This is a genomic window from Donghicola mangrovi (assembly GCF_013377535.1).
Taxonomy (GTDB): Bacteria; Pseudomonadota; Alphaproteobacteria; order Rhodobacterales; family Rhodobacteraceae; genus Donghicola; species Donghicola mangrovi.
In genome coordinates this window covers 111,308-222,962 of sequence record NZ_JABCJE010000005.1, presented here as the reverse complement: position 1 = coordinate 222,962, position 111,655 = coordinate 111,308, and the positions used below count along the sequence as shown (strand labels likewise).

111 protein-coding genes and 3 tRNA genes (2 of these 114 cut by a window edge) are annotated in these 111,655 nt (G+C 62.2%); 51 read left to right on the top strand and 63 right to left on the bottom strand.

Annotated elements, in window-relative coordinates; genetic code table 11:
• A protein-coding gene (locus tag HJ536_RS12970; RefSeq protein WP_177158019.1) for a YciI family protein crosses the window boundary here: on the top strand, positions 1-142 show its 3' end. Its footprint begins 170 nt before the window's first position; only the last 142 of its 312 coding nucleotides appear in the window; its start codon lies beyond the left edge, outside the window; its stop codon occupies positions 140-142.
• On the top strand, positions 143-772 hold the full coding sequence (locus HJ536_RS12965; RefSeq protein WP_177158018.1) for a 3-oxoacid CoA-transferase subunit B: 630 nt from the start codon (positions 143-145) through the stop codon (positions 770-772). It abuts the gene before it with no gap.
• A 76-nt stretch (positions 773-848) separates the two neighbouring features.
• Here the strand turns inward: HJ536_RS12965 and HJ536_RS12960 are convergent, their stop codons facing one another.
• From HJ536_RS12960 to HJ536_RS12950, 3 genes are all read right to left on the bottom strand, one after another.
• Positions 849-1,217 carry a hypothetical protein gene (locus HJ536_RS12960; RefSeq protein ID WP_176855085.1) on the bottom strand — a complete coding sequence of 123 codons (369 nt, stop codon included), beginning with the start codon at positions 1,215-1,217 and terminating at the stop codon, positions 849-851.
• Positions 1,218-1,517: 300 nt separating this feature from the next.
• Positions 1,518-1,889, bottom strand: a complete 372-nt coding sequence (locus HJ536_RS12955; protein WP_176855084.1) for a hypothetical protein — start codon at positions 1,887-1,889, stop codon at positions 1,518-1,520.
• A gap of 138 nt (positions 1,890-2,027) precedes the next feature.
• On the bottom strand, positions 2,028-2,747 hold the full coding sequence (locus HJ536_RS12950) for a lytic transglycosylase domain-containing protein (protein WP_338082436.1): 720 nt from the start codon (positions 2,745-2,747) through the stop codon (positions 2,028-2,030).
• A gap of 458 nt (positions 2,748-3,205) precedes the next feature.
• Between HJ536_RS12950 and HJ536_RS12945 the strand changes: the two genes are divergently transcribed.
• From HJ536_RS12945 to pdeM, 15 genes are all read left to right on the top strand, one after another.
• Positions 3,206-3,394 (top strand): hypothetical protein, encoded by a 189-nt coding sequence (locus HJ536_RS12945; protein WP_420811093.1) that lies wholly within the window; start codon positions 3,206-3,208, stop codon positions 3,392-3,394.
• 116 nt (positions 3,395-3,510) lie between these two features.
• Positions 3,511-3,708, top strand: a complete 198-nt coding sequence (locus HJ536_RS12940; RefSeq protein ID WP_177158016.1) for a hypothetical protein — start codon at positions 3,511-3,513, stop codon at positions 3,706-3,708.
• Between the two features lie 99 nt (positions 3,709-3,807).
• Positions 3,808-4,671 (top strand): Flp pilus assembly protein CpaB, encoded by an 864-nt coding sequence (cpaB, locus tag HJ536_RS12935; RefSeq protein ID WP_176855081.1) that lies wholly within the window; start codon positions 3,808-3,810, stop codon positions 4,669-4,671.
• A 182-nt stretch (positions 4,672-4,853) separates the two neighbouring features.
• A complete protein-coding gene (locus HJ536_RS12930; RefSeq protein WP_176855080.1) occupies positions 4,854-6,281 on the top strand; it encodes a type II and III secretion system protein family protein in 1,428 nt (475 codons plus the stop codon).
• A 4-nt stretch (positions 6,282-6,285) separates the two neighbouring features.
• Positions 6,286-6,957 (top strand): OmpA family protein, encoded by a 672-nt coding sequence (locus tag HJ536_RS12925; protein ID WP_177158015.1) that lies wholly within the window; start codon positions 6,286-6,288, stop codon positions 6,955-6,957.
• Positions 6,958-7,109: 152 nt separating this feature from the next.
• Positions 7,110-8,357: a CpaE/TadZ family protein gene (locus HJ536_RS12920; protein WP_177158014.1), complete on the top strand. Its 1,248-nt coding sequence runs from the start codon at positions 7,110-7,112 to the stop codon at positions 8,355-8,357.
• A 24-nt stretch (positions 8,358-8,381) separates the two neighbouring features.
• The gene (locus tag HJ536_RS12915) at positions 8,382-9,818 is read left to right on the top strand and encodes a TadA family conjugal transfer-associated ATPase (RefSeq protein WP_177158013.1); all 1,437 of its coding nucleotides are present in this window, start codon (positions 8,382-8,384) and stop codon (positions 9,816-9,818) included.
• Positions 9,819-9,824: 6 nt separating this feature from the next.
• Positions 9,825-10,793 (top strand): type II secretion system F family protein, encoded by a 969-nt coding sequence (locus tag HJ536_RS12910; RefSeq protein ID WP_176855076.1) that lies wholly within the window; start codon positions 9,825-9,827, stop codon positions 10,791-10,793.
• A 7-nt stretch (positions 10,794-10,800) separates the two neighbouring features.
• On the top strand, positions 10,801-11,754 hold the full coding sequence (locus HJ536_RS12905) for a type II secretion system F family protein (RefSeq protein ID WP_177158012.1): 954 nt from the start codon (positions 10,801-10,803) through the stop codon (positions 11,752-11,754).
• A gap of 57 nt (positions 11,755-11,811) precedes the next feature.
• Complete coding sequence (locus HJ536_RS12900; RefSeq protein WP_177158011.1) at positions 11,812-12,366, top strand: tetratricopeptide repeat protein; 555 nt, start codon at positions 11,812-11,814, stop codon at positions 12,364-12,366.
• Positions 12,367-12,393: 27 nt separating this feature from the next.
• Positions 12,394-13,248 (top strand): tetratricopeptide repeat protein, encoded by an 855-nt coding sequence (locus HJ536_RS12895; protein ID WP_176855073.1) that lies wholly within the window; start codon positions 12,394-12,396, stop codon positions 13,246-13,248.
• A 10-nt stretch (positions 13,249-13,258) separates the two neighbouring features.
• Complete coding sequence (locus HJ536_RS12890) at positions 13,259-13,753, top strand: A24 family peptidase (RefSeq protein ID WP_177158010.1); 495 nt, start codon at positions 13,259-13,261, stop codon at positions 13,751-13,753.
• Between the two features lie 10 nt (positions 13,754-13,763).
• Positions 13,764-15,080: an ATPase gene (locus HJ536_RS12885; RefSeq protein ID WP_176855071.1), complete on the top strand. Its 1,317-nt coding sequence runs from the start codon at positions 13,764-13,766 to the stop codon at positions 15,078-15,080.
• Positions 15,081-15,143: 63 nt separating this feature from the next.
• Positions 15,144-17,552, top strand: a complete 2,409-nt coding sequence (locus HJ536_RS12880) for a ligase-associated DNA damage response DEXH box helicase (RefSeq protein WP_177158009.1) — start codon at positions 15,144-15,146, stop codon at positions 17,550-17,552.
• A 25-nt stretch (positions 17,553-17,577) separates the two neighbouring features.
• Positions 17,578-18,261, top strand: coding sequence for a ligase-associated DNA damage response endonuclease PdeM (gene pdeM, locus HJ536_RS12875; RefSeq protein WP_420811092.1), 684 nt, complete (start codon positions 17,578-17,580; stop codon positions 18,259-18,261).
• On the opposite strand, the gene HJ536_RS21215 is transcribed toward pdeM, so the two are convergent.
• Positions 18,258-19,046, bottom strand: a complete 789-nt coding sequence (locus tag HJ536_RS21215) for a LytTR family transcriptional regulator DNA-binding domain-containing protein (protein ID WP_177158008.1) — start codon at positions 19,044-19,046, stop codon at positions 18,258-18,260. The genes pdeM and HJ536_RS21215 overlap by 4 nt on opposite strands.
• Positions 19,047-19,300: 254 nt before the next feature.
• On the opposite strand from HJ536_RS21215, the gene HJ536_RS12865 reads away from it, so the two are divergent.
• From HJ536_RS12865 to HJ536_RS12855, 3 genes are all read left to right on the top strand, one after another.
• Entirely contained in the window at positions 19,301-19,696 is a 396-nt protein-coding gene (locus tag HJ536_RS12865) for a DUF2306 domain-containing protein (protein WP_177158007.1), read from the top strand.
• A gap of 72 nt (positions 19,697-19,768) precedes the next feature.
• Positions 19,769-22,921 (top strand): valine--tRNA ligase, encoded by a 3,153-nt coding sequence (locus HJ536_RS12860; protein ID WP_177158006.1) that lies wholly within the window; start codon positions 19,769-19,771, stop codon positions 22,919-22,921.
• A 56-nt stretch (positions 22,922-22,977) separates the two neighbouring features.
• Positions 22,978-24,081, top strand: a complete 1,104-nt coding sequence (locus HJ536_RS12855) for a pyridoxal phosphate-dependent aminotransferase (RefSeq protein ID WP_177158005.1) — start codon at positions 22,978-22,980, stop codon at positions 24,079-24,081.
• A gap of 62 nt (positions 24,082-24,143) precedes the next feature.
• On the opposite strand, the gene ruvB is transcribed toward HJ536_RS12855, so the two are convergent.
• From ruvB to ruvC, 3 genes are read right to left on the bottom strand one after another with little or no spacing between them, the layout of a single operon-like run.
• A complete protein-coding gene (gene ruvB, locus HJ536_RS12850) occupies positions 24,144-25,169 on the bottom strand; it encodes a Holliday junction branch migration DNA helicase RuvB (protein WP_177158004.1) in 1,026 nt (341 codons plus the stop codon).
• Between the two features lie 3 nt (positions 25,170-25,172).
• Positions 25,173-25,847: a Holliday junction branch migration protein RuvA gene (gene ruvA, locus HJ536_RS12845; RefSeq protein WP_177158003.1), complete on the bottom strand. Its 675-nt coding sequence runs from the start codon at positions 25,845-25,847 to the stop codon at positions 25,173-25,175.
• Positions 25,844-26,350, bottom strand: a complete 507-nt coding sequence (ruvC, locus tag HJ536_RS12840) for a crossover junction endodeoxyribonuclease RuvC (RefSeq protein ID WP_176855063.1) — start codon at positions 26,348-26,350, stop codon at positions 25,844-25,846. Before ruvC ends, ruvA begins: the two co-directional genes overlap by 4 nt.
• A gap of 310 nt (positions 26,351-26,660) precedes the next feature.
• On the opposite strand from ruvC, the gene HJ536_RS12835 reads away from it, so the two are divergent.
• Positions 26,661-26,870, top strand: a complete 210-nt coding sequence (locus tag HJ536_RS12835) for a DUF1127 domain-containing protein (RefSeq protein ID WP_176855062.1) — start codon at positions 26,661-26,663, stop codon at positions 26,868-26,870.
• Positions 26,871-27,025: 155 nt separating this feature from the next.
• Here HJ536_RS12835 and HJ536_RS12830 read toward each other — a convergent pair whose 3' ends face one another.
• The 3 genes from HJ536_RS12830 to HJ536_RS12820 all read right to left on the bottom strand — a co-directional run bounded on the left by HJ536_RS12830 (position 27,026) and on the right by HJ536_RS12820 (position 29,686).
• On the bottom strand, positions 27,026-27,892 hold the full coding sequence (locus tag HJ536_RS12830; RefSeq protein ID WP_177158002.1) for a 50S ribosomal protein L11 methyltransferase: 867 nt from the start codon (positions 27,890-27,892) through the stop codon (positions 27,026-27,028).
• Positions 27,893-27,956: 64 nt separating this feature from the next.
• Positions 27,957-29,201 carry an MFS transporter gene (locus HJ536_RS12825; RefSeq protein ID WP_177158001.1) on the bottom strand — a complete coding sequence of 415 codons (1,245 nt, stop codon included), beginning with the start codon at positions 29,199-29,201 and terminating at the stop codon, positions 27,957-27,959.
• Between the two features lie 38 nt (positions 29,202-29,239).
• Positions 29,240-29,686, bottom strand: coding sequence for a cupin domain-containing protein (locus HJ536_RS12820; RefSeq protein ID WP_177158000.1), 447 nt, complete (start codon positions 29,684-29,686; stop codon positions 29,240-29,242).
• 195 nt (positions 29,687-29,881) lie between these two features.
• Between HJ536_RS12820 and HJ536_RS12815 the strand changes: the two genes are divergently transcribed.
• Positions 29,882-30,931 carry a YeeE/YedE family protein gene (locus tag HJ536_RS12815; RefSeq protein ID WP_177157999.1) on the top strand — a complete coding sequence of 350 codons (1,050 nt, stop codon included), beginning with the start codon at positions 29,882-29,884 and terminating at the stop codon, positions 30,929-30,931.
• On the opposite strand, the gene HJ536_RS12810 is transcribed toward HJ536_RS12815, so the two are convergent.
• Positions 30,916-31,827 (bottom strand): LysR family transcriptional regulator, encoded by a 912-nt coding sequence (locus HJ536_RS12810; RefSeq protein ID WP_176855057.1) that lies wholly within the window; start codon positions 31,825-31,827, stop codon positions 30,916-30,918. The two genes, HJ536_RS12815 and HJ536_RS12810, sit on opposite strands and share 16 nt — an antisense overlap.
• Positions 31,828-31,892: 65 nt before the next feature.
• Positions 31,893-34,085 carry a primosomal protein N' gene (locus HJ536_RS12805; RefSeq protein ID WP_177157998.1) on the bottom strand — a complete coding sequence of 731 codons (2,193 nt, stop codon included), beginning with the start codon at positions 34,083-34,085 and terminating at the stop codon, positions 31,893-31,895.
• A gap of 211 nt (positions 34,086-34,296) precedes the next feature.
• Between HJ536_RS12805 and HJ536_RS12800 the strand changes: the two genes are divergently transcribed.
• From HJ536_RS12800 to HJ536_RS12790, 3 genes are read left to right on the top strand one after another with little or no spacing between them, the layout of a single operon-like run.
• Complete coding sequence (locus HJ536_RS12800; RefSeq protein WP_176855055.1) at positions 34,297-35,004, top strand: DUF484 family protein; 708 nt, start codon at positions 34,297-34,299, stop codon at positions 35,002-35,004.
• A 2-nt stretch (positions 35,005-35,006) separates the two neighbouring features.
• Positions 35,007-35,930 carry a tyrosine recombinase XerC gene (locus HJ536_RS12795; protein WP_228028718.1) on the top strand — a complete coding sequence of 308 codons (924 nt, stop codon included), beginning with the start codon at positions 35,007-35,009 and terminating at the stop codon, positions 35,928-35,930.
• Between the two features lie 38 nt (positions 35,931-35,968).
• Entirely contained in the window at positions 35,969-36,667 is a 699-nt protein-coding gene (locus HJ536_RS12790) for a CDP-alcohol phosphatidyltransferase family protein (RefSeq protein WP_177157996.1), read from the top strand.
• Between the two features lie 108 nt (positions 36,668-36,775).
• Here HJ536_RS12790 and ileS read toward each other — a convergent pair whose 3' ends face one another.
• A complete protein-coding gene (ileS, locus tag HJ536_RS12785) occupies positions 36,776-39,679 on the bottom strand; it encodes an isoleucine--tRNA ligase (protein ID WP_177157995.1) in 2,904 nt (967 codons plus the stop codon).
• A 249-nt stretch (positions 39,680-39,928) separates the two neighbouring features.
• On the opposite strand from ileS, the gene HJ536_RS12780 reads away from it, so the two are divergent.
• Positions 39,929-40,327, top strand: coding sequence for a group III truncated hemoglobin (locus HJ536_RS12780; RefSeq protein ID WP_177157994.1), 399 nt, complete (start codon positions 39,929-39,931; stop codon positions 40,325-40,327).
• 277 nt (positions 40,328-40,604) lie between these two features.
• Here the strand turns inward: HJ536_RS12780 and HJ536_RS12775 are convergent, their stop codons facing one another.
• From HJ536_RS12775 to HJ536_RS12765, 3 genes are read right to left on the bottom strand one after another with little or no spacing between them, the layout of a single operon-like run.
• Positions 40,605-41,609, bottom strand: coding sequence for a YcjF family protein (locus HJ536_RS12775; RefSeq protein WP_177157993.1), 1,005 nt, complete (start codon positions 41,607-41,609; stop codon positions 40,605-40,607).
• The gene (locus tag HJ536_RS12770; protein ID WP_176855049.1) at positions 41,606-42,049 is read right to left on the bottom strand and encodes a GNAT family N-acetyltransferase; all 444 of its coding nucleotides are present in this window, start codon (positions 42,047-42,049) and stop codon (positions 41,606-41,608) included. The genes HJ536_RS12775 and HJ536_RS12770 overlap by 4 nt, the downstream gene beginning before the upstream one ends.
• Positions 42,046-43,449: a YcjX family GTP-binding protein gene (locus HJ536_RS12765; RefSeq protein ID WP_177157992.1), complete on the bottom strand. Its 1,404-nt coding sequence runs from the start codon at positions 43,447-43,449 to the stop codon at positions 42,046-42,048. Before HJ536_RS12765 ends, HJ536_RS12770 begins: the two co-directional genes overlap by 4 nt.
• A gap of 122 nt (positions 43,450-43,571) precedes the next feature.
• Here HJ536_RS12765 and truA point away from each other — a divergent pair, with 122 nt between their 5' ends.
• Positions 43,572-44,339 carry a tRNA pseudouridine(38-40) synthase TruA gene (gene truA / locus HJ536_RS12760; RefSeq protein WP_177157991.1) on the top strand — a complete coding sequence of 256 codons (768 nt, stop codon included), beginning with the start codon at positions 43,572-43,574 and terminating at the stop codon, positions 44,337-44,339.
• A gap of 27 nt (positions 44,340-44,366) precedes the next feature.
• Here the strand turns inward: truA and HJ536_RS12755 are convergent, their stop codons facing one another.
• From HJ536_RS12755 to HJ536_RS12650, 22 genes are all read right to left on the bottom strand, one after another.
• Positions 44,367-45,446 carry a DUF1513 domain-containing protein gene (locus HJ536_RS12755; protein WP_228028713.1) on the bottom strand — a complete coding sequence of 360 codons (1,080 nt, stop codon included), beginning with the start codon at positions 45,444-45,446 and terminating at the stop codon, positions 44,367-44,369.
• Between the two features lies 1 nt (position 45,447).
• Positions 45,448-46,557, bottom strand: coding sequence for an imelysin family protein (locus HJ536_RS12750; protein ID WP_177157990.1), 1,110 nt, complete (start codon positions 46,555-46,557; stop codon positions 45,448-45,450).
• Between the two features lie 2 nt (positions 46,558-46,559).
• Complete coding sequence (locus HJ536_RS12745; protein WP_177157989.1) at positions 46,560-48,116, bottom strand: di-heme oxidoreductase family protein; 1,557 nt, start codon at positions 48,114-48,116, stop codon at positions 46,560-46,562.
• Positions 48,117-48,173: 57 nt separating this feature from the next.
• Complete coding sequence (locus HJ536_RS12740; RefSeq protein WP_177157988.1) at positions 48,174-49,427, bottom strand: imelysin family protein; 1,254 nt, start codon at positions 49,425-49,427, stop codon at positions 48,174-48,176.
• 154 nt (positions 49,428-49,581) lie between these two features.
• Complete coding sequence (locus tag HJ536_RS12735; RefSeq protein WP_177157987.1) at positions 49,582-51,138, bottom strand: alkaline phosphatase PhoX; 1,557 nt, start codon at positions 51,136-51,138, stop codon at positions 49,582-49,584.
• Positions 51,139-51,365: 227 nt separating this feature from the next.
• A tRNA-Phe gene (locus tag HJ536_RS12730) sits at positions 51,366-51,440 on the bottom strand.
• 79 nt (positions 51,441-51,519) lie between these two features.
• Positions 51,520-51,702 carry a DNA gyrase inhibitor YacG gene (locus tag HJ536_RS12725; protein WP_176855041.1) on the bottom strand — a complete coding sequence of 61 codons (183 nt, stop codon included), beginning with the start codon at positions 51,700-51,702 and terminating at the stop codon, positions 51,520-51,522.
• A complete protein-coding gene (locus tag HJ536_RS12720) occupies positions 51,703-52,737 on the bottom strand; it encodes a ribonuclease E/G (RefSeq protein WP_177157986.1) in 1,035 nt (344 codons plus the stop codon).
• A 4-nt stretch (positions 52,738-52,741) separates the two neighbouring features.
• Positions 52,742-53,314, bottom strand: coding sequence for a Maf family nucleotide pyrophosphatase (locus tag HJ536_RS12715; protein ID WP_176855039.1), 573 nt, complete (start codon positions 53,312-53,314; stop codon positions 52,742-52,744).
• A gap of 5 nt (positions 53,315-53,319) precedes the next feature.
• On the bottom strand, positions 53,320-53,538 hold the full coding sequence (gene infA / locus HJ536_RS12710; RefSeq protein ID WP_021097168.1) for a translation initiation factor IF-1: 219 nt from the start codon (positions 53,536-53,538) through the stop codon (positions 53,320-53,322).
• 80 nt (positions 53,539-53,618) lie between these two features.
• Positions 53,619-54,497 (bottom strand): carbon-nitrogen hydrolase family protein, encoded by an 879-nt coding sequence (locus HJ536_RS12705; RefSeq protein ID WP_177157985.1) that lies wholly within the window; start codon positions 54,495-54,497, stop codon positions 53,619-53,621.
• 379 nt (positions 54,498-54,876) lie between these two features.
• Positions 54,877-55,473, bottom strand: coding sequence for a GNAT family N-acetyltransferase (locus tag HJ536_RS12700; RefSeq protein WP_177157984.1), 597 nt, complete (start codon positions 55,471-55,473; stop codon positions 54,877-54,879).
• Entirely contained in the window at positions 55,470-55,868 is a 399-nt protein-coding gene (locus HJ536_RS12695; RefSeq protein ID WP_177157983.1) for a ketosteroid isomerase-related protein, read from the bottom strand. The genes HJ536_RS12700 and HJ536_RS12695 overlap by 4 nt, the downstream gene beginning before the upstream one ends.
• Positions 55,869-56,330 carry an arsenate-mycothiol transferase ArsC gene (locus HJ536_RS12690; RefSeq protein WP_176855035.1) on the bottom strand — a complete coding sequence of 154 codons (462 nt, stop codon included), beginning with the start codon at positions 56,328-56,330 and terminating at the stop codon, positions 55,869-55,871.
• A gap of 3 nt (positions 56,331-56,333) precedes the next feature.
• Positions 56,334-56,813 carry a UPF0262 family protein gene (locus HJ536_RS12685; protein ID WP_176855034.1) on the bottom strand — a complete coding sequence of 160 codons (480 nt, stop codon included), beginning with the start codon at positions 56,811-56,813 and terminating at the stop codon, positions 56,334-56,336.
• 75 nt (positions 56,814-56,888) lie between these two features.
• Positions 56,889-57,599: an arsenical resistance protein ArsH gene (arsH, locus tag HJ536_RS12680; protein WP_177157982.1), complete on the bottom strand. Its 711-nt coding sequence runs from the start codon at positions 57,597-57,599 to the stop codon at positions 56,889-56,891.
• Positions 57,596-58,006: an arsenate reductase (glutaredoxin) gene (gene arsC / locus HJ536_RS12675; RefSeq protein WP_177157981.1), complete on the bottom strand. Its 411-nt coding sequence runs from the start codon at positions 58,004-58,006 to the stop codon at positions 57,596-57,598. Before arsC ends, arsH begins: the two co-directional genes overlap by 4 nt.
• 12 nt (positions 58,007-58,018) lie before the next feature.
• Positions 58,019-59,320 (bottom strand): histidinol dehydrogenase, encoded by a 1,302-nt coding sequence (hisD, locus tag HJ536_RS12670; protein WP_177157980.1) that lies wholly within the window; start codon positions 59,318-59,320, stop codon positions 58,019-58,021.
• Between the two features lie 61 nt (positions 59,321-59,381).
• Entirely contained in the window at positions 59,382-59,879 is a 498-nt protein-coding gene (locus HJ536_RS12665; RefSeq protein WP_177157979.1) for a GNAT family N-acetyltransferase, read from the bottom strand.
• Complete coding sequence (locus HJ536_RS12660; protein WP_176855029.1) at positions 59,876-60,340, bottom strand: DUF2948 family protein; 465 nt, start codon at positions 60,338-60,340, stop codon at positions 59,876-59,878. The genes HJ536_RS12665 and HJ536_RS12660 overlap by 4 nt, the downstream gene beginning before the upstream one ends.
• Positions 60,337-61,605 carry a UDP-N-acetylglucosamine 1-carboxyvinyltransferase gene (gene murA, locus HJ536_RS12655; protein ID WP_176855028.1) on the bottom strand — a complete coding sequence of 423 codons (1,269 nt, stop codon included), beginning with the start codon at positions 61,603-61,605 and terminating at the stop codon, positions 60,337-60,339. Before murA ends, HJ536_RS12660 begins: the two co-directional genes overlap by 4 nt.
• Positions 61,605-61,760 (bottom strand): hypothetical protein, encoded by a 156-nt coding sequence (locus HJ536_RS12650; RefSeq protein WP_176855027.1) that lies wholly within the window; start codon positions 61,758-61,760, stop codon positions 61,605-61,607. Before HJ536_RS12650 ends, murA begins: the two co-directional genes overlap by 1 nt.
• Positions 61,761-61,928: 168 nt before the next feature.
• Between HJ536_RS12650 and HJ536_RS12645 the strand changes: the two genes are divergently transcribed.
• Together HJ536_RS12645 and HJ536_RS12640 are read left to right on the top strand one after the other, a co-directional pair.
• Positions 61,929-62,003 (top strand) — tRNA-Thr (locus HJ536_RS12645).
• A gap of 191 nt (positions 62,004-62,194) precedes the next feature.
• On the top strand, positions 62,195-62,941 hold the full coding sequence (locus tag HJ536_RS12640) for an SDR family NAD(P)-dependent oxidoreductase (protein WP_177157978.1): 747 nt from the start codon (positions 62,195-62,197) through the stop codon (positions 62,939-62,941).
• A gap of 36 nt (positions 62,942-62,977) precedes the next feature.
• Here HJ536_RS12640 and HJ536_RS12635 read toward each other — a convergent pair whose 3' ends face one another.
• The 6 genes from HJ536_RS12635 to HJ536_RS12610 all read right to left on the bottom strand — a co-directional run bounded on the left by HJ536_RS12635 (position 62,978) and on the right by HJ536_RS12610 (position 69,192).
• Positions 62,978-64,855, bottom strand: coding sequence for an acyl-CoA synthetase (locus tag HJ536_RS12635; protein ID WP_177157977.1), 1,878 nt, complete (start codon positions 64,853-64,855; stop codon positions 62,978-62,980).
• A gap of 122 nt (positions 64,856-64,977) precedes the next feature.
• Positions 64,978-66,774 (bottom strand): ABC transporter transmembrane domain-containing protein, encoded by a 1,797-nt coding sequence (locus HJ536_RS12630; protein WP_177157976.1) that lies wholly within the window; start codon positions 66,772-66,774, stop codon positions 64,978-64,980.
• Between the two features lie 112 nt (positions 66,775-66,886).
• Positions 66,887-66,960: transfer RNA gene (locus tag HJ536_RS12625), tRNA-Gly, on the bottom strand.
• Positions 66,961-66,997: 37 nt separating this feature from the next.
• Complete coding sequence (locus tag HJ536_RS12620) at positions 66,998-67,657, bottom strand: SOS response-associated peptidase (protein ID WP_177157975.1); 660 nt, start codon at positions 67,655-67,657, stop codon at positions 66,998-67,000.
• A 141-nt stretch (positions 67,658-67,798) separates the two neighbouring features.
• Positions 67,799-68,857 carry a quinone-dependent dihydroorotate dehydrogenase gene (locus tag HJ536_RS12615; protein ID WP_177157974.1) on the bottom strand — a complete coding sequence of 353 codons (1,059 nt, stop codon included), beginning with the start codon at positions 68,855-68,857 and terminating at the stop codon, positions 67,799-67,801.
• On the bottom strand, positions 68,854-69,192 hold the full coding sequence (locus tag HJ536_RS12610; protein WP_176855021.1) for a DUF952 domain-containing protein: 339 nt from the start codon (positions 69,190-69,192) through the stop codon (positions 68,854-68,856). The genes HJ536_RS12615 and HJ536_RS12610 overlap by 4 nt, the downstream gene beginning before the upstream one ends.
• 114 nt (positions 69,193-69,306) lie before the next feature.
• On the opposite strand from HJ536_RS12610, the gene HJ536_RS12605 reads away from it, so the two are divergent.
• Positions 69,307-70,860, top strand: a complete 1,554-nt coding sequence (locus tag HJ536_RS12605) for a bifunctional metallophosphatase/5'-nucleotidase (RefSeq protein ID WP_177157973.1) — start codon at positions 69,307-69,309, stop codon at positions 70,858-70,860.
• A gap of 103 nt (positions 70,861-70,963) precedes the next feature.
• Here the strand turns inward: HJ536_RS12605 and HJ536_RS12600 are convergent, their stop codons facing one another.
• Genes HJ536_RS12600 through HJ536_RS12590 form a run of 3 tightly spaced genes read right to left on the bottom strand, consistent with a single transcriptional unit; the run spans position 70,964 to position 73,192 of the window.
• On the bottom strand, positions 70,964-72,286 hold the full coding sequence (locus tag HJ536_RS12600) for an MATE family efflux transporter (RefSeq protein ID WP_177157972.1): 1,323 nt from the start codon (positions 72,284-72,286) through the stop codon (positions 70,964-70,966).
• Complete coding sequence (locus tag HJ536_RS12595) at positions 72,279-72,770, bottom strand: PaaI family thioesterase (protein ID WP_177157971.1); 492 nt, start codon at positions 72,768-72,770, stop codon at positions 72,279-72,281. Before HJ536_RS12595 ends, HJ536_RS12600 begins: the two co-directional genes overlap by 8 nt.
• Entirely contained in the window at positions 72,767-73,192 is a 426-nt protein-coding gene (locus tag HJ536_RS12590) for a PaaI family thioesterase (protein ID WP_177157970.1), read from the bottom strand. Before HJ536_RS12590 ends, HJ536_RS12595 begins: the two co-directional genes overlap by 4 nt.
• Before the next feature lie 119 nt (positions 73,193-73,311).
• On the opposite strand from HJ536_RS12590, the gene HJ536_RS12585 reads away from it, so the two are divergent.
• The 8 genes from HJ536_RS12585 (at position 73,312) to HJ536_RS12550 (ending at position 81,971) form a co-directional block, all read left to right on the top strand.
• Entirely contained in the window at positions 73,312-73,683 is a 372-nt protein-coding gene (locus HJ536_RS12585; protein WP_176855016.1) for a MerR family transcriptional regulator, read from the top strand.
• Between the two features lie 143 nt (positions 73,684-73,826).
• Complete coding sequence (locus tag HJ536_RS12580) at positions 73,827-74,228, top strand: MerR family transcriptional regulator (protein WP_176855015.1); 402 nt, start codon at positions 73,827-73,829, stop codon at positions 74,226-74,228.
• A 28-nt stretch (positions 74,229-74,256) separates the two neighbouring features.
• On the top strand, positions 74,257-76,035 hold the full coding sequence (locus HJ536_RS12575) for an acyl-CoA dehydrogenase C-terminal domain-containing protein (protein WP_177157969.1): 1,779 nt from the start codon (positions 74,257-74,259) through the stop codon (positions 76,033-76,035).
• A 59-nt stretch (positions 76,036-76,094) separates the two neighbouring features.
• The gene (locus HJ536_RS12570) at positions 76,095-76,307 is read left to right on the top strand and encodes a hypothetical protein (protein WP_176855013.1); all 213 of its coding nucleotides are present in this window, start codon (positions 76,095-76,097) and stop codon (positions 76,305-76,307) included.
• 289 nt (positions 76,308-76,596) lie between these two features.
• Positions 76,597-77,235 carry a glutathione S-transferase family protein gene (locus tag HJ536_RS12565; protein ID WP_177157968.1) on the top strand — a complete coding sequence of 213 codons (639 nt, stop codon included), beginning with the start codon at positions 76,597-76,599 and terminating at the stop codon, positions 77,233-77,235.
• Positions 77,236-77,267: 32 nt separating this feature from the next.
• Complete coding sequence (locus HJ536_RS12560) at positions 77,268-78,479, top strand: acetyl-CoA C-acetyltransferase (RefSeq protein WP_177157967.1); 1,212 nt, start codon at positions 77,268-77,270, stop codon at positions 78,477-78,479.
• Positions 78,480-78,511: 32 nt separating this feature from the next.
• Positions 78,512-80,710 (top strand): 3-hydroxyacyl-CoA dehydrogenase NAD-binding domain-containing protein, encoded by a 2,199-nt coding sequence (locus tag HJ536_RS12555; RefSeq protein ID WP_177157966.1) that lies wholly within the window; start codon positions 78,512-78,514, stop codon positions 80,708-80,710.
• Positions 80,711-80,945: 235 nt separating this feature from the next.
• Positions 80,946-81,971: a hypothetical protein gene (locus tag HJ536_RS12550; protein ID WP_177157965.1), complete on the top strand. Its 1,026-nt coding sequence runs from the start codon at positions 80,946-80,948 to the stop codon at positions 81,969-81,971.
• A gap of 16 nt (positions 81,972-81,987) precedes the next feature.
• Here HJ536_RS12550 and HJ536_RS12545 read toward each other — a convergent pair whose 3' ends face one another.
• From HJ536_RS12545 to HJ536_RS12520, 6 genes are all read right to left on the bottom strand, one after another.
• Entirely contained in the window at positions 81,988-83,070 is a 1,083-nt protein-coding gene (locus tag HJ536_RS12545) for an SPOR domain-containing protein (protein WP_177157964.1), read from the bottom strand.
• 120 nt (positions 83,071-83,190) lie between these two features.
• A complete protein-coding gene (gene upp, locus HJ536_RS12540; protein WP_176855007.1) occupies positions 83,191-83,838 on the bottom strand; it encodes a uracil phosphoribosyltransferase in 648 nt (215 codons plus the stop codon).
• Positions 83,835-84,845: an adenosine deaminase gene (locus HJ536_RS12535; RefSeq protein ID WP_177157963.1), complete on the bottom strand. Its 1,011-nt coding sequence runs from the start codon at positions 84,843-84,845 to the stop codon at positions 83,835-83,837. The genes upp and HJ536_RS12535 overlap by 4 nt, the downstream gene beginning before the upstream one ends.
• Positions 84,842-86,044, bottom strand: coding sequence for a phosphopentomutase (locus tag HJ536_RS12530; RefSeq protein WP_177157962.1), 1,203 nt, complete (start codon positions 86,042-86,044; stop codon positions 84,842-84,844). The genes HJ536_RS12535 and HJ536_RS12530 overlap by 4 nt, the downstream gene beginning before the upstream one ends.
• The gene (locus tag HJ536_RS12525) at positions 86,041-87,345 is read right to left on the bottom strand and encodes a thymidine phosphorylase (RefSeq protein WP_177157961.1); all 1,305 of its coding nucleotides are present in this window, start codon (positions 87,343-87,345) and stop codon (positions 86,041-86,043) included. The genes HJ536_RS12530 and HJ536_RS12525 overlap by 4 nt, the downstream gene beginning before the upstream one ends.
• Positions 87,345-87,845 carry a cytidine deaminase gene (locus tag HJ536_RS12520; RefSeq protein WP_177158040.1) on the bottom strand — a complete coding sequence of 167 codons (501 nt, stop codon included), beginning with the start codon at positions 87,843-87,845 and terminating at the stop codon, positions 87,345-87,347. Before HJ536_RS12520 ends, HJ536_RS12525 begins: the two co-directional genes overlap by 1 nt.
• A gap of 93 nt (positions 87,846-87,938) precedes the next feature.
• On the opposite strand from HJ536_RS12520, the gene HJ536_RS12515 reads away from it, so the two are divergent.
• Together HJ536_RS12515 and prpE are read left to right on the top strand one after the other, a co-directional pair.
• On the top strand, positions 87,939-90,218 hold the full coding sequence (locus HJ536_RS12515; RefSeq protein WP_177157960.1) for an NADP-dependent malic enzyme: 2,280 nt from the start codon (positions 87,939-87,941) through the stop codon (positions 90,216-90,218).
• Between the two features lie 284 nt (positions 90,219-90,502).
• Positions 90,503-92,395, top strand: a complete 1,893-nt coding sequence (prpE, locus tag HJ536_RS12510) for a propionate-CoA ligase PrpE (protein WP_177157959.1) — start codon at positions 90,503-90,505, stop codon at positions 92,393-92,395.
• A 58-nt stretch (positions 92,396-92,453) separates the two neighbouring features.
• Here the strand turns inward: prpE and HJ536_RS12505 are convergent, their stop codons facing one another.
• Positions 92,454-93,149 carry a DUF4396 domain-containing protein gene (locus HJ536_RS12505; protein ID WP_177157958.1) on the bottom strand — a complete coding sequence of 232 codons (696 nt, stop codon included), beginning with the start codon at positions 93,147-93,149 and terminating at the stop codon, positions 92,454-92,456.
• Between the two features lie 42 nt (positions 93,150-93,191).
• Positions 93,192-93,953: an NAD kinase gene (locus HJ536_RS12500; RefSeq protein WP_177157957.1), complete on the bottom strand. Its 762-nt coding sequence runs from the start codon at positions 93,951-93,953 to the stop codon at positions 93,192-93,194.
• 166 nt (positions 93,954-94,119) lie between these two features.
• On the opposite strand from HJ536_RS12500, the gene glyA reads away from it, so the two are divergent.
• Positions 94,120-95,415, top strand: coding sequence for a serine hydroxymethyltransferase (gene glyA / locus HJ536_RS12495; RefSeq protein WP_176854998.1), 1,296 nt, complete (start codon positions 94,120-94,122; stop codon positions 95,413-95,415).
• A 131-nt stretch (positions 95,416-95,546) separates the two neighbouring features.
• Here the strand turns inward: glyA and hrpB are convergent, their stop codons facing one another.
• Positions 95,547-97,982 carry an ATP-dependent helicase HrpB gene (hrpB, locus tag HJ536_RS12490; protein WP_177157956.1) on the bottom strand — a complete coding sequence of 812 codons (2,436 nt, stop codon included), beginning with the start codon at positions 97,980-97,982 and terminating at the stop codon, positions 95,547-95,549.
• Between the two features lie 97 nt (positions 97,983-98,079).
• Here hrpB and meaB point away from each other — a divergent pair, with 97 nt between their 5' ends.
• The 4 genes from meaB to HJ536_RS12470 all read left to right on the top strand — a co-directional run bounded on the left by meaB (position 98,080) and on the right by HJ536_RS12470 (position 100,505).
• Positions 98,080-99,066 (top strand): methylmalonyl Co-A mutase-associated GTPase MeaB, encoded by a 987-nt coding sequence (gene meaB, locus HJ536_RS12485; protein ID WP_176854996.1) that lies wholly within the window; start codon positions 98,080-98,082, stop codon positions 99,064-99,066.
• A 137-nt stretch (positions 99,067-99,203) separates the two neighbouring features.
• Positions 99,204-99,494 carry a 50S ribosomal protein L28 gene (gene rpmB, locus HJ536_RS12480; RefSeq protein WP_176854995.1) on the top strand — a complete coding sequence of 97 codons (291 nt, stop codon included), beginning with the start codon at positions 99,204-99,206 and terminating at the stop codon, positions 99,492-99,494.
• A gap of 91 nt (positions 99,495-99,585) precedes the next feature.
• Positions 99,586-99,951, top strand: a complete 366-nt coding sequence (locus HJ536_RS12475; protein WP_177157955.1) for a DUF2946 family protein — start codon at positions 99,586-99,588, stop codon at positions 99,949-99,951.
• A 47-nt stretch (positions 99,952-99,998) separates the two neighbouring features.
• The gene (locus tag HJ536_RS12470; protein WP_177157954.1) at positions 99,999-100,505 is read left to right on the top strand and encodes a copper chaperone PCu(A)C; all 507 of its coding nucleotides are present in this window, start codon (positions 99,999-100,001) and stop codon (positions 100,503-100,505) included.
• Between the two features lie 51 nt (positions 100,506-100,556).
• Here the strand turns inward: HJ536_RS12470 and HJ536_RS12465 are convergent, their stop codons facing one another.
• Positions 100,557-101,255: an NAD-dependent deacylase gene (locus HJ536_RS12465; RefSeq protein ID WP_176854992.1), complete on the bottom strand. Its 699-nt coding sequence runs from the start codon at positions 101,253-101,255 to the stop codon at positions 100,557-100,559.
• 54 nt (positions 101,256-101,309) lie between these two features.
• Between HJ536_RS12465 and HJ536_RS12460 the strand changes: the two genes are divergently transcribed.
• On the top strand, positions 101,310-101,762 hold the full coding sequence (locus HJ536_RS12460) for a low molecular weight protein-tyrosine-phosphatase (protein WP_177157953.1): 453 nt from the start codon (positions 101,310-101,312) through the stop codon (positions 101,760-101,762).
• Here the strand turns inward: HJ536_RS12460 and HJ536_RS12455 are convergent.
• Complete coding sequence (locus HJ536_RS12455) at positions 101,750-102,064, bottom strand: hypothetical protein (protein WP_228028474.1); 315 nt, start codon at positions 102,062-102,064, stop codon at positions 101,750-101,752. The genes HJ536_RS12460 and HJ536_RS12455 overlap by 13 nt on opposite strands.
• Positions 102,065-102,372: 308 nt before the next feature.
• Between HJ536_RS12455 and lepA the strand changes: the two genes are divergently transcribed.
• The 3 genes from lepA (at position 102,373) to HJ536_RS12440 (ending at position 105,129) form a co-directional block, all read left to right on the top strand.
• Positions 102,373-104,172, top strand: a complete 1,800-nt coding sequence (gene lepA, locus HJ536_RS12450; RefSeq protein ID WP_176854990.1) for a translation elongation factor 4 — start codon at positions 102,373-102,375, stop codon at positions 104,170-104,172.
• Between the two features lie 184 nt (positions 104,173-104,356).
• On the top strand, positions 104,357-104,866 hold the full coding sequence (locus tag HJ536_RS12445) for a PhnA domain-containing protein (RefSeq protein ID WP_177157952.1): 510 nt from the start codon (positions 104,357-104,359) through the stop codon (positions 104,864-104,866).
• A gap of 77 nt (positions 104,867-104,943) precedes the next feature.
• Positions 104,944-105,129: a CTP synthetase gene (locus tag HJ536_RS12440; RefSeq protein WP_177157951.1), complete on the top strand. Its 186-nt coding sequence runs from the start codon at positions 104,944-104,946 to the stop codon at positions 105,127-105,129.
• Here the strand turns inward: HJ536_RS12440 and HJ536_RS12435 are convergent.
• Positions 105,114-105,890, bottom strand: a complete 777-nt coding sequence (locus HJ536_RS12435) for an alpha/beta fold hydrolase (protein ID WP_177157950.1) — start codon at positions 105,888-105,890, stop codon at positions 105,114-105,116. The two genes, HJ536_RS12440 and HJ536_RS12435, sit on opposite strands and share 16 nt — an antisense overlap.
• 91 nt (positions 105,891-105,981) lie before the next feature.
• Here HJ536_RS12435 and HJ536_RS12430 point away from each other — a divergent pair, with 91 nt between their 5' ends.
• Positions 105,982-106,353, top strand: a complete 372-nt coding sequence (locus HJ536_RS12430; protein WP_176854986.1) for a hypothetical protein — start codon at positions 105,982-105,984, stop codon at positions 106,351-106,353.
• A 110-nt stretch (positions 106,354-106,463) separates the two neighbouring features.
• On the opposite strand, the gene gndA is transcribed toward HJ536_RS12430, so the two are convergent.
• From gndA to HJ536_RS12410, 4 genes are all read right to left on the bottom strand, one after another.
• Positions 106,464-107,879 carry an NADP-dependent phosphogluconate dehydrogenase gene (gene gndA, locus HJ536_RS12425; RefSeq protein ID WP_176854985.1) on the bottom strand — a complete coding sequence of 472 codons (1,416 nt, stop codon included), beginning with the start codon at positions 107,877-107,879 and terminating at the stop codon, positions 106,464-106,466.
• 95 nt (positions 107,880-107,974) lie between these two features.
• Positions 107,975-108,901: an ornithine carbamoyltransferase gene (gene argF / locus HJ536_RS12420; RefSeq protein ID WP_176854984.1), complete on the bottom strand. Its 927-nt coding sequence runs from the start codon at positions 108,899-108,901 to the stop codon at positions 107,975-107,977.
• Positions 108,902-108,988: 87 nt separating this feature from the next.
• Positions 108,989-110,167, bottom strand: a complete 1,179-nt coding sequence (locus tag HJ536_RS12415) for an aspartate aminotransferase family protein (protein ID WP_177157949.1) — start codon at positions 110,165-110,167, stop codon at positions 108,989-108,991.
• A gap of 224 nt (positions 110,168-110,391) precedes the next feature.
• Positions 110,392-111,195: an ABC transporter permease gene (locus HJ536_RS12410; protein WP_228028712.1), complete on the bottom strand. Its 804-nt coding sequence runs from the start codon at positions 111,193-111,195 to the stop codon at positions 110,392-110,394.
• Positions 111,196-111,320: 125 nt separating this feature from the next.
• Between HJ536_RS12410 and HJ536_RS12405 the strand changes: the two genes are divergently transcribed.
• Positions 111,321-111,655 carry the 5' portion of a GcrA family cell cycle regulator gene (locus HJ536_RS12405; protein WP_176854982.1) on the top strand. The gene runs 259 nt beyond the window's last position, so 335 of the gene's 594 nt are visible here — the first part of the coding sequence; its start codon is at positions 111,321-111,323; its stop codon lies off the right edge, out of view.

The following is a 111,655-nucleotide window of genomic DNA, read 5'->3' as shown; positions in this document are numbered from 1 at the left end:
GGATGACGGCGGTGCGAATCCGCTGTCCGGATACGCCATCATTGAGGCCGAAAATATCGACGAAGCCACCAAGATCGCAAGCGAATGCCCCATCATCGGGGAAGGCGGATCGGTCGAAGTCGCTCAGATCATGGAGATGTAAATGCCCTGGGATCGCAATCAAATGGCCGCCCGCGCGGCGCTGGAACTGGAAAACGGCACCTATGTGAACCTTGGGATCGGTATCCCGACGCTGGTTCCGAACTTCATCCCCGAAGGCGTGCAGGTCGTGCTGCAGTCGGAAAACGGGATGCTCGGCATGGGCCCGTTCCCCTACGAGGGTGACGAAGACCCCGACCTGATCAACGCAGGCAAGCAGACCATCACCGAACTGCCCGAGACCAGCTATTTCGATTCGGCCACCAGCTTTGGCATGATCCGCGGCGGCAAGATCGCAGCAGCGATCCTTGGCGCGATGGAAGTGGCTGAGAACGGCGATCTGGCGAACTGGATGATCCCCGGCAAGCTGGTCAAAGGCATGGGCGGCGCGATGGATCTGGTGGCCGGCGTGGGCCGCGTGGTCGTGGTCATGGACCACACCAACAAACACGGCGAGTCGAAGGTCCTGAAGGCCTGCACTCTGCCCCTGACCGGTAAATCGGTTGTGGACCGCATCATCACCAACCTCGGTGTTCTGGACGTGGTCGAAGGCGGCCTGAAGCTGGTCGAACTGGCAGACGGCGTCACCGAAGAGGAACTGCGCGCCGCGACCGAAGCGACGATTGTGAACTGATCCAATCGTACCAATTAGAAACGAAGAAGGCCTGCCAGAGAGACTGGCAGGCCTTTTCTATGGGGTGTGACCCGGATTATTCCGCGTCGATGTCCGCGAAGATCGCAGCAGCGCGGTCATTCACAACGGCCGAGCTGTAAACGGTGGTGGTGTCGATCTGCTGAGCAACATCCAGCGCGGGTTTATCTTCGGCGTCTAGCGAAACGAAGATCGCTTCGGCGGCGGGGTTCAGAGCCGATTTCGACGACACGGTCGCAGCGGTCTCACCACCGAAATAGACAGCGCGCTCGCTTACGGGTTTGTCCTGGTTGAAGTGCAGTTCTGCGAGTTGTGCGGTGGTGTATTCACCGGCGGGCACACCCAGGTCAGCTTCGAGTTGGCTTGCGGCAAATGCCGGAGCAGCAAGGCCAAGAACAACAGCGGTAGCAGCAACAAAAGCTTTCATTTTCAACGTCCTTATACGTGATTTCATCAGGTTGGTTCCGAGCGTTTCGTCTCGGTATGGATCAGATATGCTCCCAACCAACGGCAGTTTCAACGCACGGAAGCGTGATTTATGGCTGCTTTTGGTGCGTATATGCACATTATAATGTGACAATCACATGACAGTGAGGCTCTTGCATTTTCTGCATCTGCACAAAGGCGCTGCACGCGCATTGGGCAGCTAACCCCCTGAACGCAAAGAAAAAGGCCCACCGGCGAACCGATGGGCCTTTTTACTTGCCGCAGTGAAGCGGTGATTTGGTTATTCCGAGTCGATGTCCGCGAAGATCGCAGCGGCGCGGTCATTCACAACGGCCGAGCTGTAGACAGTGGCGGTGTCGAGCTGCTGGGTTACGTCCAGCGCAGGCTTATCTTCGGCGTCCAGCGAGACAAAGATGGCCTCGGCGGCGGGGTTCACGCTCGACTTCGACGAGACGGTCGCGGTCGGGTCACCGCTCATGTAGGTGGAGCGCTCGCTGACAGGCTTGTCCTGTTCAAAGTGCATCATTGCGAGCTGCGAGGTGGTGTATTCACCAGCGGAGACACCCAGATCGGCCTCGAGTTGGGTGCTGGAAGCAAAAGCCGGAGCGGCAAGACCAAGAACAACGGCGGTGGTGGCGAGAATACGTTTCATATCAAAGTTCCCTTCGTTTCTATCAAGGCGGCGATGCGTGTTGCGTCGCTTATGATAGAGAAATTGGGCCGCACGACCTCACATTCAACGCACATAACCGTTACCATTTTCGGCCTCTCGTGCGCTCACGCAGGTTCATCAATTCGTGAAGTTACGGAACACGCAACCGTCGGTGACATAAACCGGCGGGGTTTGGCATAACCCTTTGGCCACCGAGAATGCCGCCAGCACTTTGGGGACATAGTCGCGGGTTTCGGCATAGTCGGGCACGCCCTGCGCCCGAAGCACCGCATTTTCGCCTGCGTTGTAGCCTGCCAATGTCAGCACCGGATCGCCCGAAAAGGTTTTCAGCAGGAAGTCCAGATACTTCACGCCGCCGCGGATGTTCTGCGCCGCGTCAAAGCTGTCGGCGACGCCGAACCGCTCGGCCGTGGCGGGCATCAGCTGCATCAAGCCTTGGGCGCCAGACCGGCTGACCGCTTTGACGCTGCCGTTGGATTCGACCCACATCACCGCCAGCGCCAATGCGGGCGAGACCTGCGTGCCCACGGTTTCGATCATCAGATGGTTCGAATAGCGGGTAACGACCTCTTGCATGGCGGCCAGACGCGGGGTGGGCACGATCTGCCCCTCGGGGCCGCGCAGGGCGCTGACCGCATCGTTGATCCGCGCCGCGCTGGCATGCTCGATCGCGGGCGAGACGGTCTGCCAATACCACGCATAGTTCGCCAATCTGGATTTCGGGGAATCAGGCTTGGGCAATTCAACGGGGGCTTCGGGGCCTTTGACCGGCTTATCGGGCAGTATTGCGATCTGAACGTCGATTTTAGGCTTCTCGCCGGGCTTGGGTGGCTTCACCGACTTAAATGTAAACTGTGAAAACGGTTTAGGCTGCCCCTCCGCCAAGGATGGAATCGCATATCCACTAACAAGAATCGCGAGTCCCATGAGGCCCACAGCGGCCCTGATCTGCCTTTTATCGATTCCGAACCCAACCGCAGCCATCTGAGAACCCGTCTTTTTTGCCCGCATTATCATTAGTTTGTGTCAAGACCGCCCAAATTCACCGTTTCAAGCAGCAAAAACACCCGCCGCACCGACAAACCACACAAAAGAGTCGTTTTGAAATAAATACTTACACAAAATACCGCCCATTCGGGCGTAAAACACGAAAATAGGACTAAACAGGCCGCAATCTCGCCCGAATCCAAAGGCTATATATGTTCATCCGCAGCGACGAACTGACCAAGACTGAGGCCGGTCAGACAGCGCCGAGGCGGAAATGATCAACACGAGTATCCTCTGGAGGGAACACCATGAACATGAACAAATTCTTCGCCGCTTTCCTGAACGACGAGTCGGGCGCTGTGACCGTAGACTGGGTTGTGCTGGCAGCTGCAACTGTTGGCCTGGGCGCTCTGATCGGCACCACCATCATCTCGAACGCACGCACCCTGGCAACCGACACCGGTACCTTCATCGGCACCGTCCAGGCACCGAGCTAATCTCTAGGCGCCTAGCCTAGCTAGCGCGAGGCGCTCTCGCAAGTCGAGGGCGCCTTTTCCATATCCGGCTTCCTGTCGGATTTGCCTAAAACTCTGAAACCCAGAAAGACCGCGACGTGCTACAGCACACTGCTTTCAGCTTTGCCAAATTTTTCGCCGAGTGCGAAGACGGAGCAAGCTCGGTCGAGTGGGTTGTGATCGTCACCATGCTAGCAGGATTTGCCTATGGCACTGGCATGTTGATGACAGACAATACCACGGTGCTCATTGGCGGCATCAGCGACTATGTCGGTTCGCTAGACGCCCCCAGTTAAGCCTCCGGGCTATCCCAGAAGCAGACATAAACTCTGCCTGAACTGTCCCGAACGGCGCTCGGGGCGGTTTATTTCCCTGAAAACTGAAAGGAAAACGATATGCGTCTGATTTTCGGACTCGTCCTTGTTGTTGGCGTTGCGCTGGCCGGTTTTGCCGTGTTCATGGCAAAAGACCGCATTCAGGCATATCGCAACGAAATCGCGGCGCGCGATGCGGCCCTGACCCAGATTGTGCCCACGAAACCCGTCTATGTCCTGTCTCAGGCAGTCGACTATGGCGACAAGATTACCAAAGACCACGTCCGCGTCGTGAACTGGCCGGAATCCGCGATCCCCGAAGGATCGTTTACCACCGAAGCCGACCTTTTCCCCGCGGGCGATGACACCCTGCGCGTCGCCATCCGCAAGATGGAAAAGGACGAGGCTGTCATGGCGCTCAAGGTCACGGAACCGGGCAAAGACGTTGGCCTGACCTCGCTGCTGGACCCCGGTATGCGCGCATTTACTATCAAAGTGGACGTCAGCAGCGGCGTTTCGGGCTTCCTTCGCCCCGGTGACCGCGTGGATGTTTATTGGACCGGCGCCGTCCGCACCGGCGATATCATGGGCATCGCAAACGGCGATTTCACCAAGATGATCGAACCCGGCGTGCAGATTATCGCCATCGACCAGACCACCAGCCAGAGCACTTCCGAGGCGATTATCGCCCGCACCGTGACCGTGTCCGCGACCCCCGAACAGGTGGCAACGCTGGCGCAGGCTCAGTCGACCGGCGACCTGTCTTTGTCCCTGCTGGGAGCCCGCGATGACGTGGTCGCCCACTCGATCGAGGTGGACCAGAACCGCCTCTTGGGAATCGAAACGCAGAAGGTCGCAGAGGTCGTGAAGGAAAAAGAAGTCTGTACGATCAAGCAGCGCCGCGGTGCAGAAGTCATAGTTACGGAAATCCCCTGCACACAATAAGCCAAAAACGGCAGTACTGTTTACAATATATGGGGGCCTTTCGGGGCCCCTGTTGCGTGTTCACCTCACACGTATTCGCCTTTACCAATCTGATTGTTGAAAAAAAATCACTTTTACCGCATCCTTGGCACAAAAGAAAAACAACACTCACACTATCGAGCGTGATCAGAGAGGCAGATCACATGTACAGCAGTAAGTTCTTAAGCGCGGTTACGATCGCGATGTCGATCATGGCCGCGGTTCCGGCGCTGGCCCCCACCCCCGCCAAGGCCGAAACCTTACGTGTCCTGCGCAACGGTCCGAGCACCACGCTCGACGTGCCGATGAACCGCGCCGTTGTCGTCGAAAGCGACGTGCCGTTCTCGGAACTCAGCATCGCCAACCCGAACATCGCAGACATCTCGTCTCTGTCGGACAAGACGATCTATGTTCTGGGCAAAACCCCCGGCCTGACCTCTCTGACGCTGTTCGATGCGGCCGGAAATCTGATCAGCAACGTCGACGTGCGCGTCGCGGCTGACATCTCGGAATTCAAGGAACGTCTGGGCCAGATCCTGCCCGGCGAAAAGATCGAAGTGAGAACCGCGAACGACGGCATCGTACTGTCCGGCGTGGTCAGCAGCATGTCCGCCCTTCAAAGCGCGCTGGATCTGGCAGAACGCTACGCGCCCGAGCGTGTGTCGAACCTGATGGGTGTTGGCGGCGTACAGCAGGTGATGCTGAAAGTCCGCTTTGCCGAAATGCAGCGCACCGTTTCGAAATCGCTGTCGTCGTCGGTCGCTTTGGGCGGCGGCAAGAACGTCTCGATCTCTGGCGGTACGGGCAACTACAACAACAGCGGCGGCGTCAGCACCGCGCTGGGTGGCGCGATCCCGTCGGCCAACGAAAACAACGGCGCGATGCTGTTCGGCTTCGGCGCAGGCTCGCTTGAGGTTGGCATCCTGCTGGAAGCTCTGGAAAGCAAGGGCATGGTCCGCACTCTGGCGGAACCGAACCTTGTTGCCCTGTCCGGCCAAGAGGCGAAATTCCTGGCTGGCGGCGAATACCCCGTGCCCGTCTCGCAGGATAATGGCGACATCACCATCAAGTACAAACCCTTCGGCATCGAGCTGAACTTTACCCCCCGCGTGGTGGCAAAGGACATCATCAACCTCGAGCTTGAAGCCGCCGTATCGGCGATCGACAAATCAAACGGCTTCTCGGTGAACGGGTTCGACATCGACGCATTCTCGCGCCGTGAAACCTCGACCACTGTGGAAATGCGTGACGGCGAAAGCTTTGCCATCGCGGGCCTGCTCAAGGATGACTTCCGCGACCTGAACGGTCAGGTGCCGTGGCTGGGGGATATCCCTGTGCTGGGGGCCCTGTTCCGCAGCGCCGAATATGCCCGCGAACAGACCGAACTGGTGATCATCATCACCCCCTATCTGGTGACCCCGACCCGCGGCGAAGCGCTGGCTCTGCCCACCGACCGCGTCCGCCCGCCCTCGGAAGAGGACCTGTTTCTCTTCGGGCGTGTTGCCAGCGACAGCGCATCGCGCCAGAATGGAGCTGCTGCCGAAGTCGCCAAGCAGGATTTCAGCGGCTCTTATGGTTATGTGATGGAATAATTGGATGCAGTGCCGTTTTAAAACCAAAGCCGCTTTGGCAGGTGTGATCTTACTTTCGGCCTGCGCCAGCCAGGACCCGGTCTACCGGTCTTTCTACGACGAGGCCGGCGCCCTCTCCGATCCCAGAAACCACTTCGGTGCAGCGACGGGCAACAACATTGCCCTGATGACTGGCGAAAAGCAGTACACCTATGAGCTTGCCAGCCGTTTCGCGGCCGAGGTTCTGACCACTGTTAACTTTGGCTTCAACAGCGCTGAACTGGACGAAGGCGCCCGCGACACCCTGCGAGAGCAGGCCCGCTGGATCAACCAGTTCCCCGAGGTTCGCTTCCGCGTTTACGGCCACACCGATGCTGTAGGCTCTGATTCCTATAACAAATCGCTGGGTCTGCGCCGCGCCAACGCGGTCGTGGCCTACCTGTCGCAATTGGGCGTCAGCCGCAGTCGTTTGGAAGCTATGGTTTCCTATGGCGAAACGCAGCCGCTGATCGTGACCGAGGGACGCGAGCGTCGCAACCGCCGTACCGTGACCGAAGTTCTGGGTTTTGTTCAGAACCACCCCACCGTAATGGACGGAAAATACGCGCAAATTGTCTACCGCGAGTATGTGAACAGCGCCGTTCCGGCTTCGACCCTGTCCGGCATCACCGGCCAGGAATTCAAAACGGAACAGTAATTCCAGTTAACCATTTTCGCACAAATGGGCTCTTTCAGTCCAATTGTTGCCCAGATTGCGGATCATCGTCTCCCAAAGGGCCTCTGTTTTTATCAGGGGATTCTCTTCGGGGGACGAAGCGCCCTCGTGAACACCGAGTAACGAGGTAAAGAATGAACAGCGAAGATCCGATCGCCGACAGCTCGCACATTTTGGCCTGCACGATCTCGCGCGATGTGCAGAATTTCGACCTACTAATCGAAGACATGGAAACCGTGATGGGCGAATCCTGGGGGGATTTGACCTTTGACGAAGCCATTCCGTTTCTGACCCAGCCCGACGCGGAACATCTGGAGTTTGTGGCCATCGCCATGGACGAATCGGACGAGGAAGACCTCGCGCTGATCGAAGACATCATCCGCACCGCGCGCCGTGCCGAGATCAAGGTCATCCTGATTACCGAGGATGTCCCCGCAAATATCCTGCATCAGCTTTTGCGCGGCGGCGCCGAAGAATTCCTGCCCTACCCCCTGCCCGAGGGCGAACTGGCCGGTGCGATCGAGCGCCTGAATGCCCCCGAGCCCGAACCTGTCCACGAGCCCGCCCCTGCCCCGCTGCGCACCGTTGCGCCCGCGCGGGTCAGCACCGATGGCGTTGTACTGGCCGTTCAGGGCATCGCAGGCGGCACTGGCGCGACCACCATGGCGGTCAATCTGGCGTGGGAACTGGCCAACATGAAGGCCCCCAAAGAGCCCCGCGTCGCTCTTCTGGACCTGAACTTCCAATTTGGCAGCGTTGCCACCTATCTGGACCTGCAGCGCCGCGACGCCGTGCACGAGGCTCTGTCCGACATCGAATCGATGGATGACGAGGCGTTCTGCAGCAGCATGGTCCAGTTTCAGGACAAGCTGAACGTGCTGACCGCGCCGCCGGACATTCTGCCGATGGACTACGTGTCCCAGCCCGACATGGTCCACCTTTTGGAAACCGCGCGCCGGAACTTCGACTATGTCGTGATCGACATGCCTTCGGTGATCACCGGTTGGACCGATGTGGTGCTGAACAATGCCCACGTCTACTTTGCCATGATCGAGCTGGAAATGCGTTCGGCCCAGAACACCCTGCGCCTGAAGCGCGCCCTGCAAGCCGAGGATCTCCCCTTCGACAAGCTGCGCTTTGTCTTGAACCGGGCGCCGAAGTTCACCGATCTGTCGGGCCGGTCCCGCATCAAACGTCTGGCCGAGAGCCTTGGCATCTCGATCGACCTGCAGATGCCCGATGGCGGCAAGCCAGTCCTGCAAGCCTGCGACCACGGCCTTCCCCTTGCGGAAAGTGCGGCAAAGAACCCGCTGCGCAAGGAAATCGCCAAGCTGGCACAGCAGCTTCATGAACTGAACCAATCAACCTCTGAGGCCGCCTAAGGCCCCTAGTCCGGGATAGACACCATGTTTTCGCGCTACAAGAAATCGTCCGCTTCGGCGGGCGGTCGCGGGTCGGTTGATGCCGCGACTCAGGCCCCTGCCGCCCCCGAAGCCCCCCGCGCCGCGCCGCTGCGCAAGCCGCTGGCCCCGTCCGCCGCGCGCCCTGCCTCCAGCGACAAGGAACAGAAACGCAAGGAACGTCTGGCCGAGCTGAAGCTGCAGCTTCACCGCGAACTCCTGGACAACCTGAACCTTGCGGCGCTGGAACATGCCTCGGAAAAGGACCTGCGCGCGGAAATCTCGGACATTGCGACCGAAACCCTGACGGCCATGGGCGTCGTGCTGACCCGCGAGGAACGCGCGACCCTGACCAAGGAGCTCTATGACGAGGTCACCGGCCTTGGCCCCCTCGAGACTCTACTCAAGGACGAGAGCGTCAGCGATATTCTGGTGAACGGCCCCAAGCGCATCTTTGTGGAACGCAAGGGCAAGCTGGAGCTGTCCGACATCACCTTCAAAGACGAAAAGCACCTGCTGCGGATCATCGACAAGATCGTATCCGCCGTGGGTCGCCGCGTCGACGAATCGACCCCTTATGTGGACGCCCGTTTGCCTGACGGCTCGCGTTTCAACGCGATGGTGCCCCCTGTGGCGGTGGATGGATCTCTGGTATCGATCCGTAAATTCAAAAAGGACAAGCTGGGGATCGACGACCTCATCGCCTTTGGTGCCTTTAACGAGGAAATGGCCGCCTATCTGCAGGCCGCCGTGGCCACGCGCCTGAACGTGATCGTGTCGGGCGGTACGGGTTCGGGAAAAACCACTACGCTGAACGCCTTGTCCTCGTTCATCGACAACAGCGAACGCATCCTGACCATCGAGGATACGGCCGAACTCCAGCTGCAACAGACCCATGTGGGCCGCATGGAAAGCCGCCCCCCGAACGTCGAAGGCAAAGGCGCCGTCACCCAGCGCGACTGTTTGCGCAACGCCCTGCGTATGCGTCCTGACCGCATCATCGTCGGCGAAACGCGCGGCGAAGAGGTGATCGACATGCTTCAGGCCATGAACACCGGCCACGACGGATCGATGACCACCATCCACGCGAACAACGCCCGCGATGGCATCAGCCGACTGGAAAACATGGTCGCCATGGCCGGGATCGAAATGCCGCTCAAGGCCGTCCGCAGCCAGATCGCATCGGCGGTGAACCTGATCGTGCAGGCCAGCCGCTTGCAGGACGGTTCGCGCCGCATGGTGTCCATCACCGAGATCACCGGCATGGAAGGCGAGGTTATCTCGATGCAGGAAATCTTCCGCTTCCAGCGCACGGGCATCGGCCCCGATAACAAGATCATGGGCCACTACACCGGCACCGGCGTACGCAGCGCCTATTCCGAGCGCTTCCGTTTGTGGGGCTATGACCTGCCCCCCTCGATCTACGAACCCGTCAAAGGCTGATCCGTCATGAACATCGATCCCGAACTGATTATCTATGTGCTGATCTTCGTCGGCGTGGTTGTCCTGATCGAGGGCATCTACCTGACCGTCTTTGGCAAATCGATCAGCCTGAACAGCCGCGTCAACCGTCGCCTTGAACTGATGGACAAGGGGACGAACCGCGAAGAAGTGCTGGAGGCCCTCCGCAAGGAGATGCAGCAGCACATGAAGGCGCAATCGATCCCGATCTACTCGCTTCTGGCCAACAAGGCGCAGAAGGCCGCGATCGCCTTTACCCCCAAGCAGCTGATTCTGATCATGATCGGCCTCAGCATCGCCTCCTACGCCGCCCTGACCGCCGGAACCGAGGCCGAAGGCTCGATCCGCGCTGTGATCTCGGTCGTGATGGGGGTCGGCGGGGTCTATTTCTGGATCAACCGCCGCGCCAAGAAACGCACCAGCCTGATCGAGGAACAGCTGCCCGACGCCGTGGAACTGATGGTCCGCTCGCTGCGTGTGGGGCACCCGTTCAGCTCTGCGATCAACATCGTCTCCAAAGAGGTGGGCGATCCCTTGGCCACGGAATTCGGCATGATCGCCGACGAGGCCGCCTATGGCCGCGACGTGGGCGAGGCCCTGCGTGAAATGGCGCGTCGTCTGGAAAATCAGGACCTTCGCTTTATGGCTGTGGCCGTGACGATCCAGCAGCAGTCCGGTGGTAACCTTGCGGAAATTCTGGCCGGTCTGGCCAAGGTAATCCGCTCGCGCTTCAAACTGTTCCGCCGCGTCCGCGCCATCACCGCCGAGGCGAAATGGTCCGGCATGTTCCTGTCGTGCTTCCCGCTGGCGGGTCTGGCACTGATGAACATCATCAACCCGAACTACTACGACGAGGTCAAGGAAACCGCCTACTGGATTCCCGCGTGCCTGCTGGTCGGGGGCTTTCTGACCGCGAACGTGATCGTCATGCGCTCGCTCGTGAACATCAAGGTATGAGGCCGTCATGGATATGATCACCGAAATCCTTGGCCCGATGGGGCCGATCATTCTAGCGGGCGTTCTGGGCCTGATCCTGATTGCGGTGGCGGCGGGGATGTTCCTGCTGCAACCGGCCGACCCCCTGAAAAAGCTGCAATCCGCCACGGCCGCCCCCGCCCAAAGCCGCGAGAAGCGTCTGCGTCAGGACGCCGGTCAGGACAAGCTCGAGAAGTTCTCGCATTTCCTTGAGCCTCAGGACGAAAAGGAATTCTCGTCCATCAAGCTGAAGCTGCTGCAGGCTGGATACCGGTCGCGCAACGCGGTGCGCTGGTTCTACTTTGCCCAGATGACGCTGGGTCTGGGTCTGCTGGCCGTCGGCCTGATCTATGCGTTCATCCAGAACTCGGTGGCGCCGCTGACCACCCAGCAGCTGGTTCTCTATACCCTCGCCCCCGGTGTGGTCGGCTATATGGGTCCGCGCTATTGGGTCAACAAACGCTCCGAAGAGCGCAAGAAGGCGATCCTCGAAGGGTTCCCTGACGCGCTCGACATGATGCTGGTCTGCGTTGAAGCCGGCCAGTCGATGGACCAGTCGATCATCCGCGTCGCCAAAGAAAGCCGCGATGGCTACCCCGCCCTGTCCGAGGAATTCGAGGTCGTCGCCCACGAGATGAAGGCAGGCAAGGACAAGGCCGTCGTTCTGCGCGATCTATCGGAACGGGCCGGTGTTCAGGACATCTCGAGCTTTGTGACGGTGCTGATCCAGTCGGCCACCTTTGGTACGCCGATCACCGATGCGCTGCGCGTCTATGCCGAAGAGATGCGCGACAAGCGCGTCATGCGCGCCGAGGAAAAGGCCAACACCCTGCCCACCAAGATGACGCTGGCGACCATGGGCCTGACTGTGCCGCCTCTCATTCTGATCCTGATCGGGCCGTCGCTCTACGGTATCGTTGAGATGTTCGCGAATATGAAATAACAACAGGTCTAACGCAAAATCCGATCTGATCGGGATGAGATACGGGGACCGCAAACCATGGTACGTTGGGCGACAGGCATTCTTCTGATGACTTCGCTGGCGGCGTGCATGGGCCCATCGGACCAGTTGCCGGACAACCCCTATGCCCCCGCGACCGACTATTCGGCCGAACCCGTTGACCAGATCTTGGTGGGCGAACGGCTGATGGATGCGGGGGAAAACGAGCTGGCCCTACAGGCCTTTACCCGCGCTGCCGCGACCCAAGGGATGACCGCCGTTGTCCTTAGTTCGCTGGGGTCCGCCAACCTGCGGCTCGGGCGTTTGGGTCAGGCGGAAACCCTGCTGCGCCGCGCCGTGGCCGAAGATGAAAACAGCCCCGCCGCGTGGAACAACCTTGGCGTGGTCCTGATGGAAGCTGGCCGCACCCCCGAAGCGGTTCAGGTCTTTCGTAAGGCTTACGCCTTGTCGAACGGGGACAGTGACGAAATCCGCGACAACCTGCGCTTAGCTCTCGCAAAATTCGAGAACTCGCAGTATGTTGAAGAAGAAAATACTTACAAATTGGTGCGGCAAGGGACCGGAGAGTACCTTCTCAAAACGACACCAGAATGAGGCAGCAGCAGTAAGAGGACGCAGAAAATGCGCCATCGGTTTATTGTATCTCTTTGTATTGGCGGGACTTTGGTTCTGTCAGCATGTGGCGCGAACGACCAGAGCCGTGTGGACAGGCGGCTCCAAGACGTGAACGTGATCGACGAAACCAACCTCAGCGACGTGATGCTGACGGTGGCCGATCCGAACGAGGCGGTCAGCTACTTCCGCCGCTCGACCAACGAAAAACCCGACCGGATCGACCTGAAGCGTGGCTTGGCTGCATCACTTGTGCGCGCCCAACGCCCGACCGAAGCCATCCCCGAATGGCGCAAGGTGATCGCCATGGAAGGCGCGACCAATGACGACCGCGTCGAGCTGGCCGATGCCCAGATCCGCGCCAACGATTTCGACGGCGCCCGCGAGACTTTGAACACCATCCCCCCCACGTTCGAGACCTTCAAACGCTACCGCCTCGAGGCAATCTCGGCGGATGCGGCCAAGGACTGGAAAAAGGCCGACGCCTTTTACGAGACCGCTCTGGGCCTGACGCTGACCCCTGCGGGAGTGCTGAACAACTGGGGCTATTCCAAACTGACCCGCGGCGATTTCAAAGGCGCCGAGCGTCTGCTGACCGATTCCATCCGTCAGGACCCGAACGTCTTTACCGCCAAGAACAACCTTGTTCTGGCCCGCGGCGCACAGCGCAACTACACCCTGCCCGTCGTTCCGATGGACCAGACCGAACGGGCCAAGCTGCTGCACACGCTGGCCCTGACCGCGATCAAACAGGGTGACGTGAAAACCGGACAGGCCCTGCTGAAAGAAGCGATCGCCACCAGTCCCCAGCACTTCGAGGAAGCGACCCGCAGCCTCCGTGCTCTTGAAGGAAAGAACGGTTAAGGACCCAGTGATGCCCCTAGACACTTTTCAGGCGCTTTGTTTCTTTGTCACCCTTTTGCCCGTCTGCCTCTTTGTGATCTGGAGCGATCTGGCAACCATGAAAATCCCGAACAAGGTCGTTCTGGCGACTTTGGCGCTCTATGCGATTGTCGGGCCGTTTGTCCTGCCGATGGATGACTATGCGTGGCGCTTCAGCCATGCGGTCGTGATGCTGTTTGCGGGCATGGCGATGAACGCAGGCGGCGTGATGGGCGCAGGCGATGCCAAGTTTCTGGCCGCCGCCGCGCCGTTCGTGCCGCTGGGGGATGCGATCTTTCTGGGGGCGATCATGGCTCCGATGATCATCGTGACCTTCATCCTGCACCGCATTGCGCGCGCCACCCCGCTCAGCACCGTGACCGCCCATTGGGAAAGCTGGGAACGCCGCCGCGAATTCCCCATGGGTGTGCCGCTGGCGCTGACCCTGCTGACCTATCTGGGCCTGCGTGCCCTTGGCGCAGCCTAAGGAACCGGACATGAGCCACGAGCTTGGTCAGGGCGGAGTAGAACCGCCCCCGGCGCCGCGCCGTCTGGAAGAGATGCAGCTGAGCATGGTCATGATGCGGGACATCCTGCTGAAGACCATGTTCCGCATGAACCTCGATATGGTCAGCGACCTGTCTCGCGCCATCTGCCTGCCGATCCCCGTGACCCAAGAGCTGGTCGATCTGGCCCGCGGCCAGCGCCTGCTCGAGGCGACCGGCACCCTGAGCGCGACCAGCAGCAACGAAATGGGCTATCAGCTGACCGACGCGGGCAAGGCCCGTGCGCAGGACGCCCTGTCCCAGTCGGAATATTACGGCGCGATGCCCGTGCCGATGGGCGTCTATGCCCAGCAGGTCAAGCGCCAATCCGTCCGCAACATGAAGATCACCCGACAGCAGTTATTGTCGGCGATGGGCCACCTGATCCTGCCCCCCACGCTGATCGACCAACTGGGGCCTGCGGTCACGTCTGGCCGCTCGATCCTGATGTATGGCCCGCCGGGGAACGGGAAATCATCGATCTCGAACGGGATTCGCGATGCGCTGGGGGACAAGATCTATGTGCCCCGCGCCATCGAATATTCCGGTCAGGTGATCACCGTGTACGACCCCATTGTGCACACCGCCGTCGCCGAAGAAGAGGACAGCCCCACCGCCCTGCGCCGCACCACTGGCCGGTTCGACACCCGCTATGTGCGCTGCGAACGCCCGACCGTGATTACAGGCGGCGAGTTGACTTTGGACATGCTCGATCTGGTCTACAACCCGAACGCGCGGACCTATCAGGCGCCCTTGCAGCTGAAGTCCACCGGCGGCGTATTCATCGTGGACGACCTTGGCCGCCAAGCCGACCCGCCGCAGGCACTGATCAACCGCTGGATCGTTCCCTTGGAAGAGGGCAAGGACATCCTCGCTCTCCAGTCGGGCGAGAAATTCGAGGTGCCTTTTGACACACTGGTCATTTTCTCGACCAACTTCCACCCGAACGACATCTTCGACAAAGCGGCCCTGCGCCGGATCTTCTTCAAGATCAAAATCGACGGGCCGGATCAGGCGGACTTCCTGAAAATCTTTGCCCTGATCGCGCGGAAAAAGAAGATGCCGCTGGATGAAAAATCCCTGCTGCACCTGCTGAAGAAAAAGTATCCGACGATCGACAACATCTACGCGAACTACCAGCCGGTGTTCCTGATCGACCAGATGATCGCGATCTGCGAGTTCGAGGGTATCCCCTATCAGATGACGCCCGAGCTGATTGACCGCGCGTGGGCCAACATGTTCGTCAAGGACGAGGTCATCGTTCGATAATTCTGGATCAGGCCCGCGTGTCGGGCCTTTTCCCGCCCCCGCCGCGCCCCATATGCTCAAGTCATGAGAGCACTGCCCCCCATCCTGAAAAACTGGTTCGACACTCGCGGTTGGTCCATCCACCCGCATCAGCAGGACATGCTGGATCGGTCCGATGCGCCGTCCCTGCTGCTGATCGCACCGACCGGTGGGGGCAAAACCTTGGCCGGTTTCCTGCCTACCCTCGCCGATCTGGCCGAGGGTGCGCATGATGGTCTGCACACCCTCTACATCTCGCCCCTGAAGGCGCTCGCCAGCGACATCCGCCGCAATCTGGAACGCCCGATTGCCGAGATGGGCCTGCCGATCAGGGTGGAGGATCGCACAGGCGACACCTCTGCCACCCGCAAGCGCCGCCAGCGCGCCGACCCACCCCATATTCTGCTGACCACGCCCGAGAGCCTCGCGCTCTTGACCAGCTACGAAGATGCGCCGCGCATGTTCGCGGGCCTCAAACGGGTGATCATCGACGAAATCCACGCTTTGGAGGAATCCAAGCGCGGCGATCAGTTGACGCTGGCCGTGTCCCGCTTGCAGACCCTTTGCCCCGACATGCACCGAGTAGGCCTGTCCGCCACCGTGGACGACCCCGCCGCGATTGCGCGCATGCTGGCCAAGCACCCCGACCCGTGCGAGGTCGTTCTAGCTGACCCCGGCCCCGATCCCGACATTCGGATGCTGGAAACCACCGAAGCCCCCCCTTGGTCCGGCGGCGGCGGGCGCTATGCGATCCCTGCCGTGCTCGAGCAAGTCAAGCAGCACAAAACCACGCTGATCTTTCACAACACCCGCGCGCAGGCCGAGATTTTCTTTCATCACCTCTGGCTCGCGAACGAGGACAGCCTGCCGATCGGCATCCACCACGGCAGCCTGTCGCGCGAGCAGCGCGAGCGGGTCGAACAAGCGATGGTGGACGGGCAACTGCGGGCAATCGTGTGTACAGGTAGCCTCGATCTGGGAATCGATTGGGGGGACGTGGATTTGGTCATTCAGGTCGGCGCGCCCAAGAACGTTAAGCGTTTGGTCCAACGGATCGGCCGCGCCAATCACCGTTACATTGCCCCGTCCAAGGCGCTGCTGGTGCCCGCGAATAGGTTCGAGGTGGTCGAATGCCACGCCGCCTTGGAAGCGGTCAAGGACCACGATCTGGACGGCGAAACCCGCCAGCGGGGCCCCAAGGATGTCCTGTGCCAGCACATCCTGATCCGCGCCTGCGCCGGTCCGTTCGATGCCATGGACCTGCTGCACGAAATCCGCACCGTTGGCCCCTATGCCGACCTGACCCGCGCTGAATTCGACGATTGCCTCGATTTTGTGGCGACCGGCGGCTATGCCCTGCGCGCCTACGACAAATGGCAGCGCCTGATGCAGAGACCCGACGGCATGTGGCAGTTGCGCGACCCCCGTGCCACCCGCCAAATCCGCATGAACATCGGCACGATCATGGACCCCGACACCCTGAAGGTCCGGTTCAAAGGCCGCGGCGGCGCCCCCTTGGGCGAGATCGAAGAAGGCTTTGCCGCGCAGTTGACCCCCGGCGACACCTTCCTGATCGGCGGGCAGATTGTCCGCTACGAGGGCCTGCGCGAGATGACCGTCGAAGTCACCCGCCGCGCCGACAAGGAACCCAAGATCGCGACTTTTAATGGGACCAAATTCGCGACCTCGACCCAGCTAAGCCAACGCATCCTGCGCATGTTCCAGCGCCGCGACTGGCCGGACCTGCCAACCCACACCGCCCAATGGCTGCACCTGCAGCGAGAGGTCAGCCGCCTGCCCGAACCCGGCCGCCTGCTGATCGAGAGCTTCCCCCGTGATGCCCGCCATTACACCTGCGTCTACGGCTTTGCAGGGCGGAACGCGCAGCAGACCCTTGGCCTCTTGTTGACCAAGCGGATGGAGGAGCTGCACCTTGCCCCCTTGGGGTTCGTCGCCACCGACTACGCCACGCTGATCTGGGGGCTGGAGCCCCTGCGTGACCCCGCCCCCCTTTTCGACTTGCACGCCCTGCGGGACGGACTGGACAGTTGGCTGGCGGGGAATGCGGTGATGAAACGGACGTTCAAATCCAGCGCGATTATCGCCGGTCTGATCGACCGCAACCACGCGGGTCAACGCAAATCGGGGCGGCAGGCGACGTTCAGCAGCGACATCCTGTACGACACTCTGCACCGCTATGACCCCGACCACCTGATGCTGCGGATCACCCGCGAAGAGGCCGAACGGGGCCTTGTCGATTTCTCGCGGATCGAAGAGATGATCACCCGCATTCACGGCAACATCGACCACGTCACCTTGGATCGGGTCACCCCCCTGTCCGCGCCGCTGTTCCTGGAACACGGACGCACGCCGGTCGAAGGCGCAGGCCAAGAACGCCTGCTGGCCGACGCTGCTACAGAGTTGATGGCCGAGGTCGGTCTGAACGCGCTCTGACCCCCTTGCGCGTGGGCGCGTGTTCATGCTTTGTGCGCCCATGTCGATCCTGACCTTTGCCTTTTGCGGAACGGAACTGGAGGCGCTGCCGTCGGGCGCGCTGTTTTGGCCCGCGCATGACCTGCTGTGCGTATCCGACCTGCACTTGGGCAAAAGCGAGCGGATCGCACGGCGCGGCGGCACCTTGCTGCCTCCCTATGAAACCGCCGCGACCCTGACCCGTCTGGAACAGGCGATTGACCTGACCCGACCCAAGACGGTGGTCTGCCTTGGGGACAGCTTTGATGATCTGGCCGCGGGCGAGGCCCTGCCCAATCGGGACCGCGACTGGCTGTTCCGTCTGCAAGCGGGCCGCGAGTGGATCTGGATCGAAGGGAACCACGACCCTGCGCCGCTGGACCTGGCGGGCACACATATGGCTGAACTACGCCTTGGGCCGCTGACCTTTCGCCATATCGCGGAACAGGGGGCGCAAGGCGAAATCTCGGGGCATTACCACCCAAAGGCCGCGATTACCCTGCGTGGGCGGCACATTTCGCGGCCCTGCTTTTTGCGGTCGGCGGATCGAGTGATACTGCCGGCCTTCGGGGCCTATACGGGTGGGCTGAAATGCTCGGACCCTGTGTTGAAGGGGCTGATGGACGCAAGCGCGGTGGCCCTGCTGACGGGGCCACAGATCACCCCCCTGCCCTATGGCAAGGTGCGTTAACCTTCGATCAGACCGGCACTGATCGCATTTTCGCGATAGGTTTTGCTGACCGGCACTTCGGCGCCATCGCGGGTCATCAGGAACACCTTGATCCCCTCGCGGCGGCAACCGGTCACGGCGGTCGGGTTCACCCAGTGCGAGCGGTGCACCAGCAGCCCGTTGCCCTCGCCCATCTCGCGGATGGCATCGGCGAAACGCATCAGGATTCGCTCCTGCCCCAGATCAGTGACGATCTCCACGTAGTGGTCATCGACGGTCATGCGGATGATCTGGTCGAACCGCGTCGCCGCGATCCGGTCAAAGATCGGGGCCTGCGCGGGCGCGGACGGCAGTTCGGACTGCGCCTCGGGCGCGTGAAAGATATAGAACCGCACCGCAGCCACGCTGAAGCTACCCAAGGCAGCCGTCAGAAAGACCTCTAGGTCGGTGGGGTAATATTCCTCTCGCATGATGCCGGACCCGACCGAGAAGAGCCGCATGATCGGCGTCAGATAGGCGCCAAAGATCACCGCCGACACCCCGCCGCGCATCAGGAAGTTCAGCCTTGGGAGCAACCGATCCACCAAGGAGCGGTTCACCATGCCCACCACCGTGGACACCCAGATCACCAGCGCCCACAAGAGCAGCGCGTGCCAGAAATTATAGATGTCCGAGCGGAATGGCCCCACCACCGTCAGCACCAAGGGCGCAATCAGCATCGCCACACGGAACGCCGGATGGTGCATGCGGCAGATCGCATCACGAAGAGCGCCCGAAACGATAGCGAAGACAGAGAGTTTGGCCACGTTTGGATCGATCCCGGATTCCTCCGGAATCCCTCCGGACTGCTGAAAACTTTGGTTTTCCATAATCCTAAACACCCATTCCAATCGCAACACGGCCAATATGAGGGCGCGGCACTGACCCTCGTATCGTTTTCTATTCTTACATATCCAATAGGGGGGTCCATAGCTGATTAACGAATAGCGTGATTGACCGGATGCGGGGGAATGGCCCACTGATGCGTCATTTCCATAATTCCCTCCGGATTTTCCCCAGTATGTCGATTTCAGCCCTGACCTCTGCCGCGCCAGCCATCCAGATCCACGCCTATGCGGCATTGCTGGCGGTGGTGCTGACGATCCTGATCTTTACACGCGCGCGGGGCACGATGACCCACCGCGTTCTGGGATGGGTCTGGGTGCTGCTCATGGGCTTTACCGCGATCAGCAGTTTCGCGATTTCGACCCTGCGCCCCGGTCATTTCAGCGTGATCCACATTCTGTCGATCGCGACCCTGATCCTGCTGGTTCTGGGGGTTTACCGCGCCCGCACCCACCAAGTGAAAAAGCATCGTCAATCCATGCTGGGTCTGGTGTTCGGTGCGCTCTGTGTTGCCGGTGCGTTTACCCTACTGCCGAACCGCATCATGCACGCGGTTCTGTTTGGTCAATAGAGCGCCCTACGCTCTTTCCCTTCGGCCAGCCCTTCGATAGAACCCTGCGCAGACAAACAAGGGGATCTCTCCATGGCCATGGAAAAAACCTTCAACGCGGCCGAAGCCGAGCCGCGGATTTCGAAGAAATGGGAAGAGACGCACGCCTTTGCGGCCGGTGCGAACAAGAAACGTGACGACACCTTCACCATCATGATCCCCCCGCCGAACGTGACGGGTGCCCTGCACGTGGGCCACGCGTTCAACAACACCCTGCAGGACATTCTGGTCCGCTGGCACCGGATGCGCGGTTTCGACACCCTGTGGCAGCCCGGTCAGGACCACGCAGGTATCGCGACCCAGCTGCAGGTCGAAAAAATGCTGGCCGCCACCGGCCAACCCGGCCGCCGCGATCTGGGCCGCGAGAAGTTCCTCGACAAGGTCTGGGAATGGAAGGGCGAATACGGCGGCACCATCGTCAACCAGCTGAAGCGCCTTGGCTCCTCCTGTGACTGGGATCGCAACGCGTTCACCATGGCGGGCGCTCCCGGCGATCCGCGCACCGGCCACGAGAACAGCCCCAACTTCCACGACGCCGTGATCAAGGTGTTCGTCGAGATGTACAACAAGGGCTTCATCTATCGCGGCAAGCGTCTGGTGAACTGGGACCCCCACTTTGAAACCGCGATTTCGGACCTCGAGGTCGAGAATATCGAAGTCGACGGCCACATGTGGCACTTCAAATACCCGCTGGCAGGCGGCGAAACCTACACCTACGTCGAGAAGGACGAGGACGGGAACGTCACTTTCAGCGAAGAGCGCGATTATATCTCCATCGCGACCACTCGCCCCGAGACCATGCTGGGTGACGGCGCGGTTGCCGTGCACCCCGATGACGAGCGTTACGCGCCGATCGTTGGCAAGCTCTGCGAAATCCCCGTTGGTCCCAAGGAACAGCGCCGCCTGATCCCGATCATCACCGACGAATACCCCGACATGGCGTTCGGTTCGGGCGCGGTGAAGATCACCGGCGCGCATGACTTCAACGACCACGAAGTCGCCAAGCGCGGCAACATCCCCCAGTACCGTCTGATGGACACCACCGCGAACATGCGCGCGGACGGTGCCCCCTATGCGGAAGAAGCGGCCAAAGCAGCGGAATACGCCGCGGGCAAACCGTTCACCGTGCAGGAAATCGACGCGATCAACCTCGTGCCCGAAGAGTACCGCGGTCTGGATCGCTACGAGGCCCGCAAGCTGGTTGTCCAGAACATCATCGACGAGGGTCTGGCCGTCATGACCCGCGCCGATGACACCCGTCTGGGCAAAGCAGCGGTCAAAGCGGATGACGAAGGCGCGGACGCGCTGGTTCCTCTGATCGAAGCCAAGAAGATCATGCAGCCCTTCGGCGACCGCTCGAAGGTTGTGATCGAGCCCATGCTGACCGACCAGTGGTTCGTGGACGCGGAAAAGGTCGTTGGCCCCGCGCTGGACGCTGTCCGTGAAGGTCGCACCAAAATCATCCCCGAGTCGGGCGAGAAGACCTATTACCACTGGCTGGAAAACATCGAGCCCTGGTGCATCAGCCGCCAGCTGTGGTGGGGCCACCAGATCCCCGTGTGGTACGGTCTGGACCTGTCCGCGCCGAACTTCAAAGACGACGAAGGCGATGGCGATCTCGACGAGGTTGAAATCCTGCGTCTGCTGACCCGCGAGCATCTGGTCCACCGCGGCGAGGTTTACCATGCCGCCAGCGACGCCGGGCACGCAGGCCATCAGTTCGCCGACGTTCTGGCCGCCCTGCCCACTCCCCTCAGCCACGCCCGCGTGATCGAAGTTGCCGACCGTGCCGCCGCGATCCACGCGCTGGCCGAAGGTCTGGCGCAGTACAACGTGACCCAAGACCCGACCCAGCTGGTCTACCCGATCTGGCGCGATGCCGACGTTCTGGACACTTGGTTCAGCTCGGGCCTCTGGCCCATCGGTACGCTGGGTTGGCCGAACTGGGACGAGAGCACCTCGAAATACTTCCCGACCGATGTGCTGATCACAGGCTTTGACATCCTGTTCTTCTGGGTGGCGCGCATGATGATGATGCAGCTGGCCGTGGTGAACGAAATCCCGTTCCACACCGTCTACCTGCACGACCTCGTCCGCGACGAGAAGGGCAAGAAGATGTCCAAGACCACCGGCAACGTCATCGACCCGCTGGAGATCGTGGACGAATTCGGTGCGGACGCCCTGCGCTTCACCAACGCGGCGATGGCCTCCATCGGTGGTGTTCTGAAGCTGTCCAAGGACCGCATCGCCGGCTACCGCAACTTCGGCACCAAGCTGTGGAACGCCTCGCGTTTCGCGGAAATGAACGGTGTGTTCGAGGGCTACACCCCCCAAGCCGCCGCGCCCGAAGCCAAGGAAACCGTGAACCGTTGGATCATCGGCGAGGTTGCCCGCGCCCGCGTGGCAACGGATGCGGCACTGACTGCGTACCGCTTCAACGATGCGGCGCTGGGGCTGTATGCGTTCGTCTGGGGCAAGGTCTGCGACTGGTACGTCGAGTTCGCCAAACCCCTGCTGTCCAGCGATGACGCCGCCGTTCAGGCCGAAACCCGCGCCACCATGGGCTGGGTCATCGACCAGTCGCTCCTGATGCTGCACCCCTTCATGCCCTTCATCACCGAAGAGCTGTGGGACGGTCTGGCCAAGCGCGACAAGATGCTGGTGCACGGCGACTGGCCCGAATACGGCGAGGAACTGATCGACACCGCAGCGGACAGCGAGATGAACTGGGTGATCGCCCTGATCGAAGGCATCCGCTCGGCCCGCGCGCAGATGCACGTCCCCGCTGGCCTGCATGTGCCGCTGGTCGTGACCGGCTTCACCGATGAGGCCAAGGCAGCCTTTGCCCGCAACGAAACCCTGATCAAGAAGCTGGCCCGCGTGGACAGCTTGACCGAGGTTGATGCCTTCCCCAAAGGTTGCGCGACATTGGGCGTTTCGGGCGGCAGCTTCGGCCTGCCTCTGGCGGACATCATCGACGTGGCCGAAGAAAAGGCCCGCCTCGAAAAGACCATCGCCAAGCTGGAAAAAGAGATCAAAGGTCTCTCGGGCCGCGTAAACAACCCCAATTTCGTGGCCTCGGCCCCCGAAGAAGTGGTTGAAGAAGCCCGCGCCAATCTGGCCGAACGTCAGGACGAGGAAGCCAAACTCAAAGAGGCGCTCGCCCGTCTGGCCGAGATCGGCTAACCCCACGAAACGGCGGGCCTTGCGCGAAGCTGGGCCCGCACGTAACCATTCGCGGCATGACACATCCGCGCTACACACGGCTCCTCGACAGCCTACCCGCCACCGTTCCTTTTGTCGGTCCCGAAGTGATCGAACGCACCACCGGCCAGCCCTTTTCGGCCCGCCTTGGCGCGAACGAGAACATCTTTGGCCCCTCGCCCAAGGCGCTCGAGGCCTTGCGTCAGGCGGACGCGGAAATCTGGAAATACCCCGACAGTGCGAGCCACGACCTGAAGACGCTGATCGCGGCGCAGAACGGCGTAGGCTACGACAACGTGGTCATCGGCGAAGGGGTCGACGGGCTGCTTGGTTACCTCGCCCGTATGATGATTGAACCGGGGGATACGGTGGTCACGTCGGATGGCGCCTACCCGACCTTCAATTTCCATGTGGCAGGCTTTGGCGGTGTCCTGCATAAAGTGCCGTTCACGGACGACCACGAGGATCTGGACGCCCTGATCACCCGCGCCGCCGAGGTCGACGCCAAGCTCCTCTACCTGTCGAACCCCGACAACCCCATGGGCACCTACCTGCCCGGCGAAACCGTCGTAGCCGCACTGGACCGCCTGCCCGAGGGCTGCCTGATGATCCTCGATGAGGCCTATATTGAGTTGGCCCCCGCAGACGCCCGTGCCGAGATCGCCATCGAAGACGCCCGCGTCATCCGAATGCGCTCCATGTCCAAGGCCTATGGCCTCGCCGGAGCCCGCGTCGGCTATGCCCTTGGCGCTGCACCGCTGATCAAGAACTTCGACAAAATCCGCAATCACTTCGGCATGAACCGCAGCGCCCAACACGCCGCCCTCGCCGCCTTGCAAGACGTGGAATGGCTGGCCCACATCCAGTCCCAAGTCACCCACGCCCGCGCGCGCCTGAGCCAAATCGCAGAGGACAACGGCCTGACCCCGATCCCCTCGGCGACCAATTTCGTGACGATGGACTGCGGCCAAGACGGAACCTACGCCGCCAAGGTTGTTCAGGAGCTCGGCAAACGGGGCATCTTCGCCCGCATGCCTGGCGTCGCCCCCCTGAACCGCTGCATCCGCATCAGCTGCGGCCCTGACGCCGCGCTCGACCTCTTCGCCGCCGAGCTTCCTCAGGCCCTGAAAGCGGCGCTCTGATCTTCATCTTGACATAAATACCCCCTGCCGGAGGCACCGCCTTGGCCCTAGGCCAAGGCACCCTACCCGAACAAATCGCCTGTTCCGGCAGGACGGGGCAGTTCCAACCCCAGATGTAACCAGCTGGACTGCGTCAGCATCCGACCGCGCGGCGTCCGTTGGATCAGCCCCTGCTGCAGCAGATAGGGCTCGATCACCTCTTCCAACGCATCGCGGCTTTCGGACAGGGCCGCGCTCATGGTCTCGATCCCAACCGGACCGCCCTGATAGGCCTCAGCGATCAAACGCAGATACCGGCGGTCCGCAGAATCCAGCCCCAACTGGTCTACACCCAAACGGGTCAAAGCCCGGTCCGCCAGTTCGCGGGTCACACGCCCGTCGCCCTCGACGACCGCAAAGTCCACCACTCGGCGCAGCAGACGCCCCGCGATACGCGGTGTCCCACGGGCGCGGCGGGCAATCTCCATTGCGCCATCGGGGTCCGCAGGGGCCCCCAGCTTCACCGCGTTCCGCGCTACGATCTCGGTCAGTTCGTGGATTTCATAGAATTGCAGACGGGTCGGAATGCCGAAACGGTCCCGCAAGGGTGTCGTCAGCAACCCCAGACGGGTCGTCGCCCCAACCAAGGTAAACGGCTGCAACTCGATCCGCACCGTCCGCGCTGCCGGCCCCTCGCCGATCACGAGGTCCAGCTCGAAATCCTCCATCGCGGGATAGAGGACCTCTTCGACCGCGGGGTTCAGACGGTGGATTTCGTCGATGAACAAAACGTCCCGCTCTTCAAGGTTGGTCAGGATCGCCGCCAGATCGCCCGCCTTGGCCAGCACCGGCCCCGAGGTCATGCGGAAGTTCACCCCCAGCTCGCGCGACATGATCTGCGCCAGCGTCGTTTTCCCCAAGCCCGGCGGGCCGTGGAACAGAGTGTGGTCCATCGCCTCGCCACGCCGTTTGGCGGATTCGATAAAGACGCGCAGGTTCGCACGGGCCTCGGCCTGACCGATGAAATCCTCTAGCACCTGCGGGCGCAGGGCGCGGTCATTATCCTCGGACAGCTTCTCGGGGCGAAGGGTCGGGTCTGGCTGCTGCATCCGTTACCCCTTGGGCGCCAAGAGGCGCAGCGCGGCGCGGATCAGCGCCGAGGTGTTCGCCTCGGGGTCGTCCTGCATCGCCTGAGCAACCGCTGACGCCGCCTCTCCGGGCTGGTAACCAAGGTTGGACAGCGCGGACAGAGCCTCGGCCTGAGCGGCCATGTCGGGCTTGGGCGCGGGCGCTGCGCGTTTGGTGGGCGTTGGCGCAGGGATTTCGGTCAGTTCCGCGGGTTCCTCGCCCAAGGCAGCGGTGATCGTGCCACCCATCGCCATGACCGACGGGGCCTTGTCCTTGAGCTCGTTCACCACGCGTTGCGCGGTCTTGGGACCGATCCCCTTGGCGGCCTTCACGCTGTTCCAGTCACCCAAAGCAATCGCGCGGCTGACCCCATCGGGCCCCAGCGCGGACAGCATCGCCAAAGCGGCCTTGGCCCCCACACCCTGCACGGTTTGCAACAGGCGGAACCACTCCTTTTCCTGCAACGTGCTAAACCCATATAGCTGCATCAGATCCTCGCGGACCAGCAACTCGGTGAACAGCGCCACAGCTTCGCCCGCGCGGGGCAGCGACCCCAAGGTGCGGTCCGAGCAGTACACAATGTAGCCCACGCCGCGTACGTCCAGCAGCACGTGATCCTCGGTCCGGTAATCGATCCGGCCTGACAGTTTTCCGATCATCCCTTGGCCCTCGCCAATGCTTGTTCCAGCCCGCGTCCGCCGCGGCTTTGATGGGCATGACACATGGCGATCGCCAGCGCATCGGTGGCATCCGGCCCGTTCAGTTTCACACCGGGCAGCTGCAAGCGCACCATATAATCCACCTGATCCTTGGCCGCGTGCCCCACGCCCACCACAGTCTTCTTCACGGCGTTTGGGGCGTATTCGCCAACCTCGAGCCCGGCCTGAGCCAGCGTCATCAGGGCCACGCCCCGCGCCTGCCCCAGCTTCAGGGTGCCAACCGCATCCTTGTTCACAAAGGTCTGCTCGATAGCCGCCGTTTCGGGCTGCCACGCCGCGATCACCTCGATCAGCTGGTTATAAAGGGACAGCAGCCGCTCCCCGAGGTTATCCCCGTCGGAATGGCAGACGCCGTTTGCGACATGAGTGATTCGGCCCGGCATCGCATCGATGACGCCCCACCCCATGTTGCGCAGGCCCGGATCGACCCCCAAAACGCGCATTTCTGCCCCCTGCTCTGTGTTCTTTTCGTCGCACTAGCACGAAACAAGAACAAACGCCAGCGTCATGCACTTGGCCTCCAAGATGCTGCAACCGCGAAATCAGGATGGAATCCGCCCCATCATGATCTGAAAACGACAAATCAAACCTAAATTTTTCCCTTTTGTAACAGTTTGTTAGTCGATTTGCGACCTATGCATACCTCGGGCAGGATTTATGCATTTTTTGCAGGTTGTGCGCAGAAACAAGGCAGATTACGTGCGACTGGCAAGACAACAGACGATTTCGCTTGGAACGCAAAAGGTACGCAAAATGGCAGTTCTCGACAGCACCCGCATCCACACCCCCGTGGCTGGTTTTGGCAGCCATATCTGGCAGGTCACTCTGCATGTTCTGACTGTGCTGTTCGCTGTTCCGACCAAGGCGCGCGCCCTGACCAGCCTGACCGAGGCAGAGCTGGACGATCTGGGCCTGTGCCGCGCCGACATCATCGACATGCAGCGCGCCCGCCGCTGGTTCTAAGCCACGCCGAATTTCCCTTTGGTCTTGGCCAATGACTGCCCTCGCTGAAAACGCGGGGGCTTTGTCGTTTGAAATATGCCCCATAGGCCACAATTGAAACGACAAAGGGCGCCCCGATGGAGCGCCCTTTTGAATTCCGTGCAACCGGCAGAAGATTACTTCTGGATGGTCAGGGTCGACCAATCGCCGATGTCCTCGCGGTGGGTAAGGGTCATGCCCTGCGCGGCATAGGCGGCGGCAACCTCTTCGGCCTGATCGACCAAGAGGCCGGACAGGATCGCATAACCACCGTCGCACAGGTGCGATGCCACATCGGGTGCCAGATCAATCAGCGGGCCCTTCAGGATGTTCGCGAACACCAGATCAAAGGGCGCTGCGGCGTGCAGGGTGTCATGCTCGAAACCGGTCGCCTCGAGGCATGTGACGCGGCCTTCCAGACCGTTGGCAACCACGTTCGCTTCGGCCACTTCGACGGCAACGATGTCGATGTCGCTGGCCAGCACGGGGTTTTCCCAGATGCGCGCCGCGCCCATCGCCAGAACCGCGGTGCCGCAACCGATATCGACCACGTTCTTGCCCTTGAAACCGCCGTTATCCAGGCGATCCAGCGCCTTGAGGCAGCCCAGAGTGGTGCCGTGGTGGCCGGTGCCAAAGGCCATCGCGGCCTCGATCAGCAGGGGTTCGCTGCCCTCGGGCACCTTGTCGGCGTCATGGCTGCCGTAGACAAAGAAGCGGCCAGCGACCACAGGGGCCAGATCACGGCGCACTTTGGCAACCCAGTCGGTTTCGGGCAGCTCGCTAACCACGAAATCCTGCGCGTCATTCATGGACGCCAGCAGCGCCAGACCGGCTGCATCGGGCTCCTCGGTGAAATAGCCGCCGACTTCCCACAGGCCCGAGCCGTCTTCCATTTCGAACACGCCGATGCCGGTGGGCTCGGGGATCATGTTCTCCATCGCCACGCCCAAGGCTTCGGCGTTCTCTTTGGCGGTCAGCTTGGTATAGGCGGTATAGGTGGGCATGTCGGACTCCTGTTCAGGCTTGCAGGGGGCGATAGGCCCCCCGCCCCAGTAGGTCAAGCATCCATTACTCGGCGACGGCGGCGACCAGACGGCTCAGGCGGGTCTCGTTCCCCTTTTCGGGGTGACGGGGGATCAGCAGGGCCAGACACAGGGACGTAAACGCCATCCCCGAGGCCAGAATAAACACCGCCCCCGGCGATTGCAGCCAAAGATACCCCAGCGCCGCAGGCAAGAAGACCGCCGCAATGTGATTGATGGTGAACGCCACCGCCGCGGTGGGCGCGATGTCCTGCGGATCGGCAATCTTCTGGAAGTAGGTCTTGATCGCCAGCGCCATGGCAAAGAACAGGTGGTCGATCACATAAAGGATCGAGGCCAGTACCACGCCCCAGCCGAACATGTAGATCCCGCCATAGGCCATGAACACACAAACCAGACCGGTGTATTCGATGATCAGGGCCTTCTGCTCGCCAAAGCGGGCGACCATGCGGCCGATGAACGGGGCAAAGACCATATTGGCCACAAGGTTGATCAGGAACAGGCCGGTCACTTCGTGCACGTCAAAGCCAAAGCGTTCCACCATCATGAACCCCGCAAACACGGTAAATATCTGACGGCGCGCACCGGCCATGAATTGCAACAGGTAATACAGCCAATAGCGGCGGCGCAGGATGAACTTCTTCAGCTGCGGATTGGGGGCCTCGAACTGGGGATAGGCGAACATGGCGAACAGCGCGACCGCCGCCGTGATCCCACCCGCCACCAGATAGACCGTGGCATAGCTGAGCGCGAAGGTCTTCCACGTCAGCATGATGATGCCATAGGCCACCAGCGTCGCGGCACTGCCCGTCGCCAGCAGTTTGCCCAGAAACCGCGGGGCCTCTTCCTTGGTCAGCCATTGCAGCTGCAAGGACTGGTTCACCGTTTCATAATAGTGGAAGCCGATCGAGCTCAGCATCGTGACCGTCAAAATCCCCCCGAGCGAGGGGAAGAAACCGGTCAGCGCCGTCGCCACACCCAGCAGGATCAAGGATGACAGCCCCAACACTTGCTCGCGCATGAACATCAGGATTGCGATGACCCCGATCGCCAGAAAGCCCGGAATCTCGCGCACTGTGTGCAGCCAGCCGATGTCCGATCCGTTGAACTGCGCAACTTCGATGACAAAGTTGTTCAGCAGCGCGGACCACGTGGCAAAGGCCACCGGCATCGCGGCAGCCATCACGAACAGCAGGGTTTTAGGCTGACGCCATTTGGGCAAATGACGCGCATCGGCCAGAGGGAGCGGGGTGAAATATGTGCGACTCATGCCAGTTTCTTACGCCCGCCCAAGCCCTCTGGCAAAGCTCATTCAGCGGCAGGTGCGCTAAACCGGTATTCCACTTCTTCGAAGGACGCGCGGGGAAAGCCGTAGGCAAAGCTCAGCCCTTCAGGGCCGGCCACGACGCCATGCTCGGCGTCGCCGGGGATGAACAGCGCCACGCCTGCGGAAATCGGGTGAAGGGTGCCGTTGATCGTGACCTCTCCGCTGCCCGACAGGCCTAGGTAGAACTCGGCAGGTTCGTGGCGATGGGGCAACAGGGTGCCGCCCGCATCGAATTCCGCGATCCCCAGAACCATGTCGCTGGTCGCCGTGCGGTCCGCCGAAAACAGCGTCTTCCAGCGCACGGTGCCGAACGCCGGATCATCGCCCCCCTCTAGCGGCAGGGTGCTGGCATCCACGCGCAGCGCCTCGGGCGCGGCAGAGGGCAGACTGTCAAACGACAACTCGCTCAGGATCGGTTCGATTTCCATGCAGGGTCTCCGGCGAAAAGGGTCCGGCTACCGTCCGCCCGAATCCCCGCCCCTGTCCCGCAATTTCCCGACCGGAAAATGTCGGTTTTGCACCTGCGCGCGGGTCGAATTCACACATTCATATTCTGATGCAAATCAAGGCATCCCCGCCCCCGATCCCCTAGGACATCCGGAACCACCCCAAAGGAGACCGCGATGGACATTCTGTGGATCGTAGAGCCCCTAGGCGAGCCCGCCACAGCGGCCCTGTTCGGCCTGATCACCGGCGTAATTTTTGGCGTCGCGGCCCAGCGATCCCGGTTCTGCCTGCGGGCGGCAACGGTCGAGTTCGGGCGGCTCCAGATGGGGGATCGGGTGGCGGTCTGGCTGCTGACCTTCTCGACCGCACTGGTTTGGGTGCAGGGGGCGCAACTCTTGGGTCTGATGCAGGCCGAGGACGCCCGCATGATGGCCGTTCCGGGCAGTTGGTCGGGCGCGATCCTTGGAGGGCTGCTGTTCGGCTGCGGGATGGTGCTGGCGCGGGGCTGCTCTGGCCGCCTGCTGGTGCTGGCCGCCGCGGGCAACCTGCGGTCGGTGGTGTCCGGTCTGATCTTTGCCGTGGTCGCGCAGATGAGCCTTGTCGGCTGGCTGTCCCCCCTGCGGGACCGGTTGGCGGCGCTGTGGACCACCAGCGGTGGGCGGAACATGAACCTTGCCACGGAAATCGGCCTGCCCGATTGGGGCGGGCTGGCGATCGGCGTGGCCATTGCCCTGTTCGCGCTGGAACTGTCCCGCCGCCAGTCGATCGGCTGGCCAAGGCTGGTCTTTGCCTCGGGCGTCGGGTTTGCGGTGGCGGTAGGCTGGGTGCTGACCTATGCGCTGGCCCAAGTGGCCTTTGATCCCGTGCAGGTGGAAAGCGCGACCTTTACCGGCCCCTCGGCCCACACCCTGATGTTTTTCCTGGAACGTGATCCGGTGCTGGAATTCGACGTGGGGCTGGTGCCCGGTGTCTTTCTCGGGGCGTTTCTGGCCAGTTGGCTGACCAAAGAGTTCCGCTTTCAGGGGTTCGAGAACGAAGCCAACATGCGCCGCGCGATGCTCGGGGCCGCCATGATGGGCTTTGGCGGGATGTTGGCCGGTGGCTGTGCCATCGGCGCCGGGGTGACAGGCGGCTCGATCTTTGTCGGAACCGCCTGGCTTGCCCTGTTCTGTATGTGGGTCGGAGCCATTATCACCGACCGGCTGGTCGATTACTCGGCCGAGTAACCCGCCGCCGCGCCTTTTCCATCCAGATTGTTCTGCTGGATGTAGGTCTCGTTCAGGCGGCGCTGCGCGACGCTCTGAGCGATCCAGTCCACCACAGCGTTAACGATGGGATCGCGCTGGCGCTTCTCTTGGTACACGGCCCACAGGCTGCGGGTCGCCACGCTGTGCGCGCCGTTGATGATCCCCAGCGGCGAACGGGACGGCAGGTGCAGACGGGGCACGATGGTGGCCAGACCGGTGGAGGCAGCTGCATCCATCGCAAGGCTGAAATCCTCGACCCGCATGACGGGCGGACGACCAAAGCGTTCGTAGCCGGCCTGCATCTCGGGGGTCCAGTCCAGTTCACGGCTCAGGGCGATCCAGTCGCGGCTGCCGGACTCGGGCTTCTGGACGGCACAGAAATGCACCTTGCCCACTTCGTGCCCCATCAGAGTGTCGTCCAGGGGACGGTTCATCCGCAGAGCAACGTCCACTTCCTCGCGGTCGAAATTGGCCTCGATGGAAGAGCACAGGATTTCAAGCTCGATCCCGGGGTAACGCTCCATGAACGCACCCAGCTGATCGGTCAGATAATCGGTCGCCAAGAATCCCGAAGTGATAACTCTTGCCTTCTCTGCAGCGGACTGCAGGTGGGGCAGATTGTTGCCCAAACGGGCAAGATTGGACTCGAACTGTTCGATCACATCCATGAGCGCACGACCCTCTGGGGTCAGGCGCCAGCCATCACGGCCCTGTACAAAAAGTTTGACCCCAACGTCCTGCGAAATCCGGTGGATCCGGCGGGAAACCGTCGCGACGTTGATATCGAGATGCTTCGCAGCGACGTTCATGGAACGATGACGTGCGAGAGCCGCGACGTACCGGAAATCGTCCCAATTTACCTTTGATGTAACCATAACAAACCAGACTCGTTAGACAAAAATATGTTAACCTATGCAGTATGCACAAAGAAAGCGTGCAGTTATAGAAAGTTTTGCGGGTCTATATCTATTGTCAACCTCGTTGTGTTCCTGACCCTTACATTGCGCACCCAGAGCGCGATTACTTTTTGCAGAAAAACTCCTTTAGGCGACTTGACTAGCAACCTTACTCGGTGCCTTCCTCTGATTCGCGCAATGGGCGCGGGGGCCGGTCCGTAGACCTGAGCGCCTGCTTCGCGAAGCACCTCACTGTGTCGTGTAAGCTGGTTTGCCACATCGAACGCGTCGTTTAGTTCCTCTGACGAAACAATGATGCCGACCATTCGGCCATAGGGGGGCACTCCGGCGGCCTGACGCTCGGCGGCTTCGGCCTGCCAGAAGCCCTCTTCGTCGCCCGACAGGATCGCCCGAAGCACCGGGTGTTCCGGCTGGAAGGTCTGGAGCAGCGCAAGCCCCTTCAGCTCGGTCCGGCCGGCGCGTCCGGCCACCTGCCGCATCAGTTGGAAGGTCCGTTCCGCCGCCCGCAGGTCCGACCCTTGCAGACCCAAATCGGCGTCGATTACCCCTACCAGAGTGAGAAGCGGGAAGTTGTGTCCCTTGGCCACCATCTGGGTTCCGATGACGATGTCGGCGGCCCCGTCGGCGATCCGTTTGATCTCTTCTTTCAGGGCCCTAGCCGACCCGAACAGGTCCGAGGACAGAACCGCGATCCGCGCCTCGGGAAAGACCTTCGCAGCCTCTTCGGCCAAACGCTCGACACCGGGGCCAACGGGGGCCAGCTTGCCCTCGACGTGGCAACTGGGACAGGCCTCTGGCATGGGGATGGTTTCGCCGCATTGGTGGCACATCAGACGCTTCAGGAACCGGTGTTCGACCATCCGCGCATCGCAATGGGGACAGGCAACCTGATGCCCGCAAGCCCGACAGATCGTCACCGGCGCATAACCACGGCGATTTAGAAACAATAGGGACTGCTGACCCAGTGCCATCCGTTCCTCGACCGCCTTACGCAACGTCGGAGAGATCCACGTGCTGGCCGCCAAAGTCTCGGCGCGCATGTCGATTGCACGCATTTCGGGCATCACAGAGGCACCAAAACGAGATGTCAGATTTAATCGCTCATATTTTCTCGCTTCGGCGTTGGCCCAGCTCTCTAAACTGGGGGTAGCCGAGGCCAAAACGACCCGAGCCGAGCAAAGACTCGCCCGAAGCACGGCCATATCCCGCGCGTTATAGAGGACGCCGTCCTCCTGTTTGTAAGAGGTGTCGTGCTCTTCATCTACCACGATCAGGCCCAAATCGCGGAAGGGCAGGAACAGCGCAGACCGTGCGCCGACCACCACTTGGGCCCCGCCTTCGGCCACCATCTTCCATGTGCGGCGGCGATCGGTCATGGTCACGCCGCTGTGCCATTCGGCGGGGCGGCCCCCGAAACGGGCCTCGAGCCGGGTCAGGAATTCCGAGGTCAGAGCGATCTCGGGCAGCAGGACCAGCGCCTGACGGCCCTGCCGCAGACAGGCGGCAACGGCCTCTAGGTACACTTCTGTTTTCCCAGAGCCGGTAACGCCCTTCAGCAATGTCGTGCCGTAAAGTCCTGAATTGATACCTTTAGCCAGACTGGACGCGGCGGCGGCCTGATCCTCGGTCAGGTCTTTGCCTTTGTGGGCGGGGTCCAGATGGGGGAACGGCAGGTCTTTGGGGGCGTCTTCCTCGGTCAGGGCGCCCTGTTTGACCAGCCCCTTGATGACCGATGTGGTCACACCCGCCATGTCTGCCAGTTCGCGCTGGGTAAAGGCCAGCCCGCCATATTCGTGCATCACCTCCAGCACCCGCTGGCGGGCGTCGGTCATGCGGTCGGGCTCGCCTTGCCCCAGACGCAGGATGCGGCGCGTCGCGGGCGGGTCGGTCAGCCCCGGCGCGCGGGTCGCAAGCCGCAGCATCGCGGGCAGCGGGGTCAGGGTATAATCGGCAGCCTTGATGATGAACGTCCGCAGCTCTTCGCGCATCGGGGGCACGTCCAGCACACGGTGGATCGCCCGCAGCTTGGCGCGGTCATAGTCCCCTGCCGCCGGTCCCCAGACCACACCCATCACACGGCGCGGGCCCAAGGGCACCTCGACATAGGCCCCCAACCAGCATCCCCCTTCGGGCGCCAGATAATCCAACGCGCGGTCCAAGGGCTGCGTGGTCAGCACAGCGCACGGTTGGCCTGCATCGAAAAACTCGGGGTCCAAAGGCGGCTCCTGTCAAACGGTTCGGGGGTATGGCATCCGGACTAGCCTGATACGGGCCGGACGCCAAGCCACGGATTTCACATCCCTTTACCCCCGCAACGGAGTCATTCGCGCAACAGATCGCCAAGGCTTTACGATAGCTGCAATAAATCAAAGCACAGGGAATGTTCGTGTGTTATAAGGGCCGCAACCAAAAAAACGGGCAAAATTGATGAGCAGCACTCAAAAGATCGAAACACCGTTGCGCGATCGCATCCTTGCGGACCCGGACCTTATTCTGGACGACCGCGATCTGATGCACGCCCTGATCTCGGCCAACGAACGGGCGATGGGCAGCAACATTGTGGACCTGCGCGGCTTGGCGATGGAGCGTCTGGAAACCCGTCTGGACCGTCTGGAAGACACCCATCGCAGCGTGATCGCCGCCGCCTATGAAAACCTTGCTGGCACCAATCAGGTGCACCGCGCCATTCTGGCGATGCTGGACCCCGTCACGTTCGAGGATTTCCTGTCCAACCTTGGCAACGAGGTCGCGCAAATCCTGCGCGTTGATTGCCTGCGTCTGGTCCTGGAAACCCGCCACACCGCCGAAGAGCCCGCGATCAAGCGCCTTAGCTCGGTGCTGTCCTCGGCCGAAGAAGGGTTCGTGCGCGACTACCTGACCATGGGGCGCGGCGGTCAGACCCGCCAAGTCACCCTGCGCCAGATCCAGAACGGCGACAGCCGCGTGCATGGCGAGAAATACGCCGACATCCGGTCCGAGGCCTGCCTGCGTCTGAACTTTGGCACCGGCCGCCTGCCCGGCATGTTGGTCATGGGCGCCGAAGACCCCCACCAGTTCACTCCGCAACAGGGCGCCGATCTGCTGGAGTTCTTTGCCGGCGTTTTCGAACGGACCATGCGCCGCTGGCTGGCATGAGCCTGATCTCCCCTGCCCAACGGGATGCGCTGGCCGGTTGGCTGGCGCATGAGCGGGGCATCAAAAACGCTGCCGACAACACCATCGAAGCTTACGCCGCCGATGTGGGAGGCTTTCTGGCATTCATCGCCGCCCACCATGGCGGGGCCGAGGGGCTGGGGCCCCTGACCCGCCTGAGCGCATCGGATATGCGGTCGTGGATGGCGAACGAACGGACCCGCGGGACCGGCGCGCGCAGCTTGGCGCGGCGACTGTCGGCGGTGAAGACCTTTTTCCGGTGGCTCGCGCAGCGCGAAGAGTTCGACCCCACCACAGTCCTGTCCACCCGCGCGCCGCGCGTGCAGCGTCCCCTGCCCCGCCCCTTGTCCGAGGAGGCCGCTAAGGCGGTGATCGAGACCGTGGGCGAGTTGCCCCGCGAAGGCTGGATCGCCGCGCGGGACGTGGCCATCGTGACCTTGCTGTATGGGTGCGGGCTGCGGATATCCGAGGCCTTAGGCCTGCTTGGCGCGGACGCCCCCCTGCCCGAGAGCCTGCGCATCATCGGCAAAGGCGGCAAGGAGCGGATCGTCCCCGTGCTGCCCGCCGCCCGCAAAGCCGTGGACGACTATCTGCGCCAGTGCCCCTATGAGCTGGCCCCCGACACCCCCCTGTTCCGGGGGTCACGCGGCGGACCTGTAAATCCCCGTTTAATCTCCAAGGCGATGGAGCAGACCCGCCTGCAACTGGGTCTGCCCGCCACTGCGACCCCTCATGCCTTGCGCCACAGCTTTGCGACCCACCTGCTGAATGCGGGGGGTGACCTGCGGGCGATCCAGGAATTACTGGGCCACGCGGCGCTGTCTACGACGCAGGTTTATACCGGTGTGGACAATGCGCGACTAATGGAGGTCTATTCCGCAGCCCATCCCCGCGCCAAACGAGGCTGAGAGTTGCGGACTTGGCCGCAATGCATCATGAAAGCACAATGAAAATCAGAACCGCCGCCTTCCTAGTCCATCTTCTGACCGCCACCGGTGCCTGCATTGCGATGCTGGCCATGCTTGCTGCCGTCGACCAGAACTGGTCGCTGATGGTGCTGTGGCTTTGCGTTGCCTTTGCCGTGGACGGGGTCGATGGCCCCTTGGCCCGCAAATACGATGTAAGCACCAATGCCCCCGAGTTGGACGGGGCGCTGATGGACCTGATCATCGACTATCTGACCTATGTGTTCATTCCGGCCTATGCGCTGTTCAAGTCGGGGCTCTTGCCCGGTTGGACCGGCTGGCTGGCCATTCTGGTCATCACCTTTACCAGCGCGCTCTATTTCGCGGACACGCGGATGAAGACCGAGGACAAGAGTTTTCGCGGCTTCCCCGGCTGCTGGAACATGGCCGTGCTGCCCCTGTTCGCTCTGAAGCCCAGCCCCGAGTTCATCGTGACGCTGGTCGTGGTGCTGGCGGTCGCGATGTTCCTGCCCTTGCGGTTTATCCACCCTGTGCGGACGAAACGGTGGCGGTCGCTGTCGCTGCCGATTGCTTTTGTCTGGACGATTTCGGCGGCATGGGCGGCGTGGGTCGATTTCCATCCCGCCAGCTGGGCCGGTTGGGTGCTGGGGGCGACCTCGATCTATCTGGTGCTGGTCGGGATCGTTCAGCAGATCATTCCGGCGCGGAAGTCTGTCTAGGGGCGTGTGGGGGCGCTGCCCCCTCTGGGCCTGACGGCCCATTCACCCCCGGAGTATTTTTCCCAAGAAGACGCAGAAGGGGCGCCGTTTCGGGCGCCCCTTTTTGTTTTAGCCGAGGACTGCGTTGCAGCGTTTGCAGGTCGCTGCGTGGGCGTGGGTACCCACGTCCGGCAGGATTTTCCAGCAGCGCTGGCATTTCTCACCGTCGGCCTTTTCGAAGACGACGCCAACGCCGGCCTGATCGGGCAGACGGAAGGCTTCGGCAGGGGCCGGATCGGCGGTCAGCAGGATGCCCGAGGTGATGCAGATATCCTCGAACGTGACGGTTTTCAGAGCCGCGAGGGTGTCTGCGTCTTCGACGTGAACCACAGGGGCCGCTTCGAGCGAGGCGCCGATAACCTTTTCGGTGCGCTGCACTTCGAGGGCGGCGGTGACCACGCGGCGGACTTTGCGGACGTTGGCCCATTTGGCGGCCAAGGGTTCGTCCAGCCAGTCGGCGGGGGTGGCGGGGATATCGACCAGATGGATCGAGCTTTCCTCGCCGGGGAAGCGTTCGAGCCAGACCTCTTCCATGGTAAAGGTCAGGATCGGCGCCAGCCAGGTGGTCAGGCGGTGGAACAGGATGTCCAGAACCGTGCGGGCCGCGCGGCGGCGCAGGCTGTCGGCACCGTCGCAGTAAAGCGCGTCCTTGCGGATGTCGAAGTAAAACGACGACAGTTCCACGGTGCAGAAGTTGAACAGCTGCTGGAACACGCCCTGGAAGTCATAGGCGTTGTAGCCGGTGCGGACTTTGTGATCCAGCTCGGCCAGACGGTGCAGGACCCAACGCTCCAGCTCGGGCATCTCGGCCACGTCCAGACGTTCGGCTTCGGTGAAACCGTCGAGGCTAGCCAGCAAGTAGCGCATGGTGTTGCGCAGACGGCGGTAGCTGTCGGCGACGCCCTTGAGGATCTCCGGCCCGATGCGCAGGTCGGCGGTATAGTCGGACTGGGCCACCCACAGACGCAGGATGTCTGCGCCGTATTGTTTGGTCACATCCTCGGGCGACACGGTGTTGCCGAGCGACTTGGACATCTTGTTGCCCTTCTCGTCCAGCGTGAAGCCGTGGGTCAGCACGCCGCGATAGGGGGCACGGCCCTTGGTGCCGCAAGCCTGCAACATCGAGCTGTGGAACCAGCCGCGGTGTTGGTCGGTGCCCTCGAGGTAGAGGTCGGCGATGCCATCGGCCGCCCCATCGGGACGGTCACGCAGCACGAAGGCGTGGGTCGAACCGGAGTCGAACCACACGTCGAGGATGTCGAACACCTGATCGTAGTCCTCGGGGTTCACGATGCCCGACAGGAAACGCTCTTTGGCGCCGTCCTTGTACCATGCATCTGCGCCTTCGGCCTCGAACGCTTCGTTGATGCGGGCGTTGACCTCTTCGTTGCGGAGCAGGAAGTCTTCGTCCTGCGGTTTCGCGCCCACTTTGGTAAAGCAGGTCAGCGGAACGCCCCAAGCGCGCTGGCGGGACAGAACCCAGTCGGGACGCGCTTCGATCATGGAATACAGACGGTTGCGGCCGGTTTGCGGGGTCCATTTCACCAGCTGGTCGATGCTGGTCAGGGCGCGTTCGCGGATGGTTTTGCCATAGGTGTCCTGACCGTCGCCGACCTCGCGGTCGATGGCGGCGAACCACTGGGGCGTGTTGCGGTAGATGACCGGCGCTTTGGAGCGCCACGAATGAGGGTAGCTGTGCTTGACGCGGCCACGGGCGATGATGCCGCCCGCTTCGACCAGTTTGGCGATGACGGTGGTGTTGGCCTTGCCCTCTTTGCCCTTGCGGTCGAACACTTGCAGGCCCGCAAAGAACGGCACGTGGTCCAGGAATTCCGATTCCTCGCCCACGTTGTAGGTCATGCGGTCCATCCAGTTGCGGGCCACGAAGACCTCATAGTCTTCCTGACCGTGGCTGGGGGCGGTGTGCACAAAGCCGGTACCCGCGTCGTCGGTCACGTGATCACCGTCGACCATGGGCACGTCGTAGTCCCAGAAGCCATCCGCGCCGTCCAGACCGTTGAACGGGTGGGCGCAGATCAGACCTTCGAACTCGGTGGTGGCGATGTCACGGACCTTGGTGAATTCGGTCACGCGGGATTTCTCCAGCGCGTCAGCGGCCAGAGTGTTCGCGAAGATGTACAGATCGCCGGGGTTGGTCCAGCTTTCCTCTTGGGTCGCGTCCACGCGATACAGGCCGTATTCGATGCCCTTGCCGTAAGCGACCGCCTTGTTCGAGGGGATGGTCCAGGGAGTGGTGGTCCAGATCACGACGCGCGCGGTTTCCAGATCGCCGCCAGCATTCTGGAAGCGGAACGGTACCCAGATCGTATGGCTCTGGTGATCGTGGTACTCGACCTCGGCCTCGGCCAGCGCGGTCTTTTCCACGGGCGACCACATCACGGGCTTGGAGCCCTGATACAGGGTGCCAGTCATCAGGAACTTCTGGAATTCTTCGGCGATCACGCGTTCGGCGTGGAAGTCCATGGTCAGGTAGGGCTTGTCCCAGGTGCCGGTGATGCCAAGGCGCTTGAATTCAGCGCGCTGGACGTCGATCCAGCCCTCGGCGAATTTGCGGCATTCCTGACGGAAGTCGATGACAGGAACTTCGTCCTTGTTCTTGCCCTTGTTGCGATACTGTTCCTCGATCTTCCATTCGATCGGCAGACCGTGGCAGTCCCAACCGGGGATATAGCGCGCCTCGCGGCCCAGCATCTGCTGGCTGCGCACGATGAAGTCCTTGAGGATCTTGTTCAGCGCGTGGCCGATGTGCAGGTTGCCGTTCGCATACGGAGGACCGTCGTGAAGGATAAAGGGTTCGCGGCCCTCGGCCTTGTCACGCAGTTTCTGGTAGATGCCGATCTTTTCCCAGCGGGCCAGCCATTCGGGTTCGCGCTTGGGCAGGCCAGCGCGCATCGGGAATTCGGTCTGGGGCAGGAACAGGGTGTCTTTGTATTCGGGGGTTTCGGCGCACATGGGTGGCGTCCTTCGGTCTTGTTCTCAATATCGGAAAAAGGTCGGCGCGGGCATCCCATACGCCTTGTCCCGGCGGCTCGTCTGGATCAGAGCGCCGGGCATGTAATTCGAATAATGATCGCCATCATGCGTGTCATGGGCGCCTTATACGGCGCGCAATAGGGGGCGTAAAGCGCTGCGATGCTCTGTCCTGTTGCGACCCCCTGCCCCAGCGCCTAGCTGAAGGGGATAGAGTGAAAGAGGTTTCCCATGACCCAGCCCATTACCGGCCCCGATATCGACCGCGTGGTCGCCGCCTTTTACGCGCGGGTGCGGGTGCATCCCGATCTGGGGCCCGTGTTCAACGGCCGTATCGCGCCAGAGGCATGGCCCGCCCACGAGGACAAGATCAGCCGTTTCTGGCGCAATGTGCTGCTGCAGGAACGGAACTATCACGGCTTTCCCATGCGGACCCACCTGATGACCCCCGAGGTCAAAGCGCCCCTGTTTACCGACTGGCTGGCCCTGTTCGATCAGGTACTCAAGGCCGAGCTGGCCCCCGAACTTGCCGAGGGCTGGTCCGCCATCGCCCACCGCATCGGCCGCGGAATGCGCATCGGGGTCGAGGATCGCGATGCCGACAAAAACGCAGTGCCCAAGCTGTTCTGATCCCTTGGAATGAAAAAGCACCCAAAGGGGGTGCTGGCTGGATATGGCGGGGCGACCTGCGTTTGGCGGGCTGGCAACGGGGCTGTCGGTAGAGGGCTGCGTTGCGGGCGAGCTGAACGTGAGTGGCAAGCGATATCTGGCGGCGCGGTGCTGGCAAAGGGCTGACTGCGCATCCTTAGGGGATTGCTACAGCCCAGCGGCAGGGGCGTCAAGAAAAACCTTTAAAATCATATACTTGATAGATTTTATCGGATTTCTCGAAACGCCCCAACCACCTTTATTTCTTGAAAAATCCAGCCAAGGCCCGCTGGACCACACCCCGCGCCGAGGGGCGCTTTTCCGCCACGAACGGCAGGGGGCGGCAGACCTCCATCGCGGCGATGCCGACTCGGGCGGTCAGCGCGCCGTTCACCAGTCCCTCGCCAAAGCGGCGGGACAGTTTGCCCAAGAGGCCCCCGCCAATCAGCGGCTCAATCATGTCGTCGCCCACGGCCACCGCGCCGGTCGCCACCAGATGGGTCATCACCGCGCGGGCCAACCGCCAACTGCCCAGAAAGCCTCCGCGCCCGCCGTAAATCTCGGCCACGCGGCGCATCATTCGCAGGTTCGAGGTCATCGCGGCCACCACATCCGCCAGCGCCAAGGGCACCATCGCGGTCACGGTCGCGACCTGCCTTGCGGCGGCCTCGACCTCGCGGACGGCGGCGGCGTCCAGATGGGACAAGAGCTCTCGCTCGGCCAAGGCCAGAACGTCCGCCGCATCCACCGCGTCGTGCATCCGCTCGGCCATGCGGTCACGGCCCCAGCGCAAATCCTCGCGCCCCGAGTAAAGACGCAGCACATCTTTGACGACAGTGCGGGCGGCGGGCAGATCGCCCGCCTCGATCGCGGTGCGGGCCTGATGCTGGATCTTGTCCATGCGCGACAGGCGGGCCATCGCCCCCAGTTCGCGCAGCACAATCAAGGCACAGACCAGCAGGAACCCCGCGATCAACGCCGTCACGATCATCCCCAGAATGGCATTCTGCGCGATCAGCCCCGTCACGAAATTCCACGCCGCGACCGAGATCATCGACCCGATCACCGAGGCCAGAAGCCCCCAGAACCACTTTGCCAAGGCCGAGGTCTTGCGCGCGGCCAGCGCGGCCACAGTCTGCATCGCGCGGCCTTCGGGCAATTCGGGGCCAACCTCGGGGACAGGCTCGGCCTGCGCGGGGTTGGGCATTTCGGCCTCGGGGCTGGTCGGGGTATCCAGATCGAACAGGACGGGTCCTTTGCTCATTCGGCGTGCCTTTCCCACAGGTATTCGATGTCGGGCAGACCTTCGTCGTTGTACTGCCCTTGAGTGCGACCAACCTCGCGGAAACCGGACAGGCGATAGAACGCCCGCGCAATGGTGTTGGCCTGATAGGTCCAAAGGCGAAGGGTTTCCGATCGCTCTTTGGCGAACTGCATCAACTGCCGCCCCACCCCCTTGCGCCGCGCATCGGGCGCCACGTAGAGGGCCAAAATCTCGTTATCCGCCAGCGCGACAAAGCCCATCGGGCGCTCGCCCATGGCAACGGTGACCCAGCCGCGCTCGATCATTGTGGCGCAGTACATGATGTCCTCGGCGCTGGAGCGGACTTTGGGAAGCCACGCGGTCTGATCCACGAAATCAGACAACATCGCCCCCATCTTCCCCGCATCAAGGTCATGGGCCGGACGTAGGTAGAAATTCATAAACGATCCCCGAACAGAAATTGCGCTGCACGGTCCAGACGAATATGGGGCGGACCGTCCCCCGGCCGCAGGGTCAGCGGAGCCGGGGCAAAGCGCATGGCTTCAAAATCACCTTCCAGCCAGCCACCCTCTCCCCCTAGCAATACACGGGGATCGGCAGGCAGCTCGCCGGGATAGAGGGCGGCCATTCGCCCGTCTTCCAATAATTTGCCGCGCACCACGTCCAAGGACTGGCCGTTGTGCTGGCGGGATTCTTCGGTCGTGGCGCGCAAGGCGGCAATCGACATCGCAGCGGTTTCGGCGCCGGCAAAGCGGGCGCGTTCGCGGGCATCACGGGTCAGTTCCTCGATGATCGCGGTCAGACGCAGGTGCTGGCTGTGGTGCAGATGGTCAGCCTTGGTCGCGGCAAAGAGGATCTTCTCGACCCGCTTGCCACGCAGCAGTTGGGTCAGGAAATCGTTTCGACCGGGGCGGAACGACCCCAGAATACCCTGCATTGTATCGCGCATGTCCTGAATGGCCTCGGGGCCCCGATGCAGGGCGCCAAGCACATCCACCAGCACAACCTGCCGGTCGATCCGCGCGAAATGTTCCTTGAAAAAGGGTTTGACGACGCGGGCCTTGTAGGCCTCGAACCGTGTTTCCATCTCGCGCCACAGGCTGCGGCGGGGGGCGTTCTCGGGCTTCAACAGCGGCGCAAAGGTCAGCACGGGCGATCCGGCCAGATCACCGGGCAACAGGAACCGACCCGGCGTGCAATCGGAGAACCCGTCCGCCCGCGCCGCATGAAGATACGCGGTGAACGTCCGCGCAAGGGTCTGCGCAACCACTTCGTCCAAGGGCGCGGTGCCATCGGTCCCACGCGCCATATCCACATAGGGCGCCCCCAATGCCCGCGTCTCCAGACGGCGCAAAACGCTGGCCGACCAATCGGCATAGCTCTGGTCCAAGAGGCCCAAGTCCAGCAGCCACTCACCGGGGTAGTCGACGATATCCAGATGCACCGTGCGCGGGCCAGACAGCCCGCCGATCAGCCCGTTGGGCCGGATACGCAGGGACAGGCGTAACTCGCTGACCGCGCGTGTGCTGTCAGGCCAATGGGGATGGGCGCAGGTCAGGTCGGCCAAGTGGTTTTCATAGTCGAACCGCGGCACGGTCACGTCAGGCTGCGGCTGAAGGAAGGCCGCCAGAATGCGCCCCTCTGCGGCGGCGGTCAGGTGGGCCATGCGACCACGGTCCAGCATATTCGCCACGAGCGAGGTGATGAACACCGTTTTGCCCGCACGCGCCAGCCCCGTCACCCCAAGCCGGATCACGGGTTCAAACAGTGCTTCGTTGATGCTGCCTGTAATGCCTTCGACGCCGCGCGTCAGTTCGTCTGCAATCCGACCGATAACCAAATCTAGCCGCCTCCTTCTTCACCGCTCAACCTAAGCATCGCCTCCCCGTAAAACCAGTGGCTGGAATTGGGGAATGCGAAGGTTGCTTGCTCTGGCCGCTTTCGGGGGCTAAATCGCGGGTCATGCCCAGATATGCTTTGCTTGTGGAATATGACGGAGCCCCCTTTGCCGGATGGCAGAGGCAGGCCGACCAGCCCTCGGTCCAAGGGGCGATCGAAGCCGCGCTTGCGCGTCTGGAAAAGCGTGACCACACCATTGCCGCCGCTGGCCGCACCGACGCGGGCGTTCACGCCTATGGTCAGGTCGCCCATTGCGACATGGACAAGGATTGGGACCCGTTCCGCCTGTCCGAGGCGCTGAACCACCATCTGAAGCCCCTGCCCGTATCGATCCGCGACTGCCGTTTGGTGGCGGACGACTGGCACGCGCGGTTCTCGGCTGTGGAACGTCAGTATATCTTCCGCCTGCTGAACCGCCGCGCGCCTGCGACCCACCTGCGCGGCTTTGTCTGGCAAGTGAACCACCCGCTAGAGCTGGAGCCCATGCAACAGGCCGCCAAGCACCTGCTGGGTCTGCACGATTTCACGACCTTCCGCGCCTCGATCTGTCAGGCCCTGTCGCCGGTCAAGACGCTGGACAAGCTGGACATCGAACAGATCGAAACCGAGAGCGGGACCGAGTTCCGCTTCCATCTGGCCGCGCGCAGTTTCCTGCACAATCAGGTCCGCAGCTTTGTTGGCACGTTAGAGCGGGTCGGCGCAGGCTCGTGGGACCCCATCGACGTGAAAACCGCCCTGGAGGCCTGCGACCGCGCCGCTTGCGGTCCGGTTAGCCCGCCGCAGGGATTGTACTTGTCCAAGGTCGGCTATCCCGACAATCCGTTTGTATGACAAAGGGCGCCGCGGCGCCCTTTTGCTTTAGCCCTGACGGATGGACACCAGATGGTTGTCCCAACTGTAGCCGCCGCCAATCTCGACCATGTTGCCGCCGTCGGCACCGCCCTCTAGCAGACCGCCCGCGAGGGTGATCGCGAAACGGTCCCCGAATTGCGCAACGCCGCTGGCCTCGGGCAAGGCGCGGCCGTTGATCGGTGCGCCGGTCACCCCGTCAAAGAACAGCACATGGCCGCCTTTGGGGCCGGTCATGGCAATCTCGGACCCGTCGGCGGAAATGGCGATGCTGCCCGCGTATTGCTTCAGCTTGGCGGTCTCGGGGTGGTTAAAGAACGTCAGCTCTTCGCCCCGACGGTGGCTGGCCATCAGCGGCACGGGGGCCAAGGGGTTGCCCTGCCATTGCAGCGCAATCACCACCCGCCCCGAGGCATCGGCCGCGATGTGACGGATCGAGTTCAGGCGCATGTCCGTAGGGGGCTCGACCTGATCAATGATCTCGCCCGCGGCGTCCAGATAGGTCAGGTTCGGCTGCATGGTGGGGATGTTCAGCACCGCGCGCTCGTAGTCGGGGTGGGTCTGCATCCCGCCATTTGCCACAGCAAAACCGCCATCGTTCAGGCGGATCATCTCGTGCGGGCCGATGCCGCCCGACGAAATCTCGCCGATCCGCTTGTAGCCGTCCTCGGCGTCCCAGACCCCCAGCTTGCCCGCCGGAATCTCGTAGGCGTTTTCCGTGGTCAGCAGGAGTTTGCCGTCAGCGGTGAACGCGCCATGCCCGTAGAAATGCCGCCCCTCGGGGCTGTCGAGGCGCGCGATTTCCTTGCCCGTGGCGCAGTCCAGCACCACCGCAAAGCGGCCCGGACGGCGGGCAAAGGCCACAGCCTCGGCGCGGTAGGGATGTGCGGCGGCGGCATGGCCACGGGACGGGATCGGCAGTTCGAACACCACATCGCCCGCCTCGGTCAGACCGACCAGCCAAGTGGAATTCCCGGCCTTGGAGGCCGCTGTCAGATAAGCCGGCGCCCCCGCCATCGCCCATGTGGGACGCGCCAAAGACATGGCCGCACCAGCCGCGCCGGTGATCAGAAAATGACGACGCTTCATATCAGTCTCCGTCCGCCGCGCTAAAGCCGGTTTCCACCCCGAGGTTCGGGCCGATTTCCTGATCCATCTCGTTGATCAGATACAGAACCTTGCTCTGCAGACCTTCGACGCGCATACGGCCCATGGGGTCCTGCACGGCCTCGGAAATGGGAGAACCGATGGCATCAACGCGGCCTTCGGTCTGGTCAAAGACCTTGTAAATCCAAGACCGGTTGGTTTCGGTCACATCCCCGGCAAAGCCATCGCGGACGACCTCTTCGATCCCGTCAAGCTGCGCGTGGATGATGTCGTTGGTCAGGCCAGAGCGCCACGCCTCGGCCTGCGTCGGGTTCGAGCGTTCGAAGGTCCCCAAGGGGCGGCCAAGGCGCGTGTCGGCGATGCGGGTCAGGCCGAAATCAAGCGCGGTATAGACGACTTTGGTGAACTCGGCGTCCTGCAGGTAGACGGGGTTATCGGGGCCAGCGGTGCGGGCCAGTTCGGCCCAGCCATATTCCCCGAACCACCCGTCATAGAGGCTAAGCGCGATCTGGTGCAGGTTGCCCGAAATCCCGATGATCGCGGGGCATTCCTGCGCATCCGAGAACAGCAGCATCTCGATGGCGGGCAGACCTTGGGCACCCACGGACAGGCCCCCCACGACAGAGGCCTGCGCCTGCTCTTCGGGGGTTTTGTTCAGCAGATCGCGCAGGGCGCGGCCGACAAAGTTCTTCTTGTCTGGCCAGAAGTTCACGGTCAGCGCGGCGCCTTGGGCCTCGATCGGGCCGAACTGATAGCTGTCCAGCGGGGCCCAAGCCAGCCACGTGGCGCGGAACTGGTCCTTGAACGCCTCGATGTCGGTGGTGCCCGCGCAATAGGCTTCGGCGGCGTCGGTCAGCTTCTGGGTCTCGTTGGCAAAGGCCCCGAACTGGCGCTCGAACACGGTCAGCACACGGCGGCGGATCGCGTCATGGTCGATCTCGCCGCGACCGGGGGCGAAATAGGGCAGGCCCGTTTCCTCGGAGTGGGTTTCCAGCGGCACACCGGGCGCATCGGGATTGGCGATCGATTGCGCCTGCACGCCCCCCGCCATCAGCGAAAGAACAAGTGCGGTCGAGGTCAGTTTGGGCGTCATTGTCACAAGGACTCCAGATATTTTATTAGTGCGTCGCGATCATCAGAGGGCATCTGCCGAACCGTCTCGCGTGCGGCTTCGGCTTCGCCGCCATGCCACAGGATTGCTTCAAGTAAATTACGCGCGCGGCCATCGTGAAGCAAATTCGTATGCCCGCTGACTGTACCCGTCAGCCCAATGCCCCATAGCGGAGCAGTGCGCCATTCCTGACCTGTGGCCTGCCATTCGGGACGGTTGTCGGCAAGCCCCGGCCCCATGTCATGCAGTAACATATCGGTGTAGGGCCAGATCAGCTGAAAGGATTGCTCTGGCTGGTCCGGCAGGCGGTGGGTCACGAACTTGGGCGTGTGGCAGCTGGTGCAGCCGGTGTCGTAGAACAACTCCTTGCCGCGCAGGACCGCTGGGTCGCTGATGTCGCGGCGGGCCGGAACCGCCAGATTGCGCCCATAGAAGGTGACCAGATCCAGCACCAGATCGCCTGCTTCCAGATCGCCTTGCTCGGGCGAGTTGCCATCCGGCGCGGCGAGGCAGGCGGTTTGCGCAGCAGTACATTCGCCCCACCCTTCGGGCAGGAGAGAGGTAGACAACCCCATATCCGCGTGAAAGGCCATCGCGCTTTGTTCGCGCACGGTGGCCGCGCCCGCCTTGAGCCCGAAACGGCCCAGCATGAACTGCCCGAACTCTGCGCTCCAGACCGTGTTGGGGCGGCCCGAAATCCCGTCGCCATCCGCATCATCGGGGTCGGCATGGGCCAGAATATCAGCCTCGGGGATCGCCTCGAGCAGGCCCAGACCGATCATCTGGGGGGCCACGCGGGGGCTGAGCTGCACGCCGGGATGCAAGGGACCGGACTGCAGATCGACCACAGAATAGTCGGGCTGGCGCAGGGTCACCACGGTCCCGTCGCCCAAGGTCACGGGCAGATCGGTATAGGTGATGCGCATCTGGCCTTCGGTCGGGATGCCCGCCACGGATTTGTCCTGCAGTTGCAGGCCATAGGTGGGCTCCGGCGCCGCAGAGAGATAGCTCAGCGTCTCGGCGCTCAGGTCACTGGCATCGGCCGGAATAGACAGGCGCAGAAACATCGAGACGCCCTCGTCCGCCGCATTCTCGGGCGGGTGGCCGCGGCCATCGTTGATGTGGCACTGCTGGCAGGCGCGGGCGTTATAGATCGGCCCCAACCCATCGCTGGATCGGGTCGAGGACGGGGCCGTCACCCAGAATTTCTTGAAGAACCCGTTGCCAAGGATGAAATCCATGTCCCGCTCTTCGGACATGTTGGCCGAGCTTTGCGAGAACGCGCTTTCGCTGTCGTCACCAAACAGGGTGGCCGCGCCTGCGGGGCGGGGCTCGAACGGTTCGGGGGCGGTGAAGTCATCGGTGGGGGCGGTGACCGTGGCCACACGCGCGGCCTCTTCTGCGGTGCGGGGCGCGGTGGTCAGGTGCGGCTCGCCCAAGGGGGCGGCGTGGGCCTGCCCCGCCCCAAGGGCCAGCGACACCACGGCTGCCAGCCCGAAAGAGGAAACATAGATGTCGGCGTGCTGGCGGCGGGTCGTCATGGTACTGGCTTGCACAAAAGGAAAACGGGCGCCGGTTCAGGGCGCCCGATCTAACCGTTACTGGAACACAGCGGATTCGTTATCAAGGCTGTCCGAGCCTTCGACCGTGACCCCTTCGAGGCCGATCACAGCCACGGCGCGTTCGATGTTGCGGGTCTGCGCGACCAGCGCGGCAACCGCACCCATCACCAGAGCCTCGCCTGCGGCGTTGTCTGCGGCCAGCAATTGGTCATAGCTGGTGCCTGCCTCGGCGGTTTTCTTGATCGCGCCGAGGGCCATCATGCTCTCGTCGATATCGCTCAGCAGGTTGGCCGCCAGAGTGGCATCCCGCTCGGCCACGAATTCGTGCAGCGACGGACCCTCGACGACCGAACCGTCGATGCGGACATAGCGGCCGGTGTAGACGTTGCGAATGCCCAGACCATCGTAATAGTGGCTGTTGTGAGTGTTATCCGAGAAGCAGTCCTGCTCTTCTTCGGGGTCGTGCAGCAGCACACCCAGCTTGGTGCGCTCGCCGCCAAGTTCGCCATAGGACAGCGAGCCCAGACCGGTAAACGCAATCTCGAGGCCTGCCGCGCCATCAGCGGTCGCTTCGGTGCGGCCCTGACCGCCTTCGGCCCAGTTGGCGGCCTGATATTCCAGATCGCTAACCAACAGGTCGGTCGCGGCGACCAGATACTGCGCACGGCGATCACAGTTGCCGTTGGTGCAGTTCGCGGTGTCATAATCACTGGCCGGACGGGCACCCGCGCCGTGATCGGTGCCGTTCAGGTCCTGCCCCCAGAGCATGAATTCGATGGCGTGGTAGCCGGTGGCCACGTTCGCCTCGATCCCGTCAACCTCGTGCAGGGTTTCCAGCAGTTCGGGGGTGATGGTGGTGGCATCGATCACAGTGCCCGACACCTCGAGCGAGGGATTGGCAACCACGTTCGACAGGGCAAAGGGGTTCTCGTCATTGCCGCCGAACAGGGGATCAACGTAGTCGATCAGACCCTCGTCCAGAGGCCATGCGTTGACCTTGCCTTCCCAGTCATCGACGGTGGGGTTGCCGAAACGGAAGGCTTCGGTCTGAAGATAGGGAACGCGCGCCTGCAGCCATGCCAACTTGGCGGCGGCCAGATTGGCTTCGGTCGGCTCGGCCACCAGCGCATCCACGGCGACCTTCAGCTCTTTGGCCAGGGTCAGCGCGTCCTCGTAACCGGCTTGGGCCATGTCGGCGTAGTTCTTCATGATCGCATCGGCTTCGACGGCCATTGCGGTGCTGCCTGCGAAAACCAAGGAGCTGGCAAGGAGGGTTGCGCGAAGTGTCATGTCGTTTCCCTTGTAAATAGTACTGTTCGCTGTCGCTTTAGCGCCTGATACCCGATCAAAGAACTCAGGTAAAGGGTTTCTGACTAAATAGGTCGGAAAAAGAAAAAGGGAGGACGAAACCGCCCTCCCCTGATCATTTCTGCGATCCAGTCGATTACGACTGCTGACCTTTGGTCCACAGCCACAGAGCGTTGTTCTCGTGGTTGCCGGTGTCTTCGCCGATCACAACCTGACCGTTGGCACGGACCAGAATGTTGTCGGGGTTCGAGATACCATCAACCGAGCACTGGTTGACCGCTGCGTCTTTGTCGTAGCCGTGGCCAGCAACAACGGGAACCATCTTCGCGACGTTGAACGATGCGTCCAGTTCCATCTCGTAGACTACGCCACACTTGTTTTCAGCAACGTCGATGTCGCCTTCGCCGTCCGACATGGTCTTCGAGACTTCGGACATCGCAACGTACATGAAGGGAACCGAACCGTCTTTGGCCGCTTCGTAGTTGATGTTCACGCCTTCCATTTTACGGAATTCAGCGGTTGCGCCCTTGGCCGCAGCAGCTTTGATCGATTCCAGGAATGCAACGCGGTTGTCGGCAGCTTTGCCTTCGGCCCACTCGGCGACCTGAGCGTCGGTGATGTAGTTGGTCTCACCGGCTTTGTGGTCTTCCAGAGTGATGCCGTCATAGTCGGCAACCCAGCCAGCGATCTCGTCCTGCGAGGCGTGGCCCAGTTCGATCCACTCGACGTCGAACGCGGTGGTGGCAGCTTCTGCGCCCTTGTCGGCCAGCTGGGTCAGCTTGGCTGCGTACAGGGTGCCAACCGACAGATCGCCCTCGGCGTCAGCAACGAACTTGAAGAAGGGCTGACCGGTGCCATCCGAAGTGGTGTAGGCGGTCTTGTTGTCAGGCATGACAACCGAGTTCTCGTGGCTCATGCGGCCCAGCGCGGTGCGCTTGACGGGGGTCGGGGTGCCAGCGGGATCGGTGATCTCGACGATGAAACCGTAGTTGTAGGGGTTGGGGTAGTGACCCAGATACGAAGCCAGCATCTTGTTGTCTTCGATTTCTTTGTACTCGGGGTCGTTCCACTCGGCGGTTTCGTCGAAGTACAGCTCTTCCGAGGTCAGCGGGGTGCCCCAGGGCGAAACGGTGCCAAAGCAGTTGACCCAAGTGCCGCCAACTTTGGAGAAGTCTACCATCTCGATGTCGCCAACCGACCACTCGCCGTTTTCAGCGCGGGTCACAGCAGCGCGCGACATGCCACCGGGACGGTTTTCCCAGTTGGTGAACAGGAAGCCTGCGTTGTCTGCTGTGGGGATGAAACCGTTGAAGTCGGGGTCGTTCGAGATCATCAGCTCTTCGCCGGCAACCGACTTGATGATGCCTGCAACGCCCTTGTCGCCTTCCTGGATCAGAACCTGATAGTCACCCAGCGAGGTTACGACCGACGATTTGGTTTCTTCGTCTGCGGGAACGGCCGAAACGCCAGCTTCCCAGTTCACGTTCGAAACGACGCCAACGGTGGCTTTGTTGAACTTGCCGTTCAGCGCGTCCGAGGGGTGCTGGACGTTGAAGAACAGGTCGGTGCCATGCTGGAACAGGCCGGTGATTTCACCATCCAGCGGGACGGTTGCAATACGGGTCAGACCTTCGGCCTGAGCGGCAGAGGTCATCGCAGTGGCTGCCAGAAGGACGGCAATCGTCTTTTTCATGGGTCGCTCCTAAAAACTATTACAGAACACGCCTCCGAAACCGGAGCGGGTTGAGATATCGGCTACCAATGTGATGTGACGGTTGTGTCGCTGGCGCGTGAAAGATTTGTAACGCCATAGGTGCAGTTGCAAATCCGAAAAGCGCGGGAATTCGTTGACCCCGAAAACAAAAAGACGGCGAGCCATCAAGGCATCGCCGTTTCTTTTCAGTCACTTACCGGAGGAAGTGGTGCCCGGGGGCGGAATCGAACCACCGACACGAGGATTTTCAATCCACTGCTCTACCCCTGAGCTACCCGGGCTGGGTGAGCGCTGCTGCGCTCGGGTGAGGGACGTATTAGGCGTAGTTCTCGGGAGTGTCCAGACCCCAAAATGAAAAAATCAGTGGGGTCGTGAATTTTTTTTATCAAGTTCCTCAAGGACCTGTTCGGCATCCTCGGGATCATTGGAAGGAACGGCATAAGAGCCGCTCATCCACTTGGCCAGATCAACGTCCGCACAGCGCTTGGAGCAGAACGGACGGTATTTCGGGTCGGTCTCGCCGTCACAAATCGGGCAGGCCATTTATACCCCCTTGGGCAAGGTTTCTTTCAGCGAACGGCGCTCGCGTTTGCGCTGCAGTTCGAAATGGCCCAGCGTGGTCCACCCCAGAAGGGCGGTGTCGATCCCGTCGGCTTTGAACGCAGCGCGCAGGCTGGTTTCAAAAGTGCGGCGCTCTTTCTTGGGCATGGGGGCAAGGTCCAGAACGATCTGACCACCCAAACCGCGCAGACGCAGGGCGCGGGGAATCGCGCGGGCCGCGGCAAAGTTCACCTTGGTTCCCGCCGCATGAGAACTGTCGCCACCGGTGTTCACGTCGATCGCCACCAGTGCGCGAGTGGGTTCGACATACATAAAGCCGCCGCCCTCGAGGTTCACACGGGCCGAGGACAGTTCATCGATCGCGTCCAGCACGCCGTTGCCTTCGAAGCTGCCTGCCTCGGAATCAATGGTCGCGGGCTGGAACCACTCGCGCCATGCCAGCAGGTGGGGGCCGTCGCCCTCGACCAGCTTCTCGGGCTCTTTGCCTTGGGCATCGGCTAGAACGGCGTTCGCCATATCCAGCATCGCGGCGATATCTTCGGCGATCTCGTCATCATCTGCCTCGGCGCAAGCCGAACGCATGATCAGGCCGAACTCGCTGCCCTGCATTTCCGCCTTGGCGATACCGTGCAGGATGTCACGGCGGTCGTCATCGTGAATCGAGCGGCTGATATTCAGGCCGGGCTTATCGGGGGTGATGATCGCGTAACGGCTTTTGAACAGCACGTCCGTGGTCACGGGAATCGCCTTGCCGTCCTCGGAATAGCCGGTGACCTGCACCAGAACCGCATCGCCGGGGGCCATGCCCTTGGTCTGACGCAAGAAGCAGTTGCCATCGGGGGTCGACAGGAACATGCCCCCCTGCCCTTTCATCGGGCGGTCGGCAATGGCGCGATAGATGGTGCCCGGACGCGGTGCATCGCTGTCGATCAGAAGGTCCTCGAGCTTGCCATCCACCATAAGCGCAGCAGCCTCGACCTCTCCGATGTGGTCCAGGGCAATCAGACGACCTTTCATGTCTTTATTCTCCGTAAAGAGGGTATCCTGCGGCCTGAAGCAGGTTCGCGGTTTCTGCCAGGGGCAAACCGACCACCGCAGTAAATGATCCGTTGATCCACGGGATGAACGCGCCAGCCGCGCCCTGAATCCCGTATGCGCCTGCCTTGCCTTGCCAATCGCCCGAAGCGAGATAGGCATTCAGTTCGTTGTCCGACAAGCGTTTCATCATCACCTGAGTGACGACCGACTTTTCCCAGATCCGTTCGCCGCGCCGTACGGCCACAGCCGTAATCACGCGGTGACGGCGACCGGACAGCGCCACCAGAAAGGCGGCGGCTTCCTTTTCATCCTCGGGTTTACCAAGGATGCGGCGCCCCAGCGCCACGGTCGTATCTGCGGATATAATAATGTCGTCCGCATCGGCGGGGACGGCCAGTGCCTTTTCCCGGGCCATGCGTTCGCAATAGGGGCGGGGCTGCTCGCCCCGCGCCGGAGTTTCATCGATATCCGGCGACCGGATATCATCGGCCACAACACCCATTTGTGCCAGCAGCTCCCGACGACGCGGGCTGCCAGAGCCGAGGATCAGAGCCACTTCGATTACTTGAAGCGGTAGTTGATCCGACCCTTGGTCAGATCGTAGGGGGTCATTTCCACCTGAACGCGGTCGCCAGCCAGAACGCGGATGCGGTTCTTGCGCATCTTGCCTGCCGTGTGTGCGATGATCTCATGGCCGTTCTCAAGCTCGACCCGGAATGTCGCATTAGGCAGGAGTTCCTTCACGACGCCGGGAAATTCGAGCAATTCTTCCTTGGCCATGTTCACTCCATCATAATTCTCGCCCGCATATAGGGCGCGCCACTAGATGGGCCGATTATAGCAGATTTTCAAGGATAAAGTCAGAAAGGTGCAATTTCTGCCGCAGAAACTCTCGGCAGTTGCTCGTCCCAGTGGGACAAATTCAGCACCGCGCCGTTTTTGCGGACCTCTGCGATCTGGTCAAAGTCGACCTCGGCATAGGTCCAGCCCGGCTGGTTAAGCACACCTTCGGCCAGAACGCCGGTCGCGTCAAACCCTTTATCCGGTGGACAGAACACCCCGCCCCGACCCACATTCAGGTCCACGGCCTCGCACCACGGGGCCTCTCCGACGTTAGAGGCCATGACGGTCACGCACTGGCATTCCAGCGCGCGGGCCATCGCCCCGATCCGCACGCGGCTATAGCCGGCCAGCGCCTCGGTCGCCGAAGGAACCAGGATCGCCTCGCATCCCGCGTCGACCAGAGCCCGCGCCAGAAGCGGGAATTCCGAATCATAACAGATCAGGATGCCGATTTTCCCGAAGCGCGTGTCGAACACCTTGAGCGGGCCACCACCGGTGATGCTCCAGTCCTCGCGCTCGAAGCGGGTCATGATCTGTTTGTCCTGCCAATCCATCTGACCCGCGGGATTAAAAAACCGTGCGCGGTTCACCACCAAGTCCCCCTCGGGCACGGGCGCACTGGCTGCCAGAATGTAAGCGCCTGTATCCTTGGCCAATTGCGCGTGCAGGACGTCAGCCTCGGCGACGCGGTCGGACACGGCGCGGATCGATCCCGCCAGATCGCCCGCCTGCTCGGCCCCTGCCAGGGACGCCAGTTCCATCGCGCCGTATTCCGGAAACACCATCATCTGCGCGCCATTTTCGGCGGCGTCGTGAACCCAGCGCGTGACCTTGTCCGCATAGCTGGCCCAGTTGTTGTGCCAATCGATCGGATAGGCCGCTGTTGCAACTTTCATCTTATGATCCTCTACCGGCTTGGCACGTCACATTCAGAAATCGCATTGGATGCCCACAAGTGTCTGACCATTCGATCAAAAGTCTATCCGACCAACAAAAGGCAGCCGGATTCTGCACGCTTGGGCCCATGATATTTCTGCAAAGCACCTGTATATCTAAGTTACTCGATCGCAATCGAGAGAGGGGCGCCAGCGGCGCCACTGGTCGGAAGTATCTTTTTCCGAGTGACCGTTTTCAACCCGTCCACGCGAATGAAGTTGTTCCCATTGGGTTCGGTTTGCGAGTGACGGTAAAGAGTATCAACGGTCAGTAAAACAGTATGAGTGGCCCGCAAGGAGCGCTTCACCCTATCCCCCAACCCCCTGGCCCCCTCGCCTATTATTCTACCGTCAAGTCGCGCAGCCAAAACTGCAGCGGCTTTTTGGTTTCTTCGGCCTCGCCCACGTCTTTCCAATTGAAATGGGCAATCACCCCCTCCAGCGGAGCGTAGCCGCGCTTGCGCCAGAACGGGTCCAGCGGGGCATAGTCCGAAGGCCGCATCGGGTGATCCGCCGGACGCTGCACACTGCAAAACGCGGTGTAACGCGCGCCAAGGCTGCGGGCGTGCTGTTCCCTCAGATCAAAGAACCGATGCCCTGCCCCCTGCCCGCGATAGTCCGGCAGCAGAACGGATTCGGCGCAGTAAAAGATATCGGCCAAGTCATAACCCGAGCCATCAAAGGCGCTGGCGAAATCCTCGGCGTGGTCGGTCATCGGGGTGCCTGTGGCCGCCCCGACCAGACGGTCGCCATCGAAGGCCCCGACCAGAACGGTTTTGTCGCTGTCCTTGTAGACCTGCAGGTATTCCCGTTCATAGTCGAGCGAGCCATCGTACAGATAGGGCCACGCGCGAAACACGGTTATCCGCAGACGCGCCACATCATCCAATGCAGCGCGCAGGGCCTCCCCCTTCAGGGTTTCGACCCGAAGGCTCATTGGACCTGCCGGATCCAGTCGGCCAGATTGTAATAGGTGACCACGCGGGTGATCTTGCCATCAGCAAGGCTAAAGAACGTCCCCGCAGGTAGGCGATAGGTCTGGCCGCGCGCTTCGGGCAGGCCTTCGTCTGTGGTCAGATAGGTGCCGTTCACGATGAATTCCGCCGCCGCGCGGGTGCCATTTTCGGCCTCGAACAGGACCATGTCGGTCAGATTCTCTTTGTAGCAGCGGGTCATGTGCGCGTTGAACTCGGCGAACTTTTCCTTGCCGACGCGGATGTTGCCCTCGTTGACGTGGTGGGCCACGTCATCGGACAGACAGTCCAGCATCCCATCGGTGTCGCCTGCATTAAACGCGTCGTAATAACGACGAAGTACTTCAATCGCGCTCATTTATTCCTCGGTCTCTGGCGGCCCGAACGCATCGGTCAACCGCTGGGTAATCTGGTCACGAGCCGCCCTGTACTGAACCAGCTTCGCCTCCCGAGTTTCACCCAATCCTGTCGGATCCAAGATAGGCCAATAGTCTACGTCGAGATGGAAGTACCGGGTCAGCTCCAACGCGCGCCGCTGGCTGGCCGGCGACAACGCAATGATCAGGTCATAGGACGAAATATCATCGCCCCATTGCTCCATCTCATCGAAGCTGCGGGATCGGTGCCGGTCCAACTCGACCCCGACCTCCTTGCAGACAGAAACGGCAAACCCGTCGATCTCCATGTCGTTCTTTACGCCGACAGATTGGACATAGCATTGCTGACCATAGAGCTTCTTCATCAAGCCCTCGGCCATGGGGGAACGCACCGCGTTGTGATCGCAGCAGAACAAGACCGACTGAGGCAAGTCGCGCGTCAAGAATTACCCTCCGAAGTGCAGAACGCAGATCAGGGTGAACAGACGCCGCGCGGTGTCGATATCCAGCTCGGCTTTGCCTTCCAGCCGCTCTTGCAGGATACGCGCGCCTTCGTTGTGGATGCCGCGACGGGCCATATCGATTGCCTCGATCTGGCTGGGGGGCATCTTCTTCACCGCGTCAAAGTAGCTGGCGCAGATCTGGAAGTAGTCTTTGACCACCTGACGGAACGGTCCAAGAGACAGGTGGAATTCGGCGGCCTTTTCGCCGCCTTCGGTGTTCAGATCGAACACCAGACGCTTGTCGCGGATCGACAGGTCCAGATGGTAGGGGCCATCGGGCGCAGGGCGGTCATCGCGTTGGGGCAGGATGAGGCTGTTATCCTCGAGCAGATCGAACATGGCCACACGGCGTTCTTGCTCGATCTCGGGGGTCGGCGGCGGGAGGGCGCTGTCGTCCAGAGTGATGTTTGTAATACGGGACATGAGGGGGCACTAACGATTACTTTGTTGCACAAGTAATTTTAGTGACACCCTCGAAAGGCGCAAGCGCAATACGAATTATAGTGCCTTCTGATTAACCCGCTTCGAAAGTTCCTCGGCGGTTTCGACCCGTTCGCTGTAGCGATCCAGCAAATAGCTGTTCAAATCGCGGGTCAGCCAGGTGAATTTCACCAGCTCTTCCATCACATCCACCACGCGGTTGTAATAGGGGCTGGCCAGCATCCGGCCGACTTCGTCGAACTCGTTAAAGGCTTTGGCAACGCTGCTCTGGTTGGGGATGGTCAGCATCCGCATCCAGCGACCCAGAACGCGCATCTGGTTGACAGTGTTGAAACTTTGGCTGCCGCCGCAGACCTGCAGCAGGGCCAGCGTTTTGCCTTGGGTCGGGCGCACGCCGCCCAAAGCCAGCGGTATCCAGTCGATCTGGGCCTTCATCACGGCGGTCATCGCGCCGTGGCGTTCGGGGCTGGACCAGACCATGCCCTCGGCCCATTGGGCCAGTTCGCGCAGTTCGACAACCTTGGGGTGGCTAGCCTCTTCGGCGTCCGGCAGGGGCAGACCCTTGGGGTCAAAGAACCGCACCTCGGCGCCATAGCGCGTCAGCAGGCGGGCGGCCTCTTCGGCCAGAAGGCGAGAGTAAGAGCGTTCACGCAGCGATCCGTACAGGATCAGGATTCGCGGGGCGTGGGTACTGCGCTCGACGTTGAACAGTCGTTCGAAATCCACCGCCTGAAACAGCGAGTCATCAATATTCGGCGTATCCGTCACAGGGCGTTCCCTTTTTCATCGACCAGAACCTTGCCCGATCCGTCCAGAATCGGCCCTTGCACGGGCTGTGCCAAGAGCGGCAGCAGATTCGACATCGGACGGCATAACGCTGTCCCTTTCGGAGAGGTCACGATGGGTCTTTCGACCAGAATGGGGTGCTGGACCATCGCATCAAGGATTTGCCCCTCGTCCGCGTCTGCCAGACCCAGTTCCTTGGCCACGGTTTCGCCCTTGCGCAGGGCATCGCGGGCGGTGATCCCGGCCTGTGCGAACAGGGCAACCAGCTGGTCACGGGTCCAGCCGGTTTTCAGGTATTCGACCACCTCGGGGGCTTCGCCCGCTGCGGTCAGGATCGTCAGCGCGTTGCGCGATTTGCTGCAGCGGGGGTTGTGGTAGATGGTCGTCATGGCCCTGCCCTCTTAGTCGTTCAGCGACTTCAGACGCGCAGTCACGGACAGGCCGTGGGACTGAAGGCTTTCGGATTTCGCCAGCACTTCGGCAGCGGGGCCGATGGCGCGCAGGGCGGCGGGGGTCATCTTGGCCAGCGTGGTGCGCTTGACGAAATCCATCACCGACAGGCCAGAGCTGAAACGGGCAGACCGCGCGGTGGGCAGAACGTGGTTGGGGCCGCCCACATAGTCGCCGATCGCCTCGGGCGTCCAAGCCCCAAGGAAGATCGCGCCCGCATGGGTAATCTTTTCCGATAGCGCGTCAGGATCGGCCACGCACAGTTCCAGATGTTCAGGCGCGATGCGGTCGGACAGCGCCGCAGCCTGATCCAGATTGTCCACCAGAATGACCGCGCCGAAATCACGCCAGCTGGCACCGGCAATCGCGCGGCGCTCCAGCGTTTCCAGATAGGCCTCGACCGAGGCGCAGACATCACGGGCAAACGCTTCGCTGTCGGTGATCAGGATGGACTGCGCGCTTTCGTCGTGCTCGGCTTGGCTAAGGAGGTCCAGCGCGATCCAGTCGGGGTTGTTGTCCTGATCCGCGATCACCAGAATTTCCGAGGGGCCCGCGATCATGTCGATACCGACCTTGCCGAACACACGGCGCTTGGCCGCCGCGACAAAGGCGTTGCCGGGGCCGGTGATCTTGTCCACGGGCTTGATGGTGTCGGTGCCATAGGCCAGCGCGGCCACGGCCTGCGCGCCGCCCACGCGGTAGACTTCGTCCACACCGGCCAGACGGGCGGCCAGCAGAACCAGCGGGTTCGCAATACCATCGGGGGTCGGCACCGTGATCGCCAGACGTTTGACGCCAGCCACCTTGGCGGGAATCGCGTTCATCAGCACCGAGCTGGGATAGGACGCCAAGCCACCGGGCACATAGAGGCCCGCCGCAGACACAGCCGTCCAACGCCAGCCCAGTTCTGCGCCGCTCTCATCAATCCAACGCTGGTCTTCGGGCATCTGGCGTTCGTGATAGGCGCGGATACGGGCCGCAGCCAGTTCCAGCGCCTCGCGTTCCTCGGCGGGGACTTGGGCGATCAGGGCGTCCATCTCGGCCTCGCTGAACGCCAGCTGATCCGCGCTCAGGTCCATGCGGTCGAATTTTGCGGTGTATTCCAGCAGAGCCTCGTCGCCGCGCGCCCGCACGTCCGCGATGATTTCCGCCACGATATGATCCACATCGGGGCTGTCCTCGCGCTTGGCACCGAGCAGCGCGGTGAACTGGTCTTCGAAATCGGCGTCACGGGTGGACAGGAATACGGGCATGGACTGCGGCTCCTAATATTACGGGCGCAGACATAGACCGCAGGGGCGCAGTGCTCAAGAACTACGTCTGTTCATCCAGCATCAGCGCCATCAGCAGATCGTCGCACGGCTGCCCGTCGATGATGACCGAGCGCGGGCGGCATCCGAACCGCCGAAAGCCCAGACTTTCATACAGTCGAATAGCCGCGTGGTTCTCGGACCAGACCGTCAGTTCCAGCTGCAAGAATCCCTTCTGGCGGGCGTGGTCGATCATCGCTTGGCACAAGGCACGGCCGAAACCGCGCCCCTGCATCGTGGACCGCACGTAAAAGGGGCCGAAATCCGCCAGATGCTTTTGCCGCGCCAAGGTGAACCCCTGCAGGCACGCATAGCCGACCAATTCCCCCTGATCGAAAGCCCCCCAGAACTGGCCTGCCGCCAGCCCCGGCTCAAAGCGCGAGGGATCTAGCGCCCGCCCTTCGTCGGCCGAGCGCAGGAAGGCAAAGGGAAACGCCTCGAGCCCCTCAAGCCAGAGGTCAAACAGGGCCTGAGCCTCGGCGACCTCCAGTTGGCGGATCATGCGCCGTGATCCGGCACTTTGCCCGAGGGGGCGTAATAGGGACGGGTCACGTCGCGCAGGTTCGCCTCGATCGCCTCGACCGTCAGGCGCAGGGCGCCATCGCCTGCAAAATGCAGGGTGATATGGCCGCTGGGGGCCTCGGTTTCGGTGAACTCGACGGACAGCAGCGACAGAACGGTGTCCTTGTCGCTGCGGTCGATCCCTTGGGACGACACGGCGCGCACGGTTTCAAAGGCCAGCACCGACTGCACACGCTCGGGGCGGGGGGCGGACTTGTCCTCCCAGCGAAAGCGGTTCAGCAGCAGGGCAAAGCGCCCTGCCCCGCGGTCGAACTTCATCTCGGCGGCGGGCAGGACCGAATCCTGCACCAGCGCCGAGATCACGCTCAGGTCATCGGCATCCATCGCCCCGAGGTTAACGGGCTTGGGACCGGCATCTTCGAAACGGGCGTCCTGTGTCACTCTTCCTTGACCCTTTCGATCTTGGCGCCGCAGGCACCCAGCTTGGTCTCGACGCTCTCGTAACCGCGGTCGAGGTGATAGACGCGGTTCACGCGGGTCTCTCCTTCGGCGGCCAGACCGGCCAGAATCAGCGAAACCGAGGCCCGCAGGTCGGTCGCCATAACGGGCGCGCCGCGCAGACGTTCAACGCCGGTCACTTTGGCGGTGCCGCCGTGCACTTCGATATTCGCGCCCATACGGGTCAGTTCCGGGGCGTGCATGAAGCGATTCTCGAAGATCTTCTCTTCCAGCACGCAAGAGCCGTTGGCGGTACACATCATCGCCATGAACTGCGCCTGAAGGTCGGTCGGGAAGCCGGGATAGGGCTCGGTGGTCACGTCCACGGCATCCACACGGCCATTCTTGCGCGAAACCTTCACGCCGTTCTCGGTGGCAGTGACCGAAACGCCAGCCGCCTCGAGCTTTTCAACGAACGCCCCCAGCAGGTCGATGGAGCCGCCGACAACCTCGACCTCGCCGCCTGCGATGGCAGGGGCCAGCATATAGGTGCCCATCTCGATACGGTCCGCGACAACCTGATGGGTCGCGCCATGCAGACGGTCCACGCCCTGAATTTCGATGCGGCTGGTGCCTTCGCCCTCGATCTGAGCACCCATCGCGCGGAGCAGTTTCGCCAGATCGACGATCTCGGGCTCGCGTGCGGCGTTGTTCAGGACGGTGGTGCCTTTGGCCAGAGTCGCGGCCATCAGGGCGTTCTCGGTTGCACCGACCGAAGCAAAGCGGAAATCGACGATCCCGCCCTTGAGGCCACCCAGCGCCTTGGCGTGGACATAGCCATCCTTCAGCTCTAGCTCTGCGCCCATCGCTTCCAGAGCGGTCAGGTGCAGGTCAACGGGGCGCGCACCAATGGCGCAGCCGCCGGGCAGCGACACGATCGCGTGGCCTTCGCGGGCCAGCATCGGGCCCAACACCAGAATCGACGCGCGCATTTTGCGGACGATGTCATAGTCGGCCTTGTGGTTGTCGATCCCGTGGGACGACATCGCCAGCACGCGGCCTTCGTTCAGGCCCTGAACTTCGGCACCCAGCGATTGCAGCAGGGTGGTCATGGTGCGGATGTCCGACAGACGCGGCGCGTTGGTCAGGGTCAGCGGCTCGTCGGACAGCAGAGTCGCGGGCATCAGCGTCAGACAGGCATTCTTTGCGCCGGCAATCGGGATCTGGCCGCGCAGTTCAGTGCCGCCTTGTACGATGATCGAATCCATTAACTCTCTTCCTTATCCTGCTCGGATGAATCTTTTCGGGCCTTTGCCTGAGCCTTGCGCTTGGCCATGTTCGCCTTCAGCGCAGCCTTGAGCCGATCCTCGCGGCTAGGATCCTTGTATTTCTTGGGGTTCTGGGGCTCGGAATCTTTTTTCATGGCCTGTTCCTACAGCTAGATGAAAAAACCGTCCAGATTGCGCTTGCACACCCTGAATTTTGTTATTAGAAGCCCCCTCACCGAAAGGGCGCTGACACAGCGACACGGCAGACGGATCGGAAACGAACCAGCTAAGTCACTGATCAGACAGACCTTTCAGCACAGGATGCTGCAGTAGCTCAGTGGTAGAGCACTCCCTTGGTAAGGGAGAGGTCGGGAGTTCAATCCTCCCCTGCAGCACCATCTAACTTCCCCAGATCGCTAGAAAATCTGCCTTAGCCAAGTGCTGTGCATTTGCCGTTTTGGTTCCGTGCCTTTCTGCGCCGCTTGGTATGCAGTGGCACACACACGCGTTCGCGATCTGCGGTTCCTTTGGCGAAAATCGGCCCCAAATCAGCCCTAACCGCACAGTTTTGCGGTGAAAGGAGCTGATTATGAATATCGATTTTTCCGGTAAAACCGCCATCGTCACGGGTGCCGCCTCTGGCATCGGGTACGCCATCGCGCAGGAACTGGCCGCCTCAGGCGCCAAGGTCATTGTCGCCGATCTGGACCAGACCAAAGCAGACGAGGCCGCCGAGTCCCTGAACGGCGATTCTCTGGCGACCACGGTGGATGTGAGTGACGAAGAATCAGTGAAAAAGATGATTCGATTCGCGACCGAGAAAACGGGCCGACTCGATTATCTGGTGAATAACGCGGGAATCGGCGGGGCGAACGCGCCGGTCGGGGACTATCCCACCGACAGTTTCAGAAAAGTCATCGACGTGAATCTGATCGGGGTCTTCCTGGGGATGCGATTCGCGATTCCCGAGATGAAGAAAACTGGCGGCGGCGCGATTGTGAACATCGCCTCGATTCTGGGATCGGTGGGGATTGCGGGTTCGTCCGCCTATGTGGCCGCGAAACACGGGGTGGTCGGGTTGACCAAATCCGCCGCGCTTGAACACGCGACAGACAACATCCGCGTTACAGCCGTCGGGCCGGGCTTCGTGCACACGCCGCTGGTGGACAAGACGCTGGATGCCCAGACCCAAACCGCACTGGCCCAGAAACACGCCCTGCAGCGTCTGGCTGACCCGTCCGAGGTCGCCACTCTGGTCGCCTATCTGCTGTCGGATCAGGCCAGCTTTATCACCGGATCGTACCATCTGGTCGATGGCGGCTACACCGCGCAGTAACGAAAAAGGGGCGCTGTCATGCGCCCCCTTCCCCATTCAGTCGATCCACTGCCAAGGCCGCGTGTGCGCCGACAGAACGGTCTGCACGGCGGCCTCATCGGTAGAGGGGCCCCGCGACAGGCGGGCGGTCAGACCCAGCTTCTTGTCGTCGATCACTTCGACCACCTCGGCGCCGGTGCCCGCCAGAGCCTCGGTATAGATGCGCTTGATCGCGCTCTTGCGCAGGTCGGGTTTGAAGACCTTGCCCACGGCGGTTTTCGGCAGTTCCGGCAGAACCTCCAGATACTTCGGATAGGCCGCGCGCTCGTGGATATGCTTGCGTGCATGCGCCATCAGCTCGTCCGTGGACACCTCGCCCCCTTTGACCAGTTCGACATAGGCGCAGGGCACCTCGCCCGAGTGCGCGTCCGGCTGGCCGATCGCACCGGCAAAGGCCACGGCGGGGTGGGTCAGCAGGGCTTCTTCGATCTCGGCGGGGTCGATATTGTGGCCGCCGCGAATGATCAGGTCCTTGGCGCGGCCGGTGATCCACAGATAACCATCCGCATCCATCCGCCCCAGATCGCCCGTCCGCAGATAGGTGCCGTTGTGGAACAGGTCCTTGTTCTTGTCGGTCTCGGTATAGGTCGAGCCCGCATAGACACCGGGGTTGGCCACGCAAATCTCGCCGACCTCGTCCACGCCGCAGGCCACGGGGCCGTCCGCCGTGTTGCGCAGGATGCGCACGTCAGAATAGGGGAACGGAATACCGACCGAGCCCACACGCTTTTCCCCCGCAGGCGGGTTGATCGAGACCAGACAGGTCGCCTCGGTCAGACCATACCCCTCGCAGATCGCCACGCCGCAGGCCGATTCAAAGCGGCGGAACAGTTCCAGCGGCATGGGGGCCGAGCCCGAGAATGCCGTCTTCAGGGTCGAGATATCCGCATCCACGGGCCGCTGCATCAGCGCGGAAACCGCTGTGGGGACGGTGATCATGAACGTGACCTTCCAACGCTCGACCAGCTTCCAGAAGTTGTCGAACACCCCCTCGCCGCGATAGCCGGCAGGGGTCGGGAAGATTACGTGCGCGCCGCTGGAAATCATCGACATCAGGATCGGGTGCACCGCAAACACGTGGAACAGCGGCAGCGGGCAGATCACATTGTCATCGGGCGAGAACAGCAGCCGCGCCCCCAGCCAACCGTTGTAGATCATCCCCGAATAAAGGTGCTGCGCGACCTTGGGCATCCCCGTGGTGCCGCCGGTGTGGAAATAAGCCGCCACGCGATCCACATCGGGATCTTCGAAATCCAGAACGGTGTTCTGGCGGGCCACTTCTTTGGCAAAGTTTTTGACGTCCGCGTGGGCGTAATCCGGCGCCTTGGGGCGGATCAACGGGACGATCCACGATTTGGGCGGCGTCAGATAGCGCAGCAGGTCAACCTCTAGAACCGTGTGCACATTGGGGGCAAAGCGCACGGCTTCGGCCGCCTTGTGGGCGATGTCGGTCTTGGGGAAAGCGCGCAGGGTGATCAGCACCTTGGCGTTGGTTTCCCGCAGGATGGCCGAGATTTGCTCGGCCTCGAGCAGCGGGTTGATCGGGTTCACAATCCCCGCAATCGAGCCGCCAAGCAGCGCCATCACGGTTTCGGTGGTGTTCGGCAGCAGATAGGCCACCGTGTCATTCGGGCCGATCCCGAGGCTGCGCAGCAGGTTGGCCGTTTGCGTTGCCTTTTCATGCACTTGCCGCCAGGTCAGCGTCTCGCCCCGGTCTTCGGGGCTCGAGGTCAACTGGAAGCTGACCGCAGGCCGCGACCCGAATTGGTCTTTGGCACGGGCCAGCAGTTTGTACATCGTTTTGGGCGCGTCTCGTTCCGCCCACGTCATTTCCTTTTCGATCGCAGCACGATCGGCATAAGACGCAAAAGGCATGCTTCCTCCCTAACCTGCTTGGCGCAGGTTTTTATTCTCCCGCCTTTGAATTTGAGCGGTGCGCCCGAAAGGCGCAAGGCTTACCCAACGAAAGATGGCAGGTTTGCGCCGTAGCGTTATTTTCAGCCCGCAAAGCCGTCGGTAAATTGCAAACGCGCCAGTTTTGCATAGAGACCATCCTCGGCGACCAGCTGATTATGGGTGCCCTGCGCAACAATCCGGCCTTCGTCCAGAACAACGATTCTGTCAGCTTTTTTAACGGTTGCAAGGCGGTGGGCCACAACGATGGTCGTCCGGTTTTTCGACAGCTCGTCCACGGCGGCCTGCACCAAGCGTTCGGATTCGGCGTCAAGTGCGCTGGTCGCTTCGTCCAGCAGCAGCACGGGGGCGTCGCGCAGAATCGCGCGGGCGATGGCGATGCGCTGCTTCTGACCACCAGACAGCATCACGCCGCGCTCGCCCACATAGGTGTCGTAGCCTTCGGGCAGTGCGCTGATGAAATCGTGCGCAGCGGCGGCCTGTGCGGCGGCCTCGACCTCGGCATCGGTTGCGCCGGGGCGGCCAAAGCGGATGTTTTCACGGGCCGAAGCGGCAAAGATCACCGGATCTTGGGGCACCAGCGCCATGTGGCGACGGAAGGCATCCCGGCTCAGGGTATCCAGCGCCACGCCGTCCAGCAGAACCTTGCCCTCGGTCGGGTCATAGAAGCGTTCCAGCAGCTGGATCACCGTGGATTTGCCCGCGCCCGAGGGGCCGACCAGCGCCACAGTCTCGCCCGCCTGCACGTGCAGGGTCAGGTCACGCAGCGCAGGCGCATCGGGGCGCGCGGGGTAGATAAAACTGACATGGTCCAGCGTGATCTCGCCCTTAACGGGCTGAGGCAGCGCGGCAGGCTGTACGGGATCGACCACCGCGTCATCGGCGTGCAGCAACTCGACCAGACGTTCGGTGGCACCGGCGGCGCGCTGAAGCTCGCTCCAGATTTCGGACAGGGCGCCGACAGAGCCCGCAACCATCACCGAGTAGATCACGAACTGCACCAGCGCACCGGCAGACATATCCCCTGCCCGCACGTCCAGCGCACCGATCCACAGCACACCCACGACCCCCGCAAACACGAGGAAAATCACGATCGCGGTCATGAACGAACGCGTCGTGATCCGGCGGCTGGCGGCGTCATAGGATTTCTCGGTCACCTCGCCGAAATGGTCACGGCTGGCGGTTTCGGCGGTAAAGGCCTGAACGGTCTGAACGGACAGCAGCACTTCGGACGCCTCGCCCGAACTGGTCGCAATCCAGTCCTGATTCTCGCGGCTCAGGACGCGCAGCTTGCGGCCCAGCGTCAGGATCGGCACCAGCACCAGCGGCACGATCAGCAGCACCAGCGCCGTCAACTTGGCCGAGGTCATGAGCATCAGCCCCAGACCACCCAGCAGGATCAACACGTTCCGCAGAGCCACACTGATCGAGGACCCGATCACCGACAGGATCAGCGTGGTATCCGTGGTGATGCGGCTCAGAACTTCGCCGGTCATGATGTTTTCGTAGAATGCGGGGCTCATCCCGACCATGCGGCCGAAAACAGCCGTGCGGATATCGGCAACCACCCGCTCGCCAAGGCGGGTCACCAGCGCGTAACGCAGCGCGGTCCCCACGGCCAGCAAACCCGCCAGCACCAGCGCGGCGCTGAAATAAAGGTTCAGCATCCCGCCGTCCTGGGCCCCGAAGTTGTCGACCACGCGGCGCACGGCCAAGGGCAACATCAGCGAAATCGACGCGGTCAGCACCAGCGCCATAAAAGCAAACGCCGCGAGCCCCTTGTAAGGAGCGATAAACGGGAACAGTGCACGCAATGCGCCCACGCGTTTGGATTTCTCGCGTTCCGCTTGCTGTGCGTTCAAAACAGGAGCTCGTGCCATGGGTCCTCCGGAGGTTCGGGGGTTACATGGCCGCGCCGCGCTATGCGGTCAAGCAAAGGTTTGACGCAGCCCAAGCCGCGGTCACCGATTTGCCAGCAATGTCAGGATTTTCTGGAGCGGGTGGCGGGAATCGAACCCGCGTCATTAGCTTGGAAGGCTAAGGTCTTACCACTACACAACACCCGCGTAGTGGGCAGAGACGTAATGCAACTTTCCGGCAAGGTCAAGCGATCGGCTCGATCAATTCCGGTCCTTCTGCACGATTGGAATTCACTTTGGGATCAACGCGATGCCAGACCAGCGCGGCCTCGGGGGCGGGACGCATCAATCGGGCGGCACCGTGCCCCTGTTCGCCAAGCCACAGACCGAAATCATCGGGGGACAGGATCACCGGCATCCGGTGGTGGATCGCGCTCATGGCGGTGTTCGCCCCGCAGGTTACGATGGCGCAGGTCCGCGCTTGGGTTTCGCCGTTGTCCCAATCCTGCCAGATACCGGCAAAGGCCAAAGGCACTTCATCGCGCCGGCGGATATACCAAGGATGACGTTTGCCCTCGGCGTCCTTGGTCCATTCGTAAAAACCCGTGGCTGGGATGATGCAGCGCCGCTGGCGGCAAGCCTCTCGGAACGCGGGCTTCTCGGCAATCGTTTCGGCCCGCGCGTTGATCAGCAGGGGGCCGTCCGACGGAGACTTGTACCAACTGGGGATGAAGCCCCAACGCATGGCCATCAACCGCCGCCCTGCCCCCGCAATAGTCGTGTGCACGTCATTGGTCGGGCAGACGTTGAAGTTGGGTACCTCTGGCAGGTCGTTGCCAGCGGTCGCCTCGAACATATGGGCCATGGCCTGAACGGGCAGCGTAATCGCAAAACGTCCACACATGGCGCTTCCCTTTATCGTATCGCGGCTTCAGCCTGCCAAGATTGAGTATTTTTGCAAGGAGAAGCCGAAAAGCGCCCTCTCCATCTTCTTTGTTCAAATACTCAATATAGCGCGGGCCAAAGCCAGCGCACCCGTCAAAGGTCAGAGCCAGTCGCCGCGGCCCGACCCCACTGCCTGCGCCACATTGGCAAAGCCGTCGCGCAGCAGACGTTCGTCGAGCCCTTTGAGGATCTCTTCGACCAGCGACAGGCCGCCATAGACCAGCGCCGAGTAGATCTGCAGGGCGGACGCACCCGCGCGGATTTTGGCATAGGCCTGATCGGCGCTGCCAATACCGCCAACACCGACCAAGGGGATCTGGCCTTGGGTCAGTTTCGACAGCTGCGCCAGAACGCGGGTGGATTTCTCGAACACGGGCTGGCCGGACAGACCGCCCATTTCGCCCTTGTGTTTGCTCTTGAGGCCATCGCGGGACAGGGTCGTGTTGGTGGCGATGATCGCCGACAGGCCAGTTTGCAGGGCAACCTCGGCGATTTCGGCCAAGGCGTCGTGATCCAGATCGGGGGCGATTTTCAGGAAGATCGGGATCGGGCGATCTAGTTCGCTGTTCGCCGCCATCACGCCATTCAGGAGCGCGGTCAGGGCCTCGCGGCCTTGGAGATCGCGCAACTTTTCGGTGTTGGGCGAGCTGACGTTGACGGTCGCGAAATCCAGATGGGCGCCGCATTTGGTCAGCACCTTGGCATAGTCGCCCGCGCGGTCGTCGCTGTCCTTGTTCGCGCCAAGGTTCAGGCCGATCACCACATCACGGGGACGCTGCGCCAGACGTTCAGCCGCCACTACCATGCCTTCGTTGTTGAAGCCAAAGCGGTTGATGACGCCCAAATCCTCTTCTAGGCGGAACAGGCGCGGGCGGGCATTGCCGGGCTGTGCGCGGGGGGTAATCGCGCCAACCTCGAGGAAACCGAAGCCCACTTTGGCCAAGGGGTGCAGCGCCACGGCGTTCTTGTCAAAACCGGCGGCCAGACCCAAGGGGTTCGGCAGTTTCAGCCCTGCCAGCTCTGTCGCGAGGCGGGGGGATTTGACCGCACCGGGGCGCGGGGCCAGACCGGAGGTCAGCGCCTTGAGCGCCAGACCATGGGCGGTTTCCGGATCAAAGGAGCGGATGGCGCGCATCCCGATCTGTTCGAGCAGTTTCATTTCATATCCTCGGGAAAGATGTGACCCTGGGGACCCAGAGGCAGAGGCTTGTGCCAGAGCACATCGCTCAGGCGCAGCTCGCGGTAAAGATGGGGAAACAGGGCACCCCCGCGCGAGGGCTCCCACCGCAGGTTCCCGTCGATGCGGTCCGTATCGACGGCCAGCAGGACGAGGCCATCCTCGGTCGTGAAATGCTTGGCCGCGGTTTCGGCGGCCTGAGCAGCGGTCGAGAAATGGATATACCCGTCAGCCACGTCTACCGGCGCACCGGTCGTGTCACCTTGGGTTTCCAGCAATGCCCATTCGTGGGCCCGAAAGATCTTGTAAATCAGCATATCGTCGTGATGGCGTGACGCCGCCCCCACGTCAAGTTCACAAACCTGTCGTCAGATTCAAGTTACTGCCCTTAGCATCTGTGCATTGCACTGAGTCGAAAGAAAGGTTTCCCGATGATCCGTCTGTTCAGCACCTGCGCTGCACTGGCCCTGGCCGCTTCGGCAGCCAGCGCCGACTATGCGCTGACCATCCTGCACACCAACGACTTCCACGCCCGTTTCGAGCCGATCAGCAAGTATGACAGCGGTTGCCCCGCCGAGGACAACGCAGCTGGCGAATGCTTTGGCGGCAGCGCGCGTCTGGTGACGGCCATCGCGGATGCCCGCGCCCGTCACGACAACACCGTTCTGTTCGACGGTGGCGACCAGTTCCAGGGCACCCTGTTCTATACCTATTACAAGGGCAAGCTGGCTGCCGAGATGATGAACAAGCTCGGCTATGACGGCATGACCGTCGGCAACCACGAATTCGACGATGGCCCCGAAGTGCTGGCCGGTTTCATGGATGCCGTGCAGTTCCCCGTTCTGATGTCGAACGCCGACGTCTCGATGGAGCCCGCGCTGAAGGACAAGCTGAAGAAGTCCACCGTGATCGAGCGCAATGGCCAGAAGATCGGTCTGATCGGCCTGACCCCGCAGGACACCGACGAGCTGTCCTCGCCCGGTGACAAGGTGATCTTTACCGATCCGGTGGATGCCGTTCAGGGCGAGGTTGACAAGTTGACCGCCGAGGGCGTGAACAAGATCATCGTACTGTCCCATTCGGGCTATGCCGTGGACAAGCGCGTTGCGGCGGAAACCACCGGCGTTGACGTGATCGTTGGCGGCCACACCAACACCCTCTTGGGTGACATGGAAGGCGCCGAAGGCCCCTATCCCACTGTGGTCAACGGCACCCAGATCCTGTCGGCCTATGCCTATGGTAAATTCCTTGGCGAGCTGAACATCGTGTTCGACGACGAGGGCAACATCAAAGAAGCCGCTGGCGCGCCGATCATCATGGACGCCGCCGTGACCGAAGATGAGGCCACCGTTGCCCGTATCGCCGAAGCGGCCAAACCGCTGGAAGAGATCCGCAACAAGGTCGTTGCTGCCAGCTCCGAAGCCATCGACGGGGATCGCAATTCCTGCCGCGCCAAGGAATGCCAGATGGGCAACCTTGTGGCCGACGCCATGCTGGACCGCGTCAAGGATCAAGGCATCCAGATCGCCATCCAGAACGGTGGCGGCGTGCGTGCCAGCATCGACGCTGGTGACGTGACCATGGGCGAAGTGCTGACCGTGCTGCCCTTCCAGAACACGCTGTCGACCTTTCAGGTGACCGGCCAGCATATCATCGACGCGCTGGAAAACGGCGTCAGCCAGATCGAGGAAGGCGGCGGCCGCTTCCCCCAGATCGCGGGCATGAGCTTTGTCTTTGATGCTGCGGCAGAGCCGGGCAAGCGCGTGAGCGACGTGAAGGTTGGCGATGCGGCGATTGATCCGGCGGCAACATATGGCGTTGTGTCGAACAACTACGTTCGCAATGGCGGCGACGGGTACAAGATGTTCCGCGATGCGCAGAACGCCTATGACTTTGGCCCCGATCTGGCAGACGTGACGGCGGAATATCTGGCCGCGCACGCGCCCTACACCCCCTATACCGACGGCCGCATCAGCGCGAAGTAAGGTTCAGCGGGGCGCGGGTTCCCCGCGCACAGTTTTAGTTGGGCCGTCCCCTAGCGGGGGCGGCCTGATTTTTTGAGTATTTGGGCAAGAAGAAACGGGGGACTCAGGCGGCAGACCTTTCGAGCGCCGGATAGCGGAGGCCAAGGGTGATGCCGCGGGCCACGAACGAAATGTTAAAGGCCAGCCAAAGGCCGTGGTTCTGGAACGTCGGCACCAGCGTCAGGACGCAGGCCACGTAGATCACAAAGCTGACCGCCATCATGTTGCGCATATCCTGCGAGCGGGTTGCCCCGATGAAGATGCCATCGAACATCCACGCTGCAATCCCGAGGATCGGAGAGGCAACCATCCATGGAAGGTAGCTTCGGGCGGCGTCTCGGACATCGGGGGCGGTGGTCATCAGGTCGATGATCGCGCCCCCTGCCAGCGCAAAGGTCAGCGCCATCACGAGGGCTGATCCGCCTGCCCAGAGCGACGTGAGGATTGCTCCGCGCCGCAGAAGATGGGGGCTGCGCGCACCCATGGCTTGGCCCACGATAGCCTCGGCGGCAAAGGCAAACCCGTCGAGCGCATAGGCCGTGATGCTGAGGAATTGCAGCAGGACTTGATTGGCGGCCAGAGCGGTATCCCCGAAACGGGCGCTGAGAAACAGAAAGCCGGTGAAGATCGCCTGCAGCATCAGGGACCGCAGCAGGATGTCGCTGTTCACCAGCGCCATCTGGCGCAAGCGAGTGATGTCAAAGACCCGCGGCCAGTCGCGCCATGCAGGTACTTTGAACGCCGCGCGGCACAGCCACAGGCCGGTGGCCAGACCCACCAGTTCCGACAGCACCGTGGCAAAGGCCACCCCTTGGACGCCCCAGCCCAGCCCCAGCACGAACCAGACATCGAGCAGCATGTTGGTGCCGTTCATCAATATCTGGATCACCAGAACGCCCCGCGTTCTTTCTTGGGCGACCAGCCAGCCGGTGATCCCGTAAAGGGCAATCGGCGCGGGCGCGGACCAGATGCGGATGGACATGTATTGGCGGGCCAGTGCCTCGACCTCGTCCGAGGCGGGGGACAGGGCGAAACCGGCGTTAAAGATCGGGACCTGCAGCGCGATCAGCGCGCCCCCTGCCAAAAGGCCGATCATCAGAACGCGGGTCAGCAGGGCGGCGATTTCAGCGCGGTCCCCTGCCCCCTCGGCCTGCGAGACAAAGCCCGAGGTGCCCATGCGCAGGAACCCGAAGATCCAGTAGACCGTGGTTAGGATCACCGCCCCGATGCCGACCGCGCCGATCGGGGCGGCTTGCCCCAACTGGCCGACAACGCCCGTGTCCACCGCACCCAAGATCGGGACGGTGGCGTTGGACAGCACGATCGGCAGCGCGATTTTCAGGACCCTTCGGTGGGTGACCGCCCGAGGGGCCCGCGCTTCAGTCATTTTGTTGGGGCATCATGAAGTGGCCGGTGGCCTGCGCGAACAACTTGTCGCGGTTATCTTGCCATGCCTCGACGTGAACGCTGGCATAGCGGCGGCCCGAGCGGTTCACCCGCGCGCGGGCATAGGCGTCGCGCGGCAGGCCGGAACGCAGGTAATCCACGGTGAAGTCGATGGTCTTGGGCAGGCGCAGGGCGGGCAGCTCGGCCTCGCCGCCTTCGATGAGGGGCCAGATCATCTGCCAGCTCAGCTCGATTATCGCGGCAGTTTCCAGAAAGGCGGCCGTGGCCCCGCCGTGCAGCGCAGGCAGCATCGGGTTGCCGATCAGGCGTTCGTCGAAATTCATCACGGCGGTCAGTTCATCGCCGCGGCGGTCCCACGTGATGTTCAGGAACTGGATATAGGGCACTCGGGCAACCAGCGCAGCCAATGCCGCGTCGCGCCGCTGTTTGACCACCTGTACGGGCTCGGGACGGGGACGGCTCATTTCGACCTCTCGAAGGTAAAGGCACCGGTGGCGGTGGCGACAGGGCGGCTGGTGTCTTCGTCCACGGCTTCGGCGCGGACAAAGGCAACACTGCGGGTCACGTGGTAACAGTAGGCTCGGGTACGGATCGTCTGGCCGGGCGTTGCCGCGCGCATGTAGTCGATTCGCAGATCAATTGTCGCGGTCGAGGCCGGCGCATCAGGGTGGCTCATGACGGCGGCCCCGCTGCAGGTGTCCATCAGGGCGCTGACCGCCCCACCGTGAATCACGCCCGTATCGGGGTCCCCGATCAGCCGTGTGTCATAGGGCATCTCGATGACAGCCTCGCCGTCTCCGATCTCGACCAGCTTCATTCCCAGTGCCCGCGAATGGGGAATCGCCTGTATGAACTGCGCCGCGATCTTTGCCTTGTCCGCGCTCATGTCGCTTACTCCTTAACTCTGTGCAGATAAGAAAGAATCCCGCCGCGTCAGTAAAGGGTGACAGTTGCCCTACGTCACCGTTCGCCCTAGGCTCCGCGCGAGGCAAGTAGGGGGGCCAAATGACCGACACACGCCTGAGTTTCAAGGAGATGTGCGCCAAGTTCGATGTCACGCCACGGACGCTGCGTTATTACGAATACATAGAATTGATCGCACCCGAGCGCGTGGGCCGCTCGCGCTATTATTCATCGCGCGATGTGGCCCGGATGACGCTGATTCTGCGCGGCCGACGGTTCGGGTTCCAACTGGAAGAAATCCGTCAGTGGCTGCTGATCTATGAAAAAGAGGGCACCACCGCCCAGATGGAAGCATGGATCGTGATGGCCGACCGCCAGCTTGGGGAACTGGCCGACCAGAAGGCACAACTGGAAATCGCTATCACCGAGCTGCGCAAACTACGTGACGATGTGCAGGCGGCGCTGGACGAATAAAAACTGAACCGATTAGTTCAAAAGTGACCCTCCGTCACACGACAAGTTGACGTGACGTACCATTTACGTAAACGTCAACTCCTGTAGTATGGATGTGCCAGAAGCCTAATTCTGGTGCACACGACACTACGGGAGACCACGTCATGGATGAACGCATCATGACCATCCGCGAAATGTGCGAGGCCTATGATGTAACGCCTCGGACGCTTCGCTTTTACGAAGCCAAAGAGCTCATCTTTCCCATCCGTGACGGACAAAAACGTCTGTTCACCAAACGCGACCGCGCACGGCTCAAGCTGATCCTGCGCGGCAAGCGGTTTGGCTTCAGCCTCGAGGAAATCCGCCAGCTTCTGGACCTGTACCACATGGGCGACCAGCAGTTGACCCAGCTGACCCGTACCCACGAGGTCGGTCTGGAACGCCTGCGCTCGATGGAGCAGCAGCGCGACGAGCTGACCGAGGCGATCGAAGATCTGAAGGACCAGCTGAAATGGGCCGAGAAAGTGATCTCGTCCCTCAAGCAGACGAACAAAGCGGCCGAGTAATCCGCCGCGACCCAAGGGAGAGAGACCAATGCCCACCTACACCGCTCCGGTTAAGGACATGCAGTTCATCCTGCACGATGTTCTGAACGTCGCCAGTTCGGACATCCCCGGCTATGACGAACTGGACCGTGACACCACCCAAGCCATTCTGGACGAAGCTGCCAAGCTGTCGGAAAACGTTCTGGCCCCCCTGAACAAGGTGGGCGACGAACAGGGCTGCAAGCTGGAGAACGGCGTTGTGACCACCCCTGACGGGTTCAAGGACGCCTATGACCAGATGTGTGCAGGCGGCTGGATCGGGCTGGACTGCGATCCCGAATACGGCGGTCAGGGCATGCCCTATCTGGTGCAATCCGCGGTAGGCGAGATGTTCGTTTCCGCGAACATGGCGTTCAACATGTATCAGGGCCTGAGCCACGGCGCGATCTCGGCGATCCAGACCCACGGCTCGCCCGATCAGAAAGCCAAGTACTTGCCCAACATGATCGAGGGCAAATGGTCCGGCACCATGAACCTGACCGAGCCCCACTGCGGCACCGATCTGGGCCTGATCCGCACCAAGGCAGAGCCTCAGGACGACGGCAGCTACAAGATCACCGGATCGAAAATCTGGATTTCGGCAGGCGAACACGACCTGACTGACAACATCATCCATCTGGTTCTGGCCAAAGCCCCCGGCGGCGGCGAAGGCACCAAGGGTATTTCCTTGTTCATCGTGCCCAAGTTCATGGTGAACGAGGATGGCTCGCTGGGGAACCGCAACGCGGTCAGCTGCGGCGGCCTCGAGCACAAGATGGGCATCCACGGCAACGCCACCTGCGTGATGAACTATGATGGCGCGACCGGCTATCTGATCGGCGAGCTACACAAAGGCATGCGCGCCATGTTCACCATGATGAACGAAGCCCGTCTGGGGGTCGGCCTGCAGGGCTATGCCCAAGGCGCGGTCGCCTACCAGAACGCACTGGGCTTTGCCCGCGAGCGCCTGCAAGGCCGCGAAGTCAAAGGCGTGCAGAACCCCGATGGCCCCGCCGATCCGATCATCGTACACCCCGACGTGCGCCGGAACCTGTTGATGCAGAAAAGCTTTGTCGAAGGGGCGCGCGCGTTCACCTTCTGGGGCGCGAATATGATCGACGCCGGCCACCGCAAGAACGACGCGGACGCCGAAGCGATGGTGTCCCTGCTGACCCCCGTGATCAAAGGCTTCCTGACCGACAAAGGCTTCGACACCACTGTTCTGGCGCAGCAAACCCTCGGCGGTTCAGGCTTTACCAAGGAATGGGGTCTGGAACAGTTCGTCCGCGATGCCCGTATCACCATGATCTACGAAGGCACGAACGGCATCCAGTCGCTGGACCTCGTGGGTCGCAAGCTGGCGATGAACGGCGGCAAGACCATCATGGCATTCTTTGACATGGTGAAAACCTACATCAAAGAAAACGAGGGCAACGAGGCACTGAAGGCCAACTTCCTTGATCCCCTGAAAAAGGCCAGCAAGGACCTGCAAGCGGCGGGCATGTACTTCATGCAGAACGGCATGAAAAACCCGCACAACGCGCTGTCGGGCAGCTATGACTTCATGCACCTGTTCGGGCACGTGTGTCAGGGCCTGATGTGGGCGAAAATGGCGCAGGCGTCCTATGCCGCGCTGGAAAACGGCACCTCGGATCCTGAGTTCTATCAGACCAAGATCGAGACCGGCCGGTTCTACATGGCGCGCCAACTGCCCGCCACCGCACTGCACCTGTCGCGTATTGAGACTGGCGCTGATACGGTGATGACGCTGGACGCGGCCAACTTCTGATCAGCCACAGAAAAGGGGCCGGTCCGTCCGACCCTGTTACTGATCAAGAAGAGGTACCAATGCCCAAACGTTTGCGCCTGACCCGCCGCTTTCCCGTGGCCATGACCGAGGACGGCTACCGCCGCCTGAAGCGTTTTGCCCAAGAGGCGGGACTGGACGAAGGGGAAGCCCTGTCGTTCATTTTCGAGAACTTCGACAGCGTGATGCACGAGGAACGCTTTCCCCATCGCTTGCGTCTGTTCAACTCGGAACTCGAGGCGCGGAAACGGTGAGGGTTGGACTGGTGGAAATGTCGGAACGCCTTCGGCGGGAGGGTATTTTTACCAAGCTGAAGGACAGGGTGTTACTCCGCCCCGGATCGGGTCGCACGGCGCGACTACGGGACATCCAGAGCGGAGCTTCACCTTGGGCGGTCATCGGCTCCCCAGCCTGTACCGCGAGATCAAACTTTGGTGATTCTGGTTAAACGCCGATTATCCGGAGAGAGGTTTTAGGCTTCTTTTTGCTTCAAATACTCAACTGTTGGACCCCATCGGCCAGAACCGGAAAAGGAATTTAGAGATGACGATCAAGCTGCACTGTTTCGGAGAGAGTGGACATTCCTACAAGGTCGCGCTGGCCCTTGAGCTGTCCGGTCTGGAGTGGGAGCCTGTCTATATCGACTTCTTTAACGGCGAGACCCGCGGGCAGGCCTACCGCACCGAAGTGAACGAGATGGGCGAGGCACCGGTTCTGGTGGACGGCGAGACCAAGCTGACCCAGTCAGCTGTCATCCAGCAGTACATCAGCGACAAGACCGGCAAGTTCGGGGGCGCCACGCCCGAGGAAGCGCGCGAGGTTTTGCGCTGGCAGTTCTGGGACAACCACAAGCTCTCGTCCTTTGCCGGGATCGCGCGGTTCCTGCTGAACTTCATCCCAGAGGACAAGCTCCAGCCCGAGGTGATCGCCTTCCTGCAAGGTCGCCTCAAGGGCGCTTATGCCATTCTCGACAAACACCTAGAGGGCCGCGACTGGATCGTCGGGGACAACGTGACCAACGCTGATCTGACCTGCTGCGGCTATCTGTTCTACCCCGAGGAGTTCGGCTTTGACCGCGCCGAATGGCCCCACATCAACGCCTGGCTGGACCGCATCAGCGCCCTGCCCGGCTGGAAACACCCTTATGACCTCATGCCCGGCAATCCGTCGGACCGGGCCTGAACCCAAGAATATCTGACCAGGAGGAGAGGCAGATGGCTGACGCCTTTATCTATGACGCAGTGCGCACCCCGCGCGGCAAGGGCCGCAAGGATGGCAGCCTGCACGAGGTTACCGCCGTCCGTATGGGCGCAACGATCCTGAACTCACTCAAAGAGCGTTCGGATCTGGCAGGTGACGAGTTCGAGGACGTGATCTGGGGCAACGCAACCCAAGTCATGGAACAGGGCGGCTGCTTGGCGCGGACCACAGTGATGGCCTCTGATCTGGCCGAGAACGTGCCTGGTCTGTCGATCAACCGCTTCTGTGCGTCCGGCATGGAGGCGGTCAATCTGGCGGCCAACCAGATCAAGGGCGGCTCGGGCCACGCCTATATCGCAGGCGGCGTCGAGATGATGAGCCGCGTTGCCATGGGCAGCGATGGCGCGGCAGTGGCGGTCGATCCGACCGTGGCCATGGATCACTACTTTGTCCCGCAGGGCATTGCGGCGGACATCATCGCCACCGAATACGGGTTCAGCCGCGATGACGCCGATGCCTTTGCCGTGGAATCCCAGCGCCGCGCCGCCGAGGCTTGGGCCGCCGGACGGTTCGACAAATCCATCGTGCCTGTGCGCGATGTGAACGGCCTGACCATTCTGGACCGCGACGAATACATGCGCCCCGGCACCGACATGCAGGCCCTTGGTGCGCTCAAGGCGAGCTTTAAGGATCAGGGCGAGGTTATGCCCGGTTTCGACAAGATCGCCCTGATGAAGTACCCTCATCTTGAGCGGATCAACCACATCCACCACGCGGGCAACAGCTCTGGCATTGTGGATGGGGCGGCGGGCGTTCTGGTCGGCTCCAAGGAGTTCGGCGAACGTCACGGGCTGAAGCCCCGCGCCGTGATCCGCGCGACCGCAAAGATCGGCACCGATCCCACCATTATGCTGACCGGCCCCGTGCCCGTCACCGAAAAGATCCTGAGCGAGAGCGGCATGTCGATCAGCGACATTGACCTGTTCGAGGTAAACGAGGCGTTCAGCGCCGTGGTCCTGCGCTTTATGCAGCGCTTCAACGTGGACCATGACAAGCTGAACGTGAACGGCGGCGCGATTGCGATGGGCCACCCACTGGGGGCCTCGGGCGCAATCATCATCGGCACCCTCTTGGACGAGTTGGAGCGGACGGGCAAAAGCACCGGCCTTGCCACCCTCTGCGTTGCCAGCGGCATGGGCGCAGCCACCATCATCGAACGGGTTTAAGCGGGCGTCAGACCTGCGAGGAGGAATTCGAAATGACCGATTTCACTATGGTTAAAGACGCCGAAGGGATCGCAACGATCACTTGGGACGTCAAAGAAAAGTCGATGAACGTGCTGTCGCTAGAAGGTCTGGCAGCGCTGAACGATCTGGTGGACGACGCGCTGGCCGACGAGGCTGTGACGGGCATCATCATCACCAGCGGCAAGGACACGTTCGCTGGCGGCATGGACCTGAACATCATCGCCAAGATGAAGGACAGCGCGGGCGACAACCCCGCTCAGGGCCTGTTCGACGGCATCATGAACATGCACGGTCTGCTGCGCAAAATCGAACGCGCGGGCATGGACCCCAAGACCAACAAGGGCGGCAAGCCTGTGGCCGCCGTTCTGCCCGGCACCGCGCTGGGGATCGGCCTCGAGCTGCCTCTGTCGTGCCATCGCATCTTTGCCGCGGACAACGACAAGGCCAAGATCGGCCTGCCCGAGATCATGGTCGGCATCTTCCCCGGCGCGGGTGGCACCACCCGTCTGGTCCGCAAGATGGGCGCGATGGCGGCGGCCCCCCTGCTGCTGGAAGGCAAACTGAACGCCCCCAAGAAGGCCAAGATGCTGGGTGTGATCGACGAGGTCAGCGCCGATCCGATGGCAGACGCCCGCGCTTGGGTGCTGTCTGCGACGGACAAGGACATCGTGAAACCTTGGGACGACAAGGGCTACAAGATGCCCGGCGGCGCGCCCTATCACCCTGCGGGCTTCATGACCTTTGTCGGCGCTTCGGCGATGGTCAACGGCAACACCAAGGGCGTCTATCCGGCGGCCAAGGCGCTGCTCTCGGCGGTCTACGAAGGGGCCATGGTGCCCTTTGACACCGCGCTGAAGATCGAGGCCCGCTGGTTCACCCACGTCCTTATGAACCCCAGCTCGGGCGCGATGATCCGGTCGCTGTTCATCAACAAGGAAAAACTGGAAAAGGGCGCGAACCGTCCCGACGTGGCCGACCAGAAGGTCCAGAAAGTCGGCGTACTTGGCGCGGGCATGATGGGGGCTGGCATCGCTCTGGTGTCCGCTCAGGCGGGGATTGACGTGGTTCTCTTGGACCGCGATCAGGCCGCTGCCGATAAGGGCCGCGATTACACCGCCAAATACATGGACGCCGGCATCGCCAAGAAAAAGGCGACCCCCGAGAAGAAAGAGCAGGTGCTGTCCCGCATCACCGCCACCACCGACTATCAGGCGCTGGCAGGCTGTGATCTGATCATCGAGGCCGTGTTCGAAGACCCCGCCATCAAGGCCGAAGTGACCGCTCAGGTCGAAGCTGTGATCGGAGAGGACTGCATCTTTGCCACCAACACCTCGACCCTGCCGATTTCGGAACTGGCCAAGGCGTCGAAGCGCCCCGAGAAATACATCGGCATCCACTTCTTTAGCCCCGTCGAGAAGATGATGCTGGTCGAGATCATCAAAGGTCAAAAGACCGGCGATGTGGCTGTGGCCAAGGCGCTGGACTACGTGCGCCAGATCCGCAAAACGCCGATCGTGGTGAATGACGCGCGCTTCTTCTACGCGAACCGCTGCATCATCCCCTACATCAACGAAGGCATCCGCATGGTGCACGAGGGCGTCAGCCCCGCCCTGATCGAGAACGCCGCCAAGCTGGTCGGGATGCCCTTGGGCCCGCTTCAGCTGACGGACGAGACCTCGATCGATCTGGGGGTCAAGATCGCCAAGGCGACCAAGGCCGCGATGGGGGCTGAGTACACCAACGACGATGTGGACGAAGTGCTGTTCTGGCTGGCGGACGAAGGCCGTTTGGGCCGCAAAGCCGCCGCCGGTTTCTATGCCTATGACGAAAAGGGCAAGCGTACCGGTCTGTGGGACGGTCTGGCGGCGAAATACCCCCATGCGGACGAACAGCCCGATCTGCACGAGGTCCAGCATCGTCTGCTGATGGCGCAGGTTCTGGAGGCCGTCCGCGCGTTCGAAGAGGGCGTGCTGGAGGACATCCGCGAAGGCGACGTGGGCGCGATCCTTGGCTGGGGCTTTGCGCCTTGGTCGGGCGGGCCGTTCAGCTGGCTGGACATCATCGGCGCGCCCTTTGCCGAAGCGGTCTGCGATGACCTGACAGAAAAGCACGGCCCCCGCTTTGAATGCCCTGCCCTGTTGCGCAAAATGGCGGACAAGAACGGCAGCTTCTACAAGGCGTATGGCGACGGCCAAAGCTTTGCCGCCTAAGGCATTGTGATTGCACAAATCCCGGCGAGACATCGCCCATCACAAAGCCGCCCCCTGATCGGGGCGGCTTTTTTGGATATTTGAACCAGGAAGAAGGTGCAGAGCCCTTGCAGCTTCTTGGAAGTCTGGCGACAAGGGCTTCGTATCAAAGGGATGGTCAAAGGCAGGATGACCAGCATGGACGGGACTCTGTAACCCGTGCTATCGCTTGGAAAATAGAAAAATACGGGCATAGATGACAGCACTCAAGGGATATCAGCGATTAGAGGCGCTGGGGGTTTGGCGGGAACAGCCAGATGCCCAGAGGCGTAATGTCGTTGTGTCACTGGGGGATTCGACCATCGTCATCATGGACATGAAAAGCCGCCCCCTGACCCACTGGGCCATTCCGGCGGTCGAACGGGCCAATCCCGGTGTGTTGCCTGCGCTATACCATCCGGACGGTGACCCCACGGAAACGCTGGAGATCGGCGGCGACGAAGCCGTCATGATCGAAGCCATCGAGAAGTTGCGCGCCGCGATCAATCGTGCCCGCCCCAAGCAAGGCCGCCTGCGTTGGGGCCTGATGGGCACGATGACCGCGCTTCTGATCGGGGTCGGGACGTTCTGGCTGCCTGATGCCCTGCGCCAACACGCGGTCGAGGTTGTGCCCCCCGTCAAACGGGCCGAAATCGGTCTGGCGCTGATCAACCGCGTCACGCGGATCACCGGCCCCGAATGCCGCGATAATCTGGGCTCTCCGGCGCTGGCGCGTCTGGGGGGCAAGCTGTTCCCCGCCGAAGAGCGCCGCAAGCTGATGGTGATGTCTGGCGGGCCGCGCAAGGCGTTTCACCTGCCCGGCGGGACGATCCTGCTGAACCGCTCTTTGGTGGAAAACTACGAGGACGCGAACGTGCTGGCGGGCTTTGCGCTGGTCGAAGGGCTGCGAGCGGGCAATCACGACCCCTTGGCCGAGGTTCTGGCCCAGAGCAGCCTGTTGGCGGTGATCCAGTTCCTGACGACCGGCAGCCTGCCCAACGGCGCGCTCGACAGCTATGCCGAGAAAATCCTGTCCCAATCCCCCGAGATCGTGGAAACGCAGGACATTCTGGCGCTGTTCAAGGAAAAGGGCGTTCCCAGCACGCCCTATGCCCGCGAATTGGACCCGAGCGGGTCTGTCGTGGGGCCGCTGATCGTGAATGACCCCTTTGCCGATACCCTGCCCCCACCGCTGCTAAGCGATGGGGACTGGATCAGTATTCAGGGGATCTGCCAGCGCTAAGCGCACTGGCCCCGTTTTAGCGAATGAACGCGTCGCTGAAGCCTGCCTTGCGGGCAGCGTTCAGCGTCTGCTGGAGTCCCGCACCATTGGCGGCACCGACCAGAACGATCTGCTGGCCCGAACGGGTGGTCAGCAAGCGCACGGGGTAGCCCGCGCTCTGGAACCGTTGGGCGGTGCGCTGCGCATTCCCGTTCACCGAGAACGTGCCAACCTGCACATAGCTGCCCATCCCTGCCGACGTGGTCACCGGAGCGGTGGCCTGCGGGGTCACGACAGCAACGCGCTGGGCCTCTCCGCCGGGGCGCAGGCTGCGCGGGGTCTGGGTGTCCCAAACCTGATCGGACTGCACGTTCCCTTCGGCGGTGCGGGGACCGCGATAGGGGTTCAGGCGATCATCTTTCCAGACCTGCTTGTAACCGGCGGGCGGCTTGGGCAGCGGCTGGTTGGCAGCACCGACGCTGATGATCGAGACGGGCGACGCGGACTGGGGACCGCAACGGACGCCTTCTTTGTTGGTATAGCGCGCACTGACGCCGGTACGGCCGGGGCAGACGCTGGCGGTCGCAGCAGGCGCGGGCTGAGCGGTGACCGGACGGGTCTTGGCCACGGGCTGGGCCGAAGTCACCGCGGTCGGGGCCAGCACAGCGGCCTTGGCAGCGGTTTTGGCCTGCGCGGTGGGGCGCACGATCTTGCTTGCGACGGTTTCCATCGGCTTGGCGGTGGTGGTGCGCTTTTTCACCGGCGCGGCCACGGCGACCTTCTGCTTGGCGGGCGCTTTGACGACCGGCGCGGCCTTGGCCACAGGGGCCGGAGCGGGCTCGGCCACTTTGGTGGCGGTTTTGGCCGCGGGCGCAGGGGTCGGCTTGGGCGTGATCACCGGCGCGGGGGTCGGCACGGGGGCCTTGGGCGCCTCGACCGTTTGGGTCGGCGTGCGGAACGTCGGCTGCAACCCACAGACCTGCTGACGGTCGCGGGTGACGCGGGGCACCCAGTCCACGGTCGGGCCAACGCCCACGCGGATAAAGGCGCAGCCCTTGTTGTCTACGAACTGACGGCCCTGAAAATCGGACGGCGGAAAGTTAACAGGAGTCTGCGCCATGACAGACCCCGAATACACAAGACATACGGTGGCAGCCGCAAAGAGCCTTTTCATTCTAAATCCCCAGTAACACTGCGCCCAGATTGCACAGTGGTTGGGGGTAAAGCAATAACTACCACATCACTTGGTGCCGAACATGCGATCTCCGGCGTCGCCTAGGCCCGGAACGATGTAGCCATGTTCATTCAAATGGCTGTCCAGCGAGGCCGTCACAATCGGCACATCGGGGTGGGCCTGACGCATGGTTTCGACGCCCTCGGGGGCGGCCAGAAGACACATGAAACGGATATTCGTGGCGCCCGCCTTTTTCAGCAGATCAATCGCCGCGACGGCGGAATTTCCTGTCGCCAGCATAGGATCGACTGCGATCACCAGACGTTCGCCCAGCGCATCGGGCACTTTGAAATAGTACTGAACGGGCTCCAAAGTGGTCTCGTCGCGATACAAACCGACAAACCCCACACGCGCCGAAGGCACCAGCTCCAGAACGCCATCCAGCAGACCATTCCCCGCCCGCAGGATCGAGATCAGCGCCAGTTTCTTGCCGTCCAGAACGGGGGCCTCCATCTGGCACAGGGGGGTGTCGATGGTCTCTTGGGTCATCTCCAGATTGCGGGTGATTTCGTAAGCCAGAAGCTGACTGATTTCCCGCAAAAGCTGGCGGAACACGCCAGTGGGCGTGCCGGTTTTGCGCATGTGGGTCAGCTTGTGCTGGACCAGCGGGTGATCAACGACGGTCAGGTGCGGGATGGTGGTCTGATCGGTCAAAAAGCGTCCTCCAGTCGTTTGGTCAGTGCGTCACGGGTGGCCTGATCGCAAAAGGCCGCCAGCACAGCGTTGAGGGTGATTTCCTTGAAATGGCGGTTTTCCCAGCCGAACACGCGGGTCAGTTCCGCGTACTCTTGCTGCATTGTCGTATGGAAGAAAGGCGGATCGTCCGTGGACACCGTCACCTTGACCCCATAGGCGCGCAGGCGTTCAATCGGGTGGCTTTTGAGGTCGGGATAGACCCCAAGCACCACGTTCGACCCCGGGCAAACCTCGAGCGTGATTTCCCGTTCGGCCAAATGTTCGACCAGCCGCATATCCTCAATGCAGCGGACACCGTGGCCGATGCGCGTGACCTTCAGATCGTCGATGGCATCGCGCACCTCTTGAGGGCCGCGCCATTCACCGGCGTGGGTGGTCAGGCCCAGACCGGCCTCTCGGGCGCAGTCATAGGCCCACATGAAGTCCCGCTGATGGCCCGCGTTTTCATCGCCGCCCATCCCGAAACCGGTCACGAAATCCCCCGCCGTTTCGGCAGCACAGATCGCGGTCAGCTTGGCCTTGTCGGGGCCGAAATGGCGGATGCATGTCACCACGCCGCGCATTTCAATATCGTATTTCTTCTTGGCCTCGGCGGCGCCGTCCTGAATGGCGTGCAGGAACTCAGTCCACGCGCCCACATCCGCCCCCCCGCAGAATTCGGGCGACAGGAAGCTCTCCATATAGATGACGCCATTCTCGGCGGCGTTTTCCAGCACCGACAGGGTCAGACGGCGAAAGTCCTCGGGGGATTTCAGAACGGTGGTCGCGGCCTCGTAGACCTGCAGGAATTCGAGGAACCCCTTGTACCGATAAGCCCCACGGTCATCAAAAATCCCGCTGATGTCTATTTTTTTCTCAAACGCCAGTTGGCGGATGAAATCCGGCTGCGCGGCCCCTTCGATATGGGTGTGCAGTTCGACCTTGGGCAGGTTGACCGGCGGATGTTCCATCTCTTCTTCTGTCATAGAAAGCTCCTTCCCGGCCCTTGGGCGGGGATATTCAGGTGTGCCGCGATACTGGCAGCCACGTCGGCAAAGGCAACCAGTCCGATCGGTTTCGCCCCCACGCCATAGCCCAGCACCGGCACCCGTTCGCGGGTGTGGTCCGTGCCGTGCCACGTGGGATCGTTGCCGTGATCGGCGGTGATGATCAGCAGATCGCCCTCGCGCAGGCGCGGCAGGATCGCCCCGATCCGCGCGTCGAACCACTCCAGCGCGCGGGCATAGCCCGTCACATCGCGGCGGTGACCATAGAGGCTGTCAAACTCCACGAAATTGGCAAAGGTCAGGCTGCCCTCGGGCGCGTCATCAATCAGCCGGTCCAGATGGTCCATTAGCTGCGCGTCGCTGCCTTTGTACAGTTGTGTGATGCCGTGCATGGAGAAGATGTCGCCGATCTTGCCCACACCAATCACCTCGCGCCCTGCCCCGCTGACCCAATCGCACAGGGTCGGACTGGGGGGCGCGAGCGCGAAATCCTTGCGGTTGGTGGTGCGGGTATAGCCCGCCTCGGCATCCCCGACGAAGGGCCGCGCGATCACACGCCCGACCTTCATCTTGTGCAGGGTCGGCGCAATGTCAGCGCACAGTTTCAGAAGGCGATCGAGGCCGAAATGCTCTTCATGCGCGGCGATCTGGAACACGCTATCAGCCGAAGTATAGCAGATCGGCTGGCCGGTGCGGATGTGCTCCTCGGCCAGTTTGTCGATGATCGCGGTGCCGCTGGCGTGGCAATTGCCAAGGATGCCGTCGGTTCCGGCGGCCTTAGCGACCTCGGCCACCAGATCATCGGGGAACGCGGGCGTGGTGTCGGGAAAATACGTCCAGTCCCAAGGCACCGGCACCCCCGCCAGTTCCCAGTGGCCGCTGGGGGTATCCTTGCCACGGCTAACCTCGGTCGCCGCACCCCAGAGGCCAGTCGGCTGATCCACAACTCGATCGCCATTGGCCAAACGCTCCGCCTGTCCCAAGCCCAAACTTTCCAACACCGGCACCGCCAAGGGACCAGAGCGCCCCTCTTCGGCCCGCCCCTCGGCGCAGGCCTGCACGATGTGGCCCAGCGTGTTCGCCCCCGTGTCCGGCAGATCGCCGTTAAAGAACTGATCCGCATCAGGCGCTCCGCCGATCCCGACCGAGTCCATCACCACCAGAAACGCACGGGTCATGCTGTGATCCTTTCGACGACGAGCGACGCAGGTTCAGGCGCATCGCCAATCTGCACCGCTGCCAGAAAGGCTTGGGCGGCCCGTTCCGCCTCGGCTTCGGTGCGGGCGTGGATGCGGGCGATGGGCTGGCCACGGTCCACCGCATCCCCCAATCGCGCCATATCCGAAATCCCGACCGACGGGTCCACGCGGTCGGTTTCCACCAACCGCCCCCCGCCCAAAGCAACCACGGCCGCGCCCAAAGCCCGCCCGTCCATCGCAGCCACAAACCCCGCCTCGAGGGCGTATACTTCTTGGATCACCGTCGCCTCTGGCAACAAGGCACCCCATTCGCTGGCAAACCGACTGGGCCCGCCTTGGGCGGCGATCATGCGCTCGAACACCTCGGCGGCAGTGCCGCTGTTGATCGCCATTTCCATGCGCTGCACGCCCTCTTCCGGCGTTGCGGCCAAACCGCCAGACACCAGAACCTCGGCCCCCAACGCGCAGGACAACTCGAACAATGCCCCGCGTTCGGGGCCGGTCAGCACAGCCATCACCGCGGCGATCTCTAGCGCGTTGCCCATCGACCGCGCCAAGGGTTGGTTCATGTCGGAAATCAGCGCCGTCGTCGGGCACCCCGCCGCGTTCGCCGTCCCGACCAAGGACAGCGCCAGTTCCCGCGCCGCCTCGGGAGAGGTCATGAACGCCCCCGTCCCCCACTTCACATCCAGCACCAAGGCATCCAGCCCCGCAGCCAGCTTCTTGGACAGGATCGAGGCCGTGATCAGATCAAGGCTATCCACGGTCGAGGTCACATCCCGCACCGCATAAAGCCGCTTGTCCGCAGGCGCGATCCGCCCCGTGGCCCCGACAATCGCGCAGCCCACATCCGCAACCTGCCGCCGCAACCGCGCCTCGGACAGATCGGTGCGCAGATCGGGGATCCCCTCAAGTTTATCCAGCGTCCCGCCCGTGTGCCCCAAGCCCCGACCCGAGATCATCGGCACATAGGCCCCGCAGGCCACCAGTGCGGGCGCGATGATCAGGCTGGTGCAATCCCCCAGCCCGCCGGTCGAATGTTTGTCTAACACCGGTCCGTTCAGGTCCCATTGCAAACAGTCGCCGCTGTCGCGCATCGCCAAGGTCAGCGCCACGCGCCCCTCTGGCCCCAAAGCGCCCAAGCAAACGCCCATCGCGAACGCCCCCGCCTGCGCATCGCTGACCTCGCCCGTTCCCAGACCCAACGCAAAGGCGCGCAGGTCCTCGGGCGCGGGCACGCGGCCTGCGCGCAGGTCAGACAGCAGACGGCGGGTGTCCATCAGGTGCGTTCCATGTGGCTTGCGTCGAACATACCGGGCAGCAGATCGCCTACGGTTGTTTTCAGCTCTGCCCCATCGACGGTTGCCAAGGTCACCGGCGTGTCGCGCGGCGCAAATTCGGCCAGCTTCTGGCGGCAGCCCCCACAGGGCGGCACGGGCGTCGGGCTGTCGGCGATCACATAGACCTCAGCGATCTCGCGGCTGCCTCCGGCGGCGCACATGGCAGCAATCGCGCCTGCTTCGGCGCAGGTCCCCTCGGGGTAGGCGATGTTTTCCACGTTGCACCCCTGATGGACCGCGCCATCGGTGGCGCGCACCGCCGCGCCTACCTTGAAATTCGAATAGGGCGCATAGGCGTTTTCACGCACTTTCATCGCGTCGTCGCGCAAGGACATCAGGACTCTCCGCCGTTTGATCAAATGGTCAAGAACAGTGAACCTTTTACGACATGATTTGACAAGAGCCTGACCGGCGGAACCACGCCAAACAAGGCACCTTATGCGGCAGTGCAGCGAATGTTTTGCAATTCGCTGCCTTCCAACTGGCGCAAAAATAGTTTAACGCTAAACAAAAATTCCCAAAGGGATTGCGTCATGTCAGAGCAACAGAATGAAACCCTGCGCCAGGCGGCGCTGTTTTACCACGAACACCCCAAGCCGGGGAAACTGGAAATCCGCGCCACCAAGCCGATGGCCAACGGTCGCGACCTGAGCCGCGCCTATTCACCCGGCGTGGCAGAGGCCTGTCTGGAGATCCGGGACGACGCGCAAAACGCCGCCCGTTACACCGCCAAGGGCAACCTTGTGGCGGTCATCTCGAACGGTACTGCGGTGCTGGGTCTGGGGAACATCGGCGCGCTGGCCTCGAAGCCCGTGATGGAAGGCAAAGCCGTTCTGTTCAAGAAATTCGCGAACATCGACGCCTTTGATATCGAGGTCAACGAAAGCGACCCCGAGAAACTGGCCGACATCGTCTGCTCGCTGGAGCCGACCTTTGGCGCCGTGAACCTTGAGGATATCAAGGCCCCCGACTGCTTTATCGTCGAGAAAATCTGCCGCGAGCGTATGAACATCCCTGTGTTCCACGACGACCAGCACGGCACCGCGATCGTGGTGGGCGCAGCGGCGAAGAACGCGCTGCACGTGGCCGGCAAGAAGTTCGAAGACATCAAGATCGTTTCCACCGGTGGCGGCGCGGCGGGCATCGCCTGTCTGAACATGCTGCTGAAACTGGGGGTCAAGCGCGAGAACGTGTGGCTGTGCGACATTCACGGTCTGGTCTATGAGGGCCGCGAGGTCGACATGAACCCGCAAAAGGCCGCCTATGCCCAGAAGTCGGACCTGCGGACGCTGGCCGAGGTGATCGACGGCGCGGACATGTTCCTAGGCCTGTCGGGCCCGAACGTGCTGAAGCCCGAGATGGTCGCTAAGATGACCAAACAGCCGATCATTTTCGCGCTGGCCAACCCGAACCCCGAGATTCTGCCCGACGTGGCCCGCGAAGTGGCCCCCGATGCGATCATCGCGACCGGCCGCTCGGACTTCCCCAATCAGGTGAACAACGTCCTGTGCTTCCCGTTCATCTTCCGCGGCGCGCTGGACGTCGGCGCGACCGAGATCAACGACGAAATGCAGCTGGCCTGTATCGAAGGCATCGCGGCACTGGCCCGCGCGACCACCAGCGCCGAGGCTGCCGCCGCCTATCAGGGCGAGCAGATGACCTTTGGCGCGGATTACCTGATCCCCAAACCGTTCGACCCCCGTCTGGTGGGCGTGGTGTCCAGCGCCGTGGCCAAGGCCGCGATGGAAACCGGTGTGGCCGTGCGCCCGCTTGAGGATCTGGAAGCCTACAAAGCCAAGCTGAACCAGTCGGTCTTTAAATCGGCCATGCTGATGCGCCCCGTGTTCGAGGCCGCCGCGACCGCATCGCGCCGCATCGTGTTCGCCGAGGGTGAAGACGAGCGCGTCCTGCGCGCCGCCCAAGCGATCCTCGAGGAAACCACCGAGAAACCGATCCTGATCGGTCGTCCCGAAGTCGTCGAGATGCGTTGCGAACGTCTGGGCCTGAACATCCGCCACGGCAAGGACTTTGATCTGGTCAACCCCGAGAACGACCCGCGCTATCGCGACTACTGGGAGACCTATCACCAGATAATGTGCCGCAACGGCGTCACCCCCGATCTGGCCCGCGCCATCATGCGCACCAACACCACCGCGATTGCGGCCATCATGGTTCAGCGCGGCGAAGCGGACAGCATGATCTGCGGCACCTTTGGCGAGTACCGCTGGCACCTGAAATACGTGAACCAGATCCTTGGTGGCGGCGAATACCACCCCCACGGGGCCCTGTCGCTGATGATCCTCGAGGATGGCCCGCTGTTCATCGCGGACACCCACGTGCGCTCGACCCCCACCCCCGAAGAGATCGCGCAGTCGGTGATCGGTGCCGCGCGTCACGTCAAACGCTTTGGCCTGACCCCGCGCATCGCGCTGTGCGCCCAGTCGCAGTTCGGCTCGACCCAGTGTGACACCGGCCAGCGCCTGCGCGCCGCCATCGACATTCTGGACAGCGAGCCCCGCGACTTTATCTACGAAGGCGAGATGAACATCGACGCCGCGCTGGACCCTGAACTGTGCGCCCGCGTCTACCCGCAGAACCGCCTGCAGGGTGCGGCGAACGTGCTGGTCTTTGGCCACGCGGACGCGGCCTCGGGGGTGCGCAACATCCTCAAGATGAAGGGCGGCGGACTGGAAGTCGGCCCGATCCTGATGGGCATGGGCAACCGCGCGCACATCGTGAACCACTCGATCACCTCGCGCGGGCTGCTGAACATGGCGGCCATCGCAGGGACCCCGGTCGCCCATTACGGCTGATCCGATCCACGAACGCAGATGCAGCACCGGCCCCGCGCCGGTGCTGTGTCATTTTCAGGCAGGTGATTCTGGTTTCAGCAAATCAACCGCACCCTCCGGCAGCAGAATTTGCAAATTGACACACAACCCACCCCCGACCTGAAAACCTGAAAAGACTTTGCAAACCATTTGATGCTGCAGGTGCGGCATTTTGCAAATTACCCCGTTTGTTCACGGTAACGCACTTGCCCGATGGCCCCCTCGTGCCCTAGCACTTTGGTCGAGGAGATTTTGAGGAGGACGCCATGGGCTATCAGGATATCTATCAGAGCTGGCAGAACGACCCCGAGGGGTTCTGGATGGCTCAGGCCGAGGCCATCGACTGGGTCGAGAAGCCGACCAAAGCACTCAGCAGCGAAAACGCGCCCCTGTACGAATGGTTCGCGGACGCCAAGGTCAACACCTGCTGGAACGCCGTGGACCGCCACGTCGAGGCAGGCCGCGGGGACCAGACCGCGATCATCTATGACAGCCCCGTCACCCACACCAAGCGCGAGATCAGCTATTTCGAGCTGCGCAATCGCGTGGCCAGCTTGGCCGGCGCCCTGCGCGCCAAGGGCGTGGAAAAAGGTGACCGCGTCATCATCTATATGCCCATGATCCCCGAGGCGCTGGAAGCGATGCTGGCCTGCGCCCGTATCGGCGCGATCCACTCGGTCGTGTTCGGCGGCTTTGCGGCGAACGAACTGGCGGTCCGCATCGACGACGCGACCCCCAAGGCGATCATCGCGGCCTCCTGCGGGATCGAGCCCGGCCGCGTGGTGCACTACAAGCCCTTGCTGGACGGCGCCATTGATCTGGCCAAACACAAGCCCGAGTTCTGCGTCATCCTCCAGCGCGAACAGGAAGTCGCCCATCTGGAAGAGGGCCGCGATTACAACTGGCACGGCTTCCAGTACGGCGTCGAGCCTGCGGAATGCGTTCCGGTCGAGGGCAACCACCCCGCCTATATCCTGTACACGTCGGGCACCACCGGTCAGCCCAAAGGCGTCATGCGTCCCACCGCCGGCCATCTGGTCGCGCTGAACTGGACCATGAAGAACATCTATAACGTTCAGCCCGGCGAAGTTTTCTGGGCCGCGTCGGACGTGGGTTGGGTCGTGGGTCACAGCTATATCTGCTATGGTCCGCTGATCACCGGCAACACCACCATCGTGTTCGAGGGCAAGCCCATCGGCACCCCCGATGCGGGCACCTTCTGGCGCATCATTGACGAGCATAAGGTCAAATCGTTCTTCACCGCGCCGACCGCCTTCCGCGCTGTGCGCCGCGAAGACCCGACCGGCGAGTTCATCAAGAAGTACGACCTGAGCGGCCTGCGCGCGGTCTATCTGGCGGGTGAACGTGCGGACCCCGCGACCATCGAATGGGCCCAAGAGAAACTGAACGTGCCAGTGATCGACCACTGGTGGCAGACCGAAACCGGTTGGGCGATTGCGGCGAACCCGCTGGGGATCGAACAGCTGCCGGTCAAACTGGGCAGCCCCTCGGTCGCGATGCCGGGCTATGACGTGCAAATTCTGGACGAGGCCGGTCATCCGGTGGGGCCGAACACCCTTGGCGCGATCGCGATCAAGCTGCCCCTACCCCCCGGCACCCTGCCGAACCTGTGGAACGCCGAAGAGCGTTTCAAGAAGAGCTACCTGAACACCTTCCCCGGCTACTACGAAACCGGCGACGCGGGCATGAAGGACGAGGACGGCTACCTCTATATCATGGCGCGCACCGATGACGTGATCAACGTCGCGGGCCACCGCCTGTCCACCGGCGGCATGGAAGAGGTTCTGGCCAGCCATCCCGATGTGGCCGAGTGCGCCGTGATCGGTGTTGCGGACGAACTGAAGGGCCAACTACCCCTTGGCTTCCTGTGCCTGAACTCGGGCTCGGGCCGCGAACATGCGGATGTGGTCAAGGAATGCGTCAAGCTGGTCCGTGACAAGATCGGCCCCGTGGCAGCCTTCAAACTGGCTGTTGTGGTGGACCGCCTGCCCAAGACCCGCTCGGGCAAAATCCTGCGCGGCACCATGGTCAAGATCGCGGACGGCGAAGAGTTCAAGATGCCCGCGACCATCGACGATCCGGCCATTCTGGATGAAATCCGCGTTGCGCTGAAAACGCTGGGCTATCCGGCGGCCTAATCGCTGACGCAGAACAAGATCAGGGCCGCATCCTAATCGGGTGCGGCCCTATTTCGTTTCAGCCGTGCGCGTGCTGGTGGTGATGGTCCCGCCCGTGGTGATGGTCGGTCATCCGCGGGTCCATCATCCCCTCTTTGATCCCATGACGGATCAGCCAGAGGTTCACGGGCCACGCCGCGATCAGACCGCAGCTCAGCGACAAAACCAACGACGACCAGAAGATCGGCTGATCCGGCCCCGCATTCCCCGCGACCAGCAGATCGACGGTCAGGGCCACAACCTCCATCACGAAAATGCTCGGGGTTTCCGAGATCACCGCATCCTTCATCGCGGATTTCAGGCCAACCCCATCCTGAACCAAGGGCCCGACCGTCAGCGCATAACCCGCCGCGTAGGCCAGCAGGAACGTCACCACCACGGTCACCCACTGCCCTGCCCCGAAAATCCCGACGGTGATCAGCAGCCCCGCCAGCTCGCCCAACCCGCAGCCCGAGTAACAGTGCGCCACCGACCGGAACGCGCGGCGATAATCGCTGTCATCGGGAATCTCTTTGCGGCCAGAGAACCAATAGATCGCCAGACCGAACGGCCCCGAATACAGAACCGTAAAGCTCCAGACGAGCTTCATCAGGGACATCAGGTGGCTGTTGTTCCGCCTCAGGTCGACCTGCAGCACGATCTGACAGACAACCACCAGACAGGCCCAGACAACCAGAAACGTCGGCGAGGTCAGCGCCGCAACAAACCCGTTCATAATGCTCTCCTGAAAATGGATTTCAGAAGGCCAACGGGTGGATCAGACGAATTGTTCCCGGATCAGCCGTTCCTCGAGGCCGTGGCCCGGATCGAACAGGATCTTGTGCTTGATGTCCGGCTCCACTCGAATCTCGACCGAGGCCACATTCGGCACCGAGGACGAATCCGCATCCGCCATAACGGGGCGTTTGCCCGAATCAATCACATCGAACTTCACGACAGCCTTCTTGGGCAGCAGCGCCCCGCGCCAGCGGCGGGGACGGAACGGCGCGATGGCGGTCAGCGCCAGAACATCCGCTCCGATGGGCAGAATCGGTCCGTGCGCGGAATAGTTATAGGCGGTCGATCCGGCTGGCGTGGCGATCAGCGCACCGTCGCAGACCAGCTCTTTCATCCGCAACCGCCCGTCGATCGTGATTCGCAATTTCGCCGCCTGCGGGCCGTTCCGGATCAGCGAGACTTCGTTGATGGCCAGCGCGTGATGGACGGTCCCATCGACGGTCACGGCCTTCATGGACAGGGGATTGATGATCTCTTCCTCGGCGCGGGCAAGGCGTCCGGGCAGGTCTGCCTCGGAATATTCGTTCATCAAAAAGCCCACGGTGCCACGGTTCATCCCGTAGACCGGCGCAGGCAATTCCTGTGTCGCATGAAGCGTTTGAAGCATAAAACCATCGCCCCCGAGGGCCACGATGATGTCTGCTTCCTCGACCGGCACCCCGCCGTAACGGCGAACCAGCGCCTCTTTTGCGGCTTGCGCGATCGGGGCGGAGCTGGCGGAAAATGCAATTCGGATCGTCATACCCTGTTTCCTGAAGGAGAGGTCGGTTCCGAAAGAACCACAAGTTTCCCCGAAGCACCAGCACTGCCGCGCCTTTGGTGCAGTTGGTCGCTTTACGATCTTTGCTCTTGTAACACTTTCCTATAGGTACACCGCCAATACCCCCCTTTGGCTATTGGAGGCTCCCATGAACGCCCCTCATCGTGACAATGGTTTTTTCACTGAATCGCTGGAAAGCCGCGACGCCGAACTGTTCGGCGCCATCCGTCAGGAACTGGGTCGTCAGCGCGACGAGATCGAGCTGATTGCTTCGGAAAACATCGTATCGGCTGCTGTGCTCGAAGCGCAGGGTTCGGTCATGACCAACAAGTATGCCGAAGGCTACCCGGGTCGTCGTTACTATGGCGGCTGCCAGTACGTAGACATCGCGGAAAACCTGGCAATCGACCGCGCTAAGCAGCTGTTCAACTGCGAATTCGTCAACGTGCAGCCCAACTCGGGTTCGCAGGCGAACCAGGGCGTGTTCCAGGCGCTGATCAAACCCGGTGACACCATTCTGGGCATGAGCCTTGATGCTGGCGGCCACCTGACCCACGGTGCGGCGCCGAACCAGTCGGGCAAGTGGTTCAACGCGGTCCAGTACGGTGTGAACCGTCAGACCCTTGATGTCGACTACGACCAGATCCAGGAACTGGCCAACGAGCACAAGCCCGCCCTGATCGTGGCTGGCGGCTCGGCGATCCCGCGCCAGCTGGACTTTGCCAAGTTCCGTGAAATCGCGGACAGCGTTGGCGCCATCCTGATGGCCGACATCGCGCACTTTGCCGGTCTGGTTGCTGCAGGCGAATACCCCAGCCCCTTCCCGCACGTCCACGTTGCGACCACCACCACCCACAAGACCCTGCGCGGTCCCCGTGGCGGTATGATCATGACCAACGACGAAGCGATCTCCAAGAAGATCAACTCGGCGATCTTCCCCGGTATTCAGGGCGGCCCCCTGATGCACGTGATCGCGGCCAAAGCGGTTGCCTTCGGCGAAGCGTTGCGCCCCGAGTTCAAAGAGTACCAGAAGCAGGTCATCAAGAACGCGCAAGCGCTGGCAGATGAGCTGCACAAGGGCGGTCTGGACACCGTGACCCACGGCACCGACACCCACCTGATGCTGGTTGACCTGCGCCCCAAGGGCGTCAAGGGCAACGCGACCGAGAAAGCTCTGGGCCGCGCGCACATCACCTGCAACAAGAACGGCGTTCCGTTTGACGACGAAAAGCCCACCATCACCAGCGGCATCCGTCTGGGCTCGCCCGCCGGCACCACCCGTGGTTTCGGTGAGGAAGAGTTCCGTCAGATCGGCAAGTGGATCATCGAAGTAGTCGACGGTCTGGCTGCGAACGGCGAAGACGACAACGACGCGGTCGAAGCAAAAGTCCGCGAAGAAGTCGCAGCGCTCTGCGCACGCTTCCCGCTGTACCCCAACCTCTAATCCAGCAGAGCGCGGGCACGGCCGCGCACATGTTTGGTTTTCAGGCCGCCCTTCGGGGCGGCCTTTATTTTTGGGTATTTGAACCAAGAAAGAGGAGCGGATGCGCTTTCTTCTTTGATTAAATACTCAAATTACGACCGAGGTTTCGCGCGCAGCGTTGGATCAGCTTGGCGCGGATCCTCGGGCCAAGGATGTTTGGGATACCGCCCCCGCATGTCTTTGCGCACGTCATCATAGGAAGAGTCCCAGAAGCCTGGGATATCCATGGTGGTCTGTACCGGCCGTTGGGCCGGAGACAAAAGAGTCACGCGCAAGGGTTTCCCAGCAACGGTCGGATGGGTTTTCTGGCCGAACATTTCCTGAAGGCGCAATTCGATTGAGGGGTGCTCCCCGCCATAATCAATCGGGATTTGGCGACCTAGTGGCGTGGTGAAATGGGCGGGCGTCTCGCGGTCCAGCGCCTGCATCTGGCCGTAGTCCAGCATGGCGCGTAGGGCGGGCAGGATGTCGAAGTTCTTCCATGCGCCTGCTGATTTGATCCCGTCGAGATAGGGCAAGAGCCAGTCCTCTGCGGTAGCCAGCAGGTCTTCGTCCCTCATGGAGGGCAGCTCAGGGTCGTTGGGGCGGGCGAGTTCCACACGGGCAGCGAACCGGCGGGCGGCATCGGTCCATGGCAGGGGCAGTTGGCGCACGCCGTCCAGCATGGCGCGGGCGACTTGGGCGGGGTCCGGGTCCTGCCAGATGCGGTCGTCCAGCGCGATGGCGCCGAGGCGTTCTTGTTTTCGGGCGATCACACGGCCCTCGCGGGGGGACCATTCGCAGATGTCTTGCCACGCGATGCGGTCCTCGAACAGGGCGCGCAGGTCGGATTGGCGGATCTCGATGGCTTGGCGAATGCGGGCTTCTCGGCGGTCGCCGTCCACGTCGGTGATCACCATGAAGGGCGCGTTCGCGGACGGGTCGGTTTCGTCAAGGACCGCGCCGTTGCCACCGGACATCAGGTATCGCGGGGCAGTGCCTTTGCGGCGGGCACCGATGCGGTCGGGATAGGCCAGCGCGGCCATTTCCGGCAGGCTGAGGCCGTGGGCATCGGGCGCATCTTTGGCGAGGCGCTTGGCCTCTTGCTTGATGCGTTCCAGCGTGGGGCGGTGCGGCTGATAGGGACGCTCCTCCATGAAGCGGCGGGTGTCGCGGATCGCTTCGATGCGTAGGGACAGGTCCACGGGAGCGCCGCGCAGGGGGTCTCGGTCGGCCAGCAGTGCGGCCAAGGGGGCAGCGTCACGCCCTGCGACCGTCAGCATATGGGCAAGGCGCGGGTGGAGCGGCAGGCGGGTGATTTGCTGGCCGTGCTCGGTGATCCGCCCGTTGTCATCCAGAGCACCCAGCATTTTCAGCAGCGCGGTCGCTTCGGCATAGGAGCCAGCGTTGGGTTGGGTCAGCAGGGGCAGATCGGCGGGGTCCGCGCCCCATTGGGCCAGTTCCAGCACCAAGCCCGACAGATCGGCGCTCTCGATTTCGGCGGGGGGGAAGGGTTGCAGACCGCCCTCTTCGCCACGGGTCCAGAGGCGATAGCAGGTGCCCTCGGCCACACGGCCCGCGCGGCCTGCGCGCTGCGTGGCTTCGGCTTTGGTAACGCGCTCGGTCACCAGACGGGACATGCCAGAGGCCGGATCGAACCGCGACCGGCGGGCGCGGCCTGCGTCGACCACCACGCGGATATCCTGAATGGTCAGCGAGGTTTCGGCGATGGACGTCGCCAGCACGATCTTACGGCCCGACGTGGCAGGCTGGATCGCGGCGCGTTGGGCGGCAAAGTCCATGGCCCCGAACAGGGGGCGCACGACGCAGCCGTCTGGCAGGCGACCGTTTAGCAACCCCTCGACGCGGCGGATTTCCCCTTCGCCGGGCAAGAAGACCAGAACGCCGCCCTCGGTTTCGCGGACCGCTTGGGCGACAAGATCGGCGGTGGCTTCGGGGATGCGGGCTTTGGGGCCAAGGGGACGGTCCAGCCAGCGGGTTTCCACCGGATAACTGCGCCCTTCGGAGGTGATCATGGGCGCGTCCATCAGGGCCGCCACGGGTTCGGCGTCCAAGGTCGCGGACATGGCCACCAGCATCAGGTCGTCGCGCAGGGCGCCTGCGACTTCCAGACATAAAGCCAGCCCCAAGTCGGCGTTCAGCGACCGTTCATGGAATTCGTCAAAGATCACCGCGCCCACGCCCGCGAGTTCGGGGTCGTGCTGGATACGGCGGGTCAGGATGCCTTCGGTCACGACTTCGATTCGGGTCGATTTCGACACCTTTGATTCGCCGCGCACGCGGTAGCCCACGGTTTGCCCCACGGGTTCGCCCAAGGTTTCGGCCATCCGCTCGGCCGCGGCGCGGGCGGCAAGGCGGCGCGGTTCCAGCATCACAATGCGCCCGTCCGTCAGGCCCGCCTGCATCATCGCCAGCGGCACCACGGTGGTCTTGCCCGCGCCGGGGGGCGCTTGCAGCACGGCGCGGCCGCGCGAACGCAGGGCTTGGATCAGGTCATCGAGGGCGGCGTGAATGGGCAATTCGGTCATATAGTGCTTATGACGCAGGTGTTAGCGCCCGTCCACGGGTGGACAGCGCCCTGCCCCCTTGGCACAAACGCCAGCGATACGGAGGAAGGGTTTGGCAATGAACATCACCGATATGGGCGATCGCATTCTGGCGGGGGACCGGCGGGCTTTGGCACGGGCCATCACGCTGGTGGAAAGTGGACGGGCCGACCACCGCGAACAGGCGACCGAGCTGTTGGAATACCTGCGCCCCTGTGGCCGTCAGGGCCTGCGGATCGGCCTGTCGGGAACGCCCGGTGTGGGGAAATCTACGTTCATCGAGAGCTTCGGCATGATGCTGACCGCCCTTGGCCTGCGGGTGGCAGTGCTGGCGGTGGACCCCAGTTCGGCGCGCTCTGGCGGCTCCATTCTGGGGGATAAAACGCGGATGGAGCGCCTGAGCCGCGATCCGATGGCCTTTATCCGCCCCTCTCCCAGCCAATCGCATCTTGGCGGTGTGGCCCGCCGCACGCGCGAGGCAGTGGCCCTGTGCGAGGCCAGCGGCTTTGACATCATCCTGATCGAGACCGTGGGCGTCGGCCAGTCCGAGACCGTTGTGGCCGAGATGTCCGACCTGTTTATCCTGCTGATGGCCCCCGCTGGCGGTGACGAACTCCAAGGTGTGAAACGCGGGATCATGGAGATTGCGGACATCATTCTGGTGAACAAGGCCGACGGCGATCTGAAGCCCGTCGCCACCCGCACCCAAGCCGATTACGCCGGTGCCCTGCGCCTGCTGCGCAAACGCCCGCAGGACCCCGAAGGTTTTCCCAAGGCGATGTGCGTCTCCGCGCTCGAGGAAAAGGGCCTGCAAACCGCGTGGGACGAGATGCAGACCCTGTCGGGTTGGCGCCGCGAACAGGGGTTCTTTGACCAGCGCCGTGCGGATCAGGCCCGCTACTGGTTCGAAGAAGAGGTCCGCCAGTCCCTCTTGGCCCAGTTGACAGCCCCCGGTGCCTTGCGCGACAAAATGCAGGCCCTTGGTGCAGAGGTTGCGCAGGGTCAGGCGACCCCAAGTTCGGCAGCGCAAGAAATGTTGAAAACATTGGGGCTGGTTGACGGGTGAATCGCTTGACGTTCCCTTGAATCTCACCTAAACGACCGCGATACGGATTTTGGGGCGTAGGAAATTGCGCCCCTTTGATATTCGAGGGCGCAGTGGCGCCCAGCCACTGAACATCGAGATCGAAACGAGGACATAACATGGCTCGCCGCTGCGAACTGACCGGAAAAGGCCCCATGACTGGCAACAACGTCAGCCATGCAAACAACAAAACCCGCCGCCGTTACCTGCCCAACCTGAACGACGTGACCCTGCAGTCCGAGACTCTGGGCCGTGGCGTGAAGCTGCGCATTTCGGCTGCTGCTCTGCGTAGCGTCGACCACCGCGGTGGTCTGGACGCGTTCCTTGCAAAAGCCAAGGACGTTGAGCTGTCGGACAACGCGCTGAAGATCAAAAAAGAGATCGCAAAAGCGCAGGCTGCAAACGCCTAATTTCAGGTTTTGCACCACTCACGAAAAGAGACCCTGCACCATTCGGTCGCAGGGTCTTTTTTTGTCTCTAGACTTGTGGCGCCCCGCGCCAATGCCTAATCCTCGTGCAATGCGGAAACTTCGGCTCGATATCCTTAGCCTGATGATGGCCTTGCTCATGGCGTTCACCGCCGTGCACATGGGCTATATCCGCGGCATGTCCCCCGCTGTGGGCCAGATGGAACTGTGCACCGGCACAGGCCCCGTCACCGTTGGCGTGGACAGCGAAGGCAAGCCTGCCTCTTTGCATTACTGCCCCGACTGCGCGCTGACGCTGCTGGCGGCGGTGGCTCCGTGGCAGCCCGAAACATTTGCCCCCAGCGGGCACCACATTACCCCCTTTGAGATCGATAACTGGCGCGCCCATGGCGCAACCGCGCCCACCGCGCGGGCCCGCGCGCCCCCTGCTCTGGCTTGATTTCCAACAGACCTAGACCAGACAATATCGAACCAAAGGACAATCCTATGACCCTGACCCTCAAGGCGATTCTCGCCGCCGCTGTGTGTGCCCTGCCCCTGACTGCAGAAGCCGAAATCACCGTGACCGACGCCTATGCCCGCGCGGCATCCACCAATGCCAAATCCGGCGCGGCCTTCTTTGTGATCCAGAACACCGGCACCGAAGACGACCAGCTGATCGACGCCCGCTCTGACGTGGCCGCCAAGGTCGAGCTGCACACCCATATCGCGGACGGCAACGGCGTGATGCAGATGCGCCGCGACGAAGACGGCTTTCCCGCGCCCGCCAACGGCACCCATGCGCTGGCCCGTGGCGGGGACCACGTGATGTTCATGGGTCTGAAAGAGCCCTTTGATCAGGGCAAGATCATCCACGTCACGCTGGTCTTCGAAAAGGCCGGCGAGATCGAGGTCGACATCCCCGTCGATCTGGAGCGTCAGGACGCCCACGGCGCGATGCAGCATGGAAACATGGAGCATGGCAAAATGGACCACGGGAAAATGGCCAACTGAGTTCGCTAGGGACAGCACACCAACAGGGGCGGCGCCGGAAACGGGCCGCCCTTATTTTCTGACGGACAGCATTTTATCGACCCACTCGGGAACAATCTCGCTTGCTTTGCCGAACTCGGCCTTGCAGAAGTCGCTCACCACAGAGGACGGCTCCAGATTCAGCTCGACCGTCACTGCACCGTGCCGCCCCGCATCCTGCACAAAGGCCGCCGCCGGATAGACGTTGCCGCTGGTGCCGATGGCGACAAAGTAGTCGCAGCTGCGCAGATGATCCCAGATCTCTTCCATGTAATAGGGCATCTCGCCGAACCAGACGATGTCGGGACGGGTGGCGACCTCTTTGCACTTGGGGCAGCGGTCGGTGATGTGCATGACCAAGGGCGCAGGCCAGCGGTGTTCACAGGCGGCACACAGCGCCCCCTCCAGAAAGCCGTGCATGTGCAGGACGTTCTTGCTGCCCGCCCGCTCGTGCAGACCGTCCACGTTCTGGGTCACGATCACGACCTCTCCGGTCAACTCCTGCTCCAGCTTGGCAAGGGCATAGTGGGCGGCGTTGGGCTCGGCCTTGCGGGCTTGGGCGCGGCGGGTGTTGTAGAAGGTCTGGACCAGCTTCGGATTGCGGGCGAACCCTTCGGGAGTGGCAACGTCTTCGATCCGGTGCTGGGCCCACAGGCCCCCCTCGTCGCGAAAGGTCCCCAGCCCGCTTTCGGCGGAAATACCGGCGCCCGTCAGAATCACGATCTTTTCCATTGCTCTGCCCTCTGTTAGCCCGTTTTTACTCTACCCTGACAAAGGAGCCGCCCCATGACCAGTATCCTCTTCGTGTGTCTCGGGAACATCTGCCGGTCCCCGTCCGCCGAGGGCGTTGTGCGGGCGATGGCGGGCGATCTGGACCTGTCACTGGACAGCGCGGGAACCGGCCCCTGGCATGTAGGCGAGGCTCCCTATGGGCCCATGCAAACCGCGGCCACCGCGCGGGGCTATGACCTGAGCGATCTGCGCGCCCGCCAGATCACCAAAGGCGATTTCGACCGCTTTGATCTGATCATCACCATGGACAAGGGGAACCAGCGCGACGTGCTGGCCCTGCGCCCCAAGGGCAACCAGACGCCGGTGCGGATGCTGTCGGACTACAGCAAAAAGCCCGGCACAGATGTACCGGACCCTTATTACAGCCGCGATTTCGACGGCACGCTGGATATGATCGAGGATTGCGCGCGCGGCCTGATCGCCGCGCTACGAGATCACGAGCAATAAGCCTCGGCGGTCTGGCCAAAGCGTTTGTAACGCTCCCAGAAGGCTTTGTGGCTGCGGTTGTCGGACATTTTGATTTCCTGTGCCTTGTCCGAGTCCTTGAAGAACTGGGCCGCCTGACGCTGGTCCGAGTTCGACAGGGTCTGGTCTGCCACGCGGCCGATGCAGCCACACAGCGATGCCGACGCCTGCGGGCGGTCGGATTGGCGGCACGCCCGTTCAACGGGGCCGGCCAAGGTTGCGGTGGCGCAGGTGCTGGCCAGAAGGCCCGCAGTGCACAGGATGGTAAGAGTTTTACGGATCATGACTGCTCGTCCCTAGCTATAAGCTGCTATTTGCAAGAAGGATGCCGCATCAGGATTTACGATTCAATGCGGGGGACGGTTTTGTTCCCTTGTTTTGCTGGCATCGGCAGTGATTTGCCGAGATTCCCCCATGATTTTGCAACTTTGCGCTGAACGCACCGCACATCTGCAACGACCTACCCGTTTGCCCTGCCGCCGGGGTGCGAATCTGTGCCCGTGCCACAGGCGATCAAAAACCTTCGTGTACAGGGCTTGCAGGCCCATCGAGTCGCTTGACCAAACCTGTTTTCCACAGCATATCGCCGTGCATGACAGAGCTCTCGAACATCCGCAATTTCTCGATCGTTGCCCACATCGACCACGGTAAATCCACCCTGGCCGACCGGCTGATTCAAATGACTGGCACCGTCGCCGAACGTGACATGAAGGCCCAGCTTCTGGACTCCATGGACATCGAGCGCGAGCGCGGGATCACCATCAAGGCGAACACCGTCCGGATCGACTATCCGGCCAAGGACGGTCAGACCTATGTGCTGAACCTGATCGACACCCCCGGCCACGTGGACTTCTCCTACGAGGTCAGCCGCTCGATGCAGGCGGTCGAGGGATCGCTCTTGGTCGTCGACTCGACCCAAGGGGTCGAGGCCCAGACGCTGGCCAACGTGTATCAGGCGATCGACGCCAACCACGAGATCGTGCCCGTCCTCAACAAGGTGGACCTGCCCGCATCCGACTGCGCCCGTGTGGCCGAGCAGATCGAGGATGTGATCGGCATCGACGCATCGAACTCGATCCACATTTCCGCCAAGACCGGCGTCGGCATCCCCGATGTCCTCGAGGCCATCGTCACCCGTCTGCCCGCCCCCAAGGGCGACCGCAATGCGCCCCTAAAGGCCATGCTGGTGGACAGCTACTATGACGCTTACCTTGGCGTTGTGGTCATTATCCGCGTCATCGACGGCGTCATCAAAAAGGGTGACCGCATCAAGATGATGAAAACCGGCGGCCAGTACCCCGTTGAAAAACTGGGTGTCTTCCGTCCGCAGATGCAAGACATCGCGGAACTCGGGCCGGGCGAGATCGGCTTCTTGACCGCGTCGATCAAACAGGTTCGCGACACCCGCGTCGGTGACACCATCACCACCGAGAAGAAGGGTTGCGAGGTTCCGCTTCCCGGCTTCAAACCGTCGATCCCCGTGGTTTTCTGTGGTCTGTTCCCCGTGGACAGCGCCGAATTCGACGACCTGCGCAACGCGATCGAGAAGCTGGCCCTGAACGACGCGTCGTTCAGCTATGAAATGGAAAGCTCGGCGGCGCTGGGTTTCGGTTTCCGCTGCGGCTTCTTGGGTCTGCTGCACCTCGAGGTGATCCGCGACCGTATCGAGCGGGAATACAACATCGATCTGATCACCACTGCGCCGAGCGTGGTGTACCACGTCTTCATGAAAGACGGCGAGATGATCGAGCTGCACAACCCCGCCGACATGCCCGACCTGTCCAAGGTCGATCATCTGGAAGAGCCCCGCATCAAAGCGACCATCATGGTGCCCGACGAATATCTGGGTGACGTGCTGAAGCTGTGTCAGGACCGCCGCGGCGTGCAGCTGGACCTGACCTATGCCGGTGCCCGTGCGATGGCCGTTTATGACCTGCCCCTGAACGAAGTCGTCTTTGACTTTTACGACCGCCTGAAATCGGTGACCAAGGGCTATGCGTCCTTTGACTACCAGATGAGCGGCTATCAGGAAGACCAGCTGGTCAAGATGCAGATTCTGGTGAACGACGAACCGGTGGACGCGCTGTCGATCATGGTGCACCGCACCCGCGCCGAAACCCGTGGCCGTGCCATGTGCGAAAAGCTCAAAGAGCTGATCCCCCGGCACATGTTCAAGATCCCGATCCAGGCTGCCATCGGTGGCAAGGTGATCGCCCGTGAAACACTGGCCGCCCTGCGCAAGGACGTGACCGCCAAGTGTTACGGCGGCGACGCCACCCGTAAGCGCAAGCTGCTGGAGAAGCAGAAAGCCGGTAAGAAAAAGATGCGCCAGTTCGGCCGCGTCGAGATCCCTCAGGAAGCGTTTATCAACGCGCTCAAGATGGACGATTGATCGGAAAGGCGCCTTCGGGCGCCTTTTTCTTAGGGCGGGGTTGGGGGCTCTGCCCCCGTCCGCGTGCCGCGGCCTCCCCCGGAGTATTTGAACAAAGGTGAAAGACACATGCGAGAAGTATGTTTTCGTTGCGTGCGGCTTCGCCTAAGGGGTGGGCAACAGTATTTCATCCGAAGGTTCCCCGATGCCCTGCGCCCTGTGTTCTGCTGAAACCGAGACCTCTGCCTACGCCGTGACCGGCGGCCCCGAAGGCGCCACCACCGAGATTTGCGAAACCTGCGCCGAGCAGATCGCAGAAACCACCACGCCCGAGCATTGGCGCTGCCTTGGCTCGTCCATGTGGTCCGAGGATGCGGCAACGCAGGTTCTGGCCGCGCGTCTGTTGCGCCGTCTGGAAGATCAGGACTGGGCCCGCGACCTGAGCGAGCAGCTGTGGCTGGACGAAGAGCGTCAGGCTTGGGTCGAGAACGAGATCAAGGAAACCGTGCACCGCGATTCCAACGGCGTTCAGCTGGCCACAGGCGACACCGTCGTTCTGATCAAGGACCTGCCCGTGAAGGGTGGCGGCTTTACCGCCAAGCGCGGCACCGCTGTGCCCCGTATTTCGCTGGTTCCCGACAACGCCGAGCACATCGAGGGCCGCGTCGAAGGCCAGCGCATCGTCATCCTGACCAAGTACGTCAAGAAACGCTGATCCAGATCAAGGATCACATTTCAATATTGGAATACGAATCTCCTCGGGAACGCGCAAAGTCCCGAGGAGGTTTGCAGATGCTACGTCTTGCCCTGACCCTGTTCTCTTTGATTTCGACGACCCTGATGGGGACCGGCGTTGTGCTGGTGCTGACCATGGGGTTGGACACGCTTACACCCATTCTGGGTGCCGCTGCCGCCGGTTTCCTGATTGCCCTGCCGATCAGCTGGTTCGTCGCCAAGCAGATTTACGAAAACGCCTGAGCCTCGATCCACGCCTGAACGGCGGCCTCGAATTCGCGGGGCTTTTCCGCGTGCAGCCAGTGGCCCGCACCGGGAATTTTGAAGAACCGCGAATTGGGGAAATGCGCCTTGGCGGCCTCTCGGCCCGCGGGGGTGACATAGGTGCTTTCGGCCCCTGACAGGAACAGAACCGGCCCGTCATAGGTGCGGCCTGCCATCTCGGCGGCGGGCCAGCCGACCACGGTGGCCATCTCGCGCGCCAGCACATCGAGGTTCAGGCGCCAGCGCTTTTCCTTGACGTCCAGCGACTGCAGAAGGAACGCCCGCACGCCGTCCTCGGGCACGGTTTCGGCCATCAAACGGTTCGCATCCCCGCGCGTGTTCACGGCCGACAGGTCCAGCCCACGCATCGCCTCAATGAACTGGATTTGCGTGTGGTCATAGGCCACGGGCGCAATGTCGGCGACGATCAGCCCTTTGACCAGATCGGGCCGCGTCAGCGCCAGCACCATCGACGCCTTGCCGCCCATGGAATGGCCCAGAACAATCGCGCCGCCGGGCATTTCAGCCTCGATCACCTGCGCCAGATCGTTGGCCATATCGTGATAGGTATGTTCATCGTACCAAGGGCTGTCCCCGTGGTTGCGCTGGTCCACCGCGACCACGCGGCGATCTTCGGACAGGCGGCGCGAAATAACGCCCCAGTTCCGCGCCGATCCATAAAGGCCATGCACGATCATCAAGGGCGGCTGGCCTTCGCCATAAATGTCTACATTCAACATCTTTGTGTAAAAGTCCCGGGCTCGGTTGCATTCCAGTATGTGTCGCAACCTGATAAACCATCTTACGCCCCCAAAGGCGAGAGGATGCCCAATGGACCCGCGGGAAATCGCGAATATTGAAACCGAAGTCTCGGATCTGATGAAAACCCGCCTTGGGATCAAGGCGCCAACGCTTCAGGGACAGACCCGCAAGGCCCAGAAACGCCTGCCCCGCAAACTGCGCCGCGCGGCGCAGGAACTCAGCGAATCGTCTGCACTGGCCACCCACCCCAAGCTGTCTCGCATGATCGACCAGACCAGCGCGAACCGGAACGCAAAGGCCCTGCGCAAGCACCTTGGCAGCATCGACACCACCGGACGCAGCCGCAAACGCCGCCTCGGGATCATCAGCTCGATCATGTTCAACATGTTGGTCCTTGGGGGGATCATCCTCGCCGTTCTGGTCTGGCGCGGCCTGATCTGACCCAACGCAAAAGGCCGCCCCGACTTGCGGAACGGCCTTTCTTCATCTTGGCGAAAATACCCCGGGGGGGCCTGCCAGCGGCAGGCGGGGGCAGAGCCCCCTCCCCCGTTTTACATCCCGTGACCGGCCCAAGGACCGTGCAGTCCGGTCTCGTCGCTATCCACACGCTCGAACCCGTGGGCGCCGAAATAGTCGCGCTGCGCTTGGATCAGGTTGGTCGTACCACGGCTGTGGCGCATGGTGTCGATGAACGACAGCGCGCTCGACAGGGCGGGAACAGGCTGGCCACTGATGGCCGCTGCGGCGACCACACGGCGCAGGGCGGGCAGACCGCCCACGACCTTCTCGCGCAGACCATCCGCCAGATAGAGCTGACCGTTCGGCAGACCGCCACGATGCGCGCCGCTGATCTCGTCCAAGAGCACGCTGCGGATGATGCAGCCTGCGCGCCAGATTTCGGCCACGCGGGCCATGTCCAGATCCCAGCCATAGGTGTCCGACGCCGCCTGCAGCACGCGGAAGCCCTGCGCGTAGGCCAGAATGCGCGACACAAGGAACGCGCTCTTCAGGTCTTCGGGCTCGACCACGACGGCTTCGGTGCCTGCGGGGGTCAGGGCCGCCTCGCCTGCGTTACGCACCTCGGGTTCTGCCGACCAGGACCGCGCCGCAACGGCGGCTTCGATGGTGGTGGCGGATTGGCCCAGCTTCAGCGCCTCGATCACGGTCCAGCGGCCGGTGCCCTTCTGGCCTGCCTTGTCGGCGATCATGTCGACCATGGGCTTGCCGCTCTCGGGGTCGGTGGCGGTCAGGACGGCTTCGGTCACTTCGACCAAATAGGAGCCCAGATCGCCCTTGCCCCATTCCCCGAACAGGGTGCCAATGCGGCCCGCGTCCCAGCCTGCGTCACGCAGCAGGCCGTAAACCTCGGCGATCATCTGCATGTCCGCGTATTCGATGCCGTTGTGAACGGTCTTCACAAAGTGGCCCGCGCCGTCCGGCCCCAGATGCGCCGCACAAGGGGCGCCTTCGAACTTGGCCGCAATGGCTTCGATGATGGATTTCACCGGCGCATAGGCGTCTGCGGTGCCGCCAACCATGATGCTGGGACCATGACGCGCACCTTCTTCGCCGCCAGACACACCCATGCCAAGGAACTTGAAGCCAGCCGATTCCATATCGGCGGTACGGCGGCGTGTGTCGTGGAAGTCAGAGTTGCCCGCGTCGATCAGGGTGTCGCCTGCGGCAAGCAGGGGCTTCAGCTCTTCGATCATGGCGTCGGTGGGGGCACCGGCGGGGGTCATCAGGATGATGAAGCGAGGCTGGGGCAAACGGCCAACGAAATCAGCCAGATCGCCCGCGCCCTCGAGGTTCGAGGCCAGATCGCCAGCCTCGGCAATGAATTCGGGCACACGGGCGTGGGTCCGGTTCTGGACGACCACATGGGCGCCCTTTTCAGCCAGGTTCAACGCCAGCGCGCTGCCCATGGTCCCAAGGCCGATCAGCCCGATTTTCTGTGCTTCAACCATCCCACACTCCTATCAAAAGTCGCGTGATATCTAACGCCGTTACCGCAAACATCAAGCGACTTTCGTCGTAGAGGGGCTGTGCACAGGTGCAGGGATCAAACCCCGAGGCACCAGCGCATCACGGCCTTTTGGGCGTGAAGACGGTTTTCTGCCTCGTCGAAAATGACGCTCTGGGGGCCGTCCATGACGTCCGAGGTCACTTCCTCGCCGCGGTGGGCGGGCAGGCAGTGCATGAAGATCGCGTCGTCCTTGGCGGCGGCCATCAGCTCGGGGTTCACCTGATAGGGACGCAGCAGGTTGTGGCGGCGTTCCTTGGTGGACTGGCTGTCATGCATGGACACCCAAGTGTCGGTCACGACCAGATCCGCGCCCTCGACCGCCTTGAAGGGGTCACGCTCGATGCTGACCTGCGAGCCCTTGGAGCGGGCATAGCCCACGAACTCTGCCTCGGGGTCCAGCTTTTCGGGGCCGGTGTAGGTGAAATCGAAACCGAACTGGCCAGCCGCATGCAGGAAGGACGCGCAGACGTTGTTGCCGTCACCGGACCAGACCACCTTTTTGCCGGCGATATCGCCGCGGTGTTCGCGGTAGGTCAGCATGTCGGCCATGATCTGGCAGGGGTGGGTGCGGTCGGTCAGGCCGTTGATCACGGGCACGGTCGAATGCTCGGCCAGTTCCAGCAGCACGGATTCGTCGAAGGTGCGGATCATGATCATGTCCACATAGCGCGACAGAACGCGGGCGGTGTCGGCGATGGTTTCGCCGTGGCCCAGTTGCAGGTCGTTGCCCGACAGAACCATGGTCTGACCACCCATCTGGCGCACGCCGACGTCAAAGCTGACGCGGGTCCGGGTCGAGGGTTTTTCGAAGATCAGCGCAACCATGCGGCCCGCCAGAGGCTGGTCCGCGTCGGGCATGCCCTTGGGCTGGCCCTTGCGGGCGTTCTTCATCTGCTCGGCGTTGGCAAGCATCGCCAGAAGATCGGCTTGGTCGGTTTTGTGAATGTCTAGAAAGTGGTTCATCACGGTGTCTTTCTGTCGGGCCCGGGTGGGGGCGCTGCCCCCGTCCGCCTTTGGCGGCCTCCCCCGGAGTATTTTTGCAAGAAGAAATCAGGCCTGTTTCAGGGCCGACGCAACGGCCTCGAAGCGGCTGAGGGCTTCGGAGATGTCTTCGTCGGGGATGTTCAGGGCGGGCAGCAGGCGCACCACGTTGTCCCCGGCGGGGACGGTCAGAAGGCCCGCGTCATAGGCGGCTTTGACCACGTCGGTGTTGGTGACCTTGCATTTCAGGCCGATCATCAGACCAAGGCCGCGGACGCTGTCAAAGAGGTCGGGGTGACGGGCGACCAGAGATTCCAGACCCTGACGCAAAAGGCCCGCCTTGCGGTTCACTTCGGACAGGAAGTCGGGTGTGCTGACGATCTCCATGACTTTGTTGCCGACGGCGCAGCCCAGAGGGTTGCCGCCATAGGTCGAGCCATGGGTGCCTGCGGTCATGCCGCTGGCCGCGTCCTCGGTCGCCAGAACCGCGCCGAGGGGGAAGCCGCCGCCGATGCCCTTAGCCACCATCATGATGTCCGGGGTCACGCCCGCCCATTCGTGGGCAAAGAGTTTGCCGGTCCGGGCGACGCCGCATTGCACTTCGTCCAGCATCATCAGGGCGCCGGTTTCGTTGCACAGGGCGCGAATGCCCTTGAGGCAGACATCGGGCAGCGGGCGAATGCCGCCCTCGCCCTGAACGGGCTCGATCAGGATGCCGGCCACGTCGGGCTGCTGGATCGCCTCTTTGATGGCGTCATGATCGCCGAAGGGCAGATGGCGGAAACCGGGCAACAAGGGCGCGAAGCCTTTGGTCATTTTCTCGCTGCCAGCGGCGGCGATACCGGCCGAGGAGCGGCCGTGGAAGCTGCCCTCAAAAGTTATGATCACATGACGCTCGGGCTGGCCTTTGTCGTACCAGTATTTGCGCGCCATTTTGACCGCCAGCTCGCAGCTTTCGGTGCCCGAGTTCGTGAAGAACACGGTGTCGGCAAAGGTGGCGTCGACCAGACGGTCGGCCAGCTGCTGCTGCTGGGGAATGTTGTACAGGTTCGACACATGCCACAGGGTCTGCGCCTGCTGGGTCAGGGTCTCGGTCAGCGCGGGGTTGGCGTGACCCAGGGCGTTCACAGCGATACCCGCCCCCAGATCGAGAAAGCGTCGGCCGTCAGCCTCGATCAGCCAGCTACCTTCGCCTTTGACGAAGGACAGGGGAGCGCGATTGTAAGTGGGCAGAACCGAAGGGATCATGGCATTCTTCCTTGTGGATGAAGGCTTTGGTGGCCTGTAGGGCCGTTCAAGTCAACGATTTCAGGTATTTTGCAAAAGATGGCGTGCGAAAAAAGCACAAGATGACGGAGCCGTTACGCGGCGAATGCGCGTCGGCGTCGGTCGGCTGTGACAGCACGGAAGATCGACAGGGTCATCATGCCCTGCGCATAGCGCGGCGCAGGGCAAAAATAAAGAAGATTCGTTCACGCCTTGAGGCGGTAACCGGTGCGGAACATCCACCACGCGACCAGATTTACAGCGATCGCCGCCGTCAGGCCAAAGCAGAAACCGAACAGCGGATTGCTGTCCGAAATCCCCAGCACTGACCAGCGCACCCCGTCGATAAAGTAGAAAATCGGGTTCAGGTGGGTGATCTGGTAAAGACCGACGGGCATCGCCTCGACCGAGTAGAAGGTACCCGACAGGAAGGCGAGTGGCGTGACGACGAAATTCGTGATCGCGGCAATTTGATCAAACTTCTGCGAATAGACCGCCGCGACCATGCCCATCCCGCCCATAAACGCGGACCCGACGATGATGAAGGCCAGCGCCGCGAAGGGGTGCTTTAGCCCCGTGCCCAGAAACAAGAGAATCGCTAGGGCGATCACGATGGCCACCAGAACCCCGCGGACGATGCCGCCGGCCAGATAACCCAGCACCATTTCGCCTGCCGACAGGGGCGGCATCAGCGTGTCGACGATATTTCCCTGCACCTTGGCGCTGACGATCGAGGACGACACATTGGCGAATGCGTTCTGGATCACGGTCATCATCAGGATGCCCGGTGCGATGAAGTGGACAAAGGGTACACCCATCACATCCCCCCTTGTGGGGCCGATTGCTATGGCAAATATGGTCAGAAACAGGCCTGCGGTCACAATAGGTGCGGCCAGCGTCTGGTTCCAGACCGCCAGAAACCGGCGGCATTCGCGCTCTGCCAGTGTCATCAGGCCTAGCCAGTTCACCCGACCAAAGCGGCGTTCTCCCATTTCGTTCGTCTGCGACATGTGCCGATTTCCCTAGAATGCTTTGCGTGCCTTGTAACGCGGCGTGGGATGATTAGAATAGGGCCTCGACCAATTTCTGTTAGGCTGTCCCCCTTCGGACGCCTTTGACCATCAAGGAAAGCTGTATGTCCTGGACCGACGAACGCGTTGAGCTTCTGAAAAAGATGTGGGGCGAAGGCCAATCGGCAAGCCAGATCGCCAAGGAGCTCGGTGGCGTGACCCGTAACGCGGTGATCGGCAAAGTGCACCGTCTGGGTCTGTCGAACCGCAATGCGGGCGGCGCGGCTGCGGCGGCGCCTGCCGCTGCTCCCGAACCCAAGGCGGCACCGAAACCCAAGGCCGAAGCCAAGCCCAAACCCGCGCCCAAGCCCGAGCCCGCCCCTGCGGCCGCGGCCCCCGCGCCCGAAGCGCGCCCTGTGCCCGTGCCGACCCCGGCCCGCAAGGCGATCATTCCGGCCGG

Excerpts from the sequence above, each read along its gene's own strand:
- HJ536_RS12965 (WP_177158018.1), top strand. The coding sequence starts at position 143 with ATGCCCTGGGATCGCAATCAAATGGCCGCCCGCGCGGCGCTGGAACTG.
- HJ536_RS12960 (WP_176855085.1), bottom strand. The coding sequence starts at position 1,217 with ATGAAAGCTTTTGTTGCTGCTACCGCTGTTGTTCTTGGCCTTGCTGCT.
- HJ536_RS12955 (WP_176855084.1), bottom strand. The coding sequence starts at position 1,889 with ATGAAACGTATTCTCGCCACCACCGCCGTTGTTCTTGGTCTTGCCGCT.
- HJ536_RS12945 (WP_420811093.1), top strand. The coding sequence starts at position 3,206 with ATGAACATGAACAAATTCTTCGCCGCTTTCCTGAACGACGAGTCGGGC.
- cpaB (WP_176855081.1), top strand. The coding sequence starts at position 3,808 with ATGCGTCTGATTTTCGGACTCGTCCTTGTTGTTGGCGTTGCGCTGGCC.
- HJ536_RS12930 (WP_176855080.1), top strand. The coding sequence starts at position 4,854 with ATGTACAGCAGTAAGTTCTTAAGCGCGGTTACGATCGCGATGTCGATC.
- HJ536_RS12925 (WP_177158015.1), top strand. The coding sequence starts at position 6,286 with ATGCAGTGCCGTTTTAAAACCAAAGCCGCTTTGGCAGGTGTGATCTTA.
- HJ536_RS12920 (WP_177158014.1), top strand. The coding sequence starts at position 7,110 with ATGAACAGCGAAGATCCGATCGCCGACAGCTCGCACATTTTGGCCTGC.
- HJ536_RS12915 (WP_177158013.1), top strand. The coding sequence starts at position 8,382 with ATGTTTTCGCGCTACAAGAAATCGTCCGCTTCGGCGGGCGGTCGCGGG.
- HJ536_RS12910 (WP_176855076.1), top strand. The coding sequence starts at position 9,825 with ATGAACATCGATCCCGAACTGATTATCTATGTGCTGATCTTCGTCGGC.
- HJ536_RS12905 (WP_177158012.1), top strand. The coding sequence starts at position 10,801 with ATGGATATGATCACCGAAATCCTTGGCCCGATGGGGCCGATCATTCTA.
- HJ536_RS12900 (WP_177158011.1), top strand. The coding sequence starts at position 11,812 with ATGGTACGTTGGGCGACAGGCATTCTTCTGATGACTTCGCTGGCGGCG.
- HJ536_RS12895 (WP_176855073.1), top strand. The coding sequence starts at position 12,394 with ATGCGCCATCGGTTTATTGTATCTCTTTGTATTGGCGGGACTTTGGTT.
- HJ536_RS12890 (WP_177158010.1), top strand. The coding sequence starts at position 13,259 with ATGCCCCTAGACACTTTTCAGGCGCTTTGTTTCTTTGTCACCCTTTTG.
- HJ536_RS12885 (WP_176855071.1), top strand. The coding sequence starts at position 13,764 with ATGAGCCACGAGCTTGGTCAGGGCGGAGTAGAACCGCCCCCGGCGCCG.
- HJ536_RS12880 (WP_177158009.1), top strand. The coding sequence starts at position 15,144 with ATGAGAGCACTGCCCCCCATCCTGAAAAACTGGTTCGACACTCGCGGT.
- pdeM (WP_420811092.1), top strand. The coding sequence starts at position 17,578 with ATGCTTTGTGCGCCCATGTCGATCCTGACCTTTGCCTTTTGCGGAACG.
- HJ536_RS12865 (WP_177158007.1), top strand. The coding sequence starts at position 19,301 with ATGTCGATTTCAGCCCTGACCTCTGCCGCGCCAGCCATCCAGATCCAC.
- HJ536_RS12860 (WP_177158006.1), top strand. The coding sequence starts at position 19,769 with ATGGCCATGGAAAAAACCTTCAACGCGGCCGAAGCCGAGCCGCGGATT.
- HJ536_RS12855 (WP_177158005.1), top strand. The coding sequence starts at position 22,978 with ATGACACATCCGCGCTACACACGGCTCCTCGACAGCCTACCCGCCACC.
- ruvB (WP_177158004.1), bottom strand. The coding sequence starts at position 25,169 with ATGCAGCAGCCAGACCCGACCCTTCGCCCCGAGAAGCTGTCCGAGGAT.
- ruvA (WP_177158003.1), bottom strand. The coding sequence starts at position 25,847 with ATGATCGGAAAACTGTCAGGCCGGATCGATTACCGGACCGAGGATCAC.
- ruvC (WP_176855063.1), bottom strand. The coding sequence starts at position 26,350 with ATGCGCGTTTTGGGGGTCGATCCGGGCCTGCGCAACATGGGGTGGGGC.
- HJ536_RS12835 (WP_176855062.1), top strand. The coding sequence starts at position 26,661 with ATGGCAGTTCTCGACAGCACCCGCATCCACACCCCCGTGGCTGGTTTT.
- HJ536_RS12830 (WP_177158002.1), bottom strand. The coding sequence starts at position 27,892 with ATGCCCACCTATACCGCCTATACCAAGCTGACCGCCAAAGAGAACGCC.
- HJ536_RS12825 (WP_177158001.1), bottom strand. The coding sequence starts at position 29,201 with ATGAGTCGCACATATTTCACCCCGCTCCCTCTGGCCGATGCGCGTCAT.
- HJ536_RS12820 (WP_177158000.1), bottom strand. The coding sequence starts at position 29,686 with ATGGAAATCGAACCGATCCTGAGCGAGTTGTCGTTTGACAGTCTGCCC.
- HJ536_RS12815 (WP_177157999.1), top strand. The coding sequence starts at position 29,882 with ATGGACATTCTGTGGATCGTAGAGCCCCTAGGCGAGCCCGCCACAGCG.
- HJ536_RS12810 (WP_176855057.1), bottom strand. The coding sequence starts at position 31,827 with ATGGTTACATCAAAGGTAAATTGGGACGATTTCCGGTACGTCGCGGCT.
- HJ536_RS12800 (WP_176855055.1), top strand. The coding sequence starts at position 34,297 with ATGAGCAGCACTCAAAAGATCGAAACACCGTTGCGCGATCGCATCCTT.
- HJ536_RS12790 (WP_177157996.1), top strand. The coding sequence starts at position 35,969 with ATGAAAATCAGAACCGCCGCCTTCCTAGTCCATCTTCTGACCGCCACC.
- ileS (WP_177157995.1), bottom strand. The coding sequence starts at position 39,679 with ATGTGCGCCGAAACCCCCGAATACAAAGACACCCTGTTCCTGCCCCAG.
- HJ536_RS12780 (WP_177157994.1), top strand. The coding sequence starts at position 39,929 with ATGACCCAGCCCATTACCGGCCCCGATATCGACCGCGTGGTCGCCGCC.
- HJ536_RS12775 (WP_177157993.1), bottom strand. The coding sequence starts at position 41,609 with ATGAGCAAAGGACCCGTCCTGTTCGATCTGGATACCCCGACCAGCCCC.
- HJ536_RS12770 (WP_176855049.1), bottom strand. The coding sequence starts at position 42,049 with ATGAATTTCTACCTACGTCCGGCCCATGACCTTGATGCGGGGAAGATG.
- truA (WP_177157991.1), top strand. The coding sequence starts at position 43,572 with ATGCCCAGATATGCTTTGCTTGTGGAATATGACGGAGCCCCCTTTGCC.
- HJ536_RS12755 (WP_228028713.1), bottom strand. The coding sequence starts at position 45,446 with ATGAAGCGTCGTCATTTTCTGATCACCGGCGCGGCTGGTGCGGCCATG.
- HJ536_RS12750 (WP_177157990.1), bottom strand. The coding sequence starts at position 46,557 with ATGACGCCCAAACTGACCTCGACCGCACTTGTTCTTTCGCTGATGGCG.
- HJ536_RS12745 (WP_177157989.1), bottom strand. The coding sequence starts at position 48,116 with ATGACGACCCGCCGCCAGCACGCCGACATCTATGTTTCCTCTTTCGGG.
- HJ536_RS12740 (WP_177157988.1), bottom strand. The coding sequence starts at position 49,427 with ATGACACTTCGCGCAACCCTCCTTGCCAGCTCCTTGGTTTTCGCAGGC.
- HJ536_RS12735 (WP_177157987.1), bottom strand. The coding sequence starts at position 51,138 with ATGAAAAAGACGATTGCCGTCCTTCTGGCAGCCACTGCGATGACCTCT.
- HJ536_RS12725 (WP_176855041.1), bottom strand. The coding sequence starts at position 51,702 with ATGGCCTGCCCGATTTGTGACGGCGAGACCGACCCGAAATACCGTCCG.
- HJ536_RS12720 (WP_177157986.1), bottom strand. The coding sequence starts at position 52,737 with ATGAAAGGTCGTCTGATTGCCCTGGACCACATCGGAGAGGTCGAGGCT.
- infA (WP_021097168.1), bottom strand. The coding sequence starts at position 53,538 with ATGGCCAAGGAAGAATTGCTCGAATTTCCCGGCGTCGTGAAGGAACTC.
- HJ536_RS12705 (WP_177157985.1), bottom strand. The coding sequence starts at position 54,497 with ATGAAAGTTGCAACAGCGGCCTATCCGATCGATTGGCACAACAACTGG.
- HJ536_RS12700 (WP_177157984.1), bottom strand. The coding sequence starts at position 55,473 with ATGAGCCTTCGGGTCGAAACCCTGAAGGGGGAGGCCCTGCGCGCTGCA.
- HJ536_RS12695 (WP_177157983.1), bottom strand. The coding sequence starts at position 55,868 with ATGAGCGCGATTGAAGTACTTCGTCGTTATTACGACGCGTTTAATGCA.
- HJ536_RS12685 (WP_176855034.1), bottom strand. The coding sequence starts at position 56,813 with ATGTCCCGTATTACAAACATCACTCTGGACGACAGCGCCCTCCCGCCG.
- arsC (WP_177157981.1), bottom strand. The coding sequence starts at position 58,006 with ATGACGACCATCTACCACAACCCCCGCTGCAGCAAATCGCGCAACGCG.
- hisD (WP_177157980.1), bottom strand. The coding sequence starts at position 59,320 with ATGCCCGTATTCCTGTCCACCCGTGACGCCGATTTCGAAGACCAGTTC.
- HJ536_RS12665 (WP_177157979.1), bottom strand. The coding sequence starts at position 59,879 with ATGATCCGCCAACTGGAGGTCGCCGAGGCTCAGGCCCTGTTTGACCTC.
- murA (WP_176855028.1), bottom strand. The coding sequence starts at position 61,605 with ATGGATTCGATCATCGTACAAGGCGGCACTGAACTGCGCGGCCAGATC.
- HJ536_RS12650 (WP_176855027.1), bottom strand. The coding sequence starts at position 61,760 with ATGAAAAAAGATTCCGAGCCCCAGAACCCCAAGAAATACAAGGATCCT.
- HJ536_RS12640 (WP_177157978.1), top strand. The coding sequence starts at position 62,195 with ATGAATATCGATTTTTCCGGTAAAACCGCCATCGTCACGGGTGCCGCC.
- HJ536_RS12635 (WP_177157977.1), bottom strand. The coding sequence starts at position 64,855 with ATGCCTTTTGCGTCTTATGCCGATCGTGCTGCGATCGAAAAGGAAATG.
- HJ536_RS12630 (WP_177157976.1), bottom strand. The coding sequence starts at position 66,774 with ATGGCACGAGCTCCTGTTTTGAACGCACAGCAAGCGGAACGCGAGAAA.
- HJ536_RS12620 (WP_177157975.1), bottom strand. The coding sequence starts at position 67,657 with ATGTGTGGACGTTTTGCGATTACGCTGCCCGTTCAGGCCATGGCCCAT.
- HJ536_RS12615 (WP_177157974.1), bottom strand. The coding sequence starts at position 68,857 with ATGAAACTGCTCGAACAGATCGGGATGCGCGCCATCCGCTCCTTTGAT.
- HJ536_RS12610 (WP_176855021.1), bottom strand. The coding sequence starts at position 69,192 with ATGCTGATTTACAAGATCTTTCGGGCCCACGAATGGGCATTGCTGGAA.
- HJ536_RS12605 (WP_177157973.1), top strand. The coding sequence starts at position 69,307 with ATGATCCGTCTGTTCAGCACCTGCGCTGCACTGGCCCTGGCCGCTTCG.
- HJ536_RS12600 (WP_177157972.1), bottom strand. The coding sequence starts at position 72,286 with ATGACTGAAGCGCGGGCCCCTCGGGCGGTCACCCACCGAAGGGTCCTG.
- HJ536_RS12595 (WP_177157971.1), bottom strand. The coding sequence starts at position 72,770 with ATGAGCCGTCCCCGTCCCGAGCCCGTACAGGTGGTCAAACAGCGGCGC.
- HJ536_RS12590 (WP_177157970.1), bottom strand. The coding sequence starts at position 73,192 with ATGAGCGCGGACAAGGCAAAGATCGCGGCGCAGTTCATACAGGCGATT.
- HJ536_RS12585 (WP_176855016.1), top strand. The coding sequence starts at position 73,312 with ATGACCGACACACGCCTGAGTTTCAAGGAGATGTGCGCCAAGTTCGAT.
- HJ536_RS12580 (WP_176855015.1), top strand. The coding sequence starts at position 73,827 with ATGGATGAACGCATCATGACCATCCGCGAAATGTGCGAGGCCTATGAT.
- HJ536_RS12575 (WP_177157969.1), top strand. The coding sequence starts at position 74,257 with ATGCCCACCTACACCGCTCCGGTTAAGGACATGCAGTTCATCCTGCAC.
- HJ536_RS12570 (WP_176855013.1), top strand. The coding sequence starts at position 76,095 with ATGCCCAAACGTTTGCGCCTGACCCGCCGCTTTCCCGTGGCCATGACC.
- HJ536_RS12565 (WP_177157968.1), top strand. The coding sequence starts at position 76,597 with ATGACGATCAAGCTGCACTGTTTCGGAGAGAGTGGACATTCCTACAAG.
- HJ536_RS12560 (WP_177157967.1), top strand. The coding sequence starts at position 77,268 with ATGGCTGACGCCTTTATCTATGACGCAGTGCGCACCCCGCGCGGCAAG.
- HJ536_RS12555 (WP_177157966.1), top strand. The coding sequence starts at position 78,512 with ATGACCGATTTCACTATGGTTAAAGACGCCGAAGGGATCGCAACGATC.
- HJ536_RS12550 (WP_177157965.1), top strand. The coding sequence starts at position 80,946 with ATGACAGCACTCAAGGGATATCAGCGATTAGAGGCGCTGGGGGTTTGG.
- HJ536_RS12545 (WP_177157964.1), bottom strand. The coding sequence starts at position 83,070 with ATGGCGCAGACTCCTGTTAACTTTCCGCCGTCCGATTTTCAGGGCCGT.
- HJ536_RS12535 (WP_177157963.1), bottom strand. The coding sequence starts at position 84,845 with ATGACAGAAGAAGAGATGGAACATCCGCCGGTCAACCTGCCCAAGGTC.
- HJ536_RS12530 (WP_177157962.1), bottom strand. The coding sequence starts at position 86,044 with ATGACCCGTGCGTTTCTGGTGGTGATGGACTCGGTCGGGATCGGCGGA.
- HJ536_RS12525 (WP_177157961.1), bottom strand. The coding sequence starts at position 87,345 with ATGGACACCCGCCGTCTGCTGTCTGACCTGCGCGCAGGCCGCGTGCCC.
- HJ536_RS12515 (WP_177157960.1), top strand. The coding sequence starts at position 87,939 with ATGTCAGAGCAACAGAATGAAACCCTGCGCCAGGCGGCGCTGTTTTAC.
- prpE (WP_177157959.1), top strand. The coding sequence starts at position 90,503 with ATGGGCTATCAGGATATCTATCAGAGCTGGCAGAACGACCCCGAGGGG.
- HJ536_RS12505 (WP_177157958.1), bottom strand. The coding sequence starts at position 93,149 with ATGAACGGGTTTGTTGCGGCGCTGACCTCGCCGACGTTTCTGGTTGTC.
- HJ536_RS12500 (WP_177157957.1), bottom strand. The coding sequence starts at position 93,953 with ATGACGATCCGAATTGCATTTTCCGCCAGCTCCGCCCCGATCGCGCAA.
- glyA (WP_176854998.1), top strand. The coding sequence starts at position 94,120 with ATGAACGCCCCTCATCGTGACAATGGTTTTTTCACTGAATCGCTGGAA.
- hrpB (WP_177157956.1), bottom strand. The coding sequence starts at position 97,982 with ATGACCGAATTGCCCATTCACGCCGCCCTCGATGACCTGATCCAAGCC.
- meaB (WP_176854996.1), top strand. The coding sequence starts at position 98,080 with ATGAACATCACCGATATGGGCGATCGCATTCTGGCGGGGGACCGGCGG.
- rpmB (WP_176854995.1), top strand. The coding sequence starts at position 99,204 with ATGGCTCGCCGCTGCGAACTGACCGGAAAAGGCCCCATGACTGGCAAC.
- HJ536_RS12475 (WP_177157955.1), top strand. The coding sequence starts at position 99,586 with ATGCCTAATCCTCGTGCAATGCGGAAACTTCGGCTCGATATCCTTAGC.
- HJ536_RS12470 (WP_177157954.1), top strand. The coding sequence starts at position 99,999 with ATGACCCTGACCCTCAAGGCGATTCTCGCCGCCGCTGTGTGTGCCCTG.
- HJ536_RS12465 (WP_176854992.1), bottom strand. The coding sequence starts at position 101,255 with ATGGAAAAGATCGTGATTCTGACGGGCGCCGGTATTTCCGCCGAAAGC.
- HJ536_RS12460 (WP_177157953.1), top strand. The coding sequence starts at position 101,310 with ATGACCAGTATCCTCTTCGTGTGTCTCGGGAACATCTGCCGGTCCCCG.
- HJ536_RS12455 (WP_228028474.1), bottom strand. The coding sequence starts at position 102,064 with ATGATCCGTAAAACTCTTACCATCCTGTGCACTGCGGGCCTTCTGGCC.
- lepA (WP_176854990.1), top strand. The coding sequence starts at position 102,373 with ATGACAGAGCTCTCGAACATCCGCAATTTCTCGATCGTTGCCCACATC.
- HJ536_RS12445 (WP_177157952.1), top strand. The coding sequence starts at position 104,357 with ATGCCCTGCGCCCTGTGTTCTGCTGAAACCGAGACCTCTGCCTACGCC.
- HJ536_RS12440 (WP_177157951.1), top strand. The coding sequence starts at position 104,944 with ATGCTACGTCTTGCCCTGACCCTGTTCTCTTTGATTTCGACGACCCTG.
- HJ536_RS12435 (WP_177157950.1), bottom strand. The coding sequence starts at position 105,890 with ATGTTGAATGTAGACATTTATGGCGAAGGCCAGCCGCCCTTGATGATC.
- HJ536_RS12430 (WP_176854986.1), top strand. The coding sequence starts at position 105,982 with ATGGACCCGCGGGAAATCGCGAATATTGAAACCGAAGTCTCGGATCTG.
- gndA (WP_176854985.1), bottom strand. The coding sequence starts at position 107,879 with ATGGTTGAAGCACAGAAAATCGGGCTGATCGGCCTTGGGACCATGGGC.
- argF (WP_176854984.1), bottom strand. The coding sequence starts at position 108,901 with ATGAACCACTTTCTAGACATTCACAAAACCGACCAAGCCGATCTTCTG.
- HJ536_RS12415 (WP_177157949.1), bottom strand. The coding sequence starts at position 110,167 with ATGATCCCTTCGGTTCTGCCCACTTACAATCGCGCTCCCCTGTCCTTC.
- HJ536_RS12410 (WP_228028712.1), bottom strand. The coding sequence starts at position 111,195 with ATGTCGCAGACGAACGAAATGGGAGAACGCCGCTTTGGTCGGGTGAAC.